112 protein-coding genes (2 of these 112 cut by a window edge) are annotated in these 111619 nt (G+C 61.8%); 50 read left to right on the forward strand and 62 right to left on the reverse strand.

What is annotated here, in order from left to right:
• Positions 1–989, reverse strand: partial view of a C17 cyclopropane fatty acid synthase CfaB gene (gene cfaB / locus APH27_RS01730; protein ID WP_060483823.1) — the 5' portion only. The gene continues 196 nt to the left of window position 1, outside the view; 989 of the gene's 1185 nt are visible here — the first part of the coding sequence; its start codon is at positions 987–989; the stop codon falls past the left edge of the window.
• 208 nt (positions 990–1197) lie between these two features.
• Between cfaB and lpdA the strand changes: the two genes are divergently transcribed.
• Both lpdA and APH27_RS01740 read left to right on the forward strand, forming a co-directional pair.
• Positions 1198–2598, forward strand: coding sequence for a dihydrolipoyl dehydrogenase (gene lpdA, locus APH27_RS01735; RefSeq protein WP_027917097.1), 1401 nt, complete (start codon positions 1198–1200; stop codon positions 2596–2598).
• Between the two features lie 71 nt (positions 2599–2669).
• Entirely contained in the window at positions 2670–3578 is a 909-nt protein-coding gene (locus APH27_RS01740; RefSeq protein ID WP_027917098.1) for a LysR family transcriptional regulator, read from the forward strand.
• Here the strand turns inward: APH27_RS01740 and APH27_RS01745 are convergent.
• Complete coding sequence (locus APH27_RS01745) at positions 3564–4334, reverse strand: substrate-binding domain-containing protein (RefSeq protein ID WP_027917099.1); 771 nt, start codon at positions 4332–4334, stop codon at positions 3564–3566. The two genes, APH27_RS01740 and APH27_RS01745, sit on opposite strands and share 15 nt — an antisense overlap.
• Positions 4331–5629 carry an MFS transporter gene (locus APH27_RS01750; protein ID WP_060483824.1) on the reverse strand — a complete coding sequence of 433 codons (1299 nt, stop codon included), beginning with the start codon at positions 5627–5629 and terminating at the stop codon, positions 4331–4333. The genes APH27_RS01745 and APH27_RS01750 overlap by 4 nt, the downstream gene beginning before the upstream one ends.
• A 326-nt stretch (positions 5630–5955) precedes the next feature.
• On the opposite strand from APH27_RS01750, the gene APH27_RS01755 reads away from it, so the two are divergent.
• Positions 5956–6378, forward strand: a complete 423-nt coding sequence (locus tag APH27_RS01755) for a DoxX family protein (protein ID WP_060483825.1) — start codon at positions 5956–5958, stop codon at positions 6376–6378.
• 73 nt (positions 6379–6451) lie between these two features.
• Here APH27_RS01755 and glmS read toward each other — a convergent pair whose 3' ends face one another.
• The 21 genes from glmS to rpmH all read right to left on the reverse strand — a co-directional run bounded on the left by glmS (position 6452) and on the right by rpmH (position 26794).
• Positions 6452–8287 (reverse strand): glutamine--fructose-6-phosphate transaminase (isomerizing), encoded by a 1836-nt coding sequence (glmS, locus tag APH27_RS01760; RefSeq protein ID WP_060483826.1) that lies wholly within the window; start codon positions 8285–8287, stop codon positions 6452–6454.
• 2 nt (positions 8288–8289) lie between these two features.
• Positions 8290–9066 (reverse strand): DeoR/GlpR family DNA-binding transcription regulator, encoded by a 777-nt coding sequence (locus APH27_RS01765; RefSeq protein WP_060483827.1) that lies wholly within the window; start codon positions 9064–9066, stop codon positions 8290–8292.
• A gap of 259 nt (positions 9067–9325) precedes the next feature.
• Positions 9326–10693, reverse strand: a complete 1368-nt coding sequence (glmU, locus tag APH27_RS01770; RefSeq protein ID WP_027917104.1) for a bifunctional UDP-N-acetylglucosamine diphosphorylase/glucosamine-1-phosphate N-acetyltransferase GlmU — start codon at positions 10691–10693, stop codon at positions 9326–9328.
• A 121-nt stretch (positions 10694–10814) separates the two neighbouring features.
• Positions 10815–11234 (reverse strand): F0F1 ATP synthase subunit epsilon, encoded by a 420-nt coding sequence (locus tag APH27_RS01775; RefSeq protein ID WP_033695933.1) that lies wholly within the window; start codon positions 11232–11234, stop codon positions 10815–10817.
• A gap of 44 nt (positions 11235–11278) precedes the next feature.
• Positions 11279–12655 (reverse strand): F0F1 ATP synthase subunit beta, encoded by a 1377-nt coding sequence (gene atpD / locus APH27_RS01780; RefSeq protein ID WP_012274909.1) that lies wholly within the window; start codon positions 12653–12655, stop codon positions 11279–11281.
• A gap of 27 nt (positions 12656–12682) precedes the next feature.
• Complete coding sequence (gene atpG / locus APH27_RS01785; protein WP_012274910.1) at positions 12683–13543, reverse strand: F0F1 ATP synthase subunit gamma; 861 nt, start codon at positions 13541–13543, stop codon at positions 12683–12685.
• A 48-nt stretch (positions 13544–13591) separates the two neighbouring features.
• Positions 13592–15136 (reverse strand): F0F1 ATP synthase subunit alpha, encoded by a 1545-nt coding sequence (gene atpA, locus APH27_RS01790; RefSeq protein ID WP_012274911.1) that lies wholly within the window; start codon positions 15134–15136, stop codon positions 13592–13594.
• A 21-nt stretch (positions 15137–15157) separates the two neighbouring features.
• Complete coding sequence (locus APH27_RS01795) at positions 15158–15694, reverse strand: F0F1 ATP synthase subunit delta (RefSeq protein ID WP_003253191.1); 537 nt, start codon at positions 15692–15694, stop codon at positions 15158–15160.
• Between the two features lie 12 nt (positions 15695–15706).
• On the reverse strand, positions 15707–16177 hold the full coding sequence (locus APH27_RS01800) for a F0F1 ATP synthase subunit B (protein WP_027917106.1): 471 nt from the start codon (positions 16175–16177) through the stop codon (positions 15707–15709).
• Between the two features lie 56 nt (positions 16178–16233).
• The gene (gene atpE, locus APH27_RS01805) at positions 16234–16491 is read right to left on the reverse strand and encodes a F0F1 ATP synthase subunit C (protein WP_003097235.1); all 258 of its coding nucleotides are present in this window, start codon (positions 16489–16491) and stop codon (positions 16234–16236) included.
• A 143-nt stretch (positions 16492–16634) separates the two neighbouring features.
• Complete coding sequence (gene atpB, locus APH27_RS01810) at positions 16635–17504, reverse strand: F0F1 ATP synthase subunit A (RefSeq protein WP_027917107.1); 870 nt, start codon at positions 17502–17504, stop codon at positions 16635–16637.
• A gap of 16 nt (positions 17505–17520) precedes the next feature.
• Positions 17521–17928 (reverse strand): F0F1 ATP synthase subunit I, encoded by a 408-nt coding sequence (locus tag APH27_RS01815; RefSeq protein WP_008092225.1) that lies wholly within the window; start codon positions 17926–17928, stop codon positions 17521–17523.
• Positions 17929–18077: 149 nt separating this feature from the next.
• Positions 18078–18950, reverse strand: a complete 873-nt coding sequence (locus APH27_RS01820; protein ID WP_027917108.1) for a ParB/RepB/Spo0J family partition protein — start codon at positions 18948–18950, stop codon at positions 18078–18080.
• Positions 18951–18959: 9 nt separating this feature from the next.
• Positions 18960–19751, reverse strand: a complete 792-nt coding sequence (locus APH27_RS01825; RefSeq protein WP_012316952.1) for a ParA family protein — start codon at positions 19749–19751, stop codon at positions 18960–18962.
• Between the two features lie 18 nt (positions 19752–19769).
• On the reverse strand, positions 19770–20420 hold the full coding sequence (rsmG, locus tag APH27_RS01830) for a 16S rRNA (guanine(527)-N(7))-methyltransferase RsmG (RefSeq protein ID WP_027917109.1): 651 nt from the start codon (positions 20418–20420) through the stop codon (positions 19770–19772).
• Complete coding sequence (mnmG, locus tag APH27_RS01835; protein WP_027917110.1) at positions 20417–22309, reverse strand: tRNA uridine-5-carboxymethylaminomethyl(34) synthesis enzyme MnmG; 1893 nt, start codon at positions 22307–22309, stop codon at positions 20417–20419. The genes rsmG and mnmG overlap by 4 nt, the downstream gene beginning before the upstream one ends.
• A gap of 558 nt (positions 22310–22867) precedes the next feature.
• Positions 22868–24238: a tRNA uridine-5-carboxymethylaminomethyl(34) synthesis GTPase MnmE gene (mnmE, locus tag APH27_RS01840; protein ID WP_060483828.1), complete on the reverse strand. Its 1371-nt coding sequence runs from the start codon at positions 24236–24238 to the stop codon at positions 22868–22870.
• Positions 24239–24324: 86 nt separating this feature from the next.
• Positions 24325–26001, reverse strand: a complete 1677-nt coding sequence (gene yidC, locus APH27_RS01845; protein ID WP_060483829.1) for a membrane protein insertase YidC — start codon at positions 25999–26001, stop codon at positions 24325–24327.
• A 2-nt stretch (positions 26002–26003) separates the two neighbouring features.
• Entirely contained in the window at positions 26004–26249 is a 246-nt protein-coding gene (yidD, locus tag APH27_RS25515) for a membrane protein insertion efficiency factor YidD (protein WP_079230263.1), read from the reverse strand.
• Positions 26242–26646, reverse strand: a complete 405-nt coding sequence (rnpA, locus tag APH27_RS25520; protein WP_082434959.1) for a ribonuclease P protein component — start codon at positions 26644–26646, stop codon at positions 26242–26244. Before rnpA ends, yidD begins: the two co-directional genes overlap by 8 nt.
• 13 nt (positions 26647–26659) lie before the next feature.
• Positions 26660–26794 carry a 50S ribosomal protein L34 gene (gene rpmH / locus APH27_RS25525; protein ID WP_003253163.1) on the reverse strand — a complete coding sequence of 45 codons (135 nt, stop codon included), beginning with the start codon at positions 26792–26794 and terminating at the stop codon, positions 26660–26662.
• A gap of 584 nt (positions 26795–27378) precedes the next feature.
• Between rpmH and dnaA the strand changes: the two genes are divergently transcribed.
• From dnaA to gyrB, 4 genes are read left to right on the forward strand one after another with little or no spacing between them, the layout of a single operon-like run.
• Positions 27379–28917 (forward strand): chromosomal replication initiator protein DnaA, encoded by a 1539-nt coding sequence (gene dnaA / locus APH27_RS01855; RefSeq protein WP_027917114.1) that lies wholly within the window; start codon positions 27379–27381, stop codon positions 28915–28917.
• A 40-nt stretch (positions 28918–28957) separates the two neighbouring features.
• Positions 28958–30061, forward strand: a complete 1104-nt coding sequence (gene dnaN, locus APH27_RS01860) for a DNA polymerase III subunit beta (protein WP_060483831.1) — start codon at positions 28958–28960, stop codon at positions 30059–30061.
• Positions 30062–30076: 15 nt separating this feature from the next.
• Positions 30077–31180 (forward strand): DNA replication/repair protein RecF, encoded by a 1104-nt coding sequence (recF, locus tag APH27_RS01865; protein ID WP_060483832.1) that lies wholly within the window; start codon positions 30077–30079, stop codon positions 31178–31180.
• A gap of 4 nt (positions 31181–31184) precedes the next feature.
• On the forward strand, positions 31185–33605 hold the full coding sequence (gyrB, locus tag APH27_RS01870) for a DNA topoisomerase (ATP-hydrolyzing) subunit B (protein WP_060483833.1): 2421 nt from the start codon (positions 31185–31187) through the stop codon (positions 33603–33605).
• A 62-nt stretch (positions 33606–33667) separates the two neighbouring features.
• On the opposite strand, the gene APH27_RS01875 is transcribed toward gyrB, so the two are convergent.
• Complete coding sequence (locus tag APH27_RS01875; RefSeq protein ID WP_027917118.1) at positions 33668–34078, reverse strand: RcnB family protein; 411 nt, start codon at positions 34076–34078, stop codon at positions 33668–33670.
• Positions 34079–34209: 131 nt separating this feature from the next.
• Positions 34210–35508, reverse strand: coding sequence for a sigma-54-dependent Fis family transcriptional regulator (locus APH27_RS01880; protein WP_060483834.1), 1299 nt, complete (start codon positions 35506–35508; stop codon positions 34210–34212).
• A 222-nt stretch (positions 35509–35730) separates the two neighbouring features.
• Between APH27_RS01880 and APH27_RS01885 the strand changes: the two genes are divergently transcribed.
• From APH27_RS01885 to APH27_RS01895, 3 genes are read left to right on the forward strand one after another with little or no spacing between them, the layout of a single operon-like run.
• Positions 35731–36615, forward strand: coding sequence for an MBL fold metallo-hydrolase (locus tag APH27_RS01885; RefSeq protein WP_060483835.1), 885 nt, complete (start codon positions 35731–35733; stop codon positions 36613–36615).
• Between the two features lie 40 nt (positions 36616–36655).
• Positions 36656–37912: an FAD/NAD(P)-binding oxidoreductase gene (locus APH27_RS01890; RefSeq protein ID WP_156335843.1), complete on the forward strand. Its 1257-nt coding sequence runs from the start codon at positions 36656–36658 to the stop codon at positions 37910–37912.
• Positions 37909–38727 carry a sulfite exporter TauE/SafE family protein gene (locus APH27_RS01895; RefSeq protein WP_060483837.1) on the forward strand — a complete coding sequence of 273 codons (819 nt, stop codon included), beginning with the start codon at positions 37909–37911 and terminating at the stop codon, positions 38725–38727. Before APH27_RS01890 ends, APH27_RS01895 begins: the two co-directional genes overlap by 4 nt.
• Here APH27_RS01895 and APH27_RS01900 read toward each other — a convergent pair.
• Entirely contained in the window at positions 38716–39603 is an 888-nt protein-coding gene (locus APH27_RS01900; protein ID WP_027917123.1) for a LysR family transcriptional regulator, read from the reverse strand. The genes APH27_RS01895 and APH27_RS01900 overlap by 12 nt on opposite strands.
• Before the next feature lie 239 nt (positions 39604–39842).
• Between APH27_RS01900 and APH27_RS01905 the strand changes: the two genes are divergently transcribed.
• The gene (locus tag APH27_RS01905; RefSeq protein WP_060483838.1) at positions 39843–41489 is read left to right on the forward strand and encodes a GMC family oxidoreductase; all 1647 of its coding nucleotides are present in this window, start codon (positions 39843–39845) and stop codon (positions 41487–41489) included.
• Positions 41490–41586: 97 nt separating this feature from the next.
• Positions 41587–43206 carry an MFS transporter gene (locus tag APH27_RS01910; protein WP_027917125.1) on the forward strand — a complete coding sequence of 540 codons (1620 nt, stop codon included), beginning with the start codon at positions 41587–41589 and terminating at the stop codon, positions 43204–43206.
• 270 nt (positions 43207–43476) lie between these two features.
• Here APH27_RS01910 and APH27_RS01915 read toward each other — a convergent pair whose 3' ends face one another.
• From APH27_RS01915 to glyQ, 4 genes are all read right to left on the reverse strand, one after another.
• Positions 43477–44247 carry a 1-acyl-sn-glycerol-3-phosphate acyltransferase gene (locus APH27_RS01915; RefSeq protein ID WP_060483839.1) on the reverse strand — a complete coding sequence of 257 codons (771 nt, stop codon included), beginning with the start codon at positions 44245–44247 and terminating at the stop codon, positions 43477–43479.
• 63 nt (positions 44248–44310) lie between these two features.
• Complete coding sequence (gmhB, locus tag APH27_RS01920; RefSeq protein WP_027917127.1) at positions 44311–44838, reverse strand: D-glycero-beta-D-manno-heptose 1,7-bisphosphate 7-phosphatase; 528 nt, start codon at positions 44836–44838, stop codon at positions 44311–44313.
• A 3-nt stretch (positions 44839–44841) separates the two neighbouring features.
• Complete coding sequence (glyS, locus tag APH27_RS01925) at positions 44842–46893, reverse strand: glycine--tRNA ligase subunit beta (protein ID WP_060483840.1); 2052 nt, start codon at positions 46891–46893, stop codon at positions 44842–44844.
• The gene (gene glyQ / locus APH27_RS01930; protein WP_027592054.1) at positions 46890–47837 is read right to left on the reverse strand and encodes a glycine--tRNA ligase subunit alpha; all 948 of its coding nucleotides are present in this window, start codon (positions 47835–47837) and stop codon (positions 46890–46892) included. The genes glyS and glyQ overlap by 4 nt, the downstream gene beginning before the upstream one ends.
• An 83-nt stretch (positions 47838–47920) precedes the next feature.
• Here glyQ and APH27_RS01935 point away from each other — a divergent pair, with 83 nt between their 5' ends.
• Positions 47921–48472, forward strand: coding sequence for a DNA-3-methyladenine glycosylase I (locus APH27_RS01935; protein ID WP_060483841.1), 552 nt, complete (start codon positions 47921–47923; stop codon positions 48470–48472).
• Between the two features lie 40 nt (positions 48473–48512).
• A complete protein-coding gene (locus APH27_RS01940; RefSeq protein ID WP_027917130.1) occupies positions 48513–49400 on the forward strand; it encodes a lysophospholipid acyltransferase in 888 nt (295 codons plus the stop codon).
• Between the two features lie 97 nt (positions 49401–49497).
• Here the strand turns inward: APH27_RS01940 and APH27_RS01945 are convergent, their stop codons facing one another.
• The 5 genes from APH27_RS01945 to def are packed head-to-tail and all read right to left on the reverse strand — an operon-like array spanning position 49498 to position 54027.
• A complete protein-coding gene (locus APH27_RS01945) occupies positions 49498–49812 on the reverse strand; it encodes a tetratricopeptide repeat protein (RefSeq protein WP_027917131.1) in 315 nt (104 codons plus the stop codon).
• Positions 49813–49823: 11 nt separating this feature from the next.
• Complete coding sequence (trkA, locus tag APH27_RS01950) at positions 49824–51197, reverse strand: Trk system potassium transporter TrkA (protein WP_027917132.1); 1374 nt, start codon at positions 51195–51197, stop codon at positions 49824–49826.
• A gap of 23 nt (positions 51198–51220) precedes the next feature.
• Positions 51221–52531, reverse strand: coding sequence for a 16S rRNA (cytosine(967)-C(5))-methyltransferase RsmB (gene rsmB / locus APH27_RS01955; protein ID WP_060483842.1), 1311 nt, complete (start codon positions 52529–52531; stop codon positions 51221–51223).
• Positions 52528–53460 (reverse strand): methionyl-tRNA formyltransferase, encoded by a 933-nt coding sequence (fmt, locus tag APH27_RS01960; protein WP_027917134.1) that lies wholly within the window; start codon positions 53458–53460, stop codon positions 52528–52530. The genes rsmB and fmt overlap by 4 nt, the downstream gene beginning before the upstream one ends.
• A 60-nt stretch (positions 53461–53520) precedes the next feature.
• Positions 53521–54027: a peptide deformylase gene (gene def / locus APH27_RS01965; RefSeq protein WP_003260000.1), complete on the reverse strand. Its 507-nt coding sequence runs from the start codon at positions 54025–54027 to the stop codon at positions 53521–53523.
• A 206-nt stretch (positions 54028–54233) separates the two neighbouring features.
• Here def and dprA point away from each other — a divergent pair, with 206 nt between their 5' ends.
• Together dprA and APH27_RS01975 are read left to right on the forward strand one after the other, a co-directional pair.
• Positions 54234–55331, forward strand: a complete 1098-nt coding sequence (gene dprA / locus APH27_RS01970; protein ID WP_027917135.1) for a DNA-processing protein DprA — start codon at positions 54234–54236, stop codon at positions 55329–55331.
• Between the two features lie 42 nt (positions 55332–55373).
• Complete coding sequence (locus tag APH27_RS01975; RefSeq protein ID WP_027917136.1) at positions 55374–55931, forward strand: L-threonylcarbamoyladenylate synthase; 558 nt, start codon at positions 55374–55376, stop codon at positions 55929–55931.
• A gap of 149 nt (positions 55932–56080) precedes the next feature.
• Here the strand turns inward: APH27_RS01975 and APH27_RS01980 are convergent, their stop codons facing one another.
• Complete coding sequence (locus tag APH27_RS01980; RefSeq protein WP_060483843.1) at positions 56081–57058, reverse strand: NADPH:quinone reductase; 978 nt, start codon at positions 57056–57058, stop codon at positions 56081–56083.
• A 135-nt stretch (positions 57059–57193) separates the two neighbouring features.
• Between APH27_RS01980 and hemF the strand changes: the two genes are divergently transcribed.
• Together hemF and aroE are read left to right on the forward strand one after the other, a co-directional pair.
• The gene (hemF, locus tag APH27_RS01985) at positions 57194–58105 is read left to right on the forward strand and encodes an oxygen-dependent coproporphyrinogen oxidase (protein WP_060483844.1); all 912 of its coding nucleotides are present in this window, start codon (positions 57194–57196) and stop codon (positions 58103–58105) included.
• 25 nt (positions 58106–58130) lie between these two features.
• On the forward strand, positions 58131–58955 hold the full coding sequence (gene aroE, locus APH27_RS01990) for a shikimate dehydrogenase (protein ID WP_027917139.1): 825 nt from the start codon (positions 58131–58133) through the stop codon (positions 58953–58955).
• A gap of 120 nt (positions 58956–59075) precedes the next feature.
• Here the strand turns inward: aroE and choX are convergent, their stop codons facing one another.
• Both choX and betC read right to left on the reverse strand, forming a co-directional pair.
• Positions 59076–59999, reverse strand: a complete 924-nt coding sequence (gene choX / locus APH27_RS01995) for a choline ABC transporter substrate-binding protein (RefSeq protein WP_060483845.1) — start codon at positions 59997–59999, stop codon at positions 59076–59078.
• Between the two features lie 14 nt (positions 60000–60013).
• Positions 60014–61531 (reverse strand): choline-sulfatase, encoded by a 1518-nt coding sequence (gene betC / locus APH27_RS02000; RefSeq protein ID WP_027917141.1) that lies wholly within the window; start codon positions 61529–61531, stop codon positions 60014–60016.
• 108 nt (positions 61532–61639) lie between these two features.
• On the opposite strand from betC, the gene APH27_RS02005 reads away from it, so the two are divergent.
• Complete coding sequence (locus tag APH27_RS02005) at positions 61640–62539, forward strand: LysR family transcriptional regulator (protein WP_027917142.1); 900 nt, start codon at positions 61640–61642, stop codon at positions 62537–62539.
• Positions 62540–62575: 36 nt separating this feature from the next.
• Here the strand turns inward: APH27_RS02005 and APH27_RS02010 are convergent, their stop codons facing one another.
• A complete protein-coding gene (locus tag APH27_RS02010) occupies positions 62576–63121 on the reverse strand; it encodes an NAD(P)-dependent oxidoreductase (RefSeq protein ID WP_060483846.1) in 546 nt (181 codons plus the stop codon).
• Positions 63122–63175: 54 nt separating this feature from the next.
• Here APH27_RS02010 and APH27_RS02015 point away from each other — a divergent pair, with 54 nt between their 5' ends.
• The gene (locus APH27_RS02015; protein ID WP_027917144.1) at positions 63176–63508 is read left to right on the forward strand and encodes a DOPA 4,5-dioxygenase family protein; all 333 of its coding nucleotides are present in this window, start codon (positions 63176–63178) and stop codon (positions 63506–63508) included.
• Between the two features lie 100 nt (positions 63509–63608).
• On the opposite strand, the gene trpA is transcribed toward APH27_RS02015, so the two are convergent.
• Together trpA and trpB are read right to left on the reverse strand one after the other, a co-directional pair.
• Positions 63609–64418, reverse strand: a complete 810-nt coding sequence (trpA, locus tag APH27_RS02020) for a tryptophan synthase subunit alpha (protein ID WP_027917145.1) — start codon at positions 64416–64418, stop codon at positions 63609–63611.
• A complete protein-coding gene (gene trpB / locus APH27_RS02025) occupies positions 64415–65632 on the reverse strand; it encodes a tryptophan synthase subunit beta (RefSeq protein ID WP_027917146.1) in 1218 nt (405 codons plus the stop codon). Before trpB ends, trpA begins: the two co-directional genes overlap by 4 nt.
• Before the next feature lie 110 nt (positions 65633–65742).
• On the opposite strand from trpB, the gene APH27_RS02030 reads away from it, so the two are divergent.
• Positions 65743–66639 carry a LysR family transcriptional regulator gene (locus APH27_RS02030; RefSeq protein WP_060483847.1) on the forward strand — a complete coding sequence of 299 codons (897 nt, stop codon included), beginning with the start codon at positions 65743–65745 and terminating at the stop codon, positions 66637–66639.
• Here the strand turns inward: APH27_RS02030 and APH27_RS02035 are convergent.
• Positions 66636–66959 (reverse strand): YqjD family protein, encoded by a 324-nt coding sequence (locus APH27_RS02035; protein WP_027917148.1) that lies wholly within the window; start codon positions 66957–66959, stop codon positions 66636–66638. The two genes, APH27_RS02030 and APH27_RS02035, sit on opposite strands and share 4 nt — an antisense overlap.
• Positions 66960–67109: 150 nt before the next feature.
• Here APH27_RS02035 and APH27_RS02040 point away from each other — a divergent pair, with 150 nt between their 5' ends.
• The gene (locus APH27_RS02040; protein ID WP_060483848.1) at positions 67110–67325 is read left to right on the forward strand and encodes a dodecin; all 216 of its coding nucleotides are present in this window, start codon (positions 67110–67112) and stop codon (positions 67323–67325) included.
• Positions 67326–67430: 105 nt separating this feature from the next.
• A complete protein-coding gene (locus APH27_RS02045) occupies positions 67431–67652 on the forward strand; it encodes a DUF1161 domain-containing protein (protein WP_027917150.1) in 222 nt (73 codons plus the stop codon).
• A gap of 37 nt (positions 67653–67689) precedes the next feature.
• On the opposite strand, the gene APH27_RS02050 is transcribed toward APH27_RS02045, so the two are convergent.
• Positions 67690–68694 carry an LLM class flavin-dependent oxidoreductase gene (locus tag APH27_RS02050; protein ID WP_060483849.1) on the reverse strand — a complete coding sequence of 335 codons (1005 nt, stop codon included), beginning with the start codon at positions 68692–68694 and terminating at the stop codon, positions 67690–67692.
• A 154-nt stretch (positions 68695–68848) separates the two neighbouring features.
• On the opposite strand from APH27_RS02050, the gene APH27_RS02055 reads away from it, so the two are divergent.
• Positions 68849–69274 (forward strand): OsmC family protein, encoded by a 426-nt coding sequence (locus tag APH27_RS02055; protein ID WP_027917152.1) that lies wholly within the window; start codon positions 68849–68851, stop codon positions 69272–69274.
• 73 nt (positions 69275–69347) lie between these two features.
• The gene (locus tag APH27_RS02060; RefSeq protein ID WP_027917153.1) at positions 69348–69581 is read left to right on the forward strand and encodes a DUF1161 domain-containing protein; all 234 of its coding nucleotides are present in this window, start codon (positions 69348–69350) and stop codon (positions 69579–69581) included.
• A 33-nt stretch (positions 69582–69614) separates the two neighbouring features.
• Here the strand turns inward: APH27_RS02060 and APH27_RS02065 are convergent, their stop codons facing one another.
• Positions 69615–70028: a hypothetical protein gene (locus tag APH27_RS02065; protein ID WP_027917154.1), complete on the reverse strand. Its 414-nt coding sequence runs from the start codon at positions 70026–70028 to the stop codon at positions 69615–69617.
• 55 nt (positions 70029–70083) lie between these two features.
• Positions 70084–70497, reverse strand: a complete 414-nt coding sequence (locus tag APH27_RS02070) for a hypothetical protein (RefSeq protein WP_027917155.1) — start codon at positions 70495–70497, stop codon at positions 70084–70086.
• Between the two features lie 67 nt (positions 70498–70564).
• Here APH27_RS02070 and APH27_RS02075 point away from each other — a divergent pair, with 67 nt between their 5' ends.
• On the forward strand, positions 70565–71647 hold the full coding sequence (locus APH27_RS02075) for an aminopeptidase (RefSeq protein ID WP_060483850.1): 1083 nt from the start codon (positions 70565–70567) through the stop codon (positions 71645–71647).
• Positions 71648–71772: 125 nt separating this feature from the next.
• Here APH27_RS02075 and APH27_RS02080 read toward each other — a convergent pair whose 3' ends face one another.
• On the reverse strand, positions 71773–72423 hold the full coding sequence (locus tag APH27_RS02080; protein WP_060483881.1) for an HAD family hydrolase: 651 nt from the start codon (positions 72421–72423) through the stop codon (positions 71773–71775).
• Between the two features lie 20 nt (positions 72424–72443).
• Entirely contained in the window at positions 72444–72992 is a 549-nt protein-coding gene (locus APH27_RS02085) for a gamma carbonic anhydrase family protein (RefSeq protein WP_027917158.1), read from the reverse strand.
• Between the two features lie 66 nt (positions 72993–73058).
• Here APH27_RS02085 and prlC point away from each other — a divergent pair, with 66 nt between their 5' ends.
• From prlC to APH27_RS02115, 6 genes are all read left to right on the forward strand, one after another.
• Positions 73059–75146: an oligopeptidase A gene (prlC, locus tag APH27_RS02090; RefSeq protein ID WP_082434961.1), complete on the forward strand. Its 2088-nt coding sequence runs from the start codon at positions 73059–73061 to the stop codon at positions 75144–75146.
• A complete protein-coding gene (locus APH27_RS02095; RefSeq protein ID WP_027917160.1) occupies positions 75143–75424 on the forward strand; it encodes a YheV family putative zinc ribbon protein in 282 nt (93 codons plus the stop codon). Before prlC ends, APH27_RS02095 begins: the two co-directional genes overlap by 4 nt.
• Positions 75425–75560: 136 nt before the next feature.
• Positions 75561–77555: a M3 family metallopeptidase gene (locus APH27_RS02100; RefSeq protein WP_060483852.1), complete on the forward strand. Its 1995-nt coding sequence runs from the start codon at positions 75561–75563 to the stop codon at positions 77553–77555.
• Between the two features lie 66 nt (positions 77556–77621).
• Complete coding sequence (locus APH27_RS02105) at positions 77622–78680, forward strand: PA0069 family radical SAM protein (protein WP_060483853.1); 1059 nt, start codon at positions 77622–77624, stop codon at positions 78678–78680.
• Between the two features lie 283 nt (positions 78681–78963).
• Positions 78964–79683, forward strand: coding sequence for a carbonic anhydrase (locus APH27_RS02110; RefSeq protein WP_027917163.1), 720 nt, complete (start codon positions 78964–78966; stop codon positions 79681–79683).
• Between the two features lie 194 nt (positions 79684–79877).
• Positions 79878–81395, forward strand: coding sequence for a SulP family inorganic anion transporter (locus APH27_RS02115; protein ID WP_027917164.1), 1518 nt, complete (start codon positions 79878–79880; stop codon positions 81393–81395).
• Positions 81396–81397: 2 nt separating this feature from the next.
• Here APH27_RS02115 and APH27_RS02120 read toward each other — a convergent pair whose 3' ends face one another.
• The 3 genes from APH27_RS02120 to APH27_RS26740 form a co-directional block, all read right to left on the reverse strand.
• Positions 81398–82480: a hypothetical protein gene (locus APH27_RS02120; protein WP_060483854.1), complete on the reverse strand. Its 1083-nt coding sequence runs from the start codon at positions 82478–82480 to the stop codon at positions 81398–81400.
• Between the two features lie 107 nt (positions 82481–82587).
• Positions 82588–83232 (reverse strand): hypothetical protein, encoded by a 645-nt coding sequence (locus APH27_RS02125; protein ID WP_060483855.1) that lies wholly within the window; start codon positions 83230–83232, stop codon positions 82588–82590.
• Positions 83233–83309: 77 nt separating this feature from the next.
• Positions 83310–83444 (reverse strand): hypothetical protein, encoded by a 135-nt coding sequence (locus APH27_RS26740; protein ID WP_256250544.1) that lies wholly within the window; start codon positions 83442–83444, stop codon positions 83310–83312.
• A gap of 156 nt (positions 83445–83600) precedes the next feature.
• On the opposite strand from APH27_RS26740, the gene coxB reads away from it, so the two are divergent.
• Genes coxB through APH27_RS02145 form a run of 4 tightly spaced genes read left to right on the forward strand, consistent with a single transcriptional unit; the run spans position 83601 to position 87842 of the window.
• Positions 83601–84728 (forward strand): cytochrome c oxidase subunit II, encoded by a 1128-nt coding sequence (gene coxB, locus APH27_RS02130; RefSeq protein WP_060483856.1) that lies wholly within the window; start codon positions 83601–83603, stop codon positions 84726–84728.
• Positions 84729–84771: 43 nt separating this feature from the next.
• Complete coding sequence (ctaD, locus tag APH27_RS02135; RefSeq protein WP_060483857.1) at positions 84772–86361, forward strand: cytochrome c oxidase subunit I; 1590 nt, start codon at positions 84772–84774, stop codon at positions 86359–86361.
• Positions 86362–86371: 10 nt separating this feature from the next.
• Positions 86372–86938, forward strand: a complete 567-nt coding sequence (locus tag APH27_RS02140) for a cytochrome c oxidase assembly protein (RefSeq protein WP_027917169.1) — start codon at positions 86372–86374, stop codon at positions 86936–86938.
• A 16-nt stretch (positions 86939–86954) separates the two neighbouring features.
• Complete coding sequence (locus APH27_RS02145; protein ID WP_027917170.1) at positions 86955–87842, forward strand: cytochrome c oxidase subunit 3; 888 nt, start codon at positions 86955–86957, stop codon at positions 87840–87842.
• A gap of 38 nt (positions 87843–87880) precedes the next feature.
• Here the strand turns inward: APH27_RS02145 and APH27_RS02150 are convergent, their stop codons facing one another.
• A complete protein-coding gene (locus APH27_RS02150; RefSeq protein ID WP_027917171.1) occupies positions 87881–88084 on the reverse strand; it encodes a twin transmembrane helix small protein in 204 nt (67 codons plus the stop codon).
• A 51-nt stretch (positions 88085–88135) separates the two neighbouring features.
• Between APH27_RS02150 and APH27_RS02155 the strand changes: the two genes are divergently transcribed.
• From APH27_RS02155 to APH27_RS02175, 5 genes are read left to right on the forward strand one after another with little or no spacing between them, the layout of a single operon-like run.
• Positions 88136–88873 (forward strand): SURF1 family protein, encoded by a 738-nt coding sequence (locus APH27_RS02155; protein ID WP_060483882.1) that lies wholly within the window; start codon positions 88136–88138, stop codon positions 88871–88873.
• Complete coding sequence (locus tag APH27_RS02160; protein WP_060483858.1) at positions 88842–89423, forward strand: hypothetical protein; 582 nt, start codon at positions 88842–88844, stop codon at positions 89421–89423. Before APH27_RS02155 ends, APH27_RS02160 begins: the two co-directional genes overlap by 32 nt.
• Positions 89424–89432: 9 nt before the next feature.
• The gene (locus tag APH27_RS02165) at positions 89433–90512 is read left to right on the forward strand and encodes a heme A synthase (protein ID WP_027917174.1); all 1080 of its coding nucleotides are present in this window, start codon (positions 89433–89435) and stop codon (positions 90510–90512) included.
• Entirely contained in the window at positions 90497–91390 is an 894-nt protein-coding gene (gene cyoE / locus APH27_RS02170; protein WP_060483859.1) for a heme o synthase, read from the forward strand. The genes APH27_RS02165 and cyoE overlap by 16 nt, the downstream gene beginning before the upstream one ends.
• Positions 91387–92019: an SCO family protein gene (locus tag APH27_RS02175; RefSeq protein WP_027917176.1), complete on the forward strand. Its 633-nt coding sequence runs from the start codon at positions 91387–91389 to the stop codon at positions 92017–92019. The genes cyoE and APH27_RS02175 overlap by 4 nt, the downstream gene beginning before the upstream one ends.
• A gap of 119 nt (positions 92020–92138) precedes the next feature.
• Here the strand turns inward: APH27_RS02175 and APH27_RS02180 are convergent, their stop codons facing one another.
• The 3 genes from APH27_RS02180 to APH27_RS02190 all read right to left on the reverse strand — a co-directional run bounded on the left by APH27_RS02180 (position 92139) and on the right by APH27_RS02190 (position 94652).
• Positions 92139–92909 carry a MetQ/NlpA family ABC transporter substrate-binding protein gene (locus APH27_RS02180; RefSeq protein ID WP_027917177.1) on the reverse strand — a complete coding sequence of 257 codons (771 nt, stop codon included), beginning with the start codon at positions 92907–92909 and terminating at the stop codon, positions 92139–92141.
• 64 nt (positions 92910–92973) lie between these two features.
• On the reverse strand, positions 92974–93645 hold the full coding sequence (locus APH27_RS02185; protein WP_010951513.1) for a methionine ABC transporter permease: 672 nt from the start codon (positions 93643–93645) through the stop codon (positions 92974–92976).
• Positions 93645–94652, reverse strand: coding sequence for a methionine ABC transporter ATP-binding protein (locus APH27_RS02190; protein ID WP_027917178.1), 1008 nt, complete (start codon positions 94650–94652; stop codon positions 93645–93647). Before APH27_RS02190 ends, APH27_RS02185 begins: the two co-directional genes overlap by 1 nt.
• Before the next feature lie 226 nt (positions 94653–94878).
• Here APH27_RS02190 and katE point away from each other — a divergent pair, with 226 nt between their 5' ends.
• On the forward strand, positions 94879–97008 hold the full coding sequence (gene katE / locus APH27_RS02195; RefSeq protein ID WP_027917179.1) for a catalase HPII: 2130 nt from the start codon (positions 94879–94881) through the stop codon (positions 97006–97008).
• Between the two features lie 122 nt (positions 97009–97130).
• On the opposite strand, the gene APH27_RS02200 is transcribed toward katE, so the two are convergent.
• From APH27_RS02200 to zur, 4 genes are all read right to left on the reverse strand, one after another.
• Positions 97131–97838 (reverse strand): PA5502 family lipoprotein, encoded by a 708-nt coding sequence (locus APH27_RS02200; protein ID WP_027917180.1) that lies wholly within the window; start codon positions 97836–97838, stop codon positions 97131–97133.
• Between the two features lie 127 nt (positions 97839–97965).
• Positions 97966–98748 (reverse strand): zinc ABC transporter permease subunit ZnuB, encoded by a 783-nt coding sequence (gene znuB / locus APH27_RS02205; protein ID WP_027917181.1) that lies wholly within the window; start codon positions 98746–98748, stop codon positions 97966–97968.
• Positions 98741–99514 (reverse strand): zinc ABC transporter ATP-binding protein ZnuC, encoded by a 774-nt coding sequence (znuC, locus tag APH27_RS02210; RefSeq protein ID WP_060483860.1) that lies wholly within the window; start codon positions 99512–99514, stop codon positions 98741–98743. The genes znuB and znuC overlap by 8 nt, the downstream gene beginning before the upstream one ends.
• Complete coding sequence (zur, locus tag APH27_RS02215) at positions 99511–99996, reverse strand: zinc uptake transcriptional repressor Zur (protein WP_027917183.1); 486 nt, start codon at positions 99994–99996, stop codon at positions 99511–99513. Before zur ends, znuC begins: the two co-directional genes overlap by 4 nt.
• Before the next feature lie 18 nt (positions 99997–100014).
• Between zur and APH27_RS02220 the strand changes: the two genes are divergently transcribed.
• Entirely contained in the window at positions 100015–100971 is a 957-nt protein-coding gene (locus tag APH27_RS02220; RefSeq protein WP_060483861.1) for a zinc ABC transporter substrate-binding protein, read from the forward strand.
• A gap of 152 nt (positions 100972–101123) precedes the next feature.
• Here APH27_RS02220 and APH27_RS02225 read toward each other — a convergent pair whose 3' ends face one another.
• Positions 101124–102074 (reverse strand): homoserine kinase, encoded by a 951-nt coding sequence (locus tag APH27_RS02225; protein ID WP_060483862.1) that lies wholly within the window; start codon positions 102072–102074, stop codon positions 101124–101126.
• A gap of 71 nt (positions 102075–102145) precedes the next feature.
• Complete coding sequence (locus tag APH27_RS02230) at positions 102146–102433, reverse strand: DUF2782 domain-containing protein (protein WP_027917186.1); 288 nt, start codon at positions 102431–102433, stop codon at positions 102146–102148.
• A gap of 74 nt (positions 102434–102507) precedes the next feature.
• On the opposite strand from APH27_RS02230, the gene polA reads away from it, so the two are divergent.
• Entirely contained in the window at positions 102508–105255 is a 2748-nt protein-coding gene (gene polA / locus APH27_RS02235) for a DNA polymerase I (RefSeq protein WP_027917187.1), read from the forward strand.
• Positions 105256–105708: 453 nt separating this feature from the next.
• Here the strand turns inward: polA and yihA are convergent, their stop codons facing one another.
• Positions 105709–106341 carry a ribosome biogenesis GTP-binding protein YihA/YsxC gene (gene yihA, locus APH27_RS02240; protein WP_027917188.1) on the reverse strand — a complete coding sequence of 211 codons (633 nt, stop codon included), beginning with the start codon at positions 106339–106341 and terminating at the stop codon, positions 105709–105711.
• Between the two features lie 193 nt (positions 106342–106534).
• Between yihA and APH27_RS02245 the strand changes: the two genes are divergently transcribed.
• The 6 genes from APH27_RS02245 to APH27_RS02270 form a co-directional block, all read left to right on the forward strand.
• Positions 106535–106837, forward strand: a complete 303-nt coding sequence (locus APH27_RS02245; RefSeq protein WP_027917189.1) for a cytochrome c5 family protein — start codon at positions 106535–106537, stop codon at positions 106835–106837.
• A 31-nt stretch (positions 106838–106868) separates the two neighbouring features.
• Entirely contained in the window at positions 106869–107486 is a 618-nt protein-coding gene (locus APH27_RS02250) for a cytochrome c (RefSeq protein ID WP_027917190.1), read from the forward strand.
• Positions 107487–107639: 153 nt separating this feature from the next.
• Complete coding sequence (dsbA, locus tag APH27_RS02255; RefSeq protein ID WP_027917191.1) at positions 107640–108275, forward strand: thiol:disulfide interchange protein DsbA; 636 nt, start codon at positions 107640–107642, stop codon at positions 108273–108275.
• 12 nt (positions 108276–108287) lie between these two features.
• Positions 108288–109142: an endonuclease/exonuclease/phosphatase family protein gene (locus tag APH27_RS02260; RefSeq protein ID WP_027917192.1), complete on the forward strand. Its 855-nt coding sequence runs from the start codon at positions 108288–108290 to the stop codon at positions 109140–109142.
• Between the two features lie 98 nt (positions 109143–109240).
• A complete protein-coding gene (locus APH27_RS02265) occupies positions 109241–111217 on the forward strand; it encodes a GGDEF domain-containing protein (protein ID WP_060483863.1) in 1977 nt (658 codons plus the stop codon).
• Positions 111218–111282: 65 nt separating this feature from the next.
• On the forward strand, positions 111283–111619 hold the beginning of the coding sequence (locus APH27_RS02270; protein WP_027917194.1) for an N-acetylmuramoyl-L-alanine amidase. It continues 440 nt past the right edge of the window; only the first 337 of its 777 coding nucleotides appear in the window; the start codon lies at positions 111283–111285; its stop codon lies beyond the right edge, outside the window.

Genomic DNA, 111619 nt, shown 5'->3' on the forward strand with positions numbered 1-111619 from the left:
TCGCTCCAGTGATGCAGCGTCTTGGCGTAGTGCAGGCGCAGGCTCTCGACGTCTACCACCTCCAGACCCGCCTCACAGATGCTCGCGCTGATCATCGACAGGTGCGGCAGCTCACCATGGGGGAACACGTAACGGTCGATGAACTCACCTGCCCCGCGCCCGACCGGTCGGCCATCGACATGCTTGGCAGTAATCCCGTGGTTCATGACCACGCCACCTTCGCGCACTGCGCCAAACAATTTCTGGCAATACAGCGGCAGGTTGGCGTGGCCGACGTGTTCGAACATGCCGACGCTGACGACCTTGTCGAAGCGGCCATCCTGAGGCAGGTCGCGGTAGTCGAGAATCTGCAGGTCGACCTTGTCAGCCAGGCCCTCTGCCTTGACCCGCGCGCGCCCGAGCTTGAGCTGCTCCTTGCTCAGGGTGATGCCGAATACCTTGGCGCCATATTCGCGCGCAGCGAACCGCGACAACCCACCCCAGCCACAGCCCACATCGAGCAGGTAATCACCCGCATCCAGGCGCAGCTTGCGGCACAAGTGATCGAACTTGTCCTGTTGAGCTTGATCCAGGGTGTTGTCCGGCTCACGGAAGTAGGCACAGGAATAGGCCATGTCCTGGTCGAGCCAGAGTTGATAGAACTCGTTGGAGACATCGTAGTGGTAGGAAATGGCTTTGGCGTCTGTGCTCTTGTCATGGGACAGACGCGGGGGCGGGGCATCCTCCTCGTCGGTCAGCAACGCTTCGCTGAGCTCGTCGCATACGCGGATGGCTTCACCGATATCACCTTCCAGTTCCAGCTTGCCCTCCACGAATGCAGTACCAAGCTGGTCCATGCTTGGGTGAGTCAGCTGGCTTATCAGCTGTGGCTCCTTGACCAGAATGGTGACCTGCGGGCTTGGGCCCAGATCGAACTGGTTACCGTCCCACAGTTTAAGCCGCAGCGGCAGATGCAGGCTTTGCAGTGCCGGTGGAAGTTGAGCAAGCATGAACACTCCTCCTATCCCTATAAGGCGACGACGCCTGATATTTCGAACGTCGCCGGAACAGAGTAGTTCATTGGTGGGATGTTTCCTCTAAACGAGACCAAGGTCTAGAACCAACCGATCTGATCAAAGCATCAGATTGTATACAATCTGCCCTTCTCAGCTTAACCTTATGCCCCTCTCGCGCTTCCTCATCTGGAGTACAAAACCCATGAAATCCTATGACGTGGTGATCATCGGCGGCGGCCCTGGCGGCTACAACGCAGCGATCCGCGCCGGCCAGCTTGGCCTGAGCGTGGCCTGCGTGGAAGGCCGCTCGACCCTCGGCGGCACCTGCCTGAACGTTGGTTGCATGCCGTCCAAAGCGTTGCTGCACGCCTCCGAGCTTTATGAAGCCGCCCGCGGCGAGGAGTTCGCCCACCTCGGCATCGAAGTGAAGCCGACGCTCAACCTCGCCCAGATGATGAAACAGAAGGACGAGAGCGTGACCGGCCTGACCAAAGGCATCGAGTACCTGTTCCGCAAGAACAAGGTCGACTGGGTAAAAGGTTGGGGCCGCCTGGATGGCGTCGGCAAGGTCATCGTAAAGGCTGAAGATGGCAGCGAGACCGCGCTGCAGGCCAAGGACATCGTCATCGCCACCGGTTCCGAGCCCACTCCCCTGCCCGGCGTGACCATCGACAATCAGCGCATCATCGATTCCACTGGTGCCTTGGCACTGCCACAGGTGCCCAAGCACCTGGTGGTGATCGGGGCGGGTGTCATCGGCCTCGAGCTGGGCTCGGTATGGCGTCGGCTGGGTGCACAGGTCACCGTCATCGAGTACCTCGACCGCATCTGCCCAGGCACCGATGAAGAAACTGCCAAGACCCTGCAAAAAGCCTTGGCCAAGCAAGGCATGGCATTCAAGCTCGGCAGCAAGGTGACCCAGGCTAAGACTGAAACCGACGGTGTCAGCCTGACGCTCGAGCCGGCCGCAGGCGGCGCCGCAGAAACCCTGCAGGCAGACTACGTGCTGGTCGCCATCGGTCGCCGCCCCTATACCAAGGGCCTGAACTTGGAAAGCGTGGGCCTGGAAACTGACAAGCGCGGCATGCTGAGCAACGAGCACCATCGCACTTCGGTCCCCGGCGTGTGGGTGATCGGCGACGTCACCTCCGGTCCGATGCTGGCGCACAAGGCTGAGGACGAAGCGGTTGCCTGCATCGAACGCATCGCCGGCAAGCCGCATGAAGTGAACTACAACCTGATCCCCGGCGTGATCTACACCCGCCCGGAACTGGCTACCGTCGGCAAGACCGAAGAGCAACTGAAGGCCGAAGGCCGCGCCTACAAGGTTGGCAAGTTCCCCTTCACCGCCAACAGCCGCGCCAAGATCAACCACGAGACCGAAGGCTTCGCCAAGGTCATTGCCGATGCCAACACCGATGAGGTGCTCGGCGTGCACCTGGTTGGCCCGAGTGTCAGCGAGATGATCGGCGAGTTCTGCGTGGCCATGGAGTTCGCCGCCTCGGCTGAAGACATCGCCTTGATCTGCCACCCGCACCCAACCCGATCCGAAGCCTTGCGCCAGGCAGCGATGAACGTGCACGGCATGGCCATGCAGATCTGACCTTCTGGCTCCGCCGGTTTTTTCGAAATACCATTGATGCACGCTTTCGATCAAACCAGCGGAGCCACCGGTTGAGCATCAACTTCGATCTTAATGACCTGCAAGCCTTCCGCGCCGTCGTCGAGCAAGGCAGTTTCCGCCGCGCCGCCGACACCATTCGCATCACCCAGTCGGCGCTGAGCCGGCGTATCGAAAAACTTGAGTCGGCACTGGGCGTGAAGCTGCTCGAACGCACCACGCGCAAAGTGTCGCTGACCAATGTCGGGCGTGCGTTCCTGCCCCAGGTCGAGCGGCTGCTGGACGACCTGGACCTGGCGCTGCTCAGCGTCGGCGATGGTGGCTCGCTGCGCACCGGTACCCTGACCATCGCCTGCGTGCCATCTGCCGCCTATTACTTCATGCCCCATGCAATCCGTGCCTTCCATGCGCAGTACCCGAAAGTCCGGATCAACCTGTACGACGCCTCCGCCAACGAAGTCAGTGCCGCCGTGGCCTCTGGCGAAGCGGACTTCGGCCTGAGTTTCACAGGCAACCTCGCACCAGAAATCGAATTCAGCGACTTGCTAGAGGAGCGCTACGTCATTGCCTGCCGCCAGGACCATCCGCTGGCCAAGCTGGACGAGGTAACCTGGGCACAAGCCTACGAACATGACTACATCAGCCTGGGCAAATCGTCAGGCAACCGTCTGGTATTGGATAGGGCGTTGGCCGGGATGCCGGTCAGCAAGGAGAGTGTTTGCGAAGCCAGGCATGTAACCACCCTGCTTGGCCTGATAGAAGCGGGCCTCGGCATTGCGGCGGTGCCCTCGATCGCGCTGCCGATGACACCGCATCCGATCCTCGCCAGCGTTGCACTGGTGGAACCTGAGGTCAGCCGCAAGATGGGCCTGCTCAAGCGCCGCGGCCGCACGCTGACGCCTGCGGCGCTTGAGATGGTCAGGTTGATTCGGGAACTGCCCGGTGTATTACCGGGCGACTGAATCCAGCCCGGTGGCACGCACGGCAGGCTGCACGTCGGGCGAAGCGAGGTACTTCAGCAACTGCTTCGCCTCGGCCGGGTGCTCGGCGGTTTTCGGGATGCCGGCGGCAAAACGGGTCACCGACTGCAGGCTCTCCGGAATCTTGCCAACGTATGTGACACCCGGCACTGGCAGCAGCTCGGCCACCTGCTGGAAGCCAAGCTGATAGGTGCCCTTGGCAACCTGCGAGGCCACCGGAATGCGCTCTACCATGGTGCTCTTGCCGACGAGCTGGTCCTGGATACCCAGCTTCTTGTACAGCTCCTTCTCGATGTATACACCGCTGGCGCTGTCCGAGTAGGCCACCGACCGGGCCGCCAGCAAAGTCTGCTTCAATTCGTCAGCAGTGCCGATTGCGGGCTTGGCCTGCCCTTCCTTGACCACCAGCCCGATACGCGAGTCTGCCAGTTCGACCCGCGATTCCGGGTCGACCTTGCCCTGACGAATCAGCTCGTCCAGCGCATAGCCGACCATGATCACCACATCGGCATGCTCGCCCCGAGCCAGGCGGTTGGGTATCGCCTCAGGTGCCTTGCCCATGGAGGGGCCCAGCACGGTGACCAGCGTATCGCCGCTCTGAGCCGCAAACTGCGGCCCCAACTGTTTATAAGCGGCAGTGAAACCGCCCGAAGTCATAACCGTCAGTTCGGCAGCCTGGGCAAGGCTGCAACCAGCGAGCAAGGTAGCGGCCAATAATACTTTCAACGAAGCCTTCATGCGGCCACCACTGCGCGGTGGGCCACGCGACGGTAGAACATCCAGGTGGCCACGAATGCACAGAGCGCGGCGAACATCATCCAGTAGGCCGGAGCGGCCTTGTCGTTGGTGACGTGGATCATCCAGGTCGAGATGGCCGGGGTGAAACCCCCGAACAAGGCGGTCGCCAGGCTATAGGCCAGGGAGAAACCTGCCACACGGACTTCCACCGGCATGATTTCAGTCAGCGCCGGGATCATCGCACCGTTGTACATGCCGTACAGGAACGAGAACCACAGCAGCACTTCCAGCATGTGGCCAAAGGTAGGCGATTGAGCCAGATAGGTCAGCGCCGGGTAAGCGGTGATCAAGGTCAGCAGCGACATGGCCAGCAGCAGCGGCTTGCGCCCGAGGCGGTCGCTGAGAGCGCCGCCGATAGGCAGCCAGATGAAGTTCGACACCGCGGTCAACAAGGTCACCAGCAGCGCATCGCCGGTGCTCAGTTGCAGTACGGTCTTGCCGAAGGTCGGTGCATACACCGTGATCATGTAGAAGGCGGTGGTGGTCATGGCCACCATCAGCATGCCGAACAGCACCACTGCGGAGTTCGCGGCAAGGGTGGCCAACACCTGTTTCATGGTCGGACGATGCTCGCGAGCGGCGAACTCCTCGGTCTCCTGCAGGCTGCGCCGCAGCAGGAAGATCACCGGGATGATCATGCAGCCCACAGCAAATGGCACACGCCAGCCCCATTGGGCGATTTCGGCGGCAGTCAACCATTCATTCAGAGCAAAGCCCAGCGCTGCGGCGACGACGATCGCCACCTGCTGGCTGGCGGACTGCCAGCTGGCATAGAAGCCCTTGTGTCCGGGCGTTGCCATTTCCGCCAGATATACCGACACGCCACCCAACTCGGCACCGGCCGAGAACCCTTGCAGCAAGCGCCCGATCAGCACCAGCGCCGGGGCCAATAGCCCGATGCTGGCGTAGCCGGGCACCAGCACGATCAGCAAGGTACCGCTGGCCATGATCGCCAGGGTGACGATCAGCCCTTTGCGCCGGCCCACGTCATCAATGTAGGCACCCAGGATCACCGCACCCAGCGGGCGCATGAGGAAGCCTGCACCGAACACGGCGAAGGTCATCATCAACGAGGCGAATTCATTGGAGGCAGGGAAGAAGGCCCCCGCGATGTGCGTGGCATAGAAGCCGAACAGGAAGAAGTCGAACTGTTCGAGGAAGTTTCCGGACGTTACCCGGAAGACCATTCCGGCCTTGGACTTGCCCTCGGGCGCCGAGCTTGATGGCAGACTCATGGTGGATCTCCAGCGTTTCTTAATAATTGTAAGTGCTTATTTCCAGCATGATCGTCGAAAGCGTCGCTTGGGATAATCGTTCATTTTTCATTAATTGATGCGCTGATGAGATCAATGAGGCCCGTGCTCCGTTTTCCCGAGCAGTGGATGCGCCCTAGTAAGCGCAAAAAGGGCTGATCCAATTGTCCCAATTTACGGAACAATTATTCACTTATCACCCTAATTGTCTTGACTGATGTTGCGCTTCAGAATGGCCCCATACCGCAGACAACGCCACCGGGCACAGCGCGGTGAGCCACTCGAACTCAAGTATCAGGAGCTAAAAGATGAACACTTTCAAAGGTACAACTGCAGTCGTCGGTCGTGTGTTGCTGGCCGTGCTCTTCCTGCTCAGCGGCTTCAGCAAGCTGACTTCGCCTGAGGGCACCATTGCCTATATCGAATCGAGCGGCCTGCCCTTCCCGGTACTGAGCTACCTGGCCGCACTGGGTGTTGAACTCGGCCTTGCAGCACTGCTGATCATCGGCTTTCAAACCCGCATCGTCGCGGTGGTCATGGCGCTGTTCACCGTGATGGCAGCCTTCGCCTTCCACAACAACCTGGCGGACCAGGGGCAGTTCATCAACTTCTTCAAGAACATCTCGATTGCGGGTGGCCTGTTGCAGATTGCAGCGTTCGGCGGGGGGGCACTGAGCGTGGATGCGCTGCTGGCCAACATCAAAGTGCGGACCGTGCTGAAAGCAGCTTGAAGCCATGCTGATCGCACAAATGAAAAAGCCCCGGCATTGAGCCGGGGCTTTCCCTGTTTCAACAGAAAAACGCTTACTCCACAGTCACCGACTTCGCCAGGTTACGCGGCTGGTCAACGTCAGTCCCCTTGAGCACTGCCACGTAATACGACAGCAGCTGCAGCGGAATGGTGTAAAGGATCGGCGCCAGTTCGTCGACGATGTGCGGCACCTTGATCACGTGGGTGCCTTCGCCGTTGCTCATGCCGGCATTCTCATCGGCGAACACCACCAGCTCACCGCCGCGGGCGCGCACTTCCTGCAGGTTGGACTTGAGCTTCTCCAGCAGTTCGTTGTTCGGCGCCACGGTGACCACGGGCATGTCGTTATCCACAAGCGCCAACGGGCCGTGCTTGAGCTCACCAGCCGGGTAGGCTTCGGCGTGGATGTAGGAGATTTCCTTGAGCTTCAGCGCTCCTTCCATGGCCACTGGGTACTGTGCACCACGGCCAAGGAACAGGGTGTGGTGCTTGTCGGCGAACAGCTCGGCAGTTTTCTCCACGGTGCTGTCCATGGCCAGAGCCTCGCCCAGGCGCGCAGGCAGGCGGCGCAGCTCTTCCACCAACCCGGCTTCGACGCCAGCTTCGAGGGTGCCGCGCACTTGGCCCAGAGCCAGGGTCAACAGCATCAGCGAGACCAGCTGAGTGGTGAAGGCTTTGGTCGATGCCACACCGATTTCCGGGCCGGCCAGGGTCAGCAGGGTCAGGTCGGACTCGCGTACCAGCGAGCTGATGCCGACGTTGCAGATGGCCAGGCTACCGAGGAAGCCCAGTTCCTTGGCGTTGCGCAGGGCAGCCAGGGTGTCGGCGGTTTCGCCGGACTGGGAGATCGAGACGAACAGGGTGTCTGGTTGCACCACTACCTTGCGATAACGGAACTCGCTGGCCACTTCAACCTGGCAAGGAATGCCGGCCAGGCTTTCCAGCCAGTAACGGGCAACCATGCCGGCGTGGTAGCTGGTGCCGCAGGCGACGATCTGCACGTTACGTACTTTGGCGAACAGCTCGGCTGCCTGCGGGCCGAAAGCCTGGACCATCACGTGGTCCTTGCCCAAGCGGCCTTCCAGCGTGCGCTGGACCACGGTCGGCTGCTCATGGATCTCCTTGAGCATGAAGTGGCGATAGGTACCCTTGTCAGCGGCCTCGGCACCTTCGTGGTACTGCACGGTTTCACGCTGCACCGGCTGGCCGGCCTGATCCCAGATCTTCACCTGGTCGCGGCGAATCTCGGCGATATCACCCTCCTCCAGATACATGAACCGGTCGGTGACCTGGCGCAGCGCCAGTTGGTCCGAGGCGAGGAAGTTTTCCCCATGGCCCAGGCCGATCACCAGCGGGCTGCCGCTGCGCGCAGCTACCAGGCGGTCAGGCTGCTGCACGCTGATCAACGCCAGGCCGTAGGCACCGTGCAGGCGCTTGACTGCGGACTTCAACGCATCAGCGAGGTCCGGGACAGTTTTCAGCGTGTGATGGATCAGGTGCACGATGACTTCAGTGTCAGTCTGCGAGGTAAACACGTACCCCAGACCTTTCAGCTCTTCACGCAGTTCGTCGTGGTTTTCAATGATGCCATTGTGCACCACTCCCACTTCGTTGCTGGAAAAATGCGGGTGGGCGTTACCTTCGGTCGGCGCACCGTGGGTAGCCCAACGAGTGTGGGCGATGCCCAGCTGGCCGTTAAGCGGCTCGGCGGCCACCGCAGCTTCCAGCTCGGCAACCTTGCCGATGCGGCGGCGGCGCTGCAGTTCGCCCTGCTGGGTGTAGACGGCCAGGCCGGCACTGTCGTACCCGCGATACTCAAGACGCTTGAGGCCTTCGATGAGAATGGCAGTGATGTTGCGCTCGGCTACGGCACCAACGATTCCACACATGGTTATTGCTCCTGGCTGATCGCGGCGCAGATCAGGTTAATGCCGCGGGCTTGAATCTGTTCGCGTGCCGCTACGGGCAAGCGTTCATCTGTAATAAGGGTGTGCACGCTGCCCCAAGGCAGCTCCAGATTGGGGATCTTGCGCCCGACCTTGTCGGACTCGACCATCACGATCACTTCTCGGGCTACGTCGGCCATCACTCGGCTCAGGCCAAGCAGCTCATTGAACGTAGTGGTGCCGCGCTGCAGGTCGATGCCATCGGCACCGATGAACAGCTGGTCGAAATCATAAGAGCGCAGTACCTGCTCAGCGACCTGGCCCTGGAACGATTCCGAATGAGGGTCCCAGGTGCCACCAGTCATCAGCAGCACCGGTTCGTGCTCGACTTCACTGATGGCGCGGGCCACATTCAACGAATTGGTCATCACTACCAGACCGGGCTGGCGGCCCAGTTCCGGAATCATGGCGGCGGTAGTGCTGCCGCTGTCGATGATGATCCGCGCGTGCTCGCGAATACGCCCAACCGCTGCCCGGGCGATAGCCTTCTTGTAGGCAGAGACCGGTTGCGCGGGCTCACTGAGCATTTCCTGCGGAACGGGTACCGCCCCCCCGTAACGGCGCAACAGCAGGCCGTTGGCCTCCAGTGCAGCAAGATCCTTGCGAATGGTCACTTCCGAAGTTTCGAAACGCTTGGCCAGGGCGTCGACGCTCACCTCGCCTTGCTCACTGAGCAGAGCCAGGATGTTGTGGCGGCGCTGGGGGGTGTTTCGTTTCGACATGGTTAGCTAAGTTTCGATTCGAAAGATAATGGTTGCAATCAAAACCTAAGATGGCGGTTTCGTCAAGGTGTGGATAAATGCTGCTGACAAAAAACATCGCTATGGGAGCGGGCTTGCCCGCACACACGGGCGCAGCCCGTGCCATCCACCGCGTTGCCTGCTTCGCGGGCGCGCCCGCTCCCACAAGGGTTATTGCAGACATAAAAAAAGCCGACTTATACACATAAGTCGGCTTTCGATTGATTCAGCTGTGTATAACTCAGCTTTTCTTGATCTTCTCTGGCCGCTTCCAGCCAGAAATATTGCGCTGGCGCGCACGCGCCACGGCCAGCTCACCTGCTCCGACGGTCTGATTGATGGTCGAACCGGCCGCCGTAGTGGCGCCGGCCTCGATTTCCACAGGCGCTACCAGCGAATTGTTGGAGCCGATGAATACGTCCTCACCCATCACGGTCTTGAACTTATTGGCGCCATCGTAGTTGCAGGTGATGGTACCGGCGCCGATGTTGGTACGTGCACCGATCTCGGCGTCGCCCAGGTAGGTCAGGTGGCCGGCCTTGGCGCCTTCACCCAGGTGGGCGTTTTTCAGTTCGACGAAGTTACCCACATGGGCCTTGGCCTCAAGCACGCTGCCTGGGCGCAAGCGGGCGAACGGGCCAGCATCGCTGCCCTCCCCCATTACTGCGCCGTCGAGGTGGGTGTTGGCCTTGATGATTGCGCCCTTGCGCAGGGTGCTGTCCTTGATCACGCAGTTCGGGCCGATCTGCACGTCGTCCTCGATGACCACCTTGCCTTCGAGAATCACGTTGATATCGATCAGCACATCGCGACCAACGGTCACTTCGCCACGTACATCGAAGCGCGCCGGGTCGCGCAGGGTGACGCCCTGGGCCATCAGCCTGCGGCCTGCGCGAAGCTGGTAGTGGCGTTCGAGTTCCGACAGCTGGCGACGGTCATTGGCACCCTGCACTTCCATCGCGTCGTGCGGTTGTTCAGTGGCGACCACAAGCCCATCGGCCACGGCCATGGCGATGACATCAGTGAGGTAGTACTCACCCTGGGCATTGTTGTTCGACAGGCGGCCCATCCAGTCGGCCAGGCGCGTGGCTGGCAGGGCCAGGATGCCGGTGTTGCCTTCGTTGATTGCCTTCTGCGCTTCGCTGGCATCCTTGTGCTCGACGATAGCCGTCACCTGGCCTTCGCCATTGCGCACGATGCGGCCATAGCCGGTCGGGTCCTGCAGGGTCACGGTGAGCAGGCCCAGTTGCTTGTCGCTGACCTTGGCCAGCAGGCGCTGCAGGGTTTCCACTTCGATCAGCGGCACATCGCCATAAAGCACCAATACCGTGTCGGCAGTGATCGCCGGCAATGCTTGCGCAACGGCATGGCCCGTGCCCAGCTGCTTGTCCTGCATGACGAAATTAAGGTCGTCGGCTGCCAAGCGCTCACGTACCTGGTCGGCACCGTGGCCGATGACCACGTGAATGCCTTGTGGCTGAAGCTGCCGCGCGCTGTGGATAACGTGGCCGAGCATGGAATTACCGGCTACCGGGTGCAGCACCTTGGGCAGCGCCGAACGCATGCGGGTACCTTGACCAGCGGCGAGAATAACGATATCGAGGGACATTGACTGGCTACCAATCCTGGGCGGTCAGAGACGAGACCTGAGAAGAATTCGGAAAAAGAAAAAGGGTAGCCGAGGCTACCCTTTAACTCAATCGCAACGGAAGTATGCGGCCTGAACCGGATTACTTGCCTTTGCGCATTTGCTGGACGGTACGCAGCTGAGCTGCAGCCTCGGCCAGACGTGCGGCAGCAGCACCGTAGTCGAAGTCCGAGCTTTTCGCGTTCAGGGCGTTCTCAGCAGCCTTGAGGGCTTCCTGAGCCTGAGCTTCGTCCAGGTCGGCAGCGCGCTGCACGGTGTCGGCAAGAACCTTGACCATGTTCGGCTGCACTTCGAGGAAGCCACCGGAGATGTAGAACACCTCACGATCGCCACCTTGCTTGGTCAGCGTGATCGGACCAGGCTTGAGATTGGTGATCAGCGGGGCGTGGCCTGGAGCGATACCAAGATCGCCCAGGTTGCCGTGCGCTACTACCATCTCGACCAGGCCGGAGAAGATTTCTCCTTCCGCGCTGACGATATCGCAATGGACTGTCATAGCCATCTGCTTGCCTCAACCTGATTAGCGCCCCTTGCGGGGCGCCGGGATTACAGTTTCTTGGCTTTCTCGATCGCTTCGTCGATGCTGCCGACCATGTAGAACGCTTGTTCTGGCAGGTGGTCGTAGTCACCTTTGAGGATGCCGCTGAAGCCAGCGATGGTGTCTTTCAGGGAAACGTACTTGCCTGGCGAACCGGTGAAGACTTCGGCCACGAAGAACGGCTGCGACAGGAAGCGCTGGATCTTACGAGCGCGGGCTACCAGTTGCTTGTCGTCTTCGGACAGTTCGTCCATACCCAGGATCGCGATGATGTCCTTCAGCTCTTTGTAGCGCTGCAGAACATACTGAACGCCACGAGCGGTGTCGTAGTGCTCGTTGCCGATCACGTTCGGGTCCAGCTGGCGCGAAGTCGAGTCCAGTGGGTCAACCGCTGGGTAGATACCCAGGGAGGCGATGTCACGGGACAGAACGACGGTGGCGTCCAAGTGGGCGAAGGTGGTCGCTGGCGACGGGTCGGTCAAGTCGTCCGCAGGTACGTATACGGCCTGAACGGAGGTGATCGAACCTTCCTTGGTGGAGGTGATACGCTCTTGCAGAACGCCCATCTCTTCAGCCAGGGTCGGCTGGTAACCTACTGCCGAAGGCATACGGCCCAGCAGTGCGGATACTTCGGTACCGGCCAGGGTGTAACGATAGATGTTGTCGACGAACAGCAGAACGTCGTTACCTTCGTCACGGAACTTCTCAGCCATGGTCAGGCCGGTCAGCGCTACGCGCAGACGGTTTCCTGGTGGCTCGTTCATCTGACCGTAGACCAGCGCTACCTTGTCGAGAACGTTGGAGTCCTTCATCTCGTGGTAGAAGTCGTTACCCTCACGAGTACGCTCACCCACACCAGCGAACACGGAATAACCGCTGTGTTCCATGGCGATGTTACGGATCAGTTCCATCATGTTAACGGTCTTGCCGACACCGGCACCACCGAACAGACCAACCTTACCACCCTTGGCGAACGGGCAAACCAGGTCGATAACCTTGATGCCGGTTTCCAGCAGGTCGTTGCCGCCTGCCTGGTCAGCGAACGAAGGCGCTGGCTGGTGGATACCGCGACGCTCTTCTTCACCGATCGGGCCGGCTTCGTCGATTGGGTTGCCCAGAACGTCCATGATACGGCCCAGAGTGGCCTTACCAACTGGAACGGAAATGGCAGCACCGGTGTCGACGACATCCAGACCGCGCTTCAGACCTTCGGTGGAGCCCATCGCAATGGTACGAACCACGCCGTCGCCCAGCTGCTGCTGAACTTCGAGGGTGGTTTCCGCGCCTTGTACTTTCAGCGCGTTGTATACACTCGGCACGACGTCACGTGGGAATTCCACGTCGATGACGGCGCCGATGATTTGAACGATACGTCCGCTACTCATAGCTGGATCCTCTGAATTTTTGAACCGTTAAACCGCGGCAGCGCCGCCGACGATTTCCGAGATCTCCTGGGTGATCGCAGCCTGACGCGCCTTGTTGTAGATCAGCTGAAGCTCTTTGATCAAATCACCGGCGTTGTCTGTGGCGTTCTTCATGGCGATCATCCGGGCTGCTTGTTCAGCAGCGTTGTTCTCGACCACCGCCTGGTATACCTGCGACTCCACGTAACGCACCATCAAGCCGTCCAGCAGCTCTTTTGCGTCGGGTTCGTACAGGTAATCCCAGTGATGCTTGAGATCCTGATCCGGGGTTGCCACCAACGGTACCAATTGCTCGACCGTCGGTTTTTGGGTCATGGTGTTGATGAACTTGTTCGAAACCACCGAAAGGCGATCGATACGGCCGTCCAGGTAGGCGTCCAGCATCACTTTGACGGAGCCGATCAGATCGTTGATCGATGGCTCTTCGCCCAGGTGGCTGATCGCGGCTACGACGTTGCCGCCAAAGATGCGGAAGAAAGTCGCACCCTTGCTGCCGATCACGCACAGGTCGATTTCCACGCCCTGTTCGCGGTTTTCGTTCATGTCCTTGACCAGGGCCTTGAACAGGTTGGTGTTCAAGCCACCGCACAGACCACGGTCACTGCTCACCACGATATAACCGGCGCGCTTTACAGGGCGCTCGATCATGAACGGGTGGCGGTATTCCGGGTTGGCGTTGGCCAGATGACCGATCACCTGGCGGATACGCTCCGCGTAAGGACGGCTAGCAGCCATGCGCAGTTGTGCCCTGCGCATCTTGCTGACCGCCACTTTCTCCATGGCGCTGGTAATTTTTTGCGTGCTTTTGATGCTCGCAATCTTACTGCGAATCTCTTTTGCGCCTGCCATGTATCACCTATCAGGTTAGCAAGCGGGGGCCTGAGCCCCCGCTGCGGCTTACCAGGTCTGGGTGGCCTTGAACTTCTCGATACCGGCTTTCAGGCCTGCGTCGATTTCGTCGTTGAAGTCACCCTTCACGTTGATCTTCGCCATCAGTTCAGCGTGATCACGGTTGAAGAAGGCGATCAGTGCTTGCTCGAAGCTGCCGATCTTGGAGACTTCTACGTCAGTCAGGAAACCACGCTCAGCGGCGTACAGCGACAGGGCCATGTCCGCGATGGACATTGGCGCGTACTGCTTCTGCTTCATCAGCTCGGTAACGCGCTGACCATGCTCCAGCTGCTTGCGGGTCGCTTCGTCCAGATCGGAAGCGAACTGGGCGAATGCAGCCAGTTCACGGTACTGAGCCAGCGCGGTACGAATACCACCGGACAGCTTCTTGATGATCTTGGTCTGAGCGGCACCACCTACGCGGGATACCGAAACACCGGCGTTCACTGCAGGGCGGATGCCCGAGTTGAACATGGCCGATTCCAGGAAGATCTGACCGTCGGTGATGGAAATCACGTTGGTCGGAACGAACGCGGAAACGTCGCCAGCCTGGGTTTCGATGATCGGCAGGGCGGTCAGGGAACCGGTCTTACCAGTGACTGCGCCGTTGGTGAACTTCTCTACGTACTCTTCCGAAACGCGCGATGCGCGCTCCAGCAGACGGGAGTGGAGATAGAACACGTCACCTGGGTACGCTTCACGTCCTGGTGGACGACGCAGCAGCAGGGAGATCTGACGGTAGGCAACGGCCTGCTTGGACAGGTCATCGTAAACGATCAGGGCGTCTTCACCGCGGTCACGGAAGAACTCGCCCATGGTGCAGCCGGCGTAAGGAGCCAGGAACTGCAGTGCGGCGGATTCCGAAGCACTGGCAACAACCACGATGGTGTTGGCCAGGGCGCCGTTTTCTTCCAGCTTGCGAACGATGTTGGCAACGGTGGAACGCTTCTGGCCGACAGCAACATAAACGCAGAAAATACCGGAGTCTTTCTGGTTGATGATGGCGTCGATGGCCATGGCGGTCTTGCCGATCTGACGGTCACCGATGATCAGCTCACGCTGGCCACGGCCGACAGGGATCATGGCGTCGACGGACTTGTAGCCAGTCTGTACAGGCTGGTCTACCGACTTACGCCAGATCACGCCTGGAGCTACTTTCTCGACCGCGTCGGTCTGAGTGTTGCCCAGAGGACCTTTGCCGTCGATCGGGTTGCCCAGTGCGTCAACGACGCGACCCAGCAGTTCCTTACCAACCGGAACTTCCAGGATGCGGCCGGTGCACTTGGCGCTCATGCCTTCGGCGAGGGTGTCATAGGCACCCAGGATCACTGCACCTACGGAGTCTTGCTCCAGGTTCAGTGCCATGCCGTAGACGCCGCCAGGGAACTCGATCATTTCGCCGTACATGACGTCGGCCAGACCGTGGATCCGCACGATACCGTCGGATACCGAAACAACGGTACCTTCGTTACGGGCTTGGGAGCTCACATCGAGGTTGTCGATGCGGCCCTTGATGATTTCACTAATTTCGGAAGGATTGAGTTGCTGCATTGCTCTGCTGCCCCTTCAAACTCAAGATTTCAATGCTTCGGCCAGTTTCGCGATTTTGCCGCGAACAGAGCCATCGATTACCAGGTCACCTGCGCGGATGACGACGCCGCCAATCAGGCTGGCATCCTCCGACGCGTGCAGGCGCACTTCCTGGCCTAACCGTGCACTGAGAACCTTGGCGAGTTTGTCTTGCTGTTCTTGGTTCAACGCAAAAGCACTGGTGACTTCCACGTCCACGGATTTCTCTTGCTCGGCCTTGTACAGGTCGAACAGGGCGGCAATCTCCGGCAGAAGCAGGAGACGGTCGTTTTCCGCGGCAACATGAATGAAATTCTGTGCCTGTGCATTGAACTTGTCACCGCACACGTCAATGAACGTGGCGGCCTTTTCTGCGCTCGTCAGTCGCGGGGCCTTGAGCAGGCGCTGCATGGTGTCGTCTTGCGACACCGCAGCAGCCAGGCCGAGCATGGCTGACCAATTGGCCAGTTGCTGATGGGCCTGGGCATGCTCAAAGGCAGCCTTAGCGTAAGGTCGGGCCAACGTGGTCAGTTCTGCCATGATCGCCCTCGCTTAAATTTCAGCGGCCAGTTTGTTAACCAGCTCCGCATGCGCGTTTTGATCGATTGTGGCGCCAAGGATCTTTTCAGCACCGCCAACGGCCAGAGCACCCACTTGGGCACGCAGGGCGTCTTTAGCGCTGTTCAGTTCCTGTTCGATCTCGGCCAGAGCCTGAGCCTTCACACGGTCAGCTTCGACGCGGGCCTGATCACGGGCTTCCTCGACAAGCTGAGCAGCGCGTTTCTTGCTTTGCTCAATGATTTCGGCTGCCTGTGCTTTAGCTTCACGCAGTTGCTGACCCACTTTCTCTTGGGCCAGCTCCAGGTCGCGAGCTGCGCGGTTGGCAGCGTCCAAGCCGTCGGCAATCTTCTTTTGACGCTCTTGCAGAGCAGTGATGACCGGAGGCCATACGTACTTCATGCAGAAGAGTACAAAAATCAGGAAGGCAACGGATTGGCCAATCAGGGTTGCATTAATGTTCACGCCAACACCTCGCTCGGTCTTAATTCATCACAGCCATCAACTCGTGGAACGAGTGATTAGCCGGCGATCTGACCAACGAACGGATTCGCGAAGGTGAAGAACAGAGCGATACCAACACCGATCATGGTTACGGCGTCGAGCAGACCGGCAACGATGAACATTTTGACCTGCAGCATCGGAACCATCTCAGGCTGACGAGCAGCGCCTTCCAGGAACTTGCCGCCCAGCAGGCCGAAACCAATGGCGGTACCCAGAGCACCCAGGCCGATCAGCAGAGCAACAGCGATAGCGGTCAGACCAACTACAGTTTCCATCTTTCCTCCCGACTTTTACGTCGTATTGGTTAGGTTTTTAAGTTGAAGCGGTAAAACAAATCGTTTGGTACAGCTGCCCTTGCGGACTTTTAAAGCCCTCCCCCCAAACGAGCGGGGAAGGCTACAAGACACGCCAGGCGGTCTTAATGGTTATCTTCATGAGCCATCGACAGGTAGACGATGGTCAGCATCATGAAGATGAAAGCTTGCAGCGTGATGATCAGGATGTGGAACACAGCCCACGCCCACTGCAGCACGATACCCAGGCCACTCAGCCAGAGGATGCCGGCGCCGAACATCACGGCGATCAGGATGAACACCAGCTCGCCGGCGTACATGTTGCCGAACAGACGCAGTGCCAGCGAGATCGGCTTGGCGATCAGGGTGACGAACTCCAGCAGGAAGTTCACCGGGATCAGCAGGATCTGCACGAAGATGTTCTTGCTGCCGAACGGGTGCAGGGTGAGCTCACCGATGAAGCCGCCCAGGCCCTTGACCTTGATGCTGTAGAAGATGATCAGGGCGAATACGCTGAAGGCCATGGCCAGGGTCGCGTTCGGGTCGGTGGTCGACACGGCGCGGAACGGAATGTGCGGGTCACCGGAGATCAGGATGGCCAGCTGAGGAATCCAGTCGACCGGTACCAGGTCGATGGCGTTCATCAGGAACACCCAGACGAAGATGGTCAGCGCCAGCGGAGCGATCACCGGGCTACGGCCGTGGAAGGAGTCCTTCACGCTGCCGTTGACGAAGTCCACCAGCACTTCTACGAAGTTCTGCAGGCCGCTTGGTTGGCCGGAAGTCGCCTTCTTGGCCGCCATGCGGAAGATGAACAGGAAGATCAGACCCAGCGCGACGGACCAACCCAGGGTGTCCAGGTGGAACGCCCAGAAGCCCATTGCCTTGGCTTCTGCAGCCGAATGGGCAAAGCCCCAGCTGCCGTCTGGTAGTTGACCGTAGGTCAGGTTCTGCAAGTGGTGCTGGATATAGCCCGAAGCGGTTTCTGCTGCCATGGTTGCCTCAAACGCCCTAAGGTCTCGAAAGTCTTTTATTCATCAGCAGGGGCGCGAACCAGCTGACCAAAAGGGTCAACACGAAGACGCCGAATACTGCTAACGGCGCCAGTGGCTTCACTCCTGCGAAGGTCAGTGCAAAAAGCACTGCCGTCAAAATCATCTTGCCTGCCTCGCCAGCGTAAAACGACTTGACGATAGCTTGTGCCGCCCGAGCTCCGCTGAAGCGAAAAGCCTTCCAGGCGAAATACACATTGGGCAGCCAGGCAATCAAACCTCCGCAAAGGCCTGAATATCCACTGACCGCCCCTTTCCACTGCCACAACACCAAGGTTGCCAGCAGTAGTACGACGAATTGAGCCAGCAGTACCGGAAAAACCGCCCAGCGATGGAAAGGCAGGCGGTTTGGCGTGCGGATTTCCATCACAACTGCTCCTCGGAAGTCGACCAACAAGTCAGTTATGACTTGGCATAATTTGTGCCGACAAAATGCGCGCAGAGTATAGGGGTGGATTAACCCCTATTCAACTATTCGGTAGTGATTTCCGACTGCGCGCTACAACGGGAATTGTTTCAGCGGATGTGAGCAAGCACGCCTTGCAACTCGTCAAGCGAGTTATAGCGAATAACCAATTGGCCTTTGCCCTTGTTGCCGTGGCGTATCTGCACGGCAGAGCCCAGGCGCTCTGCGAGCCGCTGTTCAAGGCGCGCGATGTCCGGATCAGGTTTGCTCGGTTCGACCGGCTCAGGCTTGCCATTGAGCCACTGACGGACCAGTGCCTCGGTTTGGCGCACAGTGAGGCCACGTGCGACAACATGACGCGCCCCCTCTTCCTGACGATCTTCTTCGAGACCGAGCAAGGCACGGGCGTGGCCCATCTCCAGGTCACCGTGGGCGAGCATGGTCTTGATCGCCTCGGGCAGCGAGATCAGGCGCAGAAGGTTGGCCACGGTCACCCGCGACTTGCCCACGGCATCGGCCACTTGTTGCTGGGTCAGCTCGAACTCCTGCTGCAGGCGCTGCAGGGCCAGGGCTTCTTCCAGCGGGTTGAGGTCCTCGCGCTGGATGTTCTCGATCAGCGCCATGGCGATGGCGGCTTCGTCCGGCACTTCGCGCACCATCGCCGGGATGGTGTCGAGACCGGCCTGCTGAGTGGCGCGCCAACGGCGCTCACCGGCGATGATCTCATAGCGGCTACCGTCGATCGGGCGAACCACGATGGGCTGCATCACCCCATGGCTGCGAATCGAGTGCGCGAGCTCTTCCAGTGCCTCGGGGTCCATGTCGCGGCGCGGCTGGTACTTGCCGCGCTGGATCAGTTCAACGGGCAGGTGTTGCAGTTCTTTCTGGTCGATCTTCACAGCCTGCTCTTCGAGCGCGCTGACGGAAGGACCACTGAGCAGTGCATCCAACCCACGTCCGAGACCCCGTTTCTTAACGGCCATGCGGATTCCTTAAGTTGTTTGTGCAGTGCGTGATTGACGGCGTTGACGGCGTACCAGTTCCCCGGCCAGGGCCAGATAGGCCAGTGCACCACGCGATTGCTTGTCGTAGGCCAGCGCCGGCATGCCGAAGCTCGGTGCCTCGGCCAGGCGGATGTTGCGCGGGATGACGGTGTCGTACAGCTGCTCGCCAAAGTGTTCCTTGAGCTGCGCCGAAACATCGTTGTTCAGGCTCAGGCGCGGGTCGTACATGGTCCGCAGCAGGCCTTCGATCTTCAGCTCCGGGTTCAACCGGGCAGCGATGCGCTTGATGTTATCCACAAGGTCGCTGAGACCTTCCAGCGCGTAGTACTCGCACTGCATCGGGATGATCACGCCATCGGAAGCGACCAGCGCATTGAGCGTCAGCATCGACAGCGACGGTGGGCAGTCGATGAGGATGAAATCATAATTTTCACGGATCGGCGCCAGCGCGTTGCGCAGGCGGCTTTCCTTGACCTGCATTTCCAGCAGCACCACTTCCGCGGCGGTCAGGTCGCGGTTGGCCGGCAGCAACTGGAAGCCGCCGTGCTCGGAGTAGTGCATGGCCTGGGCAAGGTCGCATTCCCCGATCAGCAGGTCATAGACCGAATGCTCGAGTTCGTGTTTGTCCACACCACTGCCCATGGTCGCGTTGCCCTGCGGATCGAGGTCGATCAGCAGCACACGACGCTTGGTCGCGGCCAGCGATGCTGCGAGGTTGATACAGGTGGTGGTCTTGCCGACCCCGCCTTTCTGGTTCGCGATTGCGAATACCTTAGCCATTGTTGCGTGTGTTCCCAATCAAGCCTTGCGGCGCAGTATCAGCAGATGGCGCTGGCCCTGGCAACCTGGAACGGTCAGGGCCTGCTCGCTTTCCACTGTGAAGTCTGCGGGCAATGCTACCAGTTCATCGGCAGGATGCAGCCCCTTCATTGCAAGCCATTGCGTCCCGGTGTCGCCCAGATGGCGGGTCCAGTTGGTGAAGTTCTCCATGCTGCTGAAGGCGCGGGAGATGATTCCGCTGAACGGTAGTGATGGCTGGAAAGCTTCGACCCTGCTGTGGATAACCGTAAGGTTGTCCAGCTTCAGTTCCATTTTCACCTGAGTCAGGAAGCGGGTCTTCTTGCCATTGGCGTCCAGCACCGTCACCTGCTTGTGCGGATGCAGGATAGCCAAAGGGATGCCGGGCATGCCACCGCCACTGCCAACATCCAGCCAGTTGTCACGCTCGTTGTGGATAAACGACATGACACTGAGGCTGTCGAGCAGGTGGCGGGAAACCATCTCGTCCGGGTCGCGCACGGCAGTGAGGTTGTAGGCTTTGTTCCATTTGATCAACAGGGCCAGGTAGCCCAGCAGCTTTTCGTGCTGCTCGGCGCTCAGCTCGACCCCGAGCTGGCGCGCACCTGTGGACAACTCTTCGGCGTGTTGCGGGGTGACCAGGGAACTCAAGCGCTTTGCTCCAATTCGCGGCCAGCGCCGCGTTTTTTCAGATGAATCAGCAACAGGGAAATCGCCGCCGGCGTGACGCCAGGAATACGCGAAGCCTGGCCAAGCGTCTCTGGACGAGTCTGGCCGAGCTTGCCCTGGATTTCCTTCGACAGCCCGGAAATCGTGGTGTAGTCGATATCCACAGGCAGGCGGGTATCTTCACTGGCGCGCAGGCGAGCGATCTCGTCCTGCTGACGGTCGATATAACCGGCGTACTTGGTCTTGATCTCGACCTGCTCTGCAACCTGTGGATCGATCTCTTCACCGCCGGTCGCTTCGATCAGCCCTGCATAGTCGATCTCTGGCCGGGCCAGCAGGTTGAGCAGACTGTATTCGTGGGCCAGCGGAGTGCCGAACTTATCCACAATCGCCTGGCCTTGTTCGGTGTTCGGACGTACCCAGGTCGACTTCAGGCGCTGTTCTTCACGCTCGATGCCGTCACGCTTGGCGCAGAAAGCAGCCCAGCGTTCGTCGTCGATCAAGCCGAGCTCGCGACCTTTCTCGGTCAGGCGCAAGTCAGCGTTGTCTTCACGCAGTATCAGCCGGTACTCGGCACGCGAAGTGAACATGCGGTACGGCTCCTGGGTACCCAGGGTAATCAGGTCGTCGACCAATACGCCGATGTACGCCTCGTCGCGGCGCGGGCACCAGCTTTCACGGCCTTGGGCACGTAGTGCGGCGTTGGTCCCGGCCAGCAGGCCTTGGGCGCCAGCTTCTTCGTAACCGGTGGTGCCGTTGATCTGGCCAGCGAAGAACAGGCCGCCGATGACTTTGGTCTCGAGGCTGTACTTGAGGTCACGCGGGTCGAAATAGTCGTACTCGATGGCGTAACCCGGGCGAACGATGTGGGCGTTTTCCATACCGCGGATCGAGCGCACCAGCTCCAGCTGCACATCGAACGGCAACGAAGTGGAAATGCCGTTGGGGTACAGCTCATGGGTGGTCAGGCCTTCCGGCTCGATGAACACCTGGTGGCTTTCCTTGTCGGCAAAGCGATGGATCTTGTCTTCGATCGATGGGCAATAGCGCGGGCCGACACCTTCGATCACGCCGGAGTACATCGGCGAACGGTCGAGGTTCGAGGCAATGATCTCGTGGGTGCGGGCATTGGTATGGGTGATCCAGCAGCTGACCTGACGCGGATGCATTTGTGCATTGCCCATGAACGACATCACCGGGATCGGCGTGTCGCCTGGCTGTTCGGTCATGACCGAGAAATCCACTGAGCGCCCGTCGATACGCGGAGGGGTACCGGTTTTCAGGCGGCCGACTCGCAGCGGCAGTTCACGCATGCGGTGAGCCAGGGCAATCGATGGCGGATCACCGGCGCGACCACCGGAATGGTTCTGCAGGCCGATGTGGATAAGGCCGCCGAGGAAGGTGCCGGTGGTCAGCACCACGGATTCGGCGAAGAAGCGCAGCCCCATCTGGGTCACTACGCCTTTGACCTGGTCCTGTTCGACGATCAGGTCATCGCAGGACTGCTGGAATATCCACAGGTTCGGCTGGTTTTCCAGGATCTCGCGTACCACGGCCTTGTAAATGGCGCGGTCGGCCTGCGCACGGGTGGCGCGTACCGCTGGCCCCTTGCGGTTGTTCAGGATGCGGAACTGGATGCCGCTCTTGTCGGTGGCCAGCGCCATTGCGCCGCCGAGCGCATCGATCTCTTTGACCAGATGGCTTTTGCCGATGCCACCAATCGCCGGGTTACAGCTCATGTGACCGAGGGTTTCCACGTTATGGGTCAACAGCAGGGTTTTCACACCCATGCGTGCTGACGCAAGCGCAGCCTCGGTACCGGCATGGCCGCCGCCGATGACGATCACTTCAAAACGGGAAGGGAAATCCACCACGCACCTCGTGCCTGTTTTTGCGAATAGAGAAGGTAAGCGGACAAGTATAGGGACTTCACCCCCTCTAAAGGAACCGTCTGAGCAAATTTTGACCAGTCTGTGGATGAGTGGCAGACAACAGAAATCAAAGAGAAGAAATTTATAAAAGCTTTGTTTTTATGTTTATTCTTATACACAGGCTTATCTGTGGATAAGGTTCTACAAGCCTCTAAATGCGTGGTGTACAGAGAAATTGAACCCTGTGGCTTACCCACCATGAGGGTTCTGGATAACGTCTTTTAGCCTGTGGATTAAATGCCACTTTACCCACAGGCGGATTTGTCCCCCTAAAAAAAGCCTGCTTATCAAGAGGGCTGAAGGCGGGTTTTCCACAGGGCTCCTGAACAGGAAATAGTGTCTGTGGATGATTTTATGCAGACCTGTAATGGCCCCTTCACGGCTATAGCCGCTCCTACAGAGGCCGGTGTGGGTTTCGAAAGATCCGACGAGTGGATAAATTGCAGGCAAAAAAAAGCCGCTCCCGAAGGAGCGGCCTTGGATTTTTCTGGCTGTGGGCTACTTGCCGATGCAAAAACTGGAGAAGATCCGCCCCAACAGGTCATCGGAACTGAACGCTCCGGTGATCTCACCCAGCGCCTGCTGCGCCTGACGCAGGTCCTCCGCCAGCAATTCACCCGCGCCAGCCAGGGTCAGCTGTGCGCGGCCATGCTCCAGGTGCGAACTGGCCTGGCGCAAGGCATCCAGATGGCGCCGGCGGGCGCTGAAACCGCTCTCGGCGGTCTGTTCATAACCCATGCAGGCCTTGAGGTGATCACGCAGCAGCTGCAGCCCCTGGTCGTCGCCCTTGGCACTCAGGGTGATGGTTACGTGGCCGTCGTCGCACAGCTCCAGCCCTACCCGCTCACCGCTGAGGTCGGCCTTGTTACGGATCAGCGTGACCTTGGCCGGGTCTGGCCGCTGATCGAGAAACTCGGGCCACAAGGCGAACGGGTCACTGGCCTCAGGTGCGGTGGAGTCGACCACCAACAGCACCCGATCGGCTTCTCCAATAGCCTTCAGCGCACGTTCCACACCGATTTTTTCCACATGGTCATCGGTATCCCGAAGGCCAGCGGTGTCGACCACGTGCAACGGCATGCCGTCGATGTGGATATGTTCCCGAAGAATGTCGCGGGTGGTGCCGGCAATGTCAGTGACGATTGCGGCCTCGCGCCCCGCCAGTTGGTTCAACAAGCTCGACTTGCCGGCGTTCGGGCGACCAGCGATGACTACCGTCATACCGTCGCGCAGCAAGGCACCCTGCCCGGCCTCGCGCTGCACAGTGGATAACTCGGCACGTACTGCATCGAGCATCGACAACACATGGCCATCGGCAAGGAAGTCGATTTCTTCTTCAGGGAAGTCGATCGCCGCCTCGACGTAGATGCGCAGGGCAATCAGCGCCTCTGTCAGGCTGTGCACGCGCTTGGAGAATTCACCCTGCAACGAGCGCAAGGCGTTGCGCGCGGCCTGGCTGGAGCTCGCTTCAATCAGGTCCGCGATGGCTTCGGCCTGGGCCAGGTCGAGCTTGTCGTTGAGGAACGCACGCTCGCTGAATTCACCAGGCCGCGCCAGACGGCAGCCGACTTGTACACAGCGCTGCAGCAGCATATCCAGCACCACCGGGCCGCCATGGCCCTGCAGCTCGAGTACATCCTCGCCCGTGAAAGAGTTGGGCCCTGGGAAGAAGAGCGCAATGCCTTCATCCAGCACCAGGCCATCTTCGTCGCGGAATGGCCCGTAGTGGGCATGCCGTGGCGTCAGCGTTCGGCCGGTGATCAACTGGCCGGCCTTGCTTGCCAATGGCCCTGACAGCCTGACGATACCGACGCCTCCGCGGCCTTGGGCGGTAGCGATGGCGGCGATGGTTTCACGCACAGTGTTCATGCTCGAAAGCCTCTACGACAAAAACGACAGATAGCAAAAACGCCCCCGAGGGGGCGTTTTTATTCACAGGCTAGCGCAGCAGCCCGTCAAGCAGCAGCTTTTTTGCTGGCTGCTTCGATACGGCGGGTGATGTACCACTGCTGAGTGATCGACAGGCAGTTGTTCACAACCCAGTACAGCACCAGACCAGCCGGGAACCACAGGAAGAAGAAGGTGAAGATGATCGGCATCATTTTCATCACCTTGGCCTGCATCGGATCCGGCGGAGTCGGGTTCAGACGCTGCTGGATGAACATGGTGGCGCCCATGATGATCGGCAGGATGAAGAACGGATCCTTGATCGACAGGTCGGTGATCCACAGCATCCATGGTGCCTGGCGCATCTCGACGCTTTCCAGCAGTACCCAGTACAGGGACAGGAAGACCGGCATCTGCACCAGGATCGGCAAGCAGCCGCCCAATGGGTTGATCTTCTCTTTCTTGTACAGCTCCATCATCGCCTGGGACATCTTCTGGCGATCGTCACCGAAGCGTTCCTTCAGTGCGGCGAGCTTTGGCGCCACGGCACGCATGCGCGCCATCGAGCGGTAGCTGGCAGCCGACAGCGGGAAGAACAGGCCCTTGATGAGCATGGTCAGAACGATGATCGACCAGCCCCAGTTGCCCAGCAGGCTGTGGATATGTTGCAGCAGCCAGAAGATCGGCTGGGCGATGAACCACAGGAAGCCATAGTCAACGGTCAGTTCCAGGCCTGGGGACAACTCTTTCAGCTTGGACTGGATCTTCGGACCGGCATACAGCATGGCACTGGTTTCGACCTTGCCGCCAGCTGGAACACTGAGGGCCGGGCCGGTGTAGCCGATGATGTAGTTGCCCTGGCTGTCCTTGCGGGTCTGGACAACGTTGTTGTCCGATTTGGCCGGAATCCAGGCGGTCACGAAGTAGTGCTGCAGCCAGGCAACCCAGCCGCCGGACACATTTTCTTTCAAACTACCTTTGTCGATGTCCTTCATCGAGACCTTTTTGTAAGGCTCGGAAGCAGTCCACATGGCAGCGCCAAGGTAGGTCGCAGTACCGGTGGCGGTGCTCGACGACGGGTCGGAACTGGCGTCACGCTTGAGCTGGGCAAACATGTTGCCGCTCCAGGCCTGGCCGCTCTGGTTGTCGATCAGGTAGCTGACGGTCAGGTCGTACTCACCGCGCTTGAAGCTGAAGCGCTTGATGTAGTTGACGCCGTTGTCGCTGAACTTCAGGTCGACCACCAGTTGTTCCTGGCCATCGGCCAGCTGGTAGCTCTTCTGCTCGGCAGCGTACAGCGGGCGACCGGACGAGCGGGCATCCGGGCCGTTGGCGCCGGTCAGGCCGCTTTGAGCCAGGTAGACACGCTCGCCGCCGTTGTCGAACAGTTGGAACGGAATGTCCGGGTGGTCCTGGCGACGTGGGTATTGCGGCAGGTTCAGTTGGACGATGTCACCACCGACCGGATCGATAGCCAGGTCCAGGACATCGGTCTTGACCCGGATCAGGTCCTTGCTGACTGCAACCGGCGCCAGTTCGGCAGGGCTGGATTCGGCATTGGCGCTCGGCACATCGGCGCTGGCGTTACCGGCCGGCACGCCATCCGGCAAGGCCGGTGCAGTGGCGCTGGCAGCAGTATTCTGAGTCGGCAGGGCAGCCTGGCCGTAGTCCTCGTTCCACTTGAGGACCATGACGTAGGACACGATTGCCAGGGCGACGATCAGGATCGTGCGTTTAATATCCATGATTACTCGGCTATCGAAGAAGTTCGGGAGGAAGGAGCGGGGGGAACGGGATCGAAACCGCCGTCGTTCCACGGATGACAACGCCCCAGGCGACGAACGGCTAGCCACCCGCCACGCAAGAGGCCATGGTTTTCAATGGCTTCAAGAGCGTAACAGGAGCAACTGGGGTAGAAACGACAGTGATTGGCCATCAGGGGACTGATGGCGTAACGGTAAAACTGGATCGGAACGAGGGCCAGTTTACGCATTTTGACTGTCTACCCCTGCGGAATCGGCGTTTGCCGCTGGAGTTGGCCGGCTGCGCGCCAGGCGTTTCCAGAGCTTGCCAAAGTGTTGGTGCAATTCCGGGTTTTCTATCTCACCCAATCCCTTGCGCGCGACGATCACTATATCCAGGCCACCCAGCATTTGCTGGTTGAGCCGGAAGGAATCACGCATCAAGCGCTTGAGGCGGTTGCGCTGAACGGCGAGCTTGACGCTCTTCTTGCCGATCACCAGGCCGAGGCGCGGGTGATCAAGGCCGTTCTCGCGAGCAAGGATCAGCAGGTTTTTCCCTGGAACCTTGCCGGTTGGGGAGTCGAAGACCGCTTTGAAGTGCCGGGGTATAAGCAGTCGCTTTTCCCGACTGAAGTCCTGACTCACCACCTGTGCCGAAAAATCAAATGGCCAGACGCTTACGGCCTTTGGCGCGACGACGCGACAGAACAGCGCGGCCGTTCTTGGTAGCCATACGGGCACGGAAGCCGTGGGTGCGAGCGCGCTTGATGGTGCTTGGTTGGAAAGTACGTTTCATGGCGTTGTTACCTGGGTTTGTCGACTACGGGCCGGAATGGCCCCCTTTTTAAGAGATCGGCGATTCTAGAGAAAGCAAGCCCATAGGTCAATTTCCAACCAGTCTTTCCGTATAGAAGGTGCTTTGGTCGATGGGTGCTGGGATGGGTTGATCGGGCAGGCAAATGGGAGACAGAATTAAAAAAAAGAAGAGACATATAAAAAGCTTTTCTGAAGAACTTATAAATCTTAGGTGGATAACCTTCTGTGGATAACTGCGTCAAGACCAGAAAACACGGGATATACAGCATTTTGAAACCTTGTCGGTAACAGGTGCTGCGCTTGTGTTGGACGTGAGAATAGCCTGTGGATAGAATGCGTCGTTATCCACAGTGAAGTTATCAACAGGGCTCACCTCAGGGTTGTGCATAGCCCTCAAGGTCGGTTATCCACAGGCCTTATTCACAGTGGTTGGAAGGCGTTTTGGCCGCTAAATGACTGTTTTGTCATGGCTCAGAATGTTTCCACATGTGGATAACTGATCGCTCGACCGGTACAATGGCGGTTTGTTTTTGCCTCATCCGGCTTTCAACTCAGGGGATATCCGTGTCAGTGGAACTTTGGCAGCAGTGCGTGGAGCTTCTGCGCGATGAACTGCCTGCCCAGCAATTCAACACCTGGATCCGTCCGCTACAGGTCGAAGCCGAAGGCAACGAGTTGCGCGTCTATGCGCCTAACCGTTTTGTGCTCGATTGGGTGAATGAAAAGTACCTGGGCCGTCTGCTCGAACTGTTGGGTGAAAATGGCAGCGGCATGGCGCCAGCCCTTTCCTTGTTAATAGGCAGCCGTCGCAGCTCCGCTCCACGTGCTGCACCTAATGCGCCTGTCAGTGCTGCGGTCGCTGCTTCGCTTGCTCAAAACCAGACTCAGCAGGCAGCGGCGCCCACCGTGGCCGCCGTAGCCGAGCCGGTTCAGGCGCCGCTGGCTGAACCGGTGCAGGTGAATGAGGTGGGTGAAACGGCTTCGCGTGACAGCTTCGACGGCATGGGCGACAACGCTTCAGCACCTGCTGCTGGCAACCGTACCGAACAGCGCACGGTCCAGGTGGAAGGCGCGCTCAAGCACACCAGCTACCTGAACCGCACGTTTACCTTCGAGACCTTTGTCGAAGGTAAGTCGAACCAGCTGGCCCGCGCTGCGGCCTGGCAGGTTGCTGACAACCCCAAGCATGGTTACAACCCGCTCTTCCTTTATGGCGGCGTGGGCCTGGGTAAAACCCACCTTATGCATGCTGTGGGTAACCACCTGCTGAAGAAGAACCCGAATGCCAAGGTTGTGTACCTGCATTCCGAGCGCTTCGTCGCGGATATGGTCAAGGCGCTGCAGCTCAACGCGATCAATGAATTCAAGCGCTTCTACCGGTCGGTCGATGCGCTGCTGATCGACGACATTCAGTTCTTCGCCCGTAAAGAGCGTTCCCAGGAAGAGTTCTTCCATACCTTCAATGCCCTGCTCGAGGGGGGTCAGCAGGTGATTCTCACCAGCGACCGCTACCCGAAGGAAATCGAAGGCCTGGAAGAACGCCTGAAGTCGCGGTTCGGCTGGGGCCTGACGGTGGCCGTGGAGCCGCCGGAACTGGAAACCCGCGTCGCGATCCTGATGAAGAAGGCCGATCAGGCCAAGGTAGAACTGCCGCATGATGCTGCGTTCTTCATCGCCCAGCGTATCCGCTCCAACGTACGTGAACTCGAAGGCGCTCTGAAGCGGGTGATCGCTCACTCGCACTTCATGGGCCGTGACATCACCATCGAGCTGATTCGTGAGTCGTTGAAGGACCTGCTGGCGCTTCAAGACAAGCTGGTGAGTGTGGATAACATTCAGCGCACCGTGGCCGAGTACTACAAGATCAAGATCGCCGATCTGTTGTCCAAACGCCGTTCGCGCTCCGTTGCGCGGCCGCGTCAGGTAGCCATGGCTTTGTCGAAGGAATTGACCAACCATAGTCTGCCCGAGATCGGCGACATGTTTGGCGGCCGCGACCACACCACCGTGCTGCACGCCTGCCGCAAGATCAACGAATTGAAGGAATCCGACGCGGACATCCGCGAGGACTACAAGAACCTGCTGCGGACGCTGACGACTTGACGTTCGCCAGCGCAGCTAATTGAAGGCAAGGGACTAGACCATGCATTTCACCATTCAACGCGAAGCCCTGTTGAAACCCCTGCAACTGGTCGCCGGTGTCGTCGAGCGCCGCCAGACCTTGCCGGTTCTGTCCAACGTCCTGCTGGTCGTGCAAGGCCAGCAGCTGTCGTTGACCGGTACCGACCTGGAAGTCGAACTGGTTGGCCGCGTGCAACTGGAAGAGCCGGCTGAGCCAGGCGAGATCACTGTCCCGGCGCGCAAGCTGATGGACATTTGCAAGAGCCTGCCGAACGATGTGCTGATCGACATCAAGGTGGACGAGCAGAAGCTGCTGGTCAAAGCCGGCCGCAGCCGCTTTACCTTGTCGACCCTGCCTGCCAACGATTTCCCGACCGTTGAAGAAGGCCCGGGCTCGCTGACCTGCAACCTGGAACAGAGCAAGCTGCGCCGCCTGATCGAGCGCACCAGCTTCGCCATGGCCCAGCAGGACGTGCGTTACTACCTCAACGGTATGCTGCTGGAAGTGTCGCGCAATACTCTGCGTGCGGTTTCCACAGACGGCCACCGGCTGGCGCTGTGCTCGATGAGCGCTCCGATCGAGCAGGACGATCGTCACCAGGTCATCGTTCCACGTAAAGGTATTCTTGAGCTGGCGCGCTTGTTGACCGATCCGGAAGGCATGGTCAGCATCGTACTTGGCCAGCACCACATTCGTGCGACCACTGGTGAGTTCACCTTCACGTCCAAGCTGGTCGATGGCAAGTTCCCGGACTATGAGCGAGTGCTGCCGAAGGGCGGTGACAAGCTGGTTATTGGTGACCGTCAGGCGCTGCGTGAAGCGTTCAGCCGTACTGCAATTCTCTCCAACGAGAAGTACCGTGGCATTCGCCTGCAGCTGGCAGCCGGCCAACTGAAAATCCAGGCCAACAACCCTGAGCAGGAAGAAGCGGAAGAAGAGATCGGCGTGGACTACGAAGGTAGCTCGCTGGAAATCGGCTTCAACGTCAGCTATCTGCTGGACGTGTTGGGCGTTATGACTACCGAGCAAGTTCGTCTGATTTTGTCCGATTCCAACAGCAGTGCCCTGCTGCAGGAAGCTGGCAATGACGATTCTTCCTACGTTGTCATGCCGATGCGTCTGTAATTCGTAGCAGGCGAAATGTCCCTTCGACGTATCATGGTCACCGCGGTGCGCAATTTGCACCCGGTGACTCTCTCACCTTCCCCCCGCATCAATATCCTTTACGGCGCCAACGGCAGCGGCAAGACCAGTGTGCTCGAAGCCGTGCACCTGCTAGGCCTTGCCCGGTCATTTCGCAGCACTCGCCTGAACCCGGTTATCCAGTATGAGCAGCCCGCTTGTACCGTGTTTGGCGAAGTGCAGTTGGCTGAGGGCGGCACCAGCAGCCTGGGCGTATCAAGGGAGCGGGCGGGCGACTTCACGATTCGCATCGATGGGCAGAATGCCAAGAGCGCTGCTCAACTTGCTGAAATGCTGCCGCTGCAGTTGATCAACCCGGACAGTTTTCGATTGCTGGAAGGTGCACCGAAAATCCGCCGACAGTTTTTAGATTGGGGTGTGTTCCACGTGGAACCTCGATTCCTGCCAGCCTGGCAACGTCTGCAGAAGGCGCTGCGGCAGCGGAACTCGTGGTTGCGGCATGGTACACTTGACCCAGCTTCGCAAGCCGCCTGGGACCGGGAGTTATGCCTGGCCAGCGCGGAAATAGATGAATACCGTCGCAACTACATCAAGGCCTTGAAGCCCGTCTTCGAGCAAACCCTGAGCGAGCTGGTCGAGCTGGACGGGTTGACCCTTAGCTACTATCGAGGCTGGGACAAGGACCGGGAACTGCAAGAAGTACTCGCCTCCTCTCTCCTTCGCGATCAGCAGATGGGTCACACCCAAGCCGGCCCGCAACGTGCTGATTTGCGTCTTCGTCTGGCTGCCAATAACGCAGCCGACATTCTGTCGCGTGGTCAGCAAAAGTTGGTGGTGTGCGCATTGCGCATTGCCCAGGGCCACCTCGTCAGTCAGGCTCGCCGCGGTCACTGTATTTATCTCGTTGACGACCTGCCGTCCGAGCTGGATGACCAGCATCGCCGCGCGCTGTGCCGCTTGCTTGAAGAATTACGCTGCCAGGTGTTCATCACCTGTGTAGATCACGAATTACTGAGGGAAGGCTGGCAGACGGAAACGCCAGTTGCCTTGTTCCACGTGGAACAAGGCCGTATCACCCAGACCCACGACCATCGGGAGTGAAGGCATGAGCGAAAATCAAACGTACGACTCCTCCAGCATCAAGGTGCTGAAAGGTTTGGATGCCGTACGCAAGCGTCCCGGCATGTACATTGGCGACACCGATGATGGTAGCGGCCTGCACCACATGGTCTTCGAGGTGGTCGACAACTCGATCGACGAAGCCCTCGCCGGTCACTGCGATGACATCACCGTCATCATCCACACGGACGAATCCATCAGCGTGCGCGACAACGGTCGCGGCATTCCGGTCGACGTGCATAAAGAAGAAGGCGTATCCGCAGCCGAGGTCATCATGACTGTGCTGCACGCTGGCGGTAAGTTCGACGACAACTCGTACAAAGTATCTGGTGGTCTGCACGGGGTAGGCGTTTCGGTAGTAAACGCGCTGTCCGAGAAGCTGGTGCTGACTGTTCGCCGCAGCGGCAAGATCTGGGAGCAGACCTACGTTCACGGTGTTCCACAGGCGCCGATGGCCGTAGTCGGTGACAGCGAAACCACCGGTACCCACATCCACTTCAAGCCTTCGGCTGAAACCTTCAAGAACATCCACTTCAGCTGGGACATCCTGGCCAAGCGGATTCGCGAACTGTCTTTCCTCAACTCGGGTGTTGGCATCCTGCTGAAGGACGAGCGTTCGGGCAAAGAAGAGTTCTTCAAATACGAAGGTGGCTTGAGCGCATTCGTTGAATACCTCAACACCAACAAGACCCCAATCAACTCGCAGGTCTTCCACTTCAACGTCCAGCGTGACGATGGCGTGGGGGTCGAGATTGCCCTGCAGTGGAACGACAGCTTCAACGAGAACCTGCTGTGCTTCACCAACAACATTCCGCAGCGTGACGGCGGTACTCACTTGGTCGGTTTCCGTTCCTCGCTGACCCGTAGCCTGAACAGCTACATCGAGCAGGAAGGCCTGGCTAAGAAGAACAAGGTCGCCACGACGGGTGACGATGCCCGTGAAGGCTTGACCGCGATCATTTCGGTAAAGGTGCCGGATCCGAAGTTCAGCTCGCAGACCAAAGACAAGCTGGTCTCCTCGGAGGTGAAAACCGCCGTCGAACAAGAGATGAACAAGTACTTCGCCGACTTCCTCCTGGAAAACCCGAACGAAGCCAAGGCCGTGGTAGGCAAGATGATCGACGCTGCCCGTGCGCGTGAAGCGGCACGTAAAGCCCGTGAAATGACCCGCCGCAAAGGTGCACTGGATATCGCGGGTCTGCCGGGCAAACTGGCGGACTGCCAGGAGAAGGACCCTGCCCTCTCCGAACTGTACCTGGTGGAGGGTGACTCCGCGGGTGGCTCGGCCAAGCAAGGCCGTAACCGTCGTACCCAGGCGATCCTGCCGCTGAAGGGCAAGATCCTCAACGTCGAGAAAGCTCGCTTCGACAAGATGATCTCGTCCCAGGAAGTGGGCACGCTGATTACCGCGTTGGGCTGTGGCATTGGCCGCGAAGAGTACAACATCGACAAGCTGCGTTATCACAACATCATCATCATGACCGATGCTGACGTCGACGGTTCGCATATCCGTACCCTGTTGCTGACCTTCTTCTTCCGTCAGCTGCCGGAGCTGGTCGAGCGCGGTTACATCTACATCGCCCAGCCGCCGCTGTACAAGGTCAAGAAAGGCAAGCAGGAGCAGTACATCAAGGACGACGAGGCCATGGAAGAATACATGACCCAGTCGGCCCTCGAAGATGCCAGCCTGCACCTGGACGAATCGGCGCCAGCCGTTTCCGGCGTACAGCTGGAGACCCTGGTGAACGAATTCCGCGCGGTGATGAAAACCCTCAAGCGTTTGTCGCGCCTGTACCCGGAAGACATCACCGAGCACTTCATCTACCTGCCGGAAGTCACCCTGGAGCAACTGGGCGACCACGCGGTGATGCAAGCCTGGCTGGTGAAGTTCCAAGAGCGCCTGAGCAACAGCCAGAAGTCGGGCCTGGCCTATCAGGCCAGCCTGCGCGAAGACAAGGAGCGCAATGTCTGGCTGCCGGAAGTGGAAATCACCTCCCACGGCCTGGCCAGCTACGTCACCTTCAACCGCGATTTCTTCGGCAGCAACGACTACCGTACGGTGGTCAATGTCGGTGCCAAGCTTTCTACCCTGCTGGGTGAAGGCGCCTATGTTCAGCGTGGTGAGCGCCGCAAGGCGATTGTCGAGTTCAAGGAAGGCCTAGACTGGCTGATGAACGAAAGCACCAAGCGCCACACCATCCAGCGATACAAAGGTCTGGGCGAGATGAACCCGGAGCAGCTGTGGGAAACCACCATGGACCCAACCGTCCGCCGCATGCTCAAGGTCACCATCGAAGACGCGATTGCCGCCGACCAGATCTTCAACACCCTGATGGGTGACGCGGTGGAGCCACGCCGTGACTTCATCGAAAGCAATGCCCTGTCGGTATCGAACCTGGACTTCTGATCAGGTGTAGATCGCAAGATAAAAAACGCCCGCTGATGCGGGCGTTTTTTTATCTGCGAATATCAGTAGCCGGAAAGCACGTTGACGACCACACCACTGGCAATCGCTACCAGCACATAGTCACCGTTCACGTACAACCAGCGATGATCACGTGGTGGTGCGTACAGATGCCGTGCGCGCCAGTCGGTCACCCAGTAGCGGTCGACACGGTAGCGCGGTTCGACCACATACCCACGGTGCCACTGCTGATGCGGCATTGGCATACCCGCTTCGGGGCGGAAGTTCGGGTTGTGGTACGCCGGGTAGCGACCGTTGTCATGGCGGTCATGTCGTTCGGGCTGGCCATGGGGTTGATAGCCCTGATGGGACGGGCCGTGGCCATCGTCGTAACGGTCAGGGCCTGGTTGAGCGAAGCTGGCCAAGGGTGTGCTGAGCACAAGCGCGGCGCAGAGTACGGTCAGGGTTTTCTTCATGGGGTGGTCCTCTGCTTGTTTAACGCCCGGCGGGTGTAGCTGAGTGCCTGGTGCGGTTAACTGATCAGACCACAGGTTTTGTCGAATCTTGTAAGGGCAGAGGTAAAGGTCCGGTAAAGACAGTCACGGCACTAATTGAGGCCAAGGGCTTTCAAGCGGCGATACAGGGTACGCTCACTCAGGCCAAGATGACGTGCCAGCTCGCTGCGCGATCCTTGGAACTGTTCGAGCGCCTGTGCCAGGTCGCCCAAGTCACTTCGCCCTCCCCGTCTGCTTGCAGCAACTGCCCATTTCGGCCCAACGTCTTCCGGCAAATGCTCCGGCCGGATCAAGCCGTCATCGGCAAACAGCCGTGCCCTCTCCAGAATATTGCGCAATTCGCGAATGTTGCCTGGAAATGAATGCAGCCCCAGTTGCGTCAGTGCTTCCTCGGTCAGCATTGTTGTTGGCGTACCGGTCATGCGTTGTAACAGGCTCTCGGCCAGCAAAGGCAGATCTTCCACCCGTTCACGCAATGCCGGCAAGCGGATCGGAAAGCCACTGATGCGGTAATACAGATCTTCTCGGAAAGTCCCGTCAGCCACCATCTGCTTCAGCGGCTTATGGGTCGCCGACACCAGGCGGAAATCCGAATGCACGGTTCGCAGGCTGCCCACCGGGCGGAAGCTGCCGGACTCGATCAGGCGCAGCAGTTTGACCTGCATCGCCAGCGGCACCTCGCCGATCTCATCAAGGAACAGCGTGCCACCATGGGCCGCTTCGGCCAGGCCGATCTTGCGCTGGTTGGCGCCCGTGAACGCACCTTTCTCGTAACCGAACAGTTCGCTCTCGAACAGCGACTCAGTCAGGCCGGTGCAGTCCACCACTACCAGCGGCCCATTCGCCCGTGGGCTGCCCATGTGGATGGCCCGGGCAAACAGCTCCTTGCCGGTACCCGACTCGCCCTGGAGCAACACAGGGATCTGTGCTGGTGCGGCACGTTGCAAGCTCGCCAATGCCGACTTGAACGCTGGCGCACGCCCGACCAGGCCCTGTTGCTGTGGTTGTGCCGAGGCCAAGGTGATACTGGTCAGCCGCTCGACGAAGGCCACCACCCTGCCCTGTTCGTCGAGGATCGGCCGCAGCTCGACATCCACATGCTCGGGCCCACGGGGCGTGTGATGAATATGCAGCACGCGCTCTGGCACCTTGCTGTTCCACGCCTTGCGCATCGGGCAGTGCTCACCTGCCTGGTCGCAAGGCACAGCATAGTGATGGGAGACCCGATGGCACTTCTCCCCCAGCGGCGCCTGTTCATCTCGACCGAACTGCCGGCGGTAGGCCGCGTTGGCCGCGAGGATGTTGTAGTCGGTGTCCAGCACGATAGTAGGCAGGGCATCGTGCTCAAGGTAGGACACCAGAGCTAGGACGAGGGGATGGGATTCAGACATGACAGCACCTTGGGATGACCCGGCGCAGGGTAACAAGGACTGCCAAACACTGCCATTGGCAGACAGTCGACTGCCAAACACGCTGCCAGAATGCCTGACAGCTGCCAGTGACGTTCAGTGTTTATTGGGCCGTAGCCATAAGAAATGTCTGGCATGTATCTTGATAAATCTCCTATCACTGCCTACGCCTTACAAGGCGAGGTGGATCAATTGGAGAACGTGATGATCATCGGCAACAACCTTCACGTGGACGCTTTCTACGACGAGGCGACCTCGACCATCAGCTACCTGGTCATGGACCGTGAAACGCTCAAGTGCGCACTGATCGACAGCGTGCTGGACTACGACCCCAAATCCGGACGCACCAGCAGCGCATCGGCGGATCGCCTGATCGAGCGCGTGGCAGAACTCAACGCCACAGTACAGTGGGTGTTGGAAACCCACGTGCATGCCGACCACCTTTCGGCAGCAGCCTACCTGAAGGCCAAGCTCGGCGGCCACACAGCCATCGGCGCGCACATCACTCAGGTGCAGAAGGTCTTCGGCACCTTATTCAATGCCGAGCCCGGCTTCGCCCGCGACGGCAGCCAGTTCGATGTGCTTTTCGAAGATGAGGAAGGCTTCAGCATCGGCAACCTGCATGCCCGCGCGCTGCATACTCCCGGACATACGCCAGCGTGTATCAGCTACATGGTTGTGGACGCTGGCGAAACGGCGGTGTTCGTTGGCGATACGCTGTTCATGCCTGACTATGGCACCGCCCGCTGCGACTTCCCCGGCGCCGATGCGCGCACACTGTACCGCTCGATCCGCCGGTTGCTGGCATTCCCCGACCAGACCCGGTTGTTCATGTGCCACGACTACCTGCCAGGCGGGCGCGAGATGCAGTACGTCACCACGGTGGGCGAGCAGCGCGCCAGCAATATCCACATCCACCAAGGCATTTCCGAGGACAGCTTCGTGGCCATGCGCGAAGCTCGCGACAAGACCCTCGACATGCCCGTGCTGATCCTGCCATCGGTGCAGGTGAACATGCGCAGCGGCCAGCTCCCGGAGCCTGAAGAGAACGGCGTGAGCTACCTGAAGATCCCGCTGAACAAACTTTGACTGCCCTGCCCCATTACCAGAAATTCCAGGATTCACTGCCATGCCTGCCAATGCCGACCACCACAAGGTGGTCATCGTCGGTGCCGGTGCCGCCGGTATCGCCACTGCCTCAAGCCTGATCGCCCGTGACCCGTCACTGGATATCGCCCTGATCGACCCTGCCGATGTGCACTACTACCAGCCAGGCTGGACCCTGGTCGGCGCGGGCGTGTTCAAGGCGCCGAGTACTGCCCGCACCATGGCCTCGGCCATGCCGCGGGGCGTGCACTGGATAAAGACGCGGGTCAAGGGGTTCGACCCTTTGGGCCAGCTGGTCACCCTCGAAGGGGGCCGCGCCATCAGTTATGAACAGCTGGTGGTCTGCCCTGGCCTCAAGCTCGACTGGGACGCCATTGACGGACTCAGCGAAACCCTCGGTCGCAACGGTGTCACCTCCAACTACCGCTACGACCTGGCGCCCTATACCTGGGAGCTTGTGCAAAAGCTCAAGCAAGGGCGCGCCCTGTTCACCCAGCCTCCTATGCCGATCAAGTGCGCAGGTGCGCCGCAAAAGGCGCTGTACCTGTCCTGTGACCACTGGCTGCGCAGCGGGCGGCTGGGCGATGTGAAAGCCAGTTTCTTCAATGCCGGTGCAGTGCTGTTCGGCGTCCCCGACTATGTGCCGGCACTGATGGCCTACATCGACAAGTACGGCATTGACCTCAACTACAGCCATCGCCTGGTGGCCGTGGATGGGCCTAACCGGCGTGCCACTTTCGTTCGCACGCTGCCCGACGGAAGCAGTGAAACCCGTATCGAAGCCTTCGACATGTTGCATGTGGTGCCACCGCAAGTTGCCCCGGATTTCATCCGCAACAGCCCCTTGGCCGATGCAGCCGGTTGGGTCGATGTCGATCCGCATACCTTGCGCCATCGCCAGTTCGGCAATGTGCATGCGCTGGGTGACGTGGCCAACACCAGCAACGCCAAGACTGCCGCCGCAGCGCGCAAGCAGGCGCCGGTGGTGGCCAACAACGTGCTGGTGGCGCTGGGCCGCCTTCCCACCCTGGCCCAGTACGACGGTTATGGCTCCTGCCCGTTGACTGTTGAACGCGGCAAGATCGTCCTGGCCGAGTTCACCTATGGCGGCAAGGTCGCACCGAGTTTTCCGCGCTGGTTGCTCGATGGGCGCCAGCCGACTCGCCTTGCCTGGCTGCTCAAGGCACGGGTGCTGCCGCCGCTGTATTGGCAGGGCATGCTCAAAGGCCGTGAGTGGATGGCGCGCCCGCAACCGCTGGATGCCGAGGCCGCACAGTGATCGAACATCCGCTGCTGGGCGCAGGCCTTGGCGCGATCATCGGTGCGGTGCTGGCGCTGACCGGCGCCGGTGGTGGCATTCTGGCTGTGCCGTTGCTGGTGTTCGGGCTTGGCCTGTCGATGGTCGAAGCGGCGCCCATCGGCCTGCTCGCCGTAGGGCTTGCTGCGGCGGTGGGCGCGGTACTCGGGTTACGTGAAGGGCTGGTGCGGTATCGCGCGGCACTGTTCATCGCCCTGATCGGCATTGCTGCGGCACCATTGGGCCTGATGCTGGCTCACCGCTTGCCCAATACACCCTTGGCGCTGGTGTTCGCTGCCGTGCTGATCTACGCCTGCCTGCGCATATGGCGCAAGGCGAGCAAAGAGCTGCGCGGCGAAGGCAACGACGCCCATCGTTACATCGAGCCCTGCGTCCTGAACCCGTTGCAGGGGCGTTTGCGCTGGACGTTACCGTGCGCACGCGCCTTGGCATTCACCGGGGCGATGTCCGGCTTGCTCTCCGGCCTGCTGGGAGTGGGTGGCGGCTTTGTGATCATCCCTGCGTTGAACCGCTACACCAACCTGCGCATGAAGAGCATCGTCTCGACATCCCTGGCAGTGATCGCGCTGGTTTCCACGGGTAGCGTGGTCAGCGCCAGCCTGGCGGGTGTGATGCATTGGCGTATTGGTGCACCGTTCGCCCTTGGTGCAGTGATCGGCCTGTTGCTGGCCAGGCCGTTGGCCACTCGGATTGCCGGCCCTCGGCTGCAGCAGCTGTTTGCCGTGGCCGGTTGGCTGGCGGCCCTGCTGCTGGCGGGCAAGGCGCTATTCGGCTAGCAGTTCATCCTGTTCCGTCGCGCACAGCGCCAGCAGGTAGTCCCACACCACCCGCAGGCGCACCGATTTGTGCAATTCGCGGCGGGTACAGATCCAGTAGCTGCGCTGGATGGTCTCGCTGGGCAGTACACGCACCAGTGTCGGGTCATGGCGGGCCATGTAGTTGGGCAGCACGGCAATGCCCAGCCCTGCGCGGGCAGCGGTTTGCTGGGCGATCACACTGGTGCTGCGAAAGGCCACGTTCGGCGCGCGGCAAAAGCTGTTGAGAAACAGCAGTTCCTGGCTGAACAGCAGGTCATCGACGTAGCCGATCCAGCTGTGCCGGGCCAGGTCCTCCCGGTTGCGCAGGGGCGGCGCCCGGTCCAGGTAGCCCTGGCTGGCGTACAGCGCCAGGCGGTAGTCGGTGAGCTTGCGGGTGATCAGCAGGTCGGCGTTGGGCCGCTCCAGATGAATGCTGATCTCGGCCTCGCGGTTGAGGATGCTGACGAAGCGCGGTACGGCCACCAGCTCCACTTCCAGCCCCGGATAACGGGCGAACAGCTCGTTCATGCGCGGTGTGAAGAACATGATGCCGATGCCTTCGGTCACCCCCAGGCGAATCTTGCCCAGCGGGGTGATGGCCTGGGTGATTTCTTCCTGCGCCAGCAGGGCGACGTTCTCCATGGCTTCGGCATGCTTGAGCAGAGCCTGGCCCGACGGGGTCAGCTCATAGCCTTGGGCGTGCTGCACGAACAGTGGCGTGCCCAGGCTCTTCTCGATGCTTTCGATATGCCGGGCGACCGTGCTGTGGGTGGTATTGAGGCGTTTGGCCGCGCTTAGCAGGCGGCCACTGCGCTGCAACTCGAGGAAAAACCGCAGATCGTTCCAGTCGAACATGCTGATCCTTGTGGCTGTTCGTTCTGGCCTTTTCGCGGGTAAACCCGCTCCCACAGGGATCGCGCAGGCTTCAGGAGCAGCGTAGAACCTATAGGAGCGGGTTTGCCCGCGAAGAGGCCAGTACAGACTTACCGCTGTGCTAAAACGCACAACGGCTGCGCGAAATCTCGTGTTTCCTTGACGAAATTACTCACTAAGATGGATCGGGACAAGAATAATAATCAGGCGCGAGGTTGCACATGCCATCAGCCGATTCTGTCTTCGACTACGTGGTCGTAGGCGCTGGTCCCGCCGGCTGCCTGCTGGCCAATCGTTTGTCCGCCGACCCTTCCTGCCGCGTCCTGCTGCTCGAAGCCGGTGGCCGCGACAACTATCCCTGGATTCACATCCCGGTCGGTTACCTCTATTGCATCGGCAACCCCCGTACCGACTGGTGCTTCAAGACTGAAGCACAGCCAGGACTGGGCGGCCGCGCGCTGGGGTATCCACGGGGCAAGGTGCTCGGCGGATGTTCTTCGATCAATGGCATGATCTACATGCGCGGCCAGGCCGCCGATTACGATCATTGGGCCGCGCAAGGCAACGAAGGCTGGGCCTGGAAAGACGTGCTGCCGTTATTCAAGGCCAGTGAGCACCACTTTGCCGGTGCCAGCGAGTACCACGGCAGCAACGGTGAATGGCGGGTTGAGCGCCAGCGCTATAGCTGGCCAATTCTCGATGCCTTCCGCGACGCCGCCGAGCAGCGTGGCATCGGCAAGGTCGACGACTTCAACACCGGCGACAACCAGGGTTGTGGATACTTTCAGGTCAATCAGCGCAGCGGTGTGCGCTGGAACGCCTCCAAGGCCTTTTTGCGGCCGATCAAGGGCCGCCCCAATCTCACCGTGCTGACCGGCGTGCAAGTTGACCAGGTGCTGTTGAACAACACCCGAGCTCGAGCGGTGAAAGCGCTGTGGCAAGGCACCTGGCATGAGTTTGCTGCGCGCCGCGAGATCATCCTCTGCGCGGGGGCAGTCGGTTCGCCCGGCATCCTCCAGCGTTCCGGCATCGGCCCGCGCAAACTGCTCGAAAGCCTGGGCATCGGTGTACGGCACGATATGCCGGGCGTCGGTGGCAACTTGCAGGATCACCTGCAACTGCGGCTGATCTACCAGATTCGCAACACCCGCTCCCTCAATCAGATGGCCAATAGCATGTGGGGCAAGTTGGGCATGGGCCTGCGCTATCTCTACGACCGCAGTGGCCCGCTGGCCATGGCGCCGAGCCAGCTGGGGGCCTTTGTGCGTTCAAGCCCGGAGCAGGCCACGCCCAACCTGCAGTATCACGTGCAGCCGCTTTCACTGGAGCGTTTCGGCGAGCCGCTGCATCAGTTCCCAGCCTTCACCGCCTCGGTGTGCAACCTGCGCCCGGCCAGCCGTGGGCGCATCGATATCCGCAGCGCGGACATGAACAGCACGCCGCAGATCGACCCCAACTACTTGAGCGCCCCCCAGGACTTGCGCGTTGCCGCCGATGCCATTCGCCTGACCCGGCGCATCGTCCAGGCCCCTGCCCTCGCCGCATTCGATCCCAAGGAATATTTGCCAGGGCCGTCCCTGCAAACCGAGGAAGAGCTGTTCGACGCAGCCGGCAAGATCGGCACCACCATCTTCCATCCGGTCGGCACCTGCCGCATGGGCAGCGGTGAATTGGACGTTGTGGATAACCAGTTGCGTGTGCACGGTATCCCTGGCCTGCGCGTGGCCGACGCCTCGATCATGCCGCAGATCACCTCCGGCAATACCTGTTCCCCCACCCTGATGATCGCCGAGAAGGCGGCGCAACTGATCCTCAAAGGAGCGGCAACCCAGACCTATCTGAACGAAGACGCAATACCGACCCCCTGAACCGGGTGCGTGCAACACCGGCAGCTCGCGGTCACAAGCTGCCGACAGTGGAACAACAAGAATAATCACTGTGGCCTGCGGGCCGAGGACAGCAACGATGTCGGATTACATCCAAGAGCAGGGTGCAACGGCGAGCGCCTCCAGCCGTCGTGAAGAACGCAAGATCATTTTCGCGTCATCCCTCGGGACGGTGTTCGAGTGGTATGACTTTTTTCTCTATGGTGCGCTGGCCGCCGTCATCAGCAAGCAGTTCTTTGCTGGGGTGAACGATACCACTGCCTTCATCTTCGCCCTCATGGCCTTTGCCGCCGGCTTCCTGGTGCGGCCATTCGGTGCTTTGGTGTTCGGCCGCCTGGGCGACATGATCGGGCGCAAGTACACCTTCCTGGTGACCATCGTGCTGATGGGCCTGTCGACCTTCGCCGTCGGCCTGCTGCCCACCTACGCCAGCATCGGCATCGCTGCTCCAATCATCCTGGTGATCTTGCGCATGCTCCAGGGGCTGGCGCTGGGCGGTGAATACGGCGGTGCCGCCACCTATGTGGCCGAACACGCGCCACCTGGCAAGCGTGGTTTCCACACCGGCTTCATCCAGTCCACCGCCACCCTGGGCCTGCTGCTGTCATTGCTGGTGGTACTGGGCAGTCGCTACATCAGTGGTGACCAGTTTGAAACCTGGGGCTGGCGCCTGCCGTTCCTGTTGTCGATCTTCCTGCTGGCGATCTCCACCTGGATTCGCATGAGCATGCACGAGTCGCCGGCCTTCGTGAAAATGAAGGCCCAGGGCAAAGTCAGCAAGTCGCCGATCCGCGAGTCGTTCACCTCCTGGCCCAACCTGAAGGTCGTGCTTACTGCGCTGTTCAGCATCAACGCCGGGCAAGCCGTGACCTTCTATACAGCACAGTTCTACGTGCTGTTCTTCATGACCCAGATGCTCAAGATGGACCCGGCCCAGGCCAATACCCTGCTGATCATCAGCGTGGTGATCGGCGCGCCGTTCTTCGTGTTCTTCGGTTGGCTGTCTGACCGTATCGGGCGCAAGCCGATCCTGATGCTCGGCCTGCTGCTGGCTACCGTACTGTACTTCCCCCTGTTCAAGGCCCTGAGCCATTACGCCAACCCGCAGATCGACGCAGCCAGCCGGCAGGCGCCAATCGTGGTCACCGCTGACCCGCAGGGCTGCACCTTCCAGTTCGACCCGGTCGGCAAGGCGCGTTTCGACAGCCCGTGCGACAAGGTCAAGACCTTCCTGGTCAAACAGGGCCTGCCGTACAGTTCGGTGAGCGTGGCCGGCAGTGAAGTGGTGGTCAACATCGGTGACAAGACCATCAGCGGGTTCGACGAAACGGCCATGCGCACGGCGATCGAGCAGGCGGGCTACCCGGCCAAGGCCGACCCGGGGCAGGTCAATCAGGTGATGGTGGTGGTGCTGATCGTGGCGATGATCCTGATCGCGACCATGACCTACGGGCCGCTGGCGGCGGTGATGGTCGAGCTGTTCCCGACTCGCATCCGTTACACCTCGATGTCGCTCCCTTACCACATCGGTAACGGTTGGTTCGGCGGCTTCCTGCCAACCGTGTCGTTCGCGCTGGTGGTGTATACCGGGGATATCTTCTACGGGTTGTGGTACCCGGTGCTGGTGACCGGTATCAGCCTGGTGGTGGGGATCTTCTGCCTGAAAGAAACCAAGGACGTCGATATCGACAAGGTCTGATGCAGTGTTCTGCACTTTGGCGTTATGAGTTTTTTGTGGGAGCGGCCTTGCGTCGCGAAAGGGCCGCAAGGCCGCTCCTACGGAGCGTGTAGGCACTCAATTGAACGCATAAAAAAACCGGCTGTAAAAGCCGGTTTTCTTATGCCCTGAAAAAACTTATGCACGTTTTTCAGAAAAATGTCACAGAGAGAAATAAACAGCTAATTCATACACTTAGCTTCGACTCGTGGCACTTTATCAAAAAACTGTTCACAAGTTATCCACAGATGGTCAGGCGATCTGTTCCTGCGGTTTCTCATCGACTGGCGGCAGCGAACCCATAGCCCGCTGGGTCGCCTCGTTCCAGGCTGCTGCACGGTCGTTGAGCTCGGCAATGGCCCGTGGCCCGGTACCTTCGGCGTACATCGGCTTGCCGATGACCACTTCGATGGTGCCCGAGCGCTTGCCCCAACCCGTCTTGGGCCAGAACTTGCCGGCGTTGTGGGCAATCGGCAGCACTGGCAGGCCGGCATTCACGGCCAGCGCGGTACCGCCCCGGGAGAATTTGCCCACAGTACCGAACGGCACCCGGGTACCTTCCGGGAAGATCAGTACCCAGGTTTTCTGCTTGAGCAACTCGTCACCCTTGCTGGCGACCTGGCGCAGCGCTTCCTTGGGGTTGTCGCGGTTGATCGCAATCGGTCGCAGCATGGCCATGGCCCAACCAAAGAACGGCACATACAGCAGCTCGCGCTTGAGCACCTGGCTCAGCGGCGAGAAGTACTGGGAAAGGAAAAAGGTTTCCCAGGTGCTCTGGTGGTTGGACAGGATCACGCAGGGCTCAGCCGGCACGTTCTCGGCACCGGTGACCTTGTAGTTGATACCGAGGATGGTGCGCACCAAAAACAGCGCGCAACGGCACCAGTACACGTTGATGAACTTGTAGCGCTTGGGGAACGACAAGAACGGCGCGACGAAGAAGCTCAGCGAGCACCACAGCAGCGAACTGGTGCCCAGCAGCAGGTAAAAAAGAAAGATTCTGATCGCCTGCAGGATCGACATAGTGGCAAGTACCGTTGCGGGGCGTGCCCGCCTGGGAAAATGCGCCCGAAGGCGCATTGTTGTTTAAATAATTTCTCTGGCGATAGCTGCCAGATCGTCGAAAATCAGTGTAGTTTCCGGGACGCCTTTTTCCAGGGTCCGCTCGCCCTTGCCGGTTTTCACCAACACGGGTTGTGCACCGACGGCCAGGGCGGCCTCCAGGTCACCTTTGCTGTCGCCAACGAACCAGACGCCTTCAAGGCCTACCTGGTAATGCTCGGCGATCGCCCGCAGCATGCCAGGCTTGGGCTTGCGGCAATCGCAGCCTTCATCTGGCCCGTGCGGGCAATACACGATATGGCCCACCTCGCCGCCCTGCTCGGCCACCAGCTCGCGCAAGCGCGCGTGCATGGCCTCCAGGGTGGCCAGCGAGTAGTAGCCACGGGCGATGCCGGACTGGTTGGTGGCCACGGCCACCGTCCAGCCAGCCTTGCTCAACTGCGCGATGGCCTCGACCGAGCCAGGGATCGGAATCCATTCTTCCAGCGTCTTGATGTAGGCGTCGGAGTCTTGGTTGATCACCCCGTCACGATCGAGAATCAGCAGTTTCAAGGCTTACCCCAGCAGCGAAATGTCGGCCACACCCAGGAACAGGCCGCGCAGGCGGCTGAGCAGGGCATAACGGTTGGCACGTACCTTGGCGTCTTCGGCGTTGACCATCACCGCCTCGAAGAAGGCGTCGACCGGGTCACGCAGGGCCGCCAGGCGGGCCAGCGATTCGCTGTACTGACGCGCGGCTGCCATCGGTTGCACGGCCTGGTCGGCCTGCTGGATGGCCGAGTACAAGGAGAACTCGTTGGCGTTGTCGAAGTATTTCGGCTCGACCTGGTCGGCGATGGCGCCTTCGGCCTTGCTCAGCAGGTTCGACACGCGCTTGTTCACCGCGGCCAGGGCTTCGGCTTCCGGCAGCTTGCGGAAGGCCTGCACAGCCTGTACGCGCTGGTCGAAGTCCAGGGCGGAAGCCGGCTTCAGGGCACGTACCGACAGGTAGGTGGCAACGTCGATGCCTTCGTCTTCGTAGCGTGCGCGCAGGCGGTCGAAGATGAACTCCAGCACCTGCTCGGCCAGGCCAGCGGCCTTGACCTTGGCACCGAACTGCTTGACCGCGAACTCGACTGCAGCGCTCAGGTCGAGGTCCAGCTGCTTCTCGATCAGGATGCGCAGCACGCCCAGGGCTGCACGGCGCAGGGCGTATGGGTCCTTGCTGCCGGTGGGCAGCATGCCGATGCCGAAGATGCCAACCAGGGTATCGAGCTTGTCGGCGATGGCCACGGCAGCACCGGTGAGGGTCTGCGGCAGCTCGGCGCCAGCACCGCGCGGCATGTACTGCTCGTTCAGGGCCAGGGCGACGTCTTCCGGCTCACCATCGTTGAGCGCGTAGTAGTAGCCGGCAACGCCCTGCATTTCAGGGAATTCGCCAACCATTTCGGTGGCCAGGTCGCACTTCGACAGCAGGCCGGCACGGCCGGCGCGCTGGGCGTCGCCGCCAATCAGCGGGGCGATGAACGCAGCCAGGCGGGAAACGCGCTCGGCCTTGTCGTAGACAGTGCCCAGCTGAGCCTGGAACACCACGTTCTTCAGGCGCTCGTTGAAGGTTTCCAGTGGCTGCTTCTTGTCCTGCTTGAAGAAGAACTCGGCGTCGGTCAGGCGCGGGCGCACGACCTTCTCATTACCCTGCACGATCTGCTTGGGGTCACGGCTCTCGACGTTGGCCACGGTGATGAAGCGCGGCAGCAGCTTGCCTTCGCTGTCCAGCAGGCAGAAGTACTTCTGGTTGTCCTGCATGGTAGTGATCAGGGCTTCTTGCGGCACCTCGAGGAAACGCTCCTCGAACGAGCACACCAGCGGCACCGGCCACTCGACCAGGGCAGTCACTTCGTCCAGCAGTGCCGGCGGCACGATGGCGCTGCCTTCCTGCTGCATGGCCAGCTCTGCGGTGCGCTTGCTGATCAGCTCGCGACGCTCGGCGAAGTCGGCCAGCACGTAGGCCTTGCGCAGGTCCTCGACGTAGTTGGCCGGGGTAGTGATGACCACGTTTTCCGGGTGGTGGAAGCGGTGGCCACGGGACTCACGGCTGGCCTTCTGCGACAGGATGGTGCAGTCGACCACCTGGTCGCCAAGCAGCATTACCAGCCACTGGGTCGGGCGCACGAACTCTTCACGGCTGGCGGCCCAGCGCATGCGCTTGGGGATCGGCAGGTCGTTGAGCGAATCTTCTACGATGGTCGGCAGCAGGCTGGCGGTGGCCTTGCCCGGGATGTGCTGCGAGAAGCGCAGCTTGGCGCCGCTCTGGTCGATTTCGGACAGCTCTACGCCGCACTTCTTGGCAAAGCCCAAGGCAGCCTGGGTCGGCTCGCCGTCTTTGAAAGCAGCCTGCATGGGCGGGCCGTCGATGTTGATGCTGCGGTCAGGCTGCTGAACATCGAGCTGGCGGATCAGCACGGCCAGGCGACGCGGCGCGGCGTATACCTGCTTGGCGGTGTAGTTCAGGCCGGCGGCCTGCAGGCCTTTCTCGATACCGGCCAGGAAGGCGTCGCCGAGGCTTGCCAGGGCTTTGGGTGGCAGCTCTTCGGTGCCCAGTTCTACCAGGAAATCTTGAGCACTCATTGTGCAGCCTCCAGCTTCGCCAACACTTCGTCACGCAGTTCAGGGGTGGCCATCGGGAAGCCCAGGCGTGCGCGGGCTTGCAGATAGCTTTGCGCCACGTCCCGAGCCAGGGTACGAACGCGCAGGATGTAACGCTGGCGCTCGGTTACCGAGATGGCGCGGCGGGCATCGAGCAGGTTGAAGGTGTGCGAGGCCTTCAGGACCATTTCATAGGTCGGCAGCGGCAGCTCCAGCTTGATCAGGCGGTTTGCTTCGCTTTCATAGAAGTCGAACAGTTCGAACAGCTTCTCGACGTTGGCGTGTTCGAAGTTGTAGGTCGACTGCTCTACCTCGTTCTGGTGGAACACGTCGCCGTAGGTGACCTTGCCGAACGGGCCGTCGGCCCACACCAGGTCGTAGACCGAGTCGACGCCCTGGATGTACATGGCCAGGCGCTCGAGGCCGTAGGTGATTTCACCGGTGACCGGGTAGCACTCGATGCCACCTACCTGCTGGAAGTAGGTGAACTGGGTGACTTCCATGCCGTTCAGCCAGATTTCCCAGCCCAGGCCCCAGGCGCCCAGGGTCGGCGACTCCCAGTTGTCTTCGACGAAGCGGATGTCGTGGACCAGCGGGTCCAGGCCGATGGCTTTCAGCGAGCCGAGGTACAGCTCCTGGAAGTTGGCCGGGTTCGGCTTCAGGACTACCTGGAACTGGTAGTAGTGCTGCAGGCGGTTGGGGTTTTCGCCATACCGCCCGTCGGCAGGGCGACGGCTAGGCTGCACATAGGCGGCGTTCCAGGTTTCTGGACCCACGGCGCGCAGGAATGTAGCGGTGTGGAAAGTGCCGGCGCCTACTTCCATATCGTAGGGCTGAAGCACCACACAACCTTGAGCTGCCCAGTAGTTTTGCAGGGCGAGGATCAGGTCTTGGAAGGTACGCACGGCTGGCGTAGGCTGGCTCACGAAATTCACCTGTATCTGGGGATGCGGATGTAAAGAGCGGGAGTATAACCTGATTCGCCTCGCCCTCTACTCATTGGAGCCTTATGCCACGCTGCTTTTGGTGTACCGACGATCCGTTGTACCAGGCCTACCACGACCAGGAATGGGGAACGCCACAGCGTGACCCGGCGTTGCTGTTCGAGATGCTTTTGCTCGAAGGGTTCCAGGCGGGGCTTTCGTGGATCACCGTCTTGCGCAAACGCGAGCGTTATCGCGAGGTGATGTATGGCTTCGATCCGGTGAAGCTGGCCGCCATGAGCGACGAACGCATCGAAGAGTTGATGCAGGACGCCGGTATCATCCGCAACCGCCTCAAGCTCAAGGCTGCCCGGCGCAACGCGCTGGCCTGGCTGGCTGTGGACAACCCTGCCGAGTGGCTCTGGTCATTCGTCGGCGGTGAGCCGAAGATCAACCACTTCCAGGCCCGCAGTGATGTGCCGGCCGTCACCGACGAAGCCAAGGCCATGAGCAAAGCTCTGCAGAAGGCCGGCTTCACCTTCGTGGGGCCGACCATCTGCTACGCCTTCATGCAGGCCACCGGCATGGTCATGGACCACACCACCGATTGCGATCGCTACGCCGCCTTGTTGCGCTGAGGGGTTACAATGCGCGCCTTGCTGAAATAAGGAATTGCCTGTGGAAAAGTTCAAGGGCGCCCTGATGGTCGGGGTGCTGCGTCTGTTTGCCAAGCTGCCCTGGGGCGCTGTGCAGCGCGTCGGCGCCGGTATCGGCTGGCTGATGTGGAAGGTGCCCAACGGCTCGCGCAATGTCGTGCGCATCAACCTGGCCAAGTGCTTCCCGGAGATGGACCCGGCGGAACGTGAGCAGTTGGTCGGCCGTGCATTGAAGGATATCGGCAAATCCTTCGTCGAAAGTGCCTGTGCCTGGATCTGGCCGCCGCAGCGCTCGCTCGACCTGGTGAAGGAAGTTCACGGCCTGGAAGTGCTGGAGCAGGCCCTGGCCTCGGGCAAGGGCGTGGTCGGCATCACCAGTCACTTGGGTAACTGGGAAGTGCTCAACCACTTCTACTGCAACCAGTGCAAACCGATCATCTTCTACCGCCCGCCGAAGCTCAAGGCGGTGGATGACCTGCTGCGCGAGCAACGGGTGCAGATGGGCAACCGCGTGGCGCCTTCGACCAAGGAAGGCATCCTGAGTGTGATCAAGGAAGTGCGCCGCGGCGGGCAGGTAGGTATTCCTGCGGACCCGGAGCCGGCGGAATCGGCGGGTGTGTTCGTGCCGTTTCTGGGCACACAGGCGCTGACCAGCAAGTTCGTGCCGAACATGCTGGCCGGTGGCAAGGCGGTGGGGGTGTTCCTGCATGCGCTGCGGCTGCCGGACGGGTCGGGCTTCAAGGTGTTCCTGGAAGCGGCGCCGGAAGAAATGTACAGCACCGACGTCAACGTGTCGGCGGCGGCCATGAGCAAGGTGGTCGAGCGTTATGTGCGCGAGTACCCCAGCCAGTACATGTGGAGCATGAAGCGCTTCAAAAAGCGCCCTGCCGGCGAGCCGCGCTGGTACTAAGCCTTTCACCGTCCCCTGTGGGAGCGGGTTAACCCGCGAATGCATCGTTGAATTCAACATCGCATTCGCGGGTGAACCCGCTCCCACAGGGGGGGCGTCAACCTGATGTCTTGTTGAGCTTCTTCAGGAACACGGTCATCTCTTTCTCGGCCTGCTTGTCGCCATGAGCCTGGGCCGCAACAATCCCGTCCTCCCAAGCCTTGCGCGCCGCCGCCACATCACCGCCCAACTGATACGCCTTCCCCAGCAGTTTCCACGCCGCCGAGTACTTCGGGTCCTGCTCCACGCACCGTGCCAGGTGCACCGCCGCCTCTGCGCCATTTCCCTCATCCAGCCAGGCCTTGCCCAGGCCAAACCTCAGAAGCGGGTTATCCACACCCTTGGCCAGCATCTTCTCCAGCGATTCGCGCATGCCCTCTTCTCCTAGAAGAAACTCAAGCCGACGTGGAACAGCTTCTCCACATCCCGTATGTGCTTTTTATCCACAACGAAGAGGATCACATGGTCGCCTGATTCGATCACCGTGTCGTCGTGGGCGATCAGCACTTCCTCGTCGCGGATGATCGCGCCGATGGTGGTGCCCGGTGGCAGCGCAATGTTTTCCACAGCCTTGCCGACCACCTTGCTCGACTTCGAATCACCGTGCGCCACCGCCTCGATGGCCTCGGCCGCGCCGCGGCGCAGCGAGTGCACGCTGACGATATCGCCGCGCCGCACATGTGCCAGCAAGGTGCCGATGGTGGCCAGCTGGGGACTGATGGCGATGTCGATCTCGCCGCCCTGCACCAGGTCGACATAGGCCGGGTTGTTGATGATGGTCATCACCTTGCGTGCGCCCAGGCGCTTGGCCAGCAGCGACGACATGATGTTGGCCTCGTCGTCGTTGGTCAGGGCCAGGAAGATGTCGGCATCGGCGATGTTCTCTTCGAGCATCAGGTCCTTGTCCGAGGCGCTGCCCTGCAGCACCACGGTGCTTTCCAAGGTGTCGGAAAGCTGCCGGCAGCGGGCCGGGCTCATCTCGATGATCTTCACCTGGTAACGACTTTCGATGGCCTCGGCCAGGCGCTCGCCAATCTGCCCGCCGCCAGCAATGACTACCCGCTTGTTGGTCTCGTCGATGCGGCGCAACTCGCCCATCACGGCGCGGATGTCCTTCTTCGCGGCGATGAAGAACACTTCGTCGTCGGCTTCGATCACCGTGTCGCCACGCGGGGTGATCGGCCGGTCGCGGCGGAAGATTGCCGCCACGCGGGTGTCGACGTTGGGCATGTGCGCACGGATCTGGCGCAGCTGCTGGCCCACCAGCGGGCCACCGTAATAGGCCTTCACCGCCACCAGCTGGGCCTTGCCCTCTGCGAAGTCGATCACCTGTAGCGAACCTGGGTGTTCGATCAGGCGCTTGATGTAGTTGGTCACCACCTGCTCAGGGCTGATCAGCACGTCGACCGGGATGTGGTCGTTGTCGAACAGCTCTTCACGGGTCAGGTAAGCCGACTCGCGCACCCGGGCGATCTTGGTCGGGGTGTGGAACAGCGTGTAGGCCACCTGGCAGGCGACCATGTTGGTTTCGTCGCTGTTGGTCACCGCCACCAGCATGTCAGCGTCGTCGGCACCTGCCTGGCGCAGCACCGTCGGCAGCGAGCCACGGCCCTGCACGGTGCGGATGTCCAGACGGTCGCCGAGGTCGCGAAGGCGGTCGCCATCGGTATCGACCACGGTGATGTCGTTGGCTTCGCTGGCCAGGTGTTCCGCCAGCGTACCGCCCACCTGCCCTGCGCCGAGGATGATGATCTTCATCCGCTACTCCCTACCCGTTGTGCTTACCCGCGCGAGGCGGCGATCTTGATCAGCTTGGCATAGTAGAACCCGTCATGGCCGCCCTCTTGGGCCAGCAGCTGGCGGCCGTGGGGCTGGCGCAGGCCGGCTTCGGTGGCCAGGTCCAGCTCACGGGCGCCCGGGGTGCGGGCAAGGAAGGCGTCGATCACTTCGGTGTTCTCGGTCGGCAGGCTGGAACAGGTGGCGTACAGCAGCATGCCGCCCACTTCCAGGGTCGGCCACAGCGCATCGAGCAGTTCACCTTGCAGTGCGGCCAGGGCCGGAATGTCCTCGGCCTGGCGGGTCAGCTTGATGTCAGGGTGGCGACGGATCACGCCGGTGGCCGAGCACGGCGCATCAAGCAGGATGCGCTGGAACGGCTTGCCATCCCACCAGCTGGCGGTGTCGCGGGCATCGCAGGCAATCAGTTCGGCCTCCAGCTGCAGGCGGTCGAGGTTTTCGCGCACGCGGGTCAGGCGCTTGGCTTCGAGGTCGATGGCCACCACATGGCCCAGGCCAGCCTCGGCTTCAAGCAGGTGGCAGGTCTTGCCGCCCGGCGCGCAGCAAGCGTCGAGCACGCGCTGGCCGGGGGCCAGTTCTAGCAGGTCGGCGGACAGCTGCGCGGCTTCGTCCTGGACGCTGACCCAGCCGTGGGCGAAGCCTGGCAGGCCACGCACGTCGCAGGCTTCGGCCAGCACGATGCCGTCACGGCTGTACTGGCAGGCACTGGCGCCAACGCCTGCCTCGGCCAGCAGCGCCAGGTAGGCGTCGCGGCTATGGTGGCGGCGATTGACCCGCAAGATCATCGGCGGGTGGGCGTTGTTGGCGGCGCAGATGGCTTCCCATTGCTCTGGCCAGAAGGCTTTGAGCGACTTCTGCAACCAGCGTGGGTGAGCGGTGCGCACTACCGGGTCGCGCTCCATGGCGGCGAGCAGTGCTTCGCCTTCGCGCTGGGCGCGGCGCAATACGGCATTGAGCAGGCCCTTGGCCCAAGGCTTTTTCAGCTTGTCGGCGCAGCCGACGGTCTCGCCGATGGCGGCGTGGGCCGGAATGCGGGTGTAGAACAGCTGATACAGGCCGACCAGCAGCAATGCCTGCACATCGGCATCGGCGGCTTTGAATGGCTTCTGCAGCAGCTGCGCGGCCAGCAGATCCAGGCGTGGCTGCCAGCGGGCGGTGCCGAACGCCAGGTCCTGGGTCAGGCCACGGTCGCGTTCTTCGACCTTGTCCAGCTGCGCTGGCAGCGAGCTGTTCAGCGAGGCCTTGCCGCTGAGTACAGCGGCAAGGGCACGGGCGGCGGCGAGGCGCGGGTTCATTGGCCCAGCACCTTGCCGGCGGCGAACTTCTCGCGGCGGCTGTTGAACAGGTCGCTGAAGTTCAGCGCCTTGCCGCCAGGCAATTGCAGGCGGGTCAGGCTCAGCGCCTGGTCACCGCACGCGACGACCAGGCCGTCCTTGCTGGCGGAGAGGATCTCGCCCGGGGCGCCCTTGCCTGTGGACAAGTTGGCAGCCAGCACCTTCACGCTTTCGCCATCGAGCGTGCTGTGGCACACCGGCCATGGGTTGAAGGCGCGGACCAGACGTTCAAGCTCGACGGCCGGGCGACTCCAGTCGATGCGTGCTTCGTCCTTGTTCAGCTTATGTGCGTAGGTTGCCAGGGCATCGTCCTGAACCTCACCTTGCAGCGAACCGTCTGCCAGGCCGGCAATGGCCTGGACTACAGCTGGCGGCCCCATTTCGGCGAGGCGGTCGTGCAGGCTGCCACCGGTATCGTCGGCGCTGATCGGGGTGACCACTTTGAGCAGCATCGGCCCGGTATCCAGGCCAGCTTCCATGCGCATCACGGTCACGCCGCTCTCGGCATCGCCCGCTTCCACGGCGCGCTGGATCGGCGCCGCACCGCGCCAGCGTGGCAGCAAGGAGGCGTGGCTGTTGATGCAACCCAGACGCGGGATGTCGAGCACGGCTTGCGGCAGGATCAGCCCGTAGGCGACCACCACCATGAGGTCTGGCTTGAGCGCGGCGAGTTCTGCCTGGGCCTCGGCATTGCGCAGGGTCTGTGGCTGGAACACCGGGATGTCATGGGCCACAGCCAGCGCCTTGACCGCGCTCGGCATGAGCTTCTGACCACGGCCGGCAGGGCGGTCGGGCTGGGTGTAGACAGCCACGATCTCGTACGGGCTGTCGAGCAAGGCCTTGAGGTGTTCGGCGGCAAACTCTGGAGTGCCTGCAAAGACGATGCGCATGGAGTTCTCGCTTCCAAAAAGAAAAAGGCTTGCCGGAGCAAGCCTTCTGGGAGGTGGGGATCAGGCTTGCTGGCGGTGCTGCTTTTCCAGCTTCTTCTTGATCCGGTCGCGCTTGAGCTGCGACAGGTAGTCGACAAACAGCTTGCCGTTGAGGTGGTCGAACTCGTGCTGCACGCACACCGCCAGCAGGCCTTCGCATTCCAGCTCATACGGCTTGCCGTCGCGGTCCTGGGCTTTGACTCGCACACGCAGCGGGCGGTCGACGTTCTCGTAGAAGCCCGGTACCGACAGGCAGCCTTCCTGGTACTGGCCCATGTCGTGGGTGAGTTCTTCGACCGTCGGGTTGATGAAGACGCGCGGCTCGCTGCGGTCTTCGCTGAGGTCCATGACCACGACCTGCTGGTGCACGTTGACCTGGGTGGCGGCCAGGCCGATGCCGGGGGCTTCGTACATGGTTTCAAACATGTCGTCGATCAGCTGACGCAGGGCGTCGTCGAACACCGTTACCGGTTTGGCAATGGTGCGCAGGCGCGGGTCCGGGAATTCGAGAATGTTCAAGATGGCCATAAGGTCAGGCAGTCACTGTGCGGTCGGTTGAAAACTGAGCACACATAATAAAGGGAAACGGCGATTTCGGCACCTGGCAAGCTCGTCTAGGGTGTCTATAGGCTTGATAGCCCCCAACCAATGGACAGCTTTTCAAAGTGTTACTCACAGAGTTATCCACAGTTTGTGCCACGTAGATGGCCCTGTTTCGATCAAGGATGATCCCCATGCCAACTTACCATTCGTCGCCTTGCCCGCCTGCCGAACTGGAGGCACGATTACGCCTGCACCGCCTCCCCGAGACGGGACTGCGACGCTTTCGTACCTTGCTGGAGGCCTTTGGCAGTGCTTCTTCCGCGCTCAGTGCGCCGGGCTCGGCCTGGCGTGCGTTAGGCATTGGCCAGGCCAGTATCGATGCCCGGCGCAGTGCCGAAGTGCGCGAAGGCGCGCAGGCCGCCATGGCCTGGCTAGAGCGCCCCGGCCAGCATTTACTGATGTGGGACGGGCCTGGCTACCCGGCACTGCTGGGGGAAATCGACGACGCCCCACCGCTACTTTTCGTTGCTGGTGATCCGGCACTGCTCGACCGACCTCAGCTGGCCATTGTGGGCAGCAGGCGTGCCACACCCCCGGCGCTCGACACGGCCAGGGCATTTTCCCGTTACCTTGCCCAGGCGGGTTTCACCATCACCAGCGGCCTCGCGCTGGGTATCGATGGTGCCGCTCATCGGGCGGCGCTGGAGGTCGGAGGGGGCACCATCGGTGTGCTCGGAACGGGCTTGCAAAAACTTTATCCACAGCGCCACCGCGACCTTGCGCAGATGATGATCGACCGGGGCGGCGCATTGGTGTCCGAGTATCCGCTTGATGCCGGGCCCTTGCCGGGCAACTTCCCGCGGCGCAATCGCATCATCAGTGGTTTGTCGCTAGGTGTGCTGGTGGTGGAGGCCAGCCTTGCCAGCGGCTCGTTGATCACCGCCCGCCTGGCAGCTGAACAAGGCCGCGAGGTATACGCCATTCCAGGTTCGATCCATCACCCGGCGGCCAAGGGCTGCCATCAGCTGATCCGCGATGGCGCACTGCTGGTGGAAAGCGTTGAGCAGATCCTGGAAAGCCTGCGCGGTTGGCAGAACCTGCCGCCTGCGGTTGTGAAAAAACCGCTGCATCCGTTGCTTGCCCTGCTGCATGCTGCGCCACAGACTAGCGAGAACCTGGCCCATTTCAGCGACCGGCCGCTGGCCGAAGTACTCGCGCAGCTGACCGAACTGGAGCTCGAAGGCCAGGTCAGCAATGTTGCCGGGCGTTGGTTTGCCCGCGCTGGCTGAGTACACTGCGCTCAAGCAAGGTTTATAGGCGGAGAGACACAAATGGTGAGCAGTTTTCGTGTGCAACAAGCCGCACGTGAGATCCGGGCAGGCGCAGTGATCGCCTACCCGACGGAAGCGGTCTGGGGCCTGGGCTGCGACCCATGGAACGAGGACGCGGTGTATCGCCTGCTGGCGTTGAAGTCGCGGCCTGTGGATAAAGGGCTGATCCTGATCGCCGACAACATCCGCCAGTTCGACTTTCTGTTCGAGGATTTTCCCGAGGACTGGATCGACCGCATGGGTGCCACCTGGCCGGGCCCGAATACCTGGCTGGTGCCGCACCAGGACCTGTTGCCCGAGTGGGTGACCGGGCAGCACGACACGGTGGCACTGCGCGTCAGCGATCACCCGCAGGTGCGTGAGCTCTGTGCGCTGGTCGGCCCGCTGATTTCCACCTCGTGCAATCCAGGCGGGCGGCCGGCGGCGAAGAGCCGCTTGCGGGTGGAGCAGTATTTCCATGGCCAGCTGGACCTGGTGCTGGGTGGTGCGCTGGGCGGGCGGAAGAATCCGAGTGTGATTCGTAACCTCGCCACTGGCGAGGTCGTTCGCCCGGGCTGATACCTACCCACAGGCCTGGCACGGTACCGCTGTGGGAGCGGGTTTACCCGCGAACACCGGCGGAGCCGGTGCCAGGCACCGTGGTGCCTTCTTCGCGGGTGAACCCGCTCCCACAGGGGGTATCTACTGGCCCAAGAGCTGTGTTCGGCTCAAGGCAGCAGGACGGTAGAGCCTACGGTCCTGCGCGCCGACAACTCCGCCTGCGCCTTCGCCGCCTCACTCAACGGATACCGCTGCTGGATATCCACAACCAGCTTCCCGCTGCCAATCATCGCGAACAGGTCATCAGCCATGGCCTGGGTGTTCTCGGCATTGTTGGCATAGGTCGCCAGCGTCGGCCGGGTGACATACAGCGAACCCTTTTGCGACAGGATCCCCAGGTTCACCCCGCTCACTGCCCCCGAGGCATTGCCGAAGCTCACCATCAACCCGCGCGGCTGCAGGCAGTCCAGCGAGGTCAGCCAGGTGTCGGCACCGACGCCGTCATACACCACCGGGCACTTCTTGCCATCGGTCAGCTCCAGCACTCGCTTGGCCACGTCCTCGCAGCTGTAGTCGATGGTCGCCCACGCCCCCAGCGCCTTGGCTCGCTCGGCCTTTTCGGCGGAGCTCACGGTACCGATCAGCTTGGCGCCCAGGGCCTTGGCCCACTGGCACGCCAGCGAACCCACGCCACCGGCTGCGGCGTGGAACAAGATCACGTCACCCGGTTTGACCTCATAGGTCTGCTTGAGCAGGTACTGCACGGTCAGCCCCTTGAGCATCACCGCCGCCGCCTGCTCGAAACTGATGTTGTCGGGCAGTTTGACCAGGTTGGCCTCGGGCAGCGTATGCACCTCGCTATAGGCGCCCAGAGGGCCTCCGGCATGGGCCACGCGGTCACCGACCTTCAGCCGGGTTACGCCCTCGCCCACGGCCTCGACTACCCCGGCGGCCTCGGTGCCCAGGCCAGAGGGCAGGGACGGCGGTGCGTACAGCCCGCTGCGGAAGTAAGTGTCGATGAAGTTCAGGCCGATCGCATGGTTGCGCACGCGCACCTGCTGCGGCCCGGGTGGGGCGGGGTCGAATTCCACAAGCTGCAGCACTTCCGGGCCGCCATGCTGGCTGAACTGGATACGCTTGGCCATCTCGCACTCCTGTTGTCGGGATCGGGAAAAGGCCTTCTATCGGACGCTTTTGCTTGATCGCCGTCAACTGCGGCGCGCGCGCCGGCGGTGGTATGCTACGCGGCGAATTCTTCCCTGCCCGTTCCTGGTGACCCGATGACTAGCCGCACCGAGGCCGTGAAAGCCTACCTGCTCGACCTGCAAGACCGCATCTGCTCTGCCCTCGAAGCCGAAGACGGCGGCGCCCGCTTCGTCGAGGACGCCTGGGTGCGCGAAGCCGGTGGCGGGGGCCGCACGCGGGTGATCGGTGACGGTAAGCTGATCGAGAAAGGCGGGGTCAACTTCTCCCACGTATTCGGCGCCGGCCTGCCGCCGTCGGCCAGCGCCCACCGCCCGGAACTGGCGGGCCGTGGCTTCGAGGCCCTGGGCGTGTCGCTGGTGATCCACCCACACAACCCGCATGTGCCGACGTCCCACGCCAACGTGCGTTTCTTCATTGCCGAGAAGGAAGGTGAAGAGGCGGTCTGGTGGTTCGGCGGCGGGTTCGACCTGACCCCCTACTACGGCGTTGAGGAAGACTGCATCCATTGGCACCGCGTGGCAGAGCAGGCCTGCGCGCCATTCGGCGCTGACGTGTACCCGCGCTACAAGGCCTGGTGCGACCGCTACTTCCACCTCAAACACCGCGGCGAGCCGCGTGGCATCGGCGGCCTGTTCTTCGACGACCTGAACGAGTGGGACTTCGACACCTGCTTCGCTTTCCTGCGTGCCATCGGTGATGCCTATGTCGAGGCCTACCTGCCGATCGTCCAGCGCCGCAAGAACACCCCCTTCACGCCACAGCAGCGCGAGTTCCAGGAATACCGCCGCGGCCGTTACGTGGAGTTCAACCTGGTCTACGACCGTGGCACCCTGTTCGGCCTGCAGTCCGGTGGCCGTACCGAGTCGATCCTCATGTCGCTGCCGCCGCAAGTGCGCTGGGGCTACGACTGGAAGGCCGCACCCGGCAGCGAGGAAGCACGCCTGACCGAATACTTCCTGCAGGATCGCGACTGGCTGGGCCAGTAAGCCTGTGGATAAAAAAGGAATCGTCATGGACCAGTACGTTGTTTTCGGCAACCCCATCGGCCACAGCAAATCGCCGCTGATCCACCGCCTGTTCGCTGAACAGACCGGCCAGGACCTTGAATACGCCACGCTGCTGGCACCGCTGGACGAGTTCAGCGATTGTGCGCGCGGCTTCTTCAAGCAAGGCAGCGGCGGCAACGTCACCGTACCGTTCAAGGAAGAGGCCTACCGCCTGTGCGACAGCCTCACCCCGCGTGCCCAGCGTGCGGGTGCGGTGAACACGCTGAGCAAGCTGGCCGACGGCACGCTGCAGGGCGACAACACCGACGGCGCTGGCCTGGTACGCGACCTGACGGTGAACGCCGGGGTCGAACTTGCCGGCAAGCGCATTCTCATCCTGGGTGCTGGCGGTGCCGTGCGTGGCGTGCTGGAGCCGATCCTGGCGCACCAGCCACAGTCGCTGGTGATTGCCAACCGTACCTTGGAGAAGGCCGAGCAACTGGCACGGGAGTTCGATGAACTGGGGCCGGTGGTGGCCAGCGGGTTTGCCTGGCTGCAGGAGCCAGTGGACGTGATCATCAATGCCACGTCGGCGAGCCTGGCCGGTGAGTTGCCGCCGATTGCCGACAGCCTGGTCGAGGCTGGGCGCACGGTGTGCTACGACATGATGTATGGCAAAGAGCCCACGCCTTTCTGCCAGTGGGCTGAGAAGCTGGGTGCGGCCAAGGTGCTGGATGGGCTGGGCATGCTGGCCGAGCAGGCAGCTGAGGCGTTCTTCATCTGGCGCGGAGTGCGCCCGGATACGGCACCAGTGTTGGCTGAACTGCGCCGGCAACTGGCTCGGGGCTGATCTCTTCCGGGATTGCCCATTCCCTGTTGGAGCGGGTTTACCCGCGAACACCGGCGAAGCCGGTGCCATGCACCGAGCTGGATTCTTCGCGGGTAAACCCGCTTCCACCAGGGGCAGGGGTCAAAGCTTGGCTTTGACGGCCTCCAAGGCATTGCCACCGGATTTGGTGGTTACCCCAGCCAACCACCCTTCCAGCTGCTCGGGGTGCTGCTTCACCCAAGCCTTGGCCGCCTCATCGAAGTTGATCTTCTTATCCACAACCTCGGCCATGATGGTGTTTTCCATGTCCAGGGTGAAACTCAGGTTGCCCAGCAGCTTTGCCGCATTCGGGCAGGCTTGTGGATAACCCTTGCGGGTCAGGGTGAACACCTCGCCCTTGCTGCCGAACCACTTCTCGCCGCCAGTCAGGTAGTGCATCTTCAGCTTCACGTTCATCGGATGCGGCGTCCAGCCGAGGAAGGTGATGAACTGCTGTTTCTTCACCGCCCTATCCACCTGCGCCAGCATCGCCTGCTCACTGGATTCCACCAGCTTCCACTGGCCCAGGTTGAATTCGTTCTTGTCGATGATTTCCTTCAGCGACAGGTTCGCTGGCGCGCCGGAGCCGATGCCGTACAGCTTCTTGTCGAACTGGTCGGCGTACTTCTGCAGGTCGGCGAAGTCTTTCACCCCGGCATTCCACACGTAATCCGGTACCGCCAGGGTGAACTCTGTGCCTTCCAGGTTGCGCGACAACGGCTGCACATCGCCATTGGCGATGAACTTGTCATGGAAGCCTTGCTGCGCCGGCATCCAGTTGCCAAGGAAGGCATCGACCCGCCCGTCCTTGAGGCCGCCATAGATGATCGGCACGGCCAGGCTGTCGATCTTCACCTGGTAGCCCAGGCTTTCCAGCAGCAGCCGGGCCACGGCGTTGGTCGAGGCGATATCGCTCCAGCCGGGGTCGGCCATCTTCACGGTGCTGCATTGTGTGTCGCTGTCTGCGGCGTGGGCCGTGGCGGTGGCCAGAGCCAGGGCGAACACGACGGTGGAGAACTTCTGCATGGCGGCCTCTCTTCTCAATCCATGGGGGCGGGCTGTGGATAACGTGCCTTGCGCTCGAGGTCGTCGAGATCGATATGGTTGCGCATGTACTGTTGGCTGGCGTCCACCCACGGTTGGTGGTCCCAGCTTGTCAGCTTGCCGATGGCCAGCGCCTCGGCCACCAGGCGCCGGCGGCGCTGGCTGGCCAGAACTTGCTGGCGCAGGCTGGGGATATCCCAGCGCTGGTGTGCTTCATCGACAAATGCCTGCAGCAGCACCTGGTGGTCCGGGCTGCTGGTGAGGTTCTCCCGCTCGTGCGGGTCGCGGCTCAGGTCGTAGAGTAAGCAAGGGTCGTCTTCGCTGTACACGAATTTGTAAGGCCCACGGCGGATCATCATCAGCGGGCCGACGGTGCCTTCGGCCATGTATTCGCCGATCACCTCGTCGTGGCCGCCCTGCCCTTGCAGGTGGCCGAGTAGCGAGCGGCCGTCCAGGTGCAGATGGTTATCCACAGCACCGCCGGCCAGTTCGACCAGGGTCGGCAGCAAGTCGCAGGTCGATACCGAGGCGCTGATGCGGCTTGCGGCGAAGCGCTTGGGTGCATGCACCAGCAGCGGCACACGGGCCGACATCTCGAACCAGTGCATCTTGTACCAGAGCCCGCGCTCGCCGAGCATGTCGCCGTGGTCGCCGGAGAACACGATCAGGGTGTCGTCGGCCAGGTTGCATTCTTCCAAGGTCTGCAGCAGCTGACCGATGTTGTCGTCGATGTAGCTACAGGCGCCGAAGTAGGCACGGCGGGCATCGCGAATCTTGTCCACAGGCAGCGGCGTGTTCCACAGGTCGTAGACCTTGAGCAGGCGCTGCGAGTGCGGGTCCAGTTCTGCCTGGCTGAATTCGGCGCGGGGCATGGGGATATCCACAGCCGCGTAGCGATCCCAGTAGCGTTTGGGGATGGTGTACGGATCGTGCGGGTGAGTCATGGACACAGTAAGGCAGAACGGTCGGCCATCGTTCTCGCGCACATGGTCGTAGAGGTACTGGCGCGCCTTGAACACCACTTCCTCGTCAAAATCCAGCTGGTTGGTGCGCACGCAGGGCCCGGCCTGCAGCACCGAGGACATGTTGTGATACCAGCTCGGGCGCACGTCGGGTTCATCCCAGTTCACGGCCCAGCCGTAGTCGGCCGGGTAGATGTCGCTGGTCAGGCGCTCCTCGTAGCCGTGCAACTGGTCCGGGCCACAGAAGTGCATCTTGCCCGAGAGCGCAGTGCGGTAACCCAGGCGGCGCAAGTAGTGTGCATAAGTGGGTACGTCTGCGGGGAAGTCGGCCGCGTTGTCGTAGGCGCCGATACGGCTCGGCAGCTGCCCGCTGACCAAGGTGAAGCGCGACGGAGCGCACAGTGGGCTGTTGCAGTAGGCCGAATCGAACACTACCGCCTGTTCAGCGAGGCGGCTGAGATGTGGCATCTGAATCGGCGAAGGGCCGTAGATCGGCAGCAGGGGCGCGGCCATCTGGTCGGCCATGATGAACAGGATATTCGGGCGCGTCATGGTGGCTTCCATCGTTGAGGATTATGCGAACCGCTTGCCTACCAAGATGCGACTGTGGATAACATGGGTAAAGCCCATGGCGGGCAATGTCTGGGATTAGCTGAGCTTATGTTTGACCACCTTGCCGAGTTGTCGCTGGATACCTTGCGTGTGTTCGAGGCCGCTGCCCGGTTGCGCGGTTTCACGGCGGCGGCGTTGGCGCTGGGAACCACCCAGCCGGCGGTGAGCCAGCAGGTGAAGCGCCTGGAGGCGCAGCTGGGCACCCGCCTGTTCGATCGGATCTACCGCGGCATCGAGCTGACCGAGGCAGGCCAGCTGCTGTTCGAGCAGGTGCATCAAGGTTTGCAGGCCATGGATGACGGCATCGCCCTGGCCAGTGGGCGCGGCCAGCGCGAAGTGCTTCAAGTGGCCACGGACTTTGCTTTCGCGGCGTTCTGGCTGATGCCTCGGTTGCAGCGCTTTCACGAGGCTTATCCACAGGTGGACGTTAGCCTGGTGACCGGTGAGCGCAGCCAGGGGATGCTGCGCCCGGATATCGATGTGGCGGTGCTGTTTGGCGATGGGCGCTTTCACCAGGGCGAGAGCCGATGGTTGTTCGACGAAGAGGTTTTCCCGGTCTGCAGCCCGCGACTGACTCATGGCAAACCCTTGTCAGCCGTGGCTTTGCAGCGGTTGCCGTTGCTCCACTTACGCGGCGAGCAGGCCAGCCGCTGGTTTGATTGGGCGGGGGTGTTTCGCGGGTTCGGCGTGGCCAGCCCGCCGCCGACTGGGCAGTTGCGGTTCGACAACTACACATTGCTGATTCAGGCGGCGATTGCTGGCCAGGGGGTTGCCATTGGCTGGGGGCATCTGGTGGATGGGCTGGTGGAGCAGGGGTTGCTGTGCCGGCCTTTGCAGGGGAGTTTGCGCTCGGCTCGGGGCTATTACGCGGTGCTGCCGCCGCGCAAGCGGCGTGGGGCATTGATCGAGCGGTTTGTGGATTGGCTGGAGCAAGAGCGCAGCCTGTGACATCCCGGGGCCGCTTTGCGGCCCATCGCCAGCAATCTAGACCACGAAGTTCAAATGCTCGCCCCGATGCAGGTCCAGCTCCAGAATGTCCACCATCCCCGCCGCCACACGTGCCAAGCCCTCATCCGCCAGCGTTCGCGGCCTGTTGATCAATGTCCAGCGCAATGCGCTGCGCTGCAGCCCGTCGACTACCTGATCCGCACATTCACGTTCGGCCTCGCCATAGTCGCCCGGCACATCCAGCATGTCGAAATCGCCCACCAGCAGCAGCCGGCGTATAGTCGTGCGGGCCAGCCCGGCCATCAGCGCTTCGCTCATCCGCGCTTGCGCTGCCAGATCTCCCGGCGCCAGCAGGGCAATCACCGCCGAGCCCCCGGCTGCGCCCTGCTCTACCTGGTCGGCATCGTCCAGCGCGCCTATCTTCAAATGCAGGCCAGGGCGAGGCGTATGGCGGTTGAGGTCGTCCACTACCGCAATGACCTCATGCTGGCGCGCCAGCAGCTCGGTCGTCAGGGCGTTGCCCAGGCTGCTTTCAGCCCCGAACAGCACCAGTTTGAACACTGGGGTTTCGGCATTTTTCACCGCATCACTCTCTTTGCAAGTGGGGTGATGGTTGGACCGCAATCAGGAGTTATCGTGCAGAGGATCAAGGGTTACCACGCCCACATTTACTACGACGCATCCACCCTCGAGCAGGCCCGCGAGCTGTGCGAGGAGGCGGCGCGGCTGTTTCCCGTGACCATGGGGCGCATGCACCAGAAACCGGTCGGACCGCACCCGGACTGGAGCTGCCAGCTGGCCTTCGAGCCGGAATTCGTGGGGGTGGTGTTGCCTTGGTTGGCGCTGTATCGGAAGGGACTAGTGGTGTTTCTGCATCCGCTCACGGGTGATGAGTTGGCGGATCACCGCGATCATGCGATCTGGATGGGGGCTGTGCGGCCTTTGAATCTCACGATATTTGGCGGCTAGCTTCTTCGCGTCAAAGCCCGCTCCCACAGGTACTGCACAGCCTTCGAGAGCGGCGCAGTCACTGTGGGATCGGGCTTGCCCGCGAAGCAGGCAACGCGGTTCAGCGGCGGGCGCCGCGCACGCCTTCGGCCAGTGCCGAGCACAGGCTCAGCACGTCATGGACGGCCTGACCGGGCTCCTTGGCCTGGGCAATCTTGTCGACCAGCGCCGAACCCACCACCACACCATCGGCCAGGCGTGCGATCGCGGCAGCCTGCTCTGGCGTCCGAATACCGAAACCAACGCTGATCGGCAGGTCGGTATGCCGACGCAGGCGGGCAATTGCCTCGGTCACGTGCTCGGTAGTTGCGGATCCGGCACCGGTCACCCCAGCCACTGACACGTAGTAGACAAAGCCGGAGCTGCGCTCCAGCACACGCGGCAGGCGCGCATCGTCTGTAGTCGGAGTGGTCAGGCGGATGAAGTCGATGCCCGCAGCCTGGGCCGGGGTGGCCAGCTCGGCGTCGTGCTCGGGCGGCAGGTCGACGATGATGAGGCCATCGACGCCAGCTGCCTTGGCTTCGGCGACGAACTTATCCACACCGAAGCGATGGATGGGGTTGTAGTAGCCCATCAGCACGATCGGCGTGGTGTGGTTATCCACACGGAATTCGCGAACCATCTGCAGGGTCTTGGCCAGGGTCTGGCCGGCTTCCAGGGCGCGCAGGGTGGCGAGCTGGATGGCCACGCCGTCGGCCATCGGGTCGGTGAACGGCATGCCCAGTTCGATCACATCGGCGCCGGCAGCCGGCAGGCCCTTGAGGATCTGCAGCGAAGCGTCGTAGCCCGGGTCGCCAGCAGTGACGAAGGTGACCAGCGCGGAGCGGCCTTCGGCCTTCAGCTCGGCGAAGCGTTGTTCAAGACGGCTCATGCCTGTTTCTCCTGGGCTGCCATGTGGTTCATCACGGTTTGCATGTCTTTGTCGCCGCGGCCGGACAGGCAGATCACCATCAGGTGATCCTTGGGCAGGTTCGGTGCGCGCTTGATCGCTTCGGCCAGGGCATGGGAGCTTTCCAGCGCCGGAATGATGCCTTCCAGGCGGCAGGTGGCATGGAACGCATCCAGCGCTTCGTCGTCGGTGATGCTGACGTATTCGACGCGCTTCACTTCGTGCAGGTAGGCGTGCTCCGGGCCGATGCCCGGGTAGTCGAGGCCGGCGGAAATCGAGTGGGCGTCGGTGATCTGGCCGTCATCGTCCTGCAGCAGGTAGGTACGGTTGCCGTGCAGCACGCCCGGTACGCCGCCGTTCAGGCTGGCGGCGTGCTTGTCGGTGTGCACGCCGTGGCCACCGGCTTCGACGCCGATGATCTGCACACTCGGTTCTTCGAGGAACTCATGGAACAGGCCCATGGCGTTGGAGCCACCGCCAACGCAGGCGATCAGGCTGTCCGGCAGGCGGCCTTCCTTCTCTTGCAGCTGGGCGCGGGTTTCCTTGCCGATGATCGACTGGAAATCGCGGACCATCGCCGGGTACGGGTGTGGGCCGGCCACGGTGCCGATCAGGTAGAAGGTGTCGTCGACGTTGGTGACCCAGTCGCGCAGGGCCTCGTTCATGGCGTCTTTCAGGGTACCGGTACCCGCGGTGACCGGGACGATCTCTGCTCCCAGCAGCTTCATGCGGAACACGTTGGCCTGCTGGCGCTCGATGTCGGTGGCACCCATGTAGATCACGCAGGGCAGGCCAAAGCGTGCAGCAACGGTGGCGGTGGCCACGCCGTGCATACCGGCGCCGGTTTCAGCGATCAGGCGCTTCTTGCCCATGCGCTTGGCCAGCAGCACCTGGCCGATGCAGTTGTTCACCTTGTGCGCGCCGGTGTGGTTGAGTTCTTCACGCTTGAAGAAGATCTTCGCACCGCCGCAGTGCTCGGTCAGGCGCTCGGCGAAGTACAGCGGGTTCGGGCGGCCGATGTAGTCGCGCTGGAAGTAGGCGAGCTCTTCGAGGAACTTCGGGTCGGCCTTGGCCGCTTCGTATTCGCGGGCCAGGTCCAGCACCAGCGGCATCAGGGTTTCGGCCACGTAGCGGCCGCCGAATGAGCCGAACAGGCCGTTGGCGTCGGGGCCGGGACGGTATTGGGACTGGGTCATGGGGCGCTCCAGGGCGTAATAAATGGGTGATGGGCTTTACTCTAACCACGGCAAGCCCGGCTGAAAACCGATAAGATTGCGCAAACTCGTCAGAAAAACTCACAGGTAAAATGACCCACGACCTCCCTCCCCTCAATGCCCTGCGGGCCTTCGAGGCCACTGCCAGGCTCAACAGTGTCAGCCAGGCTGCCGAGGCGCTGCACGTCACCCACGGCGCCGTCAGCCGGCAGATCAAGGTGCTGGAAGAGCACCTGGGCGTGGCCCTGTTCGTCAAGGACGGGCGCGGCATCAAACTCACAGATGCCGGGGTGCGCCTGCGTGAAGCCAGCGGTGAGGCGTTCGACCGCCTGCGCAGTGTGTGCGCTGAGTTGAGCCGGGATGTGAGCGAGGCACCGTTCGTGCTGGGTTGTTCCGGCAGCTTGCTGGCGCGTTGGTTCATCCCCCGATTGGGGCGGTTGAAGGCTGACCTGCCCGAACTGCGCCTGCACCTGTCGGCAGGCGAAGGCGATCTCGATCCCCGTCGGCCGGGGCTGGATGCGTTGCTGGTGTATGCCGAACCGCCGTGGCCTGCGGACATGCAGGTCCACGTGCTGGCGAAGGAGCGCATCGGCCCTGTGCTGAGCCCACACTTCGCCGGCTTCGACCGCTTGCAGGCCGCACCCGCCAAAGCCCTGCTGGATGAAGCCCTGCTGCATACCACTTCGCGGCCGCAGGCTTGGCCAACCTGGGTGGCAGAACAAGGCCTGGACGCTGGCTCGTTGAAGTACGGCCAGGCGTTCGAGCATTTGTATTACTTGCTGGAGGCGGCGGTTGCCGGCCTGGGTGTCGCGATTGCGCCACAACCCCTGGTGGCCGATGACTTGCGGGCAGGCCGCTTGAGTGCACCTTGGGGTTTTTCGCCGACCCCTGCCGCGCTGGCGCTGTGGGTGCCCCGGCGCGCCGCAGACGGGCGCGCCGAGCAGCTGGCGCAGTGGCTACGCGCCGAGCTGGCCAGGCAGAGCGCTTAGTTGCGCTTGCACAGCAGGTACGCCGCCAGCAGGCCCAGCGCGCCTATGGCAACGCCCGCTGTGGTGTACGGGTGCTCCTGGGCGTAGTCGCGGGTGGCGATGCCGGTCTGGCGGGTGCGCTCTTTGACTTCCTCATAGGCATCGCTGATTAGGCTGCGCGAGTGGCGCAGCGCGCTTTCGGCGTTGCTGCGCATGGCCTTCACTGACTTCTGGGTTTCCTCGGACGCATCGTGCTTCAGGTTCTCCAGGCTTTTCAGGAGGCTTTCGATCTCCGCTTCCATGCTTTCCAGGGACGTTTTACGCAGCGAGTTGCGGTGCATGTTGACTCTCCTTTGCAGTATGGGCTGTAAGGATTGCGACCCCCGGGCTACGGGAAAGTGCGATCGAACTTTATCGAAAGGCGGCGGCTCGCAGGTAAACCAGGCCTGCGCTGCTAGGCTCAATTTCACCGTCACCCAAGGAGAGCGCTAATGACCGATCATCACACCTACAAGAAGATCGAGCTGGTGGGTTCGTCTGCCACCAGTATCGAAGAGGCGATCAACAATGCCTTGGCCGAAGCCGGCAAGAGCATCAAACACCTGGAGTGGTTCGAAGTGGTCGATACCCGTGGCCATATCCGCGATAACAAAGTGGCGCATTTCCAGGTCACGCTGAAGGTTGGCTTCCGTATCGCCAACAGCTGAAACATTCCCGGGCTGGAATAGCCTGGCGTGATGGCGTTATAACTCCGGAGGGCGCCTCAGCGGCGCCCTTTTGGTCTTTTCTCATCTGTACAAGGAATGCGATCGATGAAGAAACTGATGCTGGCTGTGGGTTTGATGGCTTTGGCGGGCGGTGCGATGGCGGCCGGGAAACCGTGCGAAGAGCTCAAGGCGGAGATCGCAGCGAAGCTGGATGCCAAGGGTGTGAAGGGCTACAAGCTGGAGGTCGTCAACAAGGGTGAGCCGGCCGGCAAGGTGATAGGCAGCTGTGAGGGCGGTAGCAAGGAGATTGTCTACCGCCGTGGCTGATGCGTTGCATTCTTCGCGGGGTTACCCGCGAAGAAGGTCAATCGCTTTTCAAGGCCTGCGCCATCAGCTCATAGGACCGGATCCGGTCCGCATGCTCATACAAGTCACAGGTAAAGATCAGTTCATCCGCCCCGGTCTGCTCCAGCAGCACCTCCACCTTGGCCCTGACCTTCTGCGGGCTGCCGATCATCGCCAGGCCCAGGAAACTTCCCACCGCGTCACGCTCATGGGGCAACCACAGCCCATCCATGCTGGGCACAGGTGGTTTCTGCATCAGGCTTTGTCCGCGAATCAACGCCAGGATGCGCTGGTATACCGAGGTAGCCAGGTACTCGGCCTGCTCGTCGGTGTCTGCCACGACCATCGGAATGCCCAGCATCACATAGGGCTTGTCCAGCGTGGTTGATGGCTTGAAGTGGTCGCGATAGATGCGGATCGCCTCATGCATGTAGCGCGGGGCGAAGTGCGAGGCAAAGGCGTACGGCATGCCGCGCATACCAGCCAGTTGGGCGCTGAACAGGCTGGAACCAAGCAGCCACAGGGGCACGTCGGTATCGTGGCCGGGTACGGCGATCACTTTTTGATCATCGGTGCGCGGGCCGAGGTAGCGCGACAGCTCCTCGACGTCATCCGGGAAATCGTCGGCGCTGCCAGCGCGGTCGCGGCGCAGGGCGTAGGCCGTCATCTGGTCGGAGCCAGGCGCGCGGCCAAGGCCCAAGTCGATACGCCCGGGATACAGGCTGGCCAATGTGCCGAACTGCTCGGCAATCACCAGCGGCGCATGGTTGGGTAGCATGATGCCGCCGGAACCGACACGGATGGTCGAAGTACCTCCTGCCAAGTAGCCGATCAGCACCGAAGTGGCCGAACTGGCGATGCCGTCCATGTTGTGGTGCTCGGCCACCCAGAAGCGGTTGTAGCCAAACCGTTCGACATGCCGGGCCAGGTCCAGCGAGTTGTGCAGTGATTGCGCCGGGCCTTTGTCGGCGCGCACTGGCACTAGGTCGAGGGTAGAAATCTTCAGGTCACGCAGCTGCGTCATCGGAGCCTCCGCAAGAGTGGTTGGCCCGAAGGCCCTTTTGACTCTGTATGGGCAGATTTGGAGGATTCAATGCTCACTGCGCGATTGCTCTGAACTTGCTGTAGGACGCTGACCTCGAAAATGTAGGTAAGTAACCCTACGACCAGGAGGCATCATGAAAAAGACAGCATCGGCGATCTGGCAAGGTGGCCTGAAGGATGGCAAAGGCCTGCTTTCAACTGAAAGTGGTGCACTCAAGCAGAACCCATACGGTTTCAATACCCGTTTCGAGGGCTCGCCCGGGACCAACCCGGAAGAGCTGATTGGCGCGGCCCATGCGGGTTGCTTCTCGATGGCGCTGTCGATGATGCTCGGTGAGGCCGGGTTGACTGCGGATCGCATCGATACCATTGCTGAAGTCACGCTGGACAAACAACCCGACGGCTTTGCCATCACTGCCGTGCACCTGATTCTCAAGGCCAAGGTGCCAGGGGCCAGCGAGGCGCAGTTCCTCGAAATCGCCAACAAGGCCAAGGCCGGTTGCCCGGTGTCGAAGGTGCTGAATGCAAAGATCAGCCTGGACGCCACGTTGGTGGGCTAGGCGGCGCAACGGCGGCGGTTTGCTGTAGTCTAAACAGCGTCGGCAGCGCAGCTGCCTTGCCAGGAGCCGTTCCATGATTCGCGTAGCAATCGCCGTGCTGGCTTCGCTTGTGGCCACTTCTGCATTGGCGGCGGTGAAACCGTGCGAAGAACTCAAGGCTGAGATCGAAGCCAAGATCCAGGCCCAGGGTGTGACGTCCTACACCTTGGAAATCGTGCCCAACAGTGAGGTCAAGGATCAGAACATGATCGTCGGTACTTGCGATGGCGGGACGAAGAAGATCATTTACCAGAAAAACGATCGTTGAATGACTGGGGCCGCATTGCGGCCCCAGTGTTTGTTACGGAATGCAGAACACGTCGCTCGGCTCGTTCACCACCACCTTGCGGCTGGCGTCGTACAGCAGCACCTGCGGGTCCATCACCGGCGCTCGCGCCTCTAGCCGATAGCGTTCACCCGCCTTGAAGTCATCGAAGCGTACAGTCAGGTAACAGGTACGATCTTTCGGGCTGGTGAGCATGCCGCCGGCATAGATCTCGTAATCGAACCGCACCACCAGTTCATGTTTGCCGGGGGTTATCTGGAAGTAGCGGCCATCGTCCAGGCGCTGGCCATCCAGGCGGTCGGCCATCAGCAGGCGGCCAGGGGTGACGGTGTAGAGATCGACCCAGGCCTTGCTGGGGTCGACGGGGGGCAAGGGGCTGGCGCAAGCCCCCAGTGCACTGAGGGCGATCAGCATCATGGGCTGGCGCATGGCAAAACTCCCACTCGCGATACACGAGTTACAAGCATAGCGCCGTTTGTGTCGTTCAGGTGCGTTGGCAACCTGCTGGCAGGCCCTGACCGACCAGCTTCTGCTGGTGGTCGTAGAGTTTGATCCATGGGCGGAAGCCGATACTGCCGGCATGCAGCTGGTAGCGCTGGCCGGCGCTGAAGTCCTTGAAGGTCAGCTTGACCTGGCAATCACGCCAGAGTGGCTCGTCGACCGGGCCGATATTGCTCGGCGTGACCGGGAACTGGTAGCGCACGGTCAGCTCGTGGCTGCCGGGTTGCACTTCGAAGTAGCGGCTATCGGCCCATTCGCGCTCGTCGACCTGGGTGGCGTCCAGCGAAGTATCGCCGTAAGGGGTGAGGTCTACCCAGGCCAGGTTCGGGTCCGGGTCAGGCAGGGTCGAACAGGCAGACATCAGCAGCAATGAGCTGGTGACCAACAGTGCACGCATGGCGAAACTCCCCCTTGGCGAGATAGTCTTGGAGCGCATAGGCCTTGAGCGAGTTGGATAGCCCCAGATGGATCTCTTTGTTCTTTTCAAGCGCTCAGGCCCTGGGCCACTCGACCGCTTTTTCAGGCGTTTGGTTCCGCTGCTGGGTGCCTTTCTGCTGAACGGTTGCAGCACCCTTGGGTATTACGGCCAGCTGGCCGAGGGGCAATGGCAGTTGCTGCGGGCGCGCCAACCTGTGGACCAGGTGATCGCCGACCCGGCCAGCAGCCCGCGCTTGCGTGATCGCCTCGTGCATGCAGAAAAAGCACGGGTGTTTGCCAGCGAACAGCTGAAGCTGCCTGATAACCGCAGTTACCGGCTCTACGCCGACCTGCAACGCCCCTATGTGGTGTGGAACGTGTTCGCCACACCTGAGTTGTCGCTGCAGCCGGTCACTCACTGCTTCCCCGTCGCTGGCTGCGTCGCTTACCGGGGCTATTACCGCCAGGGCGCTGCGCGGGGGGCGGCGGCGGTGATGCGCCAGCAAGGCCTGGACGTGTACGTGAGCGGTGTCGAGGCGTACTCGACGCTGGGCTGGTTCGATGACCCGATCCTGTCGTCGATGGTCGGCTGGGGGGATGAGCGGCTGGCCACGCTGATCTTCCATGAGCTGGCTCATCAGCGCTTTTATGTGCAGGACGACACCGAGTTCAACGAGTCGTTTGCCACCTTCGTCGAGCAGGAAGGCACGCGGCAATGGCGTGCAGCGCGTGGGCTTGCGTCGGTCAGCGCGGATCAGTTGCAGCAGAGCGACCAGTTCACCCGCTTGGTGCTGGCCAGCCGCGAGCGGTTGCAGGCGATCTATGCCGGGCCGCAGGACGATGCGCATAAGCGGGAGGCCAAGCAGGCGGAGTTCGAGCGTTTGCGGGCTGAGTACAAGCAGGTGCGGGACAGCCAGTGGAATGGCGACAAGCGCTATGACGCCTGGATCTATGCGCCGTTGAGCAATGCCAAGCTGTTGCCGTTCGGGCTGTATGACCAGTGGGTGCCGGCGTTTGCGGCCCTCTTCCGGGAGGTAAACGGGGATTGGGGGAGGTTTTACGAGCGGGTCGAGGCTTTGGGGCGGTTGCCGATCGAGGAAAGGAAAGCCGCGTTGCAGCGGCTGATGTGAGTTTTTGAGATTTTGAGGCGGCTCTGCGGCCCTTTCGCGACACAAGGCCGCTCCTACAAGGGATTGCGTGCTCCAGTAGGAGCGGCCGTGTGTCGCGCAAGGGCTGCAACCCAGCCCCATGGCCCTCAGCCTTGAATAAAGGCCTGATGCATATCGGCCACGGTAGCGAAGTGGAAAGCCGGCTCCTCGGCTACCAGCTCTTCCCGGCTACCGAACCCATACCCCACCGCCACCGCCTGCAAGCCATTGCTGCGAGCCCCGATCAGGTCATGCTTGCGGTCGCCGATCATCAGCGTCTGCGCCGGATCGAGCCCTTCTTCGTCCAGCAAGTGGCGGATCAGCTCGACCTTGTTGGTTCGTGTGCCGTCCATTTCGCTACCGTAGATCACCTTGAAGTGGTGGTCGAAAGCAAAGTGCCGGGCAATTTCACGGGCGAATTCCCAGGGTTTGGAGGTGGCGATGTACAGCGTCCGGCCCTGGCCATTCAGCGCTTCGAGCAGCTCTGGTACTCCCTCGAACACCAGGTTTTCGTACAGGCCGGTGACCCGGAATCGTTCCCGGTAGAAGTTCACCGCTTCCCACGCCTTGGCTTCATCGAAGCTGTAGAACTGCATGAAAGCCTGCAGCAGAGGCGGGCCGATGAAATGTTCAAGGCGGGCCAGGTCGGGCTCGTCGATGCCCAGCTTGGCCAAGGCGTACTGGATCGAGCGGGTGATCCCCAGACGTGGGTCGGTCAACGTGCCGTCGAGGTCGAAGAGAATATTCTGCTGGTGCATGTGCGTCTCGGTAGTCGGGTTCATTCCGGTTGGTCGTAGCCTTCGGCCAGGTGCTGGTCCTTGAGCTTGACGTAGTTGCCGGCGCTGTAAGGGAAGAAGGCGTGCTCCTGGTCGTTGAGCAGGCGGACTTGTTTAACCGGGCTGCCCATGTACAGGTAGCCACTGACCAGGCGTTTGCCAGGCGGTACCAGGCTGCCGGCACCGATGATGACTTCGTCTTCGACAATGGCGCCATCCATGATGGTGCTGCCCATGCCGACCAGAATGCGGTTGCCCAGGGTGCAGCCATGCAGCATGACCTTGTGGCCGATGGTCACCTCGTCACCGATGATCAGCGGAAAACCGTCGGGGTTGAAGGGCCCTGCGTGGGTGATGTGCAGCACGCTGCCGTCCTGCACGCTGGTGCGTGCGCCAATGCGGATGCGGTGCATGTCGCCGCGGACCACCGTCAGCGGCCAGATAGAGCTGTCTTCACCGATCTCCACATCGCCCAGGACCACCGCCGAACGGTCGACAAAAGCCCTGAGTCCCACTTTCGGAGTGTGTTGCTGGAAGCTGCGGATGGCCATGATAGCGTCTCTCATCTGTGCCGATAGGCAGGCTGCCTGCTGCGGTCGGCGTCGATTGTAATTAAGATGGGGCAGTGTTTCTCCTGCCAAGGTATCCGAACCGTGAGTGCGAACAACCCGCTTCTGCAGTCCTACGATCTGCCGCCCTTCTCGCAAATCCGTGCCGAACACGTGTTGCCGGCGATCGAAGCGATCCTGGCCGACAACCGTAAAGCCATTGCCGAGATCCTCGAACAGCAGGGCAGCAACCCTACCTGGGCCGGCCTGGTGCTGGCCATGGACGAACTGAACGACCGCCTGGGTGCCGCGTGGAGCCCGGTCAGCCACCTAAATGCTGTGTGCAACAGCCAGGAGCTGCGCGAGGCTTATGAGTCTTGCCTGCCAGCGCTGAGTGCCTACTCTACCGAACTGGGCCAGAACCGTGCGCTGTTCGAAGCCTATCAGGCGTTGCTCAGCAGCCCGGAAGCCGCGGGTTTCGACGTGGCGCAGAAGACTATCCTCGACCACGCCCTGCGTGACTTCCGCCTGTCGGGCATCGACTTGCCGGCCGACCAGCAGCAGCGTTATGCCGAAGTGCAAAGTAAGCTCAGCGAGCTGGGCAGCCGCTTCTCCAATCAGCTGCTCGACGCCACCCAGGCCTGGACCAAGCACGTCACCGACGAATCCGTGCTGGCCGGCCTGACCGATTCGGCCAAGGCGCAGATGGCCGCTGCCGCCCAGGCCAAGGGCCTCGACGGCTGGCTGATCACCCTGGAATTCCCCAGCTACTATGCGGTGATGACTTACGCCAGCGACCGCGCCCTGCGCGAAGAGCTGTACGCCGCCTACTGCACCCGTGCCTCGGACCAGGGCCCGAATGCCGGCCAGTTCGACAACGGCCCGGTCATGCAGCAGATCCTCGACCTGCGCCAGGAGCTGGCGCAATTGCTGGGTTACCCGAACTACGCTGAACTGAGCCTGGCCACCAAGATGGCCGAGTCCAGCGACCAGGTGCTGAGCTTCCTGCGTGACCTGGCCAAGCGTTCCAAGCCATTCGCCGCCCAGGACCTGGAGCAGCTCAAGGCCTACGCCGCCGAGCAGGGTACCCCCGAGCTGGCCAGCTGGGACGCCGGCTACTTCGGCGAAAAGCTGCGCGAGCAGCGTTACAGCGTGTCGCAGGAAGCCCTGCGCGCCTACTTCCCGATCGACAAGGTGCTCAGCGGCCTGTTCAGCATCGTGCAGCGCCTGTACGGCATCGAGATCGCCGAACTCAAAGGCTTCGACAGCTGGCACCCGGACGTTCGCCTGTTCGAGATCAAGGAAAACGGCCAGCACGTCGGCCGCTTCTTCTTCGACCTCTACGCCCGCGCCAACAAGCGTGGCGGTGCCTGGATGGACGGCGCCCGCGACCGCCGCCGTACCGCTGGCGGCGAGCTGCAGAGCCCGGTCGCCAACCTGGTGTGCAACTTCACCCCGGCTGCGCCTGGCAAGCCTGCGCTGCTGACCCACGATGAAGTCACCACCCTGTTCCACGAATTCGGCCACGGCCTGCACCACATGCTGACCCGCATCGAGCACGCCGGTGTTTCCGGCATCAACGGTGTGGCCTGGGACGCAGTCGAACTGCCGAGCCAGTTCATGGAAAACTGGTGCTGGGAGCCGGAAGGCCTGGCGCTGATCTCCGGCCATTACGAAACCGGTGCAGCCCTGCCCCAGGACCTGCTGGACAAGATGCTGGCGGCGAAGAACTTCCAGTCCGGCATGATGATGGTGCGTCAGCTGGAGTTCTCGCTGTTCGACTTCGAGTTGCACGCCAGCCACGGCGATGGCCGCAGCGTGCTGCAGGTGCTCGAGGGCGTGCGTGACGAGGTGTCGGTGATGCGCCCACCGGCGTACAACCGCTTCCCCAATAGCTTCGCGCACATCTTCGCTGGCGGTTATGCGGCGGGCTACTACAGCTACAAGTGGGCTGAAGTGCTGTCGGCCGACGCCTTCTCGCGCTTCGAGGAAGAAGGCGTGCTGAATGCCGAGACCGGCCGTGCGTTCCGCGAAGCGATCCTGGCCCGCGGCGGCTCGCGTGAGCCCATGGAGCTGTTCGTGGACTTCCGTGGGCGTGAGCCTTCCATTGATGCATTGCTGCGCCACAGTGGCCTGACCGAGGACGCTGCGGCATGACCGAGGTAGCTGTGAACAAGACCAAGAAACGCTTCATCGCCGGGGCGGTGTGCCCGGCGTGCAGCGAGCCCGACAAGCTGATGATGTGGAGCGAAGACGACGTGCCGCATCGCGAGTGCGTGGCCTGTGGCTTCACCGACACCCTCAACGAGCAGGGCCTGTCGGTGCCCAAGGAACTCGGTACGCGGGTCAATCAGCTGGCGCCGAAGGCGACGCCGGCCAAGGTCCAGACCGTGCAGTTCTTCCCTAACCCGAAGCTGAAGAAACCGGCTGAATGAAGCCGTCTTGCCTGCCTGGGCCATGTGCCCAGGCAGGCATGCCCATGCCGCTCGCCGGTAGTAGATACTCAGGCCATTTCTACCTCGCCAGCCATGCATGCTCGCTTGCTCCTCGACCTGAGCAAGGTGAAGTACCGTGGACAACCCTCTGCTGCAAAGCAGCCAAAATCCGATCGACTATCCATCGATTACCCTCGAAAACATGGCTGACGCCTTCGATTACGTGCTAGAGGCGCATGAGCAAGGCATTGCGCGGATCATCGAGCGGCAGCAGGCCCTTCCTACCTGGGACGACCTAGTGCTGGCGGTAGATGACCTGGACGCACAGCTACTGGCAGTGCTCTACGCGTGTTTGCCACTTGTGGGCAAGGGCGCTGACTGGGGGCAGGCATTGGGCAGCTATTTCGACAAGGTGGTAACGCGCTTCGACCAGAAGTTCTGCAACAGTCGGCTGCAGGTCTTGTATGAGCGTTTGGCGAGCACGGCCAACGGCGTGAACCTGGATGCCGCCAAGCGTGCCACCCTGCGCTGGCACCTCGGCAAGTTCGCTATAAGCGGCGCCGCGCTGGCAGAACAGGACAAACCCCGTCTTGCCCAGTTGCAGGCTCAGATTGGCGCGCTGCGGGCAACCTTTCTGGGCAATATAGGCCGGCCTGGGCTGCTGATTGAAAACGAGGCGCAGTTGCAGGGGCTGCCGCAAAGGCTGCGCGAGGAGCTGGCGGCACAGGCTAAAGCGGCTGGGGAACGAGGCTGGCTCATTGCGTGTGAAACCGCCGTCACCGAGGCAGTCCTAAACCAGGCGCAGCATCGCCCGCTACGCGAAAGGGTCTATCGCGCCTTTCACCTGCGCGGTGTAAGCAGCGATGCTCAAGCGGATAACGGTACCCATCTGCAGCGGTTGGCACAGCTGCTGGACGAGAAAGCCCGTTTGTTGGGCTACGCCAGTCACCTCGAACTCAGCCTGCTTGCCAAGAGCGCCGGCTCGGCCAGTCAGGTACGCGAATTTCTGTATGCACTGGCAAAGGATCTGCGCCCTGCGCTGGAGCAATGGCGTGCGGGTCTTCAACGACAGGCAGTGGTTCAACACCTGCAACAGGTCGAACCCTGGGATGTTGGCTATCTACAGAACCGTGGCGGCGAGGTGCAGGCTGACACCGAGTTCCGCGAGCACTTCCCGCTAAAAACGGTAGTGGCGGCCCTGGTCGACCTGGCGCAGCGACTCTTTGCCCTTGAGCTGCGGCCCGTGGCACTGGCGACGTGGGACGCTAGCGTGCAAACCTTCGAGGTTTGGCAGGATCACGCCCGTGTTGGTTTCTTCTACCTGGATGCAGTTCAGCATGCCGGCAAGCAGGCCGATGCGGTGTATACCAACTATGTCCGTAACCGCCGGGTGGATGCCGAGGGTATCTATCACGCAGCGGTGGTGGTGGTGAACAGTGATATTCCAGCTGCACTGGCGGGCGCCGAGCCGCTGTTGGATCACCTGTCGCTGCGCAAGCTGTACCACGAGTTCGGCCATGCCCTGCATCACCTGTTGGTACGCACCGGCAACCATGTCATGTCCAACGTGACCGAACTGGGTACCGATGGTGTGGAGCTTTTCGGCAAGTTGTTCGAGCGTTGGGTGTGGGATGCACGCTACCTGGCCTCCATTGCCACGCCGCGCCGGGATGGCAGCGGCATGAGCCAGACCGAGGCTGAACGCTTCCTGGGTCAGTATCGCCAAGCCGACATCGGGGACAGCGGGCGTGACCTGAGCCTGGCACTCTTCGATCTGGACCTGCATGACACGCCGTTGGACGGCAGAAGCCTGGCTCAGCGCCTGGCCGATGCGCGCGAGCGTTGTGGGTATTGGCCGTTGGCTGATTTCGAGCGGCCCGCCCATGCCTTCGATCACCTGGTCACTGGTTACGATGCAGGTTTTTATGCCTACCTATGGGCCGATGTTCATGCATTCGACCTGTTTACCCGCTTCGAAGCCAATGGCTTGCTGGACCGTGCCACAGGCAAGGCATTGCAGGAGGCGCTGTTCGAGCCGGGTGCATCACGCCCGCTGAGGGAGGGGCTTGAAACCTTCCTCGGGCGCTCGCCCAACCAGCAAGCCTATTTGCGCTGGCACGGCCTGTCCTGACCGGAGGGGCTGGTCATATCGCAGGGATGCGGATACTGTATATGAATACAGTATCAGGGGTTAGCGATGATACCTACGACAGCGTTAAAGGGCCGTGGTACGGCTCACAATCCGCATAACCGCTTCGCACCCAACCATTCGGTGGCGGAGGACGACGGCTGGTACCAGGAGGTGCCCCAGACCCAGGGCACCGAGGTGCGCATCGAGACGGCGAAATCGGTCATCAGCCGCAACACTTCCCCCGACCTCCCCTTCGACCGTTCGATCAATCCCTACCGAGGTTGCGAGCATGGTTGCATCTACTGCTATGCCCGCCCTTCGCATGCCTACTGGGATCTGTCTCCAGGTTTGGATTTCGAGACCAAGCTGATTGCCAAGACCAACGCAGCCGAAGTGCTTGCGCAACAGCTGAGCAAGCCGGGCTACGTCTGTGCACCCATCAACCTGGGCTCCAACACCGACCCTTACCAGCCGATCGAGCGGGAGCAGCAACTGACAAGGCGGATACTGGAAGTGCTGCTGCGGTTTCGGCACCCGGTGACCATCGTGACCAAGGGCGCGCTGGTATTGCGCGACCTCGACCTGCTGGCCGAAATGGCCAGCCAGCGTCTGGCCCGGGTGATGATCAGCCTCACTACCTTGGACGATGACCTCAAGCGGGTGCTTGAGCCGCGCGCGGCGTCACCCAATGCCAGGTTGCGGGCCATTCGCGTATTGCGCGAGGCCGGTGTGCCGGTGGGTGTGCTGTGTTCACCGATGATTCCGATGATCAACGACAGCGAGTTGGAGCACTTGCTGGAGGCTGCCAAGGAAGCCGGCGCACAGAGTGCTGCCTACATGATGCTGCGTTTGCCGTTGGAAGTGGCGCCGTTGTTCGAACAGTGGCTACAGGACCATTATCCGCAGCGCGCGGCCCATGTGCTCAGCCTGATTCGCCAGAGCCGGGGCGGCGAGTTGTATGACAGCCGCTTTGGTGCGCGGATGCGTGGCGAAGGGGTCTTTGCTGAGTTGTTGGCGCAGCGTTTTGCCAAGGCCATGAAGCGCCTGGACTTCGCCGCGCGCGAGGCACAGCCCCTGGACTGTTCGGCGTTCTGCCCGCCGGGTGGGCAGATGGCGTTGTTCTGATGGCAGTGGCCATCCCTAGCCCAGCTAATCCGAGACGATAATTGTGCTAATGGCACTTGGCAGTTGATGCTTTTTTGCTATTATTCAGTTCCCGCCTTTTCGATCTGGAACACCCGTTCTAGAGCCTCCGAATTAAGTTTCAGTTAAGTTTTCCCCGCTAGCGTAGGAATCCAGTCAACGAAGACTGTGATCTATCGCTCTCGCGCGTCATCTAAATCTGCGCATAGCCAGAATCTTTCACCGGTAAAATGGATTTACCTACACACCGTCAAGAGGATGAATCATGCCCGTCAAGGACCCATCCAAGGTCGTTCCGCAAGCCCCCGCGGAGAGCGCCGATGCCGCCCTGAAGCACATCGTCGACGGCTTCCTGCGCTTTCACCATGATGTCTTCCCCGAGCAGCAGGAGCTGTTCAAGAAGCTCGCCACCGCGCAAACCCCGCGCGCCATGTTCATCACCTGTGCCGACTCGCGCATTGTCCCCGAGCTGATCACTCAGAGCTCGCCGGGCGACCTGTTCGTGACCCGTAACGTCGGTAACGTGGTACCCCCTTACGGCCAGATGAACGGCGGCGTGTCCAGCGCCATCGAGTACGCCGTATCGGCATTGAAGGTCCATCACATCATCATTTGCGGTCACTCGGACTGTGGCGCCATGCGTGCGGTGCTCAACCCGCAGTCATTGGCCAAGATGCCAACGGTTTCCGCCTGGCTGCGCCATGCGGAAGTTGCCCGCACCGTGGTCGAGAACAACTGTTCCTGCGGCAGCGAGCACGAAACCATGCAAGTGCTGACCAAGGAAAACGTGATCGCCCAGTTGCATCACCTGCGTACGCACCCGTCGGTTGCGTCGCGCCTCGCCGCAGGTGAGCTGTACATCCATGGCTGGGTGTACGACATCGAGACCAGCAAGATCGAAGCCTACGACGCTGTCAGCGACAGCTTCCTGCCCCTGGCCGCTGGCCAGCCGGTGCCAAGTGCCACTCCGAGAGGCCGCTACTAAGCGACCCGTCCACAGCTGAACCTTGAATAGCCGGCTGCACCCACCGCGGGTGTGGCGCGGCCTTCGGCTGCCTTGAAAATGCCCTGACTGCCCTGCCGGCGATCTCGCTGGCGGCCCGCGCCTGCGCGCTCGTCAGGGATCAAACGTGCCCACGGCCAGCGGAATGGCCGTGCGACAGAGAAAGGAGAAAGATGGTGAACATGACACAGTTGAAAGCGGCCTTGCCGCGTGAGTTGCTGGCGTCGGTGGTGGTGTTCCTGGTTGCCCTGCCGTTGTGCATGGGCATCGCGATCGCCTCGGGCATGCCGCCGGCCAAGGGCCTGATCACTGGCATCATCGGAGGTATCGTGGTCGGCTTCCTGGCGGGTTCGCCGTTGCAGGTCAGTGGGCCGGCGGCTGGCTTGGCGGTGTTGGTGTTCGAGCTGGTACGCCAACATGGCATGGCGATGCTCGGGCCTATCCTGCTGCTGGCGGGGATTCTGCAATTGCTGGCCGGGCGCCTGCGCCTGGGCTGCTGGTTTCGTGTCACGGCGCCGGCCGTGGTGTACGGCATGCTCGCTGGCATTGGTGTGCTGATCGTACTGTCGCAGGTGCATGTCATGTTCGACACGGCGCCGCAGCCGTCGGGCATGCAGAACCTGCTTGAGTTTCCCGCGACCGTGAGCGCTGCCTTGCCGCTGGAACATGCAGGTTCAGGCTGGATGGCCGGTGCGCTCGGGCTAGGTACCATTGCCATCATGTGGGCCTGGGAGCGCCTGCGGCCACAGAAGCTGCGTTTCGTGCCCGGTGCGTTGTTGGGCGTGGCGGCAATGACCGCCGTCGCCATGTGGCTGGCGCTGCCGGTGAACCGCGTGCAAGTGCCGGCTGACCTGTCCGAAGCGATCGACTGGATCCGCCCGGATGACCTGATGCGGCTCGCCGACCCGACCCTATTGGTGGCAGCCTTCGCGCTGGCCTTCATCGCCAGTGCTGAAACCTTGTTGTCGGCGGCAGCGGTGGATCGAATGCACAGCGGCCAGCGCTCGGACTTTGATCGCGAGCTCTCGGCACAAGGCATTGGCAACATGCTCTGCGGGATCCTGGGAGCCTTGCCGATGACCGGTGTAATCGTGCGCAGTTCGGCCAACGTCCAGGCCGGCGCGCAAACGCGTGCCTCGGCCATCCTGCATGGCTTGTGGTTACTGGCGTTCGTGGTGGTACTGAGCAGCGTGCTGCAGCAGATTCCGGTGGCGAGCCTGGCAGGCGTGCTGGTCTACACCGGCATCAAGCTGGTTGATTTCAAGGCGCTGCGGGGGTTGCGCCGCTATGGGCGGATGCCGATGTTCACCTACGTGGCGACGGCCATGGCGATCATCTTCACCGACCTTTTGACCGGTGTGTTGCTGGGCTTCGCGCTGACATTGCTGAAGCTGGCATTCAAGGCCGCGCGCCTGAAAATCTGCCTTGTTGAGCTGGAGCCTCGTGGCCATATGGAGCTGCGCCTGAGCGGGGCGGCAACGTTCCTCAAGGTGCCGGCACTGACTCAGGTGCTCGATAGCGTGCCTGCCGGCAGTACCTTGCATGTTCCGCTGGCCAACCTTACCTACATCGACCATTCATGCCTGGAACTGCTGGAGGACTGGAGCAAGACCAGCGGCTGCAACCTGCGCATCGAGCAGCGGGGGCTCAAGCGCAGGGTGGAAGGGCGTTTACGCAGCGTTGCGGGTACTTGAGGTCAGCTCTTGACCTCTGTCATGTTCGGTGCACCCGGCCAGGTACCTGTCAGGTTCACGGTACGGGTGCCGCCTAGCCACTCGCTGGCAGGCGTGTTCCACCTCATCGACTTGCGAGTATTCGAGCCGATGTTGATGAACTCCGCAGTCAGCACCATTTCGGTGGCGGTCAGGGGGATTTCTCCGAAGCTGGCCGAGCTTCCACCGACCACGGTCCTTGAGTCTTCGACCGGGCCGGCCGGGGTTTGGTAGGACAGTGTGAGCTTTGTGGTGTAAGTGGTGAAGGACGATGCCTTGCTGTCCACCAGCAGGTTCAGTACGCCGATCTTGCCGACCCAGCTCGGGATCAGTACACGGCTGCCGGCGAACGAGGCAAAGGTATAGGCGACAGGCAGAGGTTCAGTTGCCACTTCACCGCTTTTGGCCGGCAGGGTATGCGTCTCGACTTCACTGGAGTTGCTGGTGAACACGTAGCTCGCCTTGCCTTTGCCGCTGATGCCGCCTTCACCGAGCAGGCGGTTCAGACCGCTTGCGCTGCCCGAAACGGTGAAGCTGGCCTTGCTCTTCTTCGCCGCTGCATTCAGGCCACTACTGGCGTAGATGACCGAGGTCACCACGCCAAACCCTTCAGAGATACCGCTGGCGGTGGCCATGTTCAACTTGCGCGCCTGGGCGAGCAGCCAATCGTACTGGTCGTCGAGGACGGTGAGGTTACTGATGGCATGCTCCCCGGCGATCGCAAACTCCGAAGTAATGGAATTTTCCTTGTCGAAGGTCCACTCCAGCGCGGCATCAGGTTTGACCTCGGCACCGGTACTCGGGTCAAAGATCACCCCCCCGACATTGGCGTTGATGCTCCTGCACGTCACACCCGTGGATTTGAAATCCCACTTGCGGCTTTGCTGATTCTTGCTGATCTCGACGCCGGGCAGGCAGTCGGCGACAAGCTTGAAGTCGCCGGAGTCGGTGTCGATGATGCCGACCGCGCCAGGCTTGATGGAGGTGTTGAGGCCCCAGTTGCCCCATATCGTGCGATAGGTACTACGCAGCAGGTCCGTGTAGATCCGGTTTCTTCTGATCGTCATTGTCATCACCTTGAAATGAAAAAGGCCGCCCTTGGGCGGCCGGATGACAGTAATGATCGAAAATGGGGGGCAGCAGCGGGAGCGCTTTCCCCCACCGGCTCGGCAGGTCAGGCGTTGGCCTGGCCAAACTCTACGTTCAGCTGGCGCGACAGGCACGGCCAGCGCTTCCAGGCTTCGCCTGTCTGTGGGCTGCGGAGGGTTTCGCGATACGCTTCCACCGACTCTGCGGCGAAGCTTTCGTCGTCCAGCATTTCATCCACCGAATGGTGCACTACCTCATCCAGCTGGTTGGCGAAGGTTTCGCCGATCAACTGGTGGGCGATCAGGTTGGCCACGGTGGTGTCGACCGGGATCAGGGGCTGCTGGAAGTGGCGGATGTACAGATCGTTGACCTCCTCCACCAGGCGGTGTGCAAGGTACGCCTCATCCAACAGGCAATCGAGGCCCACATGCCCCTGCATCACGCTCGGCGGCTGCAGGAAATAGGCTTCGGCAATTTTCAGCACTGGTTTGATCTGGGATTCGATCCCTGCTTCGCGGGACACGTTGTGGGCAGCTTCCAGCAGCTCCGGAACTTGATCGATGTAAGCGCTGACGAAGCGCGCCAAAGTACCCTGGGCGTCCTGCTCAGGCAGTTGGATCGAGGGGTGCAGGTGAGGCAGTTGCAGCTCGAGACGCTCCTTCAGTTGGCCGGTGCGGCGTTCGTGATCGTGGGCTTGGCTAATCTGCTCGCGTACAGCGGCGATGTTCATGACAACTCCAGGGACAAGACGTTTCAGACGGAAGACACTAAATTAGCTCGGTATACAGAATACCTAAGACGCATTTGTTATAAATCGCGCAAACGTGTGCGCAGTTCGGCATATCGCGATGCCAGTATTTTGCCATAACCCATCAAGCCCGGGCCTTTGCAGGCTTTTTCCTGATTCGTGAAGTTCATTTCACCGGTGCCGTTGCGTGCCATTGGTCGCTGTCTATACTCCGGTGGAACGTGATTCGTTGATGAGGCCCGACTGCTTTTGCAGGGGCTCGGTCGTCGAAGCCAGGTAGTCTTGACCGCCGTTCCCTCTTGCCGCAGGCCACGCCTCCGGGACTACAAGAACGAGAAGGGGAACCCGCAATGATGCGACATCCACATGTCTGGATGGGCCTCCTGTTGTGGTCGGTTTTTGGTCAGGCCAACGCCGCCTGGACAGTGAACATGCACCCGGGGGCGACGGAAGTCTCCAACGCCGTGTTCGACCTGCACATGACGATCTTCTGGATCTGCGTGATCATCGGCATCGTTGTGTTTGGTGCGATGTTCTGGTCCATGGTCATCCACCGCCGTTCCACTGGCCAGCAGCCTGCGCATTTCCACGAGCATACCTGGGTGGAAATCCTCTGGACCATCGTCCCTTTCCTGATACTGGTGGCCATGGCCATTCCAGCCACCAAGACCCTGATCGACATCTATGACGCCAGCGAATCGGACCTTGACATCCAGGTCACCGGCTACCAGTGGAAGTGGCACTACAAGTACCTGGGCCAGGATGTGGAATTCTTCAGCAACCTGGCCACCCCCTCCGATCAGATTCATAACAAGGCGCCCAAGGACGAGCATTACCTGCTCGAAGTGGACCAGCCGCTGGTGCTGCCGGTGGGTGCCAAGGTGCGCTTTCTGGTGACCGCCGCCGACGTCATCCACTCCTGGTGGGTGCCGGCCTTCGCGGTCAAGCGCGACGCCATCCCAGGCTTTGTCAACGAAGCCTGGGCCCGTATCGAGAAGCCCGGCATCTATCGCGGCCAGTGCACCGAGCTGTGCGGCAAGGACCACGGCTTCATGCCGGTGGTGGTCGAGGTCAAGTCCAAGGCCGATTACGACACCTGGCTCGGCGAGCGCAAGGCCGAGGCCGCCAAGCTCAAGGAACTGACCAGCAAGGACTGGACGCTCGAAGAGCTGGTCGAGCGTGGCGACAAGGTCTACCACACCACCTGCGTGGCCTGTCACCAGGCCGAGGGCCAGGGCCTGCCACCGATGTTCCCGGCGCTCAAAGGCTCGAAAGTGGCCACCGGGCCGAAGGAAGAACACCTGAGCACCGTGTACCACGGCCGCCCGGGCACGGCGATGGCCGCGTTCGGCAAGCAGCTTTCGGAAGTCGACATCGCCGCCGTGGTCACCTACGAGCGCAACGCCTGGGGCAACAACAAGGGCGACATGGTCACGCCGAAGGACGTGCTGGCGCTCAAGCAGGCAGAAGCCAAGTGAACCGGGTTTTGCGCGGCAATCAGCGGATTGCAGGAGACAGGACATGAGTGCAGTGATCGACGACCACGCCCAGGGCCATGACCACGCCCACGGCCCGGCCAAGGGCCTGATGCGCTGGGTGCTGACCACCAACCACAAGGACATCGGCACGATGTACCTGTGGTTCGCCTTCATGATGTTTCTGCTCGGCGGCTCGTTCGCCATGGTCATCCGCGCCGAGCTGTTCCAGCCCGGGCTGCAGATCGTGGAGCCTGCGTTCTTCAACCAGATGACCACCATGCATGGCCTGATCATGGTGTTCGGCGCGGTGATGCCGGCCTTCGTCGGCCTGGCCAACTGGATGATCCCACTGATGATCGGCGCGCCCGACATGGCCCTGCCGCGGATGAACAACTTCAGCTTCTGGCTGCTGCCGGCGGCCTTCCTGCTGCTGGTTTCGACCCTGTTCAGCCCGGGCGGCGGGCCGAATTTCGGCTGGACCTTCTACGCCCCGCTGTCGACCACCTACGCCCCGGCCAGCGTTACCTTCTTCATCTTTGCCATCCACCTGATGGGCATCAGCTCGATCATGGGCGCGATCAACGTGATCGCCACCATCCTCAACCTGCGCGCCCCGGGCATGACGCTGATGAAGATGCCGCTGTTCGTCTGGACCTGGTTGATCACCGCGTTCCTGCTGATCGCGGTGATGCCGGTGCTGGCCGGCGTGGTGACCATGATGCTGATGGATATCCACTTCGGCACCAGCTTCTTCAGCGCCGCCGGTGGGGGTGACCCGGTGCTGTTCCAGCATGTGTTCTGGTTCTTCGGCCACCCCGAGGTGTACATCATGATCCTGCCGGCTTTCGGCGCGGTCAGTTCGATCATCCCGGCGTTCTCGCGCAAGCCACTGTTTGGCTACACCTCCATGGTGTACGCCACCGGCGCCATTGCCTTCCTGTCGTTCATCGTCTGGGCCCACCACATGTTCGTGGTCGGCATCCCGGTGGTCGGCGAGCTGTTCTTCATGTACGCCACCATGCTGATCGCCGTGCCCACCGGGGTGAAGGTGTTCAACTGGGTCAGCACGATGTGGGAAGGCTCGTTGAGCTTCGAGACGCCGATGCTGTTCGCCATTGCCTTCGTCATCCTGTTCACCATCGGAGGTTTCTCCGGGCTGATGCTGGCCATCGCCCCGGCGGACTTCCAGTACCACGACACCTACTTCGTGGTGGCGCACTTCCACTATGTGCTGGTGCCCGGGGCGATTTTCGGCATCTTTGCCTCGGCCTACTACTGGCTACCGAAATGGACCGGCCACATGTATGACGAGACCCTCGGCAAGCTGCATTTCTGGCTGTCGTTCGTCGGCATGAACATGGCCTTCTTCCCCATGCATTTCGTGGGGCTGGCCGGGATGCCGCGGCGTATTCCCGACTACAACCTGCAGTTTGCCGACTTCAACATGGTGTCGTCGATCGGGGCCTTCCTGTTCGGCACCACGCAGCTGTTCTTCCTGTTCATCGTCATCAAGTGCATCCGTGGCGGCGCACCTGCCCCGGCCAAGCCCTGGGATGGCGCCGAGGGCCTGGAATGGTCGATCCCCTCGCCTGCGCCTTACCACACGTTCCAGACCCCACCGGAAGTGAAGTAGGAGCGCCGCCATGAAAGGCTCGTCGCTCAAGCGCCTGGTCTCCCGCCTGCTGCTGCTGACGGTGGTGATGTTCGGCTTTGGCTTCGCCCTGGTGCCCATGTATGACGTGATGTGCAAGGCATTCGGCATCAATGGCAAGACCGGCGGGCAATACGAGGGCAGCCAGGTCAGCGACCCGACGCGTTCGGTACGGGTGCAGTTCATGTCGACCAACGCCAGCGACATGGTCTGGGACTTCTACTCCACCGCCGACCAGCTTGAGGTCAACCCTGGGGCGGTGAACCAGATGATCTTCATTGCGCACAACCCGACCAACCGGCCGATGAGTGCGCAGGCGATACCCAGCATCACCCCGGCCGAGGCCGCGGCGTATTTCCACAAGACCGAGTGCTTCTGCTTTACCCAGCAGGTGCTGCAGCCCGGCGAACGCATCGAGATGCCGGTGCGCTTCATCGTCGACCGCGACCTGCCGGCCAGCGTGAAGCACCTGACACTGGCCTACACCTTGTTCGACATCACTGCGCGTCATCCGCCGGTCGCCCATGCCGCGGTACAGGACGTCCAGGGCGCCCGTTGAGGGAAGGAGAACAGCAATGGCAAGTCATGAGCATTACTATGTTCCGGCGCAGAGCAAGTGGCCGATCATTGCCACTATCGGCATGTTCATCACGGTGTTCGGCCTGGGCACCTGGTTCAACGACCTCAAGGCCGGCCACCCGTCGTCACACGGGCCGCTGATCTTCTTCGTCGGCGCGCTGTTCCTGGCCTACATGCTGTTCGGCTGGTTTGGCTCGGTAGTTCGCGAGAGCCGCGCCGGGCTGTACAGCCCGCAACTGGACCGCTCGTTCCGCTGGGGCATGAGCTGGTTCATCTTTTCGGAAGTGATGTTCTTCATGGCCTTCTTCGGTGCGCTGTTCTACGTGCGCGTGCTGGCCGGGCCCTGGCTAGGCGGTGAAGGGCACAAGGGCATCGCCCATATGCTGTGGCCGAGCTTCGAGTTCGCCTGGCCCTTGCTGCACACACCGGACCCGAAACTGTTCCCACCGCCCAAGGAAGTAATCAACCCGTGGCACCTGCCGCTGATCAACACCGTATTGTTGGTCAGCTCCAGCGTGACCATCACCATTGCTCACCACGCCCTGCGCCGTGACCACCGCGGCCCGCTGAAATTCTGGATGGCGCTGACCATTCTCCTGGGGCTCAGCTTCATCTCGCTGCAGGCCTACGAGTACCACGAGGCCTACACCAAGCTGGGGCTGACGCTGGGTTCGGGCATCTATGGCGCGACGTTCTTCATGCTCACGGGGTTCCACGGGGCCCACGTGACCTTGGGCACGATCATCCTGATCGTGATGTTCGTGCGCATCCTGCGCGGGCACTTCAACCCAGACAAACACTTCGGTTTCGAGGCAGCGAGCTGGTACTGGCACTTCGTCGATGTGGTGTGGGTGGGGCTGTTCATCTTCGTGTATGTGCTCTGACAGGCCATAGAGGGCCCTTTGTAGGAGCGGTGAAGTAGCTAGAACGGGGCGTGGGAGACCAACTGGCCACTGATGAAGCCCCAGGCGACCAGGCCGACGGTCAGGGCCGCCAGGGTCACTCGCACGGTCAGGGCCTTGAGCAGGCGGGTCGAGTGGTCGTCGTCCTTGACCAGGAACACCAGGCCACTGAACAGGCTGGCAACCGTGGCCAACAGCATCAGGACTATCGCGGCCTTGAGCATGGCGCTTCTCCGGGGGGATGCGGTGATGTGGATAAGTATAGCGAGGCGCCGGTGAGGCCGTTTCGTCCGGGCTGGATACCGACCTTGGTAGTGCTCGCGCTACTGCCGGGGCTGATCGCGCTCGGCTGCTGGCAGCTCAGCCGGGCCGAGCAGAAGCGCGTACTGCTGGCCACCTATGCCGAGCGCGAGGTCGATGCCCCGCTTGCAACCACCCAGTTGCTGCAGACGCAGGACGCCGCTTACCGCCGGGTGCACCTCTACGGCCGCTTTGACGCCCAGCACAGCCTGCTGCTGGACAACCGTATGCGTGACGGCCAGGCAGGTGTCGAGCTGCTGCAGCCCTTCCATGACCAGCCCAGCGGCCTGTGGCTGTTGGTCAACCGCGGCTGGCTGGCGTGGCCGGACCGCCGCGTACCGGTGCACTTCGACACGCCCGACCAAGCCCTGGCACTGAACGCGTCGGTGTATGTAGCGCCGGGCAGCACCTTCCAGCTGCACCCCGATCCGGTTGGCGGTCAGTGGCCGCACCTGCTCACCGCGGTCGACGCTGCTCAGTTGTGGCAGCAGCTTGATCGCGAAGGCTTCGCCCATGAAGTACGCCTGGAGCCTGGCCCGGCGGCTTATCGGCTGGACTGGCCGATAGTCGCCATGGGCCCGGAAAAACACCTCGGTTACGCCGTGCAATGGTTTGCGCTGGCCATCGCGCTGGTGCTGCTCTACCTCTATTTCGGCTGGCACAAAAACAAGGAGAAACAGCATGGCCACCGCCACTCCACTGGACCTGCCTGAACGTAGCAAGCCCAGAGCCCGCGGGCGTTTGCAGCTGATTCTGATTCTGCTGGTGGTGCTCGGCCCGATGATCCTGGCCACCTGCATGTACAAGCTCCAGTTCTGGGTGCCGGAGGGCCGCAGCTACCACGGTGCGATGATCGGCAACGGCGAGACCCGCACCGACATCGGCATTGCAGGTGAGGACCAACGTTGGCAACTGCTGGTCAGCGCACCCGCAGTTTGCGCCGAGGACTGTCAGCGCCTGGTGTACCTGGTGCGGCAGATCCAGGTAGGCCTGGGCCGTGACGCCAGCCGTGCCAGCCATGCGCTGGCTGCTGCCCAACCGTTGGGCAGCGATTACCAGGCGCTGCTGCAGCGCGAGTATCCGCAACTGCAACGCTACCCACTGGATGCCCAGCGCTACTTGCAGAAGGTTGGCGAGCCCGGCCCGCAGCTGTGGATTGTCGATCCGCACGGCAACCTGGTGCTGCGCTACGACGCCAAGGTCAACGGCAAGCACGTGCTCGACGACCTGCGTCACCTGCTCAAGCTGTCCAACATCGGCTAGGAGCCTGCCATGGCCAGACCTGGTTTCCGCATCGCTGTGTTCGCCACCCTGCTGGCGCTGCTGGTCGTCCTGCTCGGTGCCTACACCCGGCTGACCCACGCCGGGCTCGGCTGCCCCGACTGGCCTGGCTGCTATGGCTTCATCAGCGTGCCCAAGAGCGAAGCGCAGCTGGCCCATGCCGGACTGCACTTCCCTGACCATCCGGTGGAAGAAGCCAAGGGCTGGGCCGAAATGGTCCATCGCTACTTCGCCGGCTCCCTCGCCGTGGTGATCGCCCTGCTCGCCTTGCAGGCGGTGCGCCGGCATGCCCGCGATGGCCAGCCCTATCGCCTGCCCCTGTTGTTACTGGGCGTGGTGCTGGCGCAGGCGGCGTTTGGCATGTGGACCGTCACCCTCAAGTTGTGGCCTCAAGTGGTCACCGCGCACCTGCTGGGCGGTTTTACCACCTTGAGCTTGCTGTTTCTGCTGTCCCTGCGTCTGTCCCGGGCTTTTGCGCCCTTGCCGAAACTGCCGCTCAGCCTTCGGCGCATAGCCGCGCTGGCCTTGCTGGTGGTGATCGGCCAGATCGCCCTGGGTGGCTGGGTGAGTGCCAACTATGCGGCAGTCGCTTGTATCGACCTGCCCACCTGCCATGGCCAGTGGTGGCCGGCGGCAGACTTCAGCAACGGCTTCCACCTCACCCAGCATGTCGGCCCCAATTACCTGGGTGGGCAACTGGACAGCGATGCGCGCACGGCCATCCACATCAGCCATCGTTTGGGCGCGCTACTGGTGACTTGTGTATTGCTGATGCTCAGCTGGAAGCTGCACCGCTGTGGCCTCCCAGGCCTGTCGCGGCTGGTGTTGCTGGCGCTGGCAGTGCAAATCGGGCTGGGCGTCAGCAATGTGCTGTTCCACCTGCCGCTGGCCGTGGCAGTGGCGCATAACGCTGGAGGTGCCCTGCTGCTGCTGAGCATGGTGCTGGTGAACTACCGCATTCGCGTGGTCGACAAGGTGCGCGTCGGGGTTGGCCATGGCTGGCGCCTGCGGCCCGTGGCCGGGGTAAGCATCACCCACCACATGAGGAACGATTCGTGGCGACGCTTCTGAGCGCAAGGCGTTCCGGTTGGCGCGATTACCTGGAGCTGACCAAGCCCAAAGTGGTGGTGCTCATGCTGATCACCTCGCTGGCGGGCATGTTCCTGGCGACCCGCGCCGGGGTCAGCTGGAGCGTGCTGCTGTTCGGCAATTTGGGGATTGCCCTGTGCGCAGGCAGCGCAGCCGTGGTCAACCATGTAGTGGACCGGCGCATCGACGCGCTGATGGCGCGCACCCACAAACGCCCGTTGGCCCAAGGCCGAGTCGAGCCGTTGCCCGCATTGCTGTTCGCCCTGGCTCTGGCGCTGCTTGGCATGGCCCTGCTGCTGGTGTTCACCAACGCGCTGACTGCCTGGCTGACCCTGGCCTCCTTGCTCGGTTATGCAGTGCTTTATACCGGCTTTCTCAAGCGCGCCACGCCACAGAACATCGTCATTGGCGGCCTGGCCGGCGCCGCACCGCCGTTGCTGGGCTGGGTTGCAGTGAGCGGCCATATCAGCGCCGAGCCCCTGCTGCTGGTACTGATCATCTTCGCCTGGACGCCACCGCACTTCTGGGCCTTGGCCATCCACCGCAAGGAGGAATACGCCAAGGCCGATATCCCGATGCTGCCGGTGACCCACGGCGAGCGTTACACCAAGCTGCATATCCTGCTGTACAGCCTGATATTGCTGGCGGTGAGCCTGCTGCCGTATGCCATCCACATGAGCGGCCTGTTGTACCTGGCCTGTGCCCTGGCGCTGGGCCTGCGCTTCCTGCAATGGGCCTGGGTGTTGTACCGTGGCAGCCGGCCGCACGCGGCGATCGGAACCTTCAAGTACTCCATCGGTTACCTGTTCGCGCTGTTCATCGCGTTGCTCGTTGACCACTACCTGTTGCTGAATCTATGACTCGAACCCAGAAAACCGTCTTCATCCTCGTCGCCCTGGTCGCGCTGATCCTGGGCCTTACCGTCAACAAAGTGCTCAATGGCCGTGGCCAGCTCAACCCGACCGAGCTGATCGACGCCGGCATCATTCTCTTGCCGCAGAGCCGCGCGGTGGCCGACGTGACCATGACCAATCAGGATGGCCAGCCGGTGCAACTGGACGACCTCAAGGGTAAGTGGTCGCTGCTGTTCTTTGGCTACACCTACTGCCCGGACATCTGCCCGACCACCCTGGCCCAGTTGCGCCAGGTGAAGAGCGAGCTGCCCAAAGAGGCCGTGGACCGGCTGCAGGTGGTGCTGGTGAGTGTGGACCCGAACCGCGATACGCCGAACCAGCTGAAGCAGTACCTGGGCTATTTCGACAAGGATTTCGTCGGGGTGGCGGGGTCGATCGAGGATACCCAGAAACTGGCCAATGCCTTGAGCATTCCGTTCATCCCGGCGGATACCAGCAAGCCGGGGTATACCGTTGACCACAGCGGCAACCTGGCGGTCGTCGGGCCGGATGGGCGCCAGCGCGGGTTCATTCGTGCGCCGTTCAACAACCAGAAGCTGGTGGCGCAGTTGCCCGGTCTGGTGAAACGGGATTGAGTGGCCTGTAAAAGCTTCGCGGGTAAACCCGCTCCCACAGGGGTAGCACAAGGCTCAAAGCCTGTGCCGTACCTGTGGTAGCCGGTTTACCCGCGAAGCATCCCGCGCGATATGACGGCTTAGAAGGCCGGAACCACAGCGCCTTTGTACTTCTCGTTGATGAACTGCTTCACCTCAGGCGAATGCAGCGCTGCTGCCAGCTTCTTCATGTCATCCGAGTCCTTGTTGTCCGGGCGGGCAACCAGGATGTTCACGTACGGCGAGTCGCTGCCTTCGATGGCCAGCGCGTCCTTCTCAGGGTTCAGCTTGGCTTCCAACGCATAGTTGGTGTTGATCAGGGCGATATCGACCTGGGTCAGCACGCGCGGGATGGTGGCCGCTTCCAGCTCACGGAACTTCACGCTTTTCGGGTTCTCGGCAACGTCCTTCACGGTAGACAGGATGTTGGTGTTGTCCTTGAGCTTGATCACGCCGGCCTTGTCCAGCAGCAGCAGTGCGCGGCCACCGTTGGTGGCGTCGTTGGGGATGACCACCGTGGCGCCGGAGGACAGCTCGTCGAGCTTCTTGATCTTTGCCGAATACACGCCCAGCGGCTCGATGTGCACGCCGGCAACGCTGACCAGGTTGGTGCCCTTGGCCTTGTTGAATTCATCCAGGTACGGCTGGTGCTGGAAGAAGTTGGCATCCAGGCGCTTTTCGGCGACTTGCACGTTCGGCTGGATGTAGTCGGTGAACTCCTTCACCTTGAGGTTGACGCCCTCTTTCGCCAGTTGCGGTTTGACGAAGTTGAGGATCTCGGCGTGCGGCACCGGGGTGGCCGCGACGGAAAGATCACCGGCGTGGGCCGAGAAGGCCGCAACGGCGGCAGCGACAGCAAGCAGCTTCTTCATGAATCACTCCTTGTGAGGGCCGCGACGGCCCCCGAACGGGTCGGCCGGGCCGACCCCATTGGGGTTACTTACGGGAAAAATGCACGACCAGTTTGTCGCCCACGCTCTGCAGGACTTGAACCAGGACCAGCAGCAGCACCACGGTGACCACCATCACGTCGGTCTGGAAGCGCTGGTAGCCGAAGCGGATGGCCAGGTCGCCCAAGCCGCCAGCGCCGACCACACCGGCCATGGCGGTGTACGACACCAGGGTGATGGCGGTGACGGTAATCGCCGCGAAGATGCCCGGGCGGGCTTCTGGCAGCAGTGCGCTGGTAATGATCTGGCGGGTGGTGGCGCCCATCGACTGGGTGGCCTCGATGATGCCGCGGTCCACTTCACGCAGGGCGGTTTCCACCAGGCGCGCAAAGAACGGCGTGGCCCCCACCACCAGCGGCGGGATGGCGCCGGCGACACCCAGCGAGGTGCCGGTGATCAGCACGGTGAACGGGATCATCACGATCAGCAGGATGATGAACGGCAGCGAGCGCAGGATGTTGACCACCAGCGACAGCAGCGCGTACACGCCCTTCTGCTCGAACATCTGCTTCGGCCCGCAGAGGAACAGCAGCACGCCCAGCGGCAGGCCGAGCAGCACGGTGAAGAACAGCGAGCCGAACAGCATGATCATGGTATCGACGGTGGCCAGCCAGATTTCGGCCCAGTCGACGTTGGCGAAGAAATTCAGGGCGTCCATCAACGCAGTACCTCCATATGTACGTCAGCTGCCTTGAAGCGGGCGAACGCCGCTTCCATGTCACCGCCGATCAGGGCGAGGGTGAGCTGGCCATAGGGGACATCCTTGATGCGGTCGATACGCCCGGCGAGGATGCTGTAATCCACACCGGTTTCGCGGGCCACGGTGCCCAGCAGTGGGGCGTAAGTGGCGTCGCCCTGGAAGGTCAGGCGCACGATGCGGCCTGGCACGTGGGCAAAGTCGTCGCGCTGCTCGCCTTCGTCGACCTGCTCGTCTTCCTGGACGAAGCGCTTGGTGGTCGGATGCTGCGGGTGCAGGAACACCTCGGCCACCGAGCCTTGCTCGACGATCTGGCCGGCATCCATCACCGCCACGCGGTCGCAGACCCGTCGGATCACGTCCATTTCGTGGGTGATCAGCACGATGGTCAGCTTCAGCTCACGGTTGATCTCGGCCAGCAGCTGCAGCACCGAAGCGGTGGTCTGCGGGTCGAGGGCGCTTGTGGCTTCGTCGCACAGCAGGATCTTCGGGTTGGTGGACAGCGCCCGGGCGATGCCGACGCGCTGCTTCTGCCCGCCGGAAAGCTGGGCCGGGTATTTCTTCGCGTGGTCCTGCAGGCCGACGCGGGCCAGCAGCTCGGTGACGCGCTTGTCGATCTCGCTGCGCGACAGCTCGCCTGCCAGGGTCAACGGCAGGGCGACGTTGTCGGCGACCGTCTTGGAAGCCAGCAGGTTGAAGTGCTGGAAGATCATCCCGACCTGCTGACGGAAGCCGCGCAGCTGGCTGGCGTTGAACGCGGTGACGTCTTCGCCGTCGACGATGATCGTGCCGCCGGAAGGTTCTTCGAGGCGGTTGATCAGGCGCAGCATGGTGCTCTTGCCGGCGCCGGAATGGCCGATCAGGCCGAACACCTGGCCATTTTCGATGGTCAGGCTGGTCGGATTCAGCGCGGGGATTTCCCTACCGGCAACGCGGTAGGTTTTATGTACCTGTTGGAACTCGATCACGTAGCGAACCTTGTGGGGCGCATGGAATTTGGGGCAGCGGTTAGCTGGGGTCGCGCATTTTAGCCTTTTCCCATAGCTGTTCTTAGCATTTATTTCGTAATGCACCAATCCTTCGGGCATATCGCGACAACCGGTAATCCTGATTGAACGCTCGACAGTGCCCTCCAGTCACTACTTGAACAAGCCCGACACGGGCACGCCTGAAGACTGATGAGGAGAGCCGACCATGCCCAGCAAGAAGACGGACGCGCCCAAGCACAGCGAGGCCGCCGGTACCCAGACCCCTGACCGGGCCAACACCAACGCCAAGCTGCAAAGCCTGGAAACATTTCGCAGCGACGCAACCGGGCAGGCACTGCGTACCAACCAAGGTGTGAAAATCGCAGACAACCAGAACAGCCTGAAAGCCGGCGCACGCGGGCCGTCGCTGCTCGAAGACTTCATCATGCGCGAGAAGATCACCCACTTTGACCACGAGCGCATTCCTGAACGCATCGTCCACGCCCGCGGCACTGGTGCCCATGGCTACTTCCAGAGCTATGGCTGCCATGCCGAGCTGACCAAAGCCGGATTCCTGCAGGACCCTGAGAAAATCACCCCGGTGTTCGTGCGCTTTTCAACGGTGCAGGGCCCGCGTGGCTCAGGGGACACAGTGCGCGATGTGCGCGGTTTTGCCGTCAAGTTCTACACCGATGAAGGTAATTTCGACCTGGTTGGCAACAATATGCCGGTGTTTTTCATCCAGGATGCGATCAAGTTCCCCGACTTCGTGCATGCGGTCAAACCCGAACCGCACAATGAGATGCCTACCGGCGGCTCGGCTCACGACACCTTCTGGGACTTCGTCTCGCTGGTGCCGGAGTCTGCGCACATGGTGATCTGGGCCATGTCCGACCGCGCCATTCCACGTAGCCTGCGGATGATGGAGGGCTTTGGCGTGCACACCTTCCGCATGATCAATGCCGAGGGCGTGGCCAGTTTCGTCAAGTTCCACTGGAAGCCCCGCCAGGGCGTGCACTCGGTGCTGTGGGACGAGGCGCAAAAGCTTGCAGGCAAGGACACTGACTATCACCGCCGTGACCTCTGGGATGCGATCGAGACCGGGGATTACCCTGAGTGGGAGCTGGGCGTGCAGATCGTGCCTGAGGCCGATGAACACAAGTTCGACTTCGACCTGCTCGACCCGACCAAGCTCATCCCGGAGGAGTTGGTACCCGTCACCCCGCTGGGCAAGATGGTGCTCAACCGCAACCCCGACAACTTTTTTGCCGAGACCGAGCAAGTGGCGTTCTGCCCGGGGCATATCGTGCCTGGCATCGATTTCAGCAACGACCCGTTGCTGCAGGGCCGGCTGTTCTCCTACACCGATACCCAGATCAGCCGCCTCGGTGGCCCCAACTTCCATGAGATCCCGATCAACCGCCCAGTGGCCCCGAACCACAGCAGCCAGCGCGATGCCATGCACCGCATGACTATCGACAAGGGCCGGGCTTCGTATGAGCCCAATTCCATCGATGGCGGCTGGCCCAAAGAGACGCCGCCTGCCGCGCAGGACGGTGGCTTCGAGAGTTATCAGGAGCGCATCGATGCGCACAAGATCCGCCAGCGCAGCGAATCGTTCGGCGACCACTTCTCCCAGGCACGGCTGTTCTTCCAGAGCATGAGCGCGACCGAGCAGCAGCACATCATCAAGGCTTACAGCTTTGAATTGGGCAAGGTGGAGCGTGAGAGCATCCGCCAGCGTGAGGTGAACGAGATCCTCGCCAATATCGACCTGAAGCTGGCGGCGGCGGTGGCGGCTAACCTCGGGCTGCCGGCGCCGAAGCAGGGAACGGTGCAGGTGAAAGGTAGCAACCCCGCGCAGTCAAAGGCGTTGAGCCAGATGAACCACCCTGGTGATGTGGGTATCAAGGGGCGCAAGATTGCAGTGTTGGTCGCCGATGGTGTGGATGGCGCAAGTGTCGACAAGCTGGTCAAGGCGCTGGAAGCCGAAAGCGCACGGCCAATGCTTCTGGGGCCGACTTCGGCGCCGGTGAAGACGGCGGATGGCAAGGCGTTGCCGGTAGATGCGTCGATGGAGGGGATGCCGTCGATCATGTTCGACGGGATTGTCGTGCCCAAGGGGGTGGACAAGGCCTTGGGCTCCAGTGGGCTGGCGAAGCACTTTCTGCTGGAGGGCTACAAGCATCTGAAGGCAATGGTGTTGACCAAGGAGCTGGCGAAGGAGCTTGGGCTCAAGGAGGACAAGGGGTTGCTGCTTGGGGATGAGCAGAAGGTGGTGGATGCCTTTGTCAAAGCAGTTGAAGGGCACCGGGTGTGGGAGCGGGAAGCTGCTGCTGAGGCTGTGCCGGCCTAGGGGGCTGCTTTGCAGCCCTCTCGCGACGCAAGGCCGCTCCTACAGGAAATCGCAAGTCCTTGTAGGCGCGCCTTGCCGGGGCGCCGGACTGATCGGAAAGGGGCGCGTAGCGCCCCAGATTCTCAACGCTGATGCGGGACCAGCACCACCTGCGCCGGCATCGACCGCTGGATCTCATGCTTCTGTTTCAGCTCGAAACCGCTGTCGAGCTTGTGCACGCGCTTCTCCAGCAGGTTCTTGAGCCAAGGCGCATCCTGCGTGCGCGGCACCTGGAACACCACCTCGCACTGGTAATTGACCACGTCCTTGGCAATTTCGTCGAGCTGGCGGCGCATCGCCCGAATGTCGGTGGTCTTCAGTGCAATCACGGTGCTCGGCGCCGTCGGGTCGATCACACGCGCCTGTGGCTTGGCCTCGGCAGCCTTCAAGGCCGCTTCTGCCTTTTCCAGTTCTGCCTTGCGCGCCTGGGTCACGGCATCGCCGCCGGTCACCGCCGGTGCCTGTGGCATCAACGCCCGGGCCCGTGCCAGCGCGGTGGCGGCAGCATTGACGTCGCCCTTCTGCAGCACAATCTGGCTACGTTTCAGATAGGCCTCGGCCAGCTGGCGCTGGTTTTGCTCCAGGCGAGCATCATCGGGCGACTGCGCCTGCAGCGCCGCCAGCTGGTCTTCGGCGGTGGCCAGCTCGTTGCTGGCGATACTCTGTTGCAGCTGCTGCCAGGCATCGGCTTGGGCAGGTGCATCGGCCTGCTCGACCGGCGCGCTGGAACACGCGGCCAGGAACAGGGAAAACGCGGCAACAAGCAGATAACGAGATGCGAACGGCTTCATTCCTGCGACTCTCTATTTGCGCAAAAAGCGAGCAAGTCTACACCCAGGTGCGCACGCTCGAAAATAAGTCTTACAGACCCTTTACCCGTGAAAAGGTTGCAAGGTGCACCTGTGTGCACCCTGATTTTCAACGTTTTGGCAGGGCCAGGCTCAGCAAGAATAGCACCGCCGCGCAGACCACGATCGATGGCCCGGCCGGGGTGTCCTTGAACCAGGACATGGCCAGGCCACCGCACACCGAGGTAATGCCGATCAGCGTTGCGGCCAGCGCCATCTGCTCTGGCGAGCGGGCGTGACGCTGCGCGGCGGCGGCAGGAATGATCAGCAGCGATGTGATCAGCAATACACCGACGATCTTCATGGCTACGGCGATCACCACGGCGATCAACAACATCAGCGCCATGCGCAGGCCGGCCACGGGCAGCCCCTCGACCATGGCCAGTTCTTCGTGCACGGTGATGGCCAGCAACGGCCGCCACAGCGCGGCGAGCAGCAGCAGGACCAGTGCGCTGCCGCCGAGGATCCAGGCCAGGTCGGTGGTGCTGATGGCCAGCAGGTCGCCGAACAGGTAGGCCATCAGGTCGATGCGCACGTCATGCATGAAACTCAGCACCACCAGGCCCAGCGACAGGGTGCTGGGGGCGAGGATGCCGAGCAGGGTGTCGGAGGCCAATGGCTGGCGTTGCTGCAAGGTCACCAGCAGGATTGCCAGCAGCAGGCAGCCCACGGTCACCGCCAGGGCCGGGCTCACATCCAGCACGAAGCCCATGGCCACGCCCAGCAGCGCGGCATGGGACAGGGTATCGCCGAAGTAGGCCATGCGCCGCCACACCACGAATGAGCCGAGTGGGCCCGCGACCACTGCCAGGGACAAACCCGCAAGCAAGGCGTAAAGAAGAAAATCAGCCATGCTTGCAGTGCTCTCCGTGAACATGGGCGCCAGGGGCGACGACCGAGCCGTGCAGGTCATGGCTGTGGTCGTGATGGTGGTGATAGACGGCCAGGCTTGGGGCGTTCTGGCCGAACAGTTCGACAAAGGCGGGGTCGTTGCTGACTTGCTCGGGGTGGCCCGAGCAGCACACGTGGCGGTTCAGGCAGACCACCTGGTCGGTGGCGCTCATCACCAGGTGCAGGTCGTGGGAGACCATCAGCACGCCGCAGCCGTGGCGGTCGCGCAGGCGTGTGATCAGGTTGTACAGCTCGGTCTGGCCGACTACGTCGACGCCCTGCACGGGCTCGTCGAGCACCAGCAGCTGTGGCTCGCGCAGCAGCGCCCGGGCCAGCAGCACGCGCTGCATCTCGCCGCCGGAGATGGTCTGGATCGGGCTGTCGATGACCTGTTCAGCACCGACTTCCTGCAGTGCCGACAAGGCAGCCGCACGGTCTACCCCGGGTACCAGGCGCAAGAAGCGCAATACCGAAAGCGGCAGCGTGGCGTCCACCTGAATCTTTTGCGGCATGTAGCCGATGCGCAGCTTCGGCTTGCGCCAGACCTTGCCGCGGTGCGGTTTGAGCAGCCCGAGCACGGCGCGCACCAGGGTGGTCTTGCCGGCGCCGTTGGGGCCGATCAGGGTAACGATCTGGCCGGGCGCCACTGAAAGGTCGATGCTGTCGAGCACGGCCTCGCCGCCAAAGCTGACGCCGACCTGCTCGAGGCGGATCAGGGCGTCGCTCATGCCGCGCTCCGGCAGTTGGCGCACAGGCCGACGATTTCCACCGTCTGGGTTTCGACGCTGAAGCCCACGCCCTTGGCGCTGTTGATAATGGCGTCGCTGATGCTGTCCTGCTCCAGTTCGATAGCCACGTGGCACACACGGCAGATCAGGAACTGGCCTTGGTGCGCGTGCTCCGGGTGGCTGCAGCCGATGAAGGCGTTGAGCGAGGCGATGCGGTGAACGAGGCCGTTTTCCAGGAGGAAGTCCAGGGCGCGGTACACGGTGGGCGGCGCGGCGCGGCGGCCATCCTGCTCGCTGAGCACGGCAAGGATGTCGTAGGCACCCAGCGGCTTGTGGCTCTGCCACACCAGCTCCAGCACACGCCGGCGCAGTGCCGTCAGGCGCAGGCCCTGGCGCGTGCACAGGGCATCGGCTTCGGACAAGGCGCTGTGCACGCAATGGGAATGATCGTGGGGACGGTGAGCCAGCGGCGTGATGGACATGGGCAGCGACGGTTCTGGATGGAGACGTTATTATGTTACCTGTTTCTGACGAGTCGAGTATTCATCGTGTCCCGATTCCTTGTGCTTTTTGTCGCTTTCATCGCCTGCTCGGCACAGGCCGACGTGCGTGTGCTGACCAGTATCAAACCCCTGCAGCAGATAGCAGCCGCCGTGCAGGATGGCGTGGGCAGCCCGGATGTGCTGTTGCCGCCGGGCGCTTCGCCGCATCACTACGCCCTGCGCCCTTCCGATGTACGCAAGGTGGGCGATGCCGACCTGCTGTACTGGATCGGCCCAGACATGGAGAACTTCCTGCCACGGGTGCTGGGCAGCCGCAGCAAACCGACAGTGGCCGTGCAGTCGCTGGCCGGCATGAAGCTGCGTCACTTTGGCCAGGACAGCCATTCCCATGAGGAGGAGGGTCAGGACGACCACGACCATGATCACCGCCCGGGCAGCCTGGATGCGCACCTGTGGCTGTCGTCGGTCAACGCCCGTGTGATTGCGGCGAAGATGGCGGCTGACCTGGCAGCGGCCGACCCGGCCAATGCCGCGCACTACCAGAGCAACCTGAAGGCCTTCACCGAGCGCCTGGATGCCCTGGATGCGCGGATCAAGGCGCGGGTGGCCGGTATCGCTGGCAAGCCCTACTTCGTGTTCCACGAAGCGTTTGATTACTTCGAGTCAGCCTATGGCCTGCAGCACACGGGCGTGTTCAGTGTGGCGTCCGAGGTGCAGCCGGGCGCGCAGCATGTGGCTGCGATGCGCAAGCGCCTCCAGGAAGTGGGCAAGACGTGTGTGTTCAGCGAGCCGCCGCTGCGGCCGCGCCTGGCCGAGACGTTGACGGCCGGGCTTCCGGTGCGCTTGGCGGAGCTGGATGCCCTGGGTGGCACAGATCCGGTGGATGCCAAGGGCTACGAGCGACTGCTCGAGAAGCTCGGTGGTGACCTGGCTGGGTGCCTGGAAAAACTCTAAGGCGGGATGCGACCCTTGTAGGAGCGGCCTTGTGTCGCGAAAGGGCTGCAAAGCAGCCCCATCAATCGATGCCCTGACGCTGAAATCCTGGGGCTGCTGCGCAGCCCTTTCGCGACACAAGGCCGCTCCTACAGAAGCGTTCGCGGATGGGCTCAGAGGGCGAACGGCAGGTGCAATGCTACTTGCTGGCGCTGCGCCAGGCGCACCTCGAACTCGCTCGGGTCATGGATCATCACGTCCATCCCGGCAAACGATTCTGCAGCAATCAGGCGCGACAGCCAGAAGCGCACGCAGCCTACTCGCAACATCTCTGGCCACAGCTCGGCTTCGGCAGCGGTAAACGGCCGCAGCGCCGCGTAAGCTGCCAGCAACGCCTGGGCCCGCGGCACATCGATCGCACCGTGTTCATCCAGGCACCAGTCGTTCACGGTGATGGCGATGTCATACAGCATCGGCCCGGAACAGGCGTTGTAGAAGTCGATGACACCGGTCAGGTGGGTGCCTTCGAACATCACGTTGTCGCGGAACAGGTCGGCATGCAGGTTGGCCCGTGGCAAGGCCAGGATCTGCGCCTTGTGCGCGGTGATCTCGTCCAGCGCAGGCTGCAGCAGTGCGGCCTGCTCGGTGCTCAGGCGTGGCAACAGTTCGGCACCCGATGCCAGCATCCAGTCCAGGCCGCGGTCGGTGCGGCGCTCGATGATGCGCTCGCGGGTGGCCAGGTGAATGTGCGCCAGCAGCTCGCCAACCTGGGCGCAGTGCTGAGCGTTAGGCGCCTTGATGTGCTTGCCCGACAACCGTGGCTGCAGCAGTGCCGGCTTGCCGCACAGCTCGCGCAGGGCGTTGCCGTCACGGTCGCGCAGGGCATAGGGCACCGGCATGTCGGCGCCGTGCAGCACGTCGAGCAGTTCGATGAAGAACGGCATGTCCTCGACCGGGCCGCGCTCGACCAGCGTCAGGACGAACTCCCCCCGTTCGAGGCTGACGAAGAAGTTGCTGTTTTCGGTACCGGCGGCAATGCCCTGGAAGTCGAGCAGACGGCCCAGCTCGTACGGCGCCAGAAAGGTTTCCAGCTCAGGCCGGGTCACGGGGGTGAAGACTGACATGATGAAAAAAAGCCCATACGGGCACTTCCGCCGGGAAGTGCCGGGTTGATGTGAACGGTGCGCGCGTCAGATTACCACTCGAAGATCTTCCAGGACGGGATCAGCATGTCCGGTTGGTCGGAACGAATGAAATTGGCATCAGTGCCATCGGCGCGGACCAGGAAATACGGCTTGCCGTTTTTCGGCGTGATCTTGATTGCATACAGGAAGCCGTTCTGCCGGTATTCCTGGATGGTTTTGTCGCCTTCCGTGCGAATGGTCACCTCGGGATCGGCCGAGGGGGCGTCTTCCGCCGCCAGGGTGACGACCGGCATGGTTGCCAACAGGCCGAGCAGTAACAGGCGATTGAGTGTACGCATGATAACCTAGTCCCTTTGTCGTCATTGATCCGGCTATTCTAGCTCCGGACCCGCCGAAAAGGTTGATTCTGCTCATGAGCCAAGCGCCCCTCGTCCTGGTGGACGGTTCCTCCTACCTCTACCGCGCCTTCCATGCGCTGCCGCCGCTGACCACTTCCAAGGGCATGCCGACCGGCGCGGTCAAGGGTGTGCTGAACATGCTCAAGAGCCTGCGCAAGCAATACCCCGACAGCCTGTTCGCCGTGGTCTTCGACGCCAAGGGCGGGACGTTCCGGGATGCCATGTTCGCCGAGTACAAGGCCAACCGCCCGAGCATGCCCGATGACCTGCGGGTGCAGGTCGAGCCCTTGCACGCCAGCGTGCGGGCGCTGGGTTACCCGCTGCTGTGTGTCGAAGGCGTCGAGGCCGATGATGTGATCGGCACCCTGGCGCGCAGCAGTGCGGCGCAGGGCCGCGCGGTGATCATCTCGACCGGCGACAAGGACATGGCGCAGCTGGTAGACGGCCATGTGACCCTGGTCAACACCATGACCGGCAGTGTGCTGGACATCGCTGGCGTGCATGAGAAGTTCGGCGTCGGCCCTGAGCACATCATCGACTTCCTCGCCCTGATGGGCGACAAGGTCGACAACATCCCGGGCGTACCCGGCGTGGGTGAAAAGACCGCTGTTGGGCTGCTGACCGGAATCGGCGGTGGCCTGAGCGACCTGTACGCCAACCTCGACAAGGTTCCGGGGCTGGCCATCCGTGGCGCCAAGACCCTGGCCGCAAAGCTCGAAGAGCACCGCGACGCTGCGTTCCTGTCCTATGAGCTGGCCACCATCAAGTGCGATGTGCCGCTGGATGTGGAAGTCGAAGCGTTGGTCTGCGGCGAGCCTGACCGCGAGGCGCTGCTTGCGTTGTACACCGAGATGGAGTTCAAGAGCTGGATTGCCGATGTGCAGCGCGATGCGGCCAAGGCCGGCGATGCCGTCACGGCGGTCGAAGAGCCGGCCGCCAAGGTCGAGCCCAAGTACGAGACCATTCTCGACCAGGCGCGCTTCGACGCGTGGCTGCAGAAGCTGCGCCAGGCGCCACTGTTTGCTTTCGACACCGAGACCACCAGCCTGGACGCCCAGCAGGCGCAGCTGGTTGGCCTGTCATTCGCCGTCGAGCCCAATGAAGCTGCCTATGTGCCGCTGGCCCATGACTATGAAGGCGCCCCGGCCCAATTGGACCGTGAGGCTGTGCTGCTGGCGCTGAAACCACTGCTGGAAGACCCGGCCAAGGCCAAGGTCGGGCAGAACGCCAAGTACGACATCAACATCCTTGCCAACAACTCGCCAGCCATCGAGATGCGTGGCGTCGCTTACGACACCATGCTCGAGTCGTACGTACTCAATTCCACCGCCACCCGTCACGACATGGACAGCCTGGCGCTGAAATACCTCGACCACGCCACCATTGCCTTCGAGGACATCGCCGGCAAGGGCGCCAAGCAGCTGACCTTCAACCAGATCAACCTGGACAAGGCCGGCCCTTACGCCGCCGAGGATGCCGACATCACTCTGCGTCTGCACCACGCACTGCAGGCACGCCTGGCGCAGACGCCGAGCGTGCAGACGGTGCTGATGGACATCGAAATGCCGCTGGTGCCGGTGCTGGCCAAGATCGAACGCCAGGGCGCGTTGGTCGATGCAGCGTTGCTGCAGGTGCAAAGCGGTGAGCTGGGCGTAAAGATGGCCGAGCTGGAGCAGCGCGCCTACGCGCTGGCCGGCGAGGAGTTCAACCTCGGCTCGCCCAAGCAGTTGGGGGCGATTCTGTATGACAAACTGGGCATGCCGGTACTGAGCAAGACTGCCAAGGGCCAGCCTTCCACCGCCGAGGCAGTGCTCGACGAGCTTGCCGAGCAAGGCTACCCGCTGCCCGAGGTGCTGATGCAGTACCGCAGCCTCAGCAAGCTCAAGAGCACCTACACCGACAAGCTGCCAGGGCAGATCAACCCGCGTACCGGGCGTATCCACACTTCCTACCAACAGGCCGTGGCTGCCACCGGTCGCCTGTCGTCGAGCGACCCGAACCTGCAGAACATTCCGATCCGCACCGCCGAGGGCCGGCGCATTCGCCAGGCCTTCGTTGCCAGCCCCGGCTACAAGCTGCTGGCGGCGGACTATTCGCAGATCGAACTGCGCATCATGGCCCACCTGGCCAAGGACGAAGGGCTGCTGCACGCCTTCCGCAATGATCTGGACGTGCACCGTGCCACTGCTGCGGAAGTGTTCGGCGTGGCGCTGGAAGAGGTCACCACCGAGCAGCGTCGCAGCGCCAAGGCGATCAATTTCGGCCTGATCTACGGCATGAGTGCGTTCGGCCTGGCCAAGCAGATTGGCGTCGACCGCAAGCAGTCGCAGGATTACATCGACCGCTACTTCGCCCGCTACCCGGGCGTGCTGGCCTACATGGAGCGCACCCGCGCCCAGGCCGCGGAGCAAGGCTTCGTCGAAACCTTGTTCGGCCGCCGGCTGTACCTGCCGGACATCAACGCCAAGAACCCGGCCCTGCGCAAGGGCGCCGAGCGCACCGCGATCAACGCGCCGATGCAGGGCACTGCCGCGGATATCATCAAGCGCGCCATGGTCAACGTCGACAACTGGCTGAACGAGAGCGGCCTGGACGCGCGCGTGATCCTGCAAGTACACGACGAACTGGTGCTGGAAGTACGTGAAGACCTGGTCGACCAGGTGAAAGATGAAATTCGCACGCACATGAGCAACGCCGCGCAGCTGGATGTTCCGCTGGTGGTCGAAGCAGGTGTTGGTTCGAATTGGGACGAAGCTCACTGATTGAGCCAGGAAAGGTGTGTAGGATCTGCGACGTAGTGACGCGGATCCTGGCATGGCTCGATGCCACTCGTTCGGGGGTTTCATGAAACTATCGAAAATAGTTTTGAGGGCTCCGGAACTAAACCGGTGAAGCGGAACTCAGAGTAACTGAATGGCTGGTGAAGCCTTTCGATGCTCCTATGTTGTGTTAAGTGTTGGCAGATACCTGGACCCCGCCCTAGCGGTCCAGACTTGAACCCCGAACTTCCCCCTCCCCATACGAAGTCCGGGGTTTTTTTTGCCCGGAATTTGCCTTGCAGGCTCTATCACCCCTTCCGTAGGAGCGGCCTTGTGTCGCCAAAGGGGCGCGCAGCGGCCCCAGGGTGCCAGCTTCATAGCAAAAATTGCCGGGGCTGCTGCGCAGCCCTTTCGCGACACAAGGCCGCTCCCACAAGAGCGGCGCTGTTGAGGCCATCAAACAGCGGGCTTGTCTTCCAGTTCCATCCAGTCCGCCAGCACCCGATAGGCCTCTTCCAGGCCCAGGCGTTTGGGCGCCGAGAACAGCTGGATGGTCACGCCATCACCCCAGCCCTTGCGGATTTCCGACTGCACCTTGAGCAGGGTGTTCTTGCCGGCACCGTGGGTCAGCTTGTCAGCCTTGGTCAGCAGGATGTGCATCGGCATGCCGCTGGCCTTGGCCCAGTCGAGCATCATCTTGTCGAAATCGGTCATCGGGTGGCGGGTATCCATCATCAGGATCACCCCGCGCAGGCACTCGCGGCTGCCGAGGTACGCCTCCAGGTGCTTCTGCCAATGCTGCTTGAGCGGAATCGGGACTTTTGCATATCCGTAGCCCGGCAGGTCGACCAAACGCCGTTCATCGTCCAGACTGAAGAAATTCAACAGCTGGGTGCGCCCTGGGGTTTTCGAGGTACGCGCCAGGCTGGCATGAGTCAGGGTATTGAGGGCGCTGGATTTGCCGGCGTTGGAGCGGCCGGCGAAAGCCACCTCGTAACCCTGGTCGTCCGGGCATTGTTCGACCTTGGCAGCGCTGAGGGCGAATTTGGCTTTCTGGCAGAGGCCGAGGATGGGGTTCTTGACTTGCATGGGATATCCGATGTGGGTGTTGCCAAAGCCTAGGCCGGCAAGCGGTGTCGTTTCCGTTTGGATGGCGGAAGTATATAATGCCCCAGTTTTTGTGTGCTCATTCTCCCAGCGAAGGGGAATGTGCATGGGGTGTCGAACAATAGCTCGCGCATCAGAACGCAGCGCGTCCCCCAACCCTGTCAGGTCGTTTCGCATGGCGAAATGGCTGCTAGCTGTCGGTATGTTCCTGCCGTTTTTCAGCGCACAGGCTACACAGGATCCCGAGGCGTTGTACAACCGCACGTGTGCGGCCTGTCACGCCGGGCAGTTGCCACAGGCACCCAAGAAGGGTGACCCGGCAGCTTGGGAGCCAAGGCTGGCGCAAGGCATGGAGCAACTGGTGGTGCATGTTACCCAGGGTTTCAAGGCTATGCCGCCGCGTGGATTGTGCATGGACTGCAGTGCCGAGGACTACCGTTTGGTCATCCTTTGGATGAGCGGCAGTCCCGATACATAACATTTCACCCTTAGCCGTGTTGGATTAGCTGATGAACAAACTAGTCGTGAGTCTGCTGTTGACCCTGGGTGTCGCAGGTGCGGCCACTGCTGCAGAACCCATCAAAGGCGATGCCGCCGCTGGCCAGGCCAAGACAGCCGTCTGTGGTGCCTGCCACAACCCTGACGGCAACAGCCTGGCGCCGAACTTCCCGAAACTGGCCGGCCAGGGCCAGCGCTATCTGGAAAAACAATTGCACGACATCAAGTCGGGCAAGCGCACCGTGCTGGAAATGACCGGCATGCTGGCCAACTTCAGCGACCAGGACCTGGCCGATATCGCCGCCTGGTTCGCCAGCCAGAAGGGTAGCGTCGGTGCCGCCGATCCCAAGCTGGTCGAACGCGGCCGCGCGCTGTTCAATGGCGGCAACCTGGAAAAAGGCATGCCCGCCTGTACTGGCTGCCACTCGCCCAATGGTGCGGGTATCGCCCTCGCCGGCTTCCCGCACCTGGGCGGCCAGCATTCGCAGTACGTGACCAAACAGCTCACCGACTTCCGTGAGGGCAACCGCACCAATGACGGCGACGCGATGACCATGCGCACCATCGCCGGCAAGCTGAGCAACCACGAGATCGAAGCACTGGCCAGCTACATCCAGGGCCTGCATTAACATTCGGTTAATGCTGCAACGCTAAAGATGAAAGGGCGGCGCGGACCGCCCTTTTTTCTGTCCGCAGCCGTTACACTACAGAACTCGGGCCCTTCGCCGCCGGTCTCAGCACAGGTCGCGTCGAGGCGACCAATGAATGCTCAGGAGTAAAGCATGCGTAAACTGATTCTCAGCGCCGCGCTGGTCGCTGCCAGCGTCTTCGGTATGACTGCCGTTCAGGCTGCGGAGCCTGCCACCGCCGGCAAGGAATACATCGAGCTGAGCAACCCTGTTCCGGTATCCCAGCCAGGCAAGATCGAAGTGGTCGAGCTGTTCTGGTACGGCTGCCCCCACTGCTACCACTTCGAGCCGACTATCAACCCGTGGGTCGACAAGCTGCCCAAGGACGTCAACTTCAAGCGCGTACCGGCCATGTTCGGCGGCCCATGGGACGCTCACGGCCAGATGTTCCTGACCCTCGAAGCCATGGGCGTCGAGCAGAAGGTTCATGCCGCAGTCTTCGACGCCATCCAGAACCAGCGCAAGCGCCTGACCGACCCGAAAGACATGGCCGACTTCCTCGCCACCCAGGGCGTCGACAAGGACAAGTTCCTCGCCACCTTCAACTCGTTCGCCATCAAGGGCCAGGTCAACCAGGCCAAGGAGCTGGCGAAGAAGTACGAAATCACCGGCGTACCGAGCATGGTGGTCAACGGCAAGTACCGCTTCGACCTGGGCACCGCTGGCGGGCCGGAAGGCGTGCTGAACGTCGCCGACCAACTGATCGCCAAGGAGCGCGCCGCTAAGTAAGCGGCGTATCCCATGCCCCGCTTCAGAAGCACGCGCGGCATTGGCCTGCACCAGCCGCAGGTCAACGAGCATCACCTGCAGGCCCCTGGCCTGCCTGAGGATGGTCGTCTGCGGCTGCTCAGCTTCAACATCCAGGTGGGCATCAGTACCGAGCGCTACCGGCATTACCTGACCCGTAGCTGGCAGCACCTCTTGCCGCACACGGGGCGGGCCAGCAACCTGCAGAAAATCGGCCAGTTGCTCAGTGATTTCGACCTGGTGGCCCTGCAGGAGGCCGATGGCGGCAGCTTGCGCTCAGGCTACGTCAATCAGGTGGAGCACCTCGCCCAGCTGGGCTCTTTCCCCTACTGGTACCAGCAGCTCAATCGCAACCTCGGGCGTTTCGCCCAGCACAGCAATGGCGTGCTCAGCCGCCTGAAGCCGCAACTCCTCGAAGACCACCCGCTGCCTGGCCCAGCCGGCCGTGGCGCGATCCTGGTGCGTTTCGGTGAGGGTGAGGATGCGCTGATCGTGGTCATGATGCACCTGGCCTTGGGGGCCAAGACGCGCGCACTGCAACTGGCCTACATCCGTGAGCTGATTGGCGGCTACCGCCATCAGGTGCTCATGGGGGACATGAATACTCACGCTACCGACCTGCTTGAACACTCGCCCCTGCGCGACCTGGGCCTGATCGCCCCCCAGGTTGAAGCCACCTTCCCCAGCTGGCGCCCGCAGCGCTGCCTGGATCACATCCTGCTCAGCCCGAGCCTGACCCTGGAACGGGTCGAGGTACTGGCACAGCCGATTTCCGACCATCTTCCCGTTGCGGTAGAGATCCGATTGCCTGATGCACTGACTGTGGATACGCTGCCGGTCTTGAGCTAGATCAGCTAAAGCGCGGCAAGCCCTCAAGTGTTCGAGGGGCCCGCCGACAGCGTGTAATTACACAGCCCACAGATGCATTACCCATCGCGGATCCAGGCATGACCGAAGAAGCCGAGCGCTGGAAAGAAAAATACCTTAAAAGCATCGAACAGCAGGAAAAACTCGAGCGTCGCTGGGACGCGCGTCTCGACCTGTTGCGCCGTGGCCTGGTGCGAAGCACCCTGGCGGCTGAAGGCAGTGACAAGGTCGTCGACCAGTGCATGAAGGAAATGCGCGAAGTCATCCGCAGCGACAACATGGACGCCGGCCTTGCCGGCCTGATTCCGCGCTTGGAAAAGGCGGTGCTGGACTCCGAACAGCGCCGGGAAACCCGCATGAATCAGGTCAGTGATGCCCTGAATGCGCTGGTTACCCAGCTTCAAGCGTTGCCGTTGCCAGGTGACGTTGCACGGCCTCTGAAAAAACTGGCAAAAAAGCTCGATGGCGGTGTTGCTCAGTCACGTGAGCTGCCACCCTTGCTGGGTGAACTCAGTGGGCTTCAAGGCCGCGCCCTTTCTTCCCTCAGCAAGGCGGATGACGAGGCCCGGCCGGGGTTGCTGCAGCGCCTGTTCGGTAACCGCGATAACCAACCGCAGGTAGAAGACGCTGTAGCTGCACAAGCTCAGCCGGAAATCGCCCTCGCCGCAGCCCAACCGCAACCGGATGGGCCTGTACTGGTGGACTTGCCGCCGCGTGATGTGGACGAGCTGCAACCTCTGCCGACGGCGGTGGCTGCCCCGATGCCTGAAGAGGATGCTGATACAGCCGAGCCAGAGGTGCTCGCAGAGCCCCATACGGTTGAACAAGAAGATCATCCGCAGGCCGTGCAACAGCCTGAGCCTGAGCTTGAGCCTGAGCCTGAGTCCGTGCCAGACGAGCCTGCCGAAGTGCAGGAGTCGCCTGAGCAGCCGGCGGCCCAAGTGCCAGCGACACTTGAAGAAGTGTACGGTGAGGACGGCCCCTACTCCCTTCCCGATGCGGTAGAGCCGCCCTACAGCCAGGTCGCTGCACACATCGAGCAGACCCTGATCGGCCTGCTGGACGACCTCAGCCTGCCGGAACGCCACAAGGCCCAGGCCCTGGAGATGCGCGAGCGGGTGGCACGCGGGCTGAACTGGTATGAACTGATACCGGTCCTCGATGACCTGGCCGTGCTCATGCTGGCGATCACCGACAGCGGGCAGCACGAATTCGAGACTTACCTGCAGCAGCTCAACGAACGCCTCGAAACCTTCCAGAGCCACCTGCACGAAGCCAGTGCGGGTCATGCCGACAACAGTTCCGCTGCGCGCGAACTGGACAGCCAGCTGCGCGAACAGGTGGATGGCCTGCAAAGCAGTGTGCAGGGCGCAGCCGATGTGGACAGCTTGAAGCACATTCTGGAAAACCGCCTGGAAGGGCTGCTTGGCACCATGGACGAGCACCAGCATGAGCGTGATCACCGCGAGCAGGAGCTTGCCGGCCGCCTGCAGGGCCTGGCCGAGCGGGTGGCCAGCATGGAGCAGGAGGCACTGGGCTATCGCGAGCACCTGGAAGAACAGCGGCAAAAGGCGCTGATCGATCCGTTGACCGGTTTGCCCAACCGTGCGGCCTGGACCGAGCGGGTCGAGCAGGAAATGATCGACTGGCAGGAGCACGGTGGCCATCTGGCCATGGCAATTCTCGACCTGGATCACTTCAAGCGCATCAACGACAGCTACGGCCACCTGGCTGGCGACAAGGTACTGAAAATCGTTGCCGACCAGTTGCGCAAACGCATGCGCGCACGTGATTTCATTGCCCGGTTCGGCGGCGAAGAGTTCGTGCTGTTGCTGCCGCAGACATCGCCGGCAGCCGCTGCTCAAGTTGCCGAAGTGCTGCGCGCGGCGATCGAGGCCTGCCCGTTCCATTTCAAGGGCGAACGTGTGGTCATCACCACATCCATCGGTTTGAGTACCTTCCGTTCTGGCGAGCGTGGCGACCAGGTGCTAAAGCGCGCCGATGCCGCCTTGTACCGGGCCAAGGAGCACGGCCGTAACCGTGTGGAACAAAGCTGAGCGAGTGGCCTGCACGCGCATACGTTATGCTATTGCGTTACTGCCTGATTACCTTGGCCTCCTACATGAAAGCGCTATTTTCTGCATTGCTGCTGATGGTGCTGGCCGGTTGCTCGACCGGCCTGCGCATCGACCGCAGCCACCCTTCCGCCAACCAGGACAACCGTATCCAGTTCGTCGTCCTGCATTACACCAACGCCTCGCTGGAGCGTTCGCTGGCATTGCTGACCCATGGCGAGGTCAGCGCCCATTACCTGATCGGTGACGGCCCTGGCACGGTCTACCAGCTGGTCGACGAGAACCGCCGCGCCTGGCATGCAGGTGACAGTCAGTGGCAGGGGCGCACCTGGCTTAATTCCAGCTCCATTGGTATCGAAATCGTCAACCCGGGCTTCGACGAAA

Source organism: Pseudomonas sp. NBRC 111123, from assembly GCF_001320205.1.
In the GTDB taxonomy this organism is placed as follows: Bacteria; Pseudomonadota; Gammaproteobacteria; order Pseudomonadales; family Pseudomonadaceae; genus Aquipseudomonas; species Aquipseudomonas putida_J.

What these genes read in the sequence shown, in the direction of transcription:
- lpdA (WP_027917097.1), top strand. Translation starts at nt 1,198, where the DNA reads ATGAAATCCTATGACGTGGTGATCATCGGCGGCGGCCCTGGCGGCTAC.
- APH27_RS01745 (WP_027917099.1), bottom strand. Translation starts at nt 4,334, where the DNA reads ATGAAGGCTTCGTTGAAAGTATTATTGGCCGCTACCTTGCTCGCTGGT.
- APH27_RS01750 (WP_060483824.1), bottom strand. Translation starts at nt 5,629, where the DNA reads ATGAGTCTGCCATCAAGCTCGGCGCCCGAGGGCAAGTCCAAGGCCGGA.
- APH27_RS01755 (WP_060483825.1), top strand. Translation starts at nt 5,956, where the DNA reads ATGAACACTTTCAAAGGTACAACTGCAGTCGTCGGTCGTGTGTTGCTG.
- glmS (WP_060483826.1), bottom strand. Translation starts at nt 8,287, where the DNA reads ATGTGTGGAATCGTTGGTGCCGTAGCCGAGCGCAACATCACTGCCATT.
- APH27_RS01765 (WP_060483827.1), bottom strand. Translation starts at nt 9,066, where the DNA reads ATGTCGAAACGAAACACCCCCCAGCGCCGCCACAACATCCTGGCTCTG.
- glmU (WP_027917104.1), bottom strand. Translation starts at nt 10,693, where the DNA reads ATGTCCCTCGATATCGTTATTCTCGCCGCTGGTCAAGGTACCCGCATG.
- APH27_RS01775 (WP_033695933.1), bottom strand. Translation starts at nt 11,234, where the DNA reads ATGGCTATGACAGTCCATTGCGATATCGTCAGCGCGGAAGGAGAAATC.
- atpD (WP_012274909.1), bottom strand. Translation starts at nt 12,655, where the DNA reads ATGAGTAGCGGACGTATCGTTCAAATCATCGGCGCCGTCATCGACGTG.
- atpG (WP_012274910.1), bottom strand. Translation starts at nt 13,543, where the DNA reads ATGGCAGGCGCAAAAGAGATTCGCAGTAAGATTGCGAGCATCAAAAGC.
- atpA (WP_012274911.1), bottom strand. Translation starts at nt 15,136, where the DNA reads ATGCAGCAACTCAATCCTTCCGAAATTAGTGAAATCATCAAGGGCCGC.
- APH27_RS01795 (WP_003253191.1), bottom strand. Translation starts at nt 15,694, where the DNA reads ATGGCAGAACTGACCACGTTGGCCCGACCTTACGCTAAGGCTGCCTTT.
- atpE (WP_003097235.1), bottom strand. Translation starts at nt 16,491, where the DNA reads ATGGAAACTGTAGTTGGTCTGACCGCTATCGCTGTTGCTCTGCTGATC.
- atpB (WP_027917107.1), bottom strand. Translation starts at nt 17,504, where the DNA reads ATGGCAGCAGAAACCGCTTCGGGCTATATCCAGCACCACTTGCAGAAC.
- APH27_RS01815 (WP_008092225.1), bottom strand. Translation starts at nt 17,928, where the DNA reads ATGGAAATCCGCACGCCAAACCGCCTGCCTTTCCATCGCTGGGCGGTT.
- APH27_RS01820 (WP_027917108.1), bottom strand. Translation starts at nt 18,950, where the DNA reads ATGGCCGTTAAGAAACGGGGTCTCGGACGTGGGTTGGATGCACTGCTC.
- APH27_RS01825 (WP_012316952.1), bottom strand. Translation starts at nt 19,751, where the DNA reads ATGGCTAAGGTATTCGCAATCGCGAACCAGAAAGGCGGGGTCGGCAAG.
- mnmE (WP_060483828.1), bottom strand. Translation starts at nt 24,238, where the DNA reads ATGAACACTGTGCGTGAAACCATCGCCGCCATCGCTACCGCCCAAGGC.
- yidC (WP_060483829.1), bottom strand. Translation starts at nt 26,001, where the DNA reads ATGGATATTAAACGCACGATCCTGATCGTCGCCCTGGCAATCGTGTCC.
- yidD (WP_079230263.1), bottom strand. Translation starts at nt 26,249, where the DNA reads ATGCGTAAACTGGCCCTCGTTCCGATCCAGTTTTACCGTTACGCCATC.
- rpmH (WP_003253163.1), bottom strand. Translation starts at nt 26,794, where the DNA reads ATGAAACGTACTTTCCAACCAAGCACCATCAAGCGCGCTCGCACCCAC.
- dnaN (WP_060483831.1), top strand. Translation starts at nt 28,958, where the DNA reads ATGCATTTCACCATTCAACGCGAAGCCCTGTTGAAACCCCTGCAACTG.
- recF (WP_060483832.1), top strand. Translation starts at nt 30,077, where the DNA reads ATGTCCCTTCGACGTATCATGGTCACCGCGGTGCGCAATTTGCACCCG.
- gyrB (WP_060483833.1), top strand. Translation starts at nt 31,185, where the DNA reads ATGAGCGAAAATCAAACGTACGACTCCTCCAGCATCAAGGTGCTGAAA.
- APH27_RS01875 (WP_027917118.1), bottom strand. Translation starts at nt 34,078, where the DNA reads ATGAAGAAAACCCTGACCGTACTCTGCGCCGCGCTTGTGCTCAGCACA.
- APH27_RS01880 (WP_060483834.1), bottom strand. Translation starts at nt 35,508, where the DNA reads ATGTCTGAATCCCATCCCCTCGTCCTAGCTCTGGTGTCCTACCTTGAG.
- APH27_RS01885 (WP_060483835.1), top strand. Translation starts at nt 35,731, where the DNA reads ATGATCATCGGCAACAACCTTCACGTGGACGCTTTCTACGACGAGGCG.
- APH27_RS01890 (WP_156335843.1), top strand. Translation starts at nt 36,656, where the DNA reads ATGCCTGCCAATGCCGACCACCACAAGGTGGTCATCGTCGGTGCCGGT.
- APH27_RS01900 (WP_027917123.1), bottom strand. Translation starts at nt 39,603, where the DNA reads ATGTTCGACTGGAACGATCTGCGGTTTTTCCTCGAGTTGCAGCGCAGT.
- APH27_RS01905 (WP_060483838.1), top strand. Translation starts at nt 39,843, where the DNA reads ATGCCATCAGCCGATTCTGTCTTCGACTACGTGGTCGTAGGCGCTGGT.
- APH27_RS01910 (WP_027917125.1), top strand. Translation starts at nt 41,587, where the DNA reads ATGTCGGATTACATCCAAGAGCAGGGTGCAACGGCGAGCGCCTCCAGC.
- APH27_RS01915 (WP_060483839.1), bottom strand. Translation starts at nt 44,247, where the DNA reads ATGTCGATCCTGCAGGCGATCAGAATCTTTCTTTTTTACCTGCTGCTG.
- glyS (WP_060483840.1), bottom strand. Translation starts at nt 46,893, where the DNA reads ATGAGTGCTCAAGATTTCCTGGTAGAACTGGGCACCGAAGAGCTGCCA.
- APH27_RS01935 (WP_060483841.1), top strand. Translation starts at nt 47,921, where the DNA reads ATGCCACGCTGCTTTTGGTGTACCGACGATCCGTTGTACCAGGCCTAC.
- APH27_RS01945 (WP_027917131.1), bottom strand. Translation starts at nt 49,812, where the DNA reads ATGCGCGAATCGCTGGAGAAGATGCTGGCCAAGGGTGTGGATAACCCG.
- trkA (WP_027917132.1), bottom strand. Translation starts at nt 51,197, where the DNA reads ATGAAGATCATCATCCTCGGCGCAGGGCAGGTGGGCGGTACGCTGGCG.
- rsmB (WP_060483842.1), bottom strand. Translation starts at nt 52,531, where the DNA reads ATGAACCCGCGCCTCGCCGCCGCCCGTGCCCTTGCCGCTGTACTCAGC.
- fmt (WP_027917134.1), bottom strand. Translation starts at nt 53,460, where the DNA reads ATGCGCATCGTCTTTGCAGGCACTCCAGAGTTTGCCGCCGAACACCTC.
- def (WP_003260000.1), bottom strand. Translation starts at nt 54,027, where the DNA reads ATGGCCATCTTGAACATTCTCGAATTCCCGGACCCGCGCCTGCGCACC.
- dprA (WP_027917135.1), top strand. Translation starts at nt 54,234, where the DNA reads ATGCCAACTTACCATTCGTCGCCTTGCCCGCCTGCCGAACTGGAGGCA.
- APH27_RS01975 (WP_027917136.1), top strand. Translation starts at nt 55,374, where the DNA reads ATGGTGAGCAGTTTTCGTGTGCAACAAGCCGCACGTGAGATCCGGGCA.
- APH27_RS01980 (WP_060483843.1), bottom strand. Translation starts at nt 57,058, where the DNA reads ATGGCCAAGCGTATCCAGTTCAGCCAGCATGGCGGCCCGGAAGTGCTG.
- hemF (WP_060483844.1), top strand. Translation starts at nt 57,194, where the DNA reads ATGACTAGCCGCACCGAGGCCGTGAAAGCCTACCTGCTCGACCTGCAA.
- aroE (WP_027917139.1), top strand. Translation starts at nt 58,131, where the DNA reads ATGGACCAGTACGTTGTTTTCGGCAACCCCATCGGCCACAGCAAATCG.
- choX (WP_060483845.1), bottom strand. Translation starts at nt 59,999, where the DNA reads ATGCAGAAGTTCTCCACCGTCGTGTTCGCCCTGGCTCTGGCCACCGCC.
- betC (WP_027917141.1), bottom strand. Translation starts at nt 61,531, where the DNA reads ATGACGCGCCCGAATATCCTGTTCATCATGGCCGACCAGATGGCCGCG.
- APH27_RS02005 (WP_027917142.1), top strand. Translation starts at nt 61,640, where the DNA reads ATGTTTGACCACCTTGCCGAGTTGTCGCTGGATACCTTGCGTGTGTTC.
- trpA (WP_027917145.1), bottom strand. Translation starts at nt 64,418, where the DNA reads ATGAGCCGTCTTGAACAACGCTTCGCCGAGCTGAAGGCCGAAGGCCGC.
- trpB (WP_027917146.1), bottom strand. Translation starts at nt 65,632, where the DNA reads ATGACCCAGTCCCAATACCGTCCCGGCCCCGACGCCAACGGCCTGTTC.
- APH27_RS02030 (WP_060483847.1), top strand. Translation starts at nt 65,743, where the DNA reads ATGACCCACGACCTCCCTCCCCTCAATGCCCTGCGGGCCTTCGAGGCC.
- APH27_RS02035 (WP_027917148.1), bottom strand. Translation starts at nt 66,959, where the DNA reads ATGCACCGCAACTCGCTGCGTAAAACGTCCCTGGAAAGCATGGAAGCG.
- APH27_RS02040 (WP_060483848.1), top strand. Translation starts at nt 67,110, where the DNA reads ATGACCGATCATCACACCTACAAGAAGATCGAGCTGGTGGGTTCGTCT.
- APH27_RS02045 (WP_027917150.1), top strand. Translation starts at nt 67,431, where the DNA reads ATGAAGAAACTGATGCTGGCTGTGGGTTTGATGGCTTTGGCGGGCGGT.
- APH27_RS02050 (WP_060483849.1), bottom strand. Translation starts at nt 68,694, where the DNA reads ATGACGCAGCTGCGTGACCTGAAGATTTCTACCCTCGACCTAGTGCCA.
- APH27_RS02055 (WP_027917152.1), top strand. Translation starts at nt 68,849, where the DNA reads ATGAAAAAGACAGCATCGGCGATCTGGCAAGGTGGCCTGAAGGATGGC.
- APH27_RS02060 (WP_027917153.1), top strand. Translation starts at nt 69,348, where the DNA reads ATGATTCGCGTAGCAATCGCCGTGCTGGCTTCGCTTGTGGCCACTTCT.
- APH27_RS02065 (WP_027917154.1), bottom strand. Translation starts at nt 70,028, where the DNA reads ATGCGCCAGCCCATGATGCTGATCGCCCTCAGTGCACTGGGGGCTTGC.
- APH27_RS02070 (WP_027917155.1), bottom strand. Translation starts at nt 70,497, where the DNA reads ATGCGTGCACTGTTGGTCACCAGCTCATTGCTGCTGATGTCTGCCTGT.
- APH27_RS02075 (WP_060483850.1), top strand. Translation starts at nt 70,565, where the DNA reads ATGGATCTCTTTGTTCTTTTCAAGCGCTCAGGCCCTGGGCCACTCGAC.
- APH27_RS02080 (WP_060483881.1), bottom strand. Translation starts at nt 72,423, where the DNA reads ATGCACCAGCAGAATATTCTCTTCGACCTCGACGGCACGTTGACCGAC.
- APH27_RS02085 (WP_027917158.1), bottom strand. Translation starts at nt 72,992, where the DNA reads ATGGCCATCCGCAGCTTCCAGCAACACACTCCGAAAGTGGGACTCAGG.
- prlC (WP_082434961.1), top strand. Translation starts at nt 73,059, where the DNA reads ATGGGGCAGTGTTTCTCCTGCCAAGGTATCCGAACCGTGAGTGCGAAC.
- APH27_RS02095 (WP_027917160.1), top strand. Translation starts at nt 75,143, where the DNA reads ATGACCGAGGTAGCTGTGAACAAGACCAAGAAACGCTTCATCGCCGGG.
- APH27_RS02105 (WP_060483853.1), top strand. Translation starts at nt 77,622, where the DNA reads ATGATACCTACGACAGCGTTAAAGGGCCGTGGTACGGCTCACAATCCG.
- APH27_RS02110 (WP_027917163.1), top strand. Translation starts at nt 78,964, where the DNA reads ATGCCCGTCAAGGACCCATCCAAGGTCGTTCCGCAAGCCCCCGCGGAG.
- APH27_RS02120 (WP_060483854.1), bottom strand. Translation starts at nt 82,480, where the DNA reads ATGACGATCAGAAGAAACCGGATCTACACGGACCTGCTGCGTAGTACC.
- APH27_RS02125 (WP_060483855.1), bottom strand. Translation starts at nt 83,232, where the DNA reads ATGAACATCGCCGCTGTACGCGAGCAGATTAGCCAAGCCCACGATCAC.
- APH27_RS26740 (WP_256250544.1), bottom strand. Translation starts at nt 83,444, where the DNA reads ATGGCACGCAACGGCACCGGTGAAATGAACTTCACGAATCAGGAAAAA.
- coxB (WP_060483856.1), top strand. Translation starts at nt 83,601, where the DNA reads ATGATGCGACATCCACATGTCTGGATGGGCCTCCTGTTGTGGTCGGTT.
- ctaD (WP_060483857.1), top strand. Translation starts at nt 84,772, where the DNA reads ATGAGTGCAGTGATCGACGACCACGCCCAGGGCCATGACCACGCCCAC.
- APH27_RS02140 (WP_027917169.1), top strand. Translation starts at nt 86,372, where the DNA reads ATGAAAGGCTCGTCGCTCAAGCGCCTGGTCTCCCGCCTGCTGCTGCTG.
- APH27_RS02145 (WP_027917170.1), top strand. Translation starts at nt 86,955, where the DNA reads ATGGCAAGTCATGAGCATTACTATGTTCCGGCGCAGAGCAAGTGGCCG.
- APH27_RS02150 (WP_027917171.1), bottom strand. Translation starts at nt 88,084, where the DNA reads ATGCTCAAGGCCGCGATAGTCCTGATGCTGTTGGCCACGGTTGCCAGC.
- APH27_RS02160 (WP_060483858.1), top strand. Translation starts at nt 88,842, where the DNA reads ATGGCCACCGCCACTCCACTGGACCTGCCTGAACGTAGCAAGCCCAGA.
- APH27_RS02165 (WP_027917174.1), top strand. Translation starts at nt 89,433, where the DNA reads ATGGCCAGACCTGGTTTCCGCATCGCTGTGTTCGCCACCCTGCTGGCG.
- APH27_RS02175 (WP_027917176.1), top strand. Translation starts at nt 91,387, where the DNA reads ATGACTCGAACCCAGAAAACCGTCTTCATCCTCGTCGCCCTGGTCGCG.
- APH27_RS02180 (WP_027917177.1), bottom strand. Translation starts at nt 92,909, where the DNA reads ATGAAGAAGCTGCTTGCTGTCGCTGCCGCCGTTGCGGCCTTCTCGGCC.
- APH27_RS02185 (WP_010951513.1), bottom strand. Translation starts at nt 93,645, where the DNA reads ATGGACGCCCTGAATTTCTTCGCCAACGTCGACTGGGCCGAAATCTGG.
- katE (WP_027917179.1), top strand. Translation starts at nt 94,879, where the DNA reads ATGCCCAGCAAGAAGACGGACGCGCCCAAGCACAGCGAGGCCGCCGGT.
- APH27_RS02200 (WP_027917180.1), bottom strand. Translation starts at nt 97,838, where the DNA reads ATGAAGCCGTTCGCATCTCGTTATCTGCTTGTTGCCGCGTTTTCCCTG.
- znuB (WP_027917181.1), bottom strand. Translation starts at nt 98,748, where the DNA reads ATGGCTGATTTTCTTCTTTACGCCTTGCTTGCGGGTTTGTCCCTGGCA.
- znuC (WP_060483860.1), bottom strand. Translation starts at nt 99,514, where the DNA reads ATGAGCGACGCCCTGATCCGCCTCGAGCAGGTCGGCGTCAGCTTTGGC.
- zur (WP_027917183.1), bottom strand. Translation starts at nt 99,996, where the DNA reads ATGTCCATCACGCCGCTGGCTCACCGTCCCCACGATCATTCCCATTGC.
- APH27_RS02220 (WP_060483861.1), top strand. Translation starts at nt 100,015, where the DNA reads ATGGAGACGTTATTATGTTACCTGTTTCTGACGAGTCGAGTATTCATC.
- APH27_RS02225 (WP_060483862.1), bottom strand. Translation starts at nt 102,074, where the DNA reads ATGTCAGTCTTCACCCCCGTGACCCGGCCTGAGCTGGAAACCTTTCTG.
- APH27_RS02230 (WP_027917186.1), bottom strand. Translation starts at nt 102,433, where the DNA reads ATGCGTACACTCAATCGCCTGTTACTGCTCGGCCTGTTGGCAACCATG.
- polA (WP_027917187.1), top strand. Translation starts at nt 102,508, where the DNA reads ATGAGCCAAGCGCCCCTCGTCCTGGTGGACGGTTCCTCCTACCTCTAC.
- yihA (WP_027917188.1), bottom strand. Translation starts at nt 106,341, where the DNA reads ATGCAAGTCAAGAACCCCATCCTCGGCCTCTGCCAGAAAGCCAAATTC.
- APH27_RS02245 (WP_027917189.1), top strand. Translation starts at nt 106,535, where the DNA reads ATGGCGAAATGGCTGCTAGCTGTCGGTATGTTCCTGCCGTTTTTCAGC.
- APH27_RS02250 (WP_027917190.1), top strand. Translation starts at nt 106,869, where the DNA reads ATGAACAAACTAGTCGTGAGTCTGCTGTTGACCCTGGGTGTCGCAGGT.
- dsbA (WP_027917191.1), top strand. Translation starts at nt 107,640, where the DNA reads ATGCGTAAACTGATTCTCAGCGCCGCGCTGGTCGCTGCCAGCGTCTTC.
- APH27_RS02260 (WP_027917192.1), top strand. Translation starts at nt 108,288, where the DNA reads ATGCCCCGCTTCAGAAGCACGCGCGGCATTGGCCTGCACCAGCCGCAG.
- APH27_RS02265 (WP_060483863.1), top strand. Translation starts at nt 109,241, where the DNA reads ATGACCGAAGAAGCCGAGCGCTGGAAAGAAAAATACCTTAAAAGCATC.